Source organism: Pedobacter nutrimenti (assembly GCF_003208655.1).
GTDB lineage: Bacteria > Bacteroidota > Bacteroidia > Sphingobacteriales > Sphingobacteriaceae > Pedobacter > Pedobacter nutrimenti.
This window is the reverse complement of record NZ_QKLU01000010.1, coordinates 57,672-173,014: the sequence shown is the minus strand read 5'-3', so window position 1 is coordinate 173,014 and position 115,343 is coordinate 57,672. Positions and strand designations below refer to the sequence as shown.

Annotated in this window: 90 protein-coding genes and 2 tRNA genes (2 of these 92 cut by a window edge); 48 read left to right on the top strand and 44 right to left on the bottom strand. The window is 44.1% G+C overall.

The window, feature by feature from the left end:
• The 4 genes in view from B0O44_RS23045 to B0O44_RS23030 are tightly spaced (at most 52 nt apart) and all read left to right on the top strand, a layout consistent with a single transcriptional unit that may run on beyond the window.
• Positions 1–297, top strand: partial view of a DUF4294 domain-containing protein gene (locus B0O44_RS23045; protein WP_110834450.1) — the final stretch only. Its footprint begins 333 nt before the window's first position; the window shows 297 of its 630 coding nt (coding positions 334–630); its start codon lies off the left edge, out of view; its stop codon occupies positions 295–297.
• Between the two features lie 4 nt (positions 298–301).
• Complete coding sequence (locus B0O44_RS23040; protein ID WP_110834449.1) at positions 302–802, top strand: glutathione peroxidase; 501 nt, start codon at positions 302–304, stop codon at positions 800–802.
• 8 nt (positions 803–810) lie between these two features.
• On the top strand, positions 811–1,527 hold the full coding sequence (gene bshB1, locus B0O44_RS23035; RefSeq protein ID WP_110834448.1) for a bacillithiol biosynthesis deacetylase BshB1: 717 nt from the start codon (positions 811–813) through the stop codon (positions 1,525–1,527).
• Between the two features lie 52 nt (positions 1,528–1,579).
• A complete protein-coding gene (locus B0O44_RS23030) occupies positions 1,580–2,941 on the top strand; it encodes an acyl-CoA dehydrogenase family protein (RefSeq protein WP_110834447.1) in 1,362 nt (453 codons plus the stop codon).
• Positions 2,942–3,001: 60 nt separating this feature from the next.
• On the opposite strand, the gene lat is transcribed toward B0O44_RS23030, so the two are convergent.
• On the bottom strand, positions 3,002–4,333 hold the full coding sequence (lat, locus tag B0O44_RS23025) for an L-lysine 6-transaminase (protein WP_110834446.1): 1,332 nt from the start codon (positions 4,331–4,333) through the stop codon (positions 3,002–3,004).
• A gap of 292 nt (positions 4,334–4,625) precedes the next feature.
• Between lat and B0O44_RS23020 the strand changes: the two genes are divergently transcribed.
• From B0O44_RS23020 to B0O44_RS23000, 5 genes are all read left to right on the top strand, one after another.
• On the top strand, positions 4,626–5,165 hold the full coding sequence (locus B0O44_RS23020) for an RNA polymerase sigma factor (protein WP_110834445.1): 540 nt from the start codon (positions 4,626–4,628) through the stop codon (positions 5,163–5,165).
• Between the two features lie 43 nt (positions 5,166–5,208).
• Positions 5,209–6,330, top strand: a complete 1,122-nt coding sequence (locus tag B0O44_RS23015; protein ID WP_110834444.1) for a FecR family protein — start codon at positions 5,209–5,211, stop codon at positions 6,328–6,330.
• A 75-nt stretch (positions 6,331–6,405) separates the two neighbouring features.
• The gene (locus B0O44_RS23010; RefSeq protein ID WP_110834443.1) at positions 6,406–9,738 is read left to right on the top strand and encodes a TonB-dependent receptor; all 3,333 of its coding nucleotides are present in this window, start codon (positions 6,406–6,408) and stop codon (positions 9,736–9,738) included.
• Positions 9,739–9,749: 11 nt separating this feature from the next.
• Positions 9,750–11,432, top strand: a complete 1,683-nt coding sequence (locus tag B0O44_RS23005) for a RagB/SusD family nutrient uptake outer membrane protein (protein ID WP_110834442.1) — start codon at positions 9,750–9,752, stop codon at positions 11,430–11,432.
• Between the two features lie 2 nt (positions 11,433–11,434).
• Positions 11,435–13,435, top strand: a complete 2,001-nt coding sequence (locus B0O44_RS23000; RefSeq protein WP_110834441.1) for an FAD-dependent oxidoreductase — start codon at positions 11,435–11,437, stop codon at positions 13,433–13,435.
• 68 nt (positions 13,436–13,503) lie between these two features.
• Here B0O44_RS23000 and B0O44_RS22995 read toward each other — a convergent pair whose 3' ends face one another.
• The 5 genes from B0O44_RS22995 to B0O44_RS22975 are packed head-to-tail and all read right to left on the bottom strand — an operon-like array spanning position 13,504 to position 15,867.
• Complete coding sequence (locus B0O44_RS22995; RefSeq protein WP_110834440.1) at positions 13,504–14,082, bottom strand: YdeI/OmpD-associated family protein; 579 nt, start codon at positions 14,080–14,082, stop codon at positions 13,504–13,506.
• A 19-nt stretch (positions 14,083–14,101) separates the two neighbouring features.
• Positions 14,102–14,668 carry a DUF4256 domain-containing protein gene (locus B0O44_RS22990; RefSeq protein ID WP_110834439.1) on the bottom strand — a complete coding sequence of 189 codons (567 nt, stop codon included), beginning with the start codon at positions 14,666–14,668 and terminating at the stop codon, positions 14,102–14,104.
• Between the two features lie 11 nt (positions 14,669–14,679).
• Positions 14,680–15,063: a DoxX family protein gene (locus B0O44_RS22985; RefSeq protein WP_110834438.1), complete on the bottom strand. Its 384-nt coding sequence runs from the start codon at positions 15,061–15,063 to the stop codon at positions 14,680–14,682.
• A gap of 6 nt (positions 15,064–15,069) precedes the next feature.
• Positions 15,070–15,537 (bottom strand): SRPBCC domain-containing protein, encoded by a 468-nt coding sequence (locus tag B0O44_RS22980; protein ID WP_110834437.1) that lies wholly within the window; start codon positions 15,535–15,537, stop codon positions 15,070–15,072.
• 6 nt (positions 15,538–15,543) lie between these two features.
• Entirely contained in the window at positions 15,544–15,867 is a 324-nt protein-coding gene (locus tag B0O44_RS22975) for an ArsR/SmtB family transcription factor (protein WP_110834436.1), read from the bottom strand.
• A gap of 652 nt (positions 15,868–16,519) precedes the next feature.
• Between B0O44_RS22975 and B0O44_RS22970 the strand changes: the two genes are divergently transcribed.
• Positions 16,520–17,158 carry a hypothetical protein gene (locus B0O44_RS22970; RefSeq protein ID WP_110834435.1) on the top strand — a complete coding sequence of 213 codons (639 nt, stop codon included), beginning with the start codon at positions 16,520–16,522 and terminating at the stop codon, positions 17,156–17,158.
• 31 nt (positions 17,159–17,189) lie between these two features.
• Positions 17,190–17,735: a hypothetical protein gene (locus tag B0O44_RS22965; protein ID WP_110834434.1), complete on the top strand. Its 546-nt coding sequence runs from the start codon at positions 17,190–17,192 to the stop codon at positions 17,733–17,735.
• Positions 17,736–17,752: 17 nt separating this feature from the next.
• On the opposite strand, the gene B0O44_RS22960 is transcribed toward B0O44_RS22965, so the two are convergent.
• From B0O44_RS22960 to B0O44_RS22945, 4 genes are all read right to left on the bottom strand, one after another.
• The gene (locus B0O44_RS22960) at positions 17,753–18,178 is read right to left on the bottom strand and encodes a DUF1801 domain-containing protein (protein WP_110834433.1); all 426 of its coding nucleotides are present in this window, start codon (positions 18,176–18,178) and stop codon (positions 17,753–17,755) included.
• A gap of 16 nt (positions 18,179–18,194) precedes the next feature.
• A complete protein-coding gene (locus tag B0O44_RS22955; RefSeq protein WP_110834432.1) occupies positions 18,195–19,112 on the bottom strand; it encodes a bestrophin family protein in 918 nt (305 codons plus the stop codon).
• 72 nt (positions 19,113–19,184) lie between these two features.
• Positions 19,185–20,333 (bottom strand): alpha/beta fold hydrolase, encoded by a 1,149-nt coding sequence (locus tag B0O44_RS22950; RefSeq protein ID WP_110834431.1) that lies wholly within the window; start codon positions 20,331–20,333, stop codon positions 19,185–19,187.
• 93 nt (positions 20,334–20,426) lie between these two features.
• Complete coding sequence (locus B0O44_RS22945) at positions 20,427–21,617, bottom strand: BamA/TamA family outer membrane protein (protein ID WP_245943783.1); 1,191 nt, start codon at positions 21,615–21,617, stop codon at positions 20,427–20,429.
• Between the two features lie 327 nt (positions 21,618–21,944).
• On the opposite strand from B0O44_RS22945, the gene B0O44_RS22940 reads away from it, so the two are divergent.
• Positions 21,945–22,481, top strand: a complete 537-nt coding sequence (locus B0O44_RS22940; RefSeq protein WP_110834430.1) for a DUF2911 domain-containing protein — start codon at positions 21,945–21,947, stop codon at positions 22,479–22,481.
• Positions 22,482–22,567: 86 nt separating this feature from the next.
• Here B0O44_RS22940 and B0O44_RS22935 read toward each other — a convergent pair whose 3' ends face one another.
• Together B0O44_RS22935 and B0O44_RS22930 are read right to left on the bottom strand one after the other, a co-directional pair.
• A complete protein-coding gene (locus B0O44_RS22935; protein ID WP_110834429.1) occupies positions 22,568–22,933 on the bottom strand; it encodes a glyoxalase superfamily protein in 366 nt (121 codons plus the stop codon).
• 57 nt (positions 22,934–22,990) lie between these two features.
• Positions 22,991–24,040 (bottom strand): winged helix-turn-helix domain-containing protein, encoded by a 1,050-nt coding sequence (locus tag B0O44_RS22930; RefSeq protein WP_211321435.1) that lies wholly within the window; start codon positions 24,038–24,040, stop codon positions 22,991–22,993.
• A gap of 324 nt (positions 24,041–24,364) precedes the next feature.
• Here B0O44_RS22930 and B0O44_RS22920 point away from each other — a divergent pair, with 324 nt between their 5' ends.
• The 10 genes from B0O44_RS22920 (at position 24,365) to B0O44_RS22875 (ending at position 45,088) form a co-directional block, all read left to right on the top strand.
• Entirely contained in the window at positions 24,365–26,860 is a 2,496-nt protein-coding gene (locus tag B0O44_RS22920) for a beta-glucosidase (RefSeq protein ID WP_245943782.1), read from the top strand.
• Between the two features lie 68 nt (positions 26,861–26,928).
• Positions 26,929–30,078, top strand: a complete 3,150-nt coding sequence (locus B0O44_RS22915) for a SusC/RagA family TonB-linked outer membrane protein (protein ID WP_110834500.1) — start codon at positions 26,929–26,931, stop codon at positions 30,076–30,078.
• A 10-nt stretch (positions 30,079–30,088) separates the two neighbouring features.
• On the top strand, positions 30,089–31,696 hold the full coding sequence (locus tag B0O44_RS22910) for a RagB/SusD family nutrient uptake outer membrane protein (protein WP_110834427.1): 1,608 nt from the start codon (positions 30,089–30,091) through the stop codon (positions 31,694–31,696).
• Between the two features lie 25 nt (positions 31,697–31,721).
• On the top strand, positions 31,722–32,603 hold the full coding sequence (locus tag B0O44_RS22905) for a DUF5017 domain-containing protein (protein WP_110834426.1): 882 nt from the start codon (positions 31,722–31,724) through the stop codon (positions 32,601–32,603).
• Between the two features lie 13 nt (positions 32,604–32,616).
• Positions 32,617–35,241, top strand: coding sequence for a glycerophosphoryl diester phosphodiesterase (locus tag B0O44_RS22900; RefSeq protein WP_245943781.1), 2,625 nt, complete (start codon positions 32,617–32,619; stop codon positions 35,239–35,241).
• A gap of 2 nt (positions 35,242–35,243) precedes the next feature.
• Positions 35,244–38,690: a hypothetical protein gene (locus B0O44_RS22895; RefSeq protein WP_110834425.1), complete on the top strand. Its 3,447-nt coding sequence runs from the start codon at positions 35,244–35,246 to the stop codon at positions 38,688–38,690.
• Between the two features lie 5 nt (positions 38,691–38,695).
• Positions 38,696–40,138 carry an SGNH/GDSL hydrolase family protein gene (locus tag B0O44_RS22890; protein ID WP_146229893.1) on the top strand — a complete coding sequence of 481 codons (1,443 nt, stop codon included), beginning with the start codon at positions 38,696–38,698 and terminating at the stop codon, positions 40,136–40,138.
• A 16-nt stretch (positions 40,139–40,154) separates the two neighbouring features.
• Positions 40,155–41,054, top strand: coding sequence for a DUF4886 domain-containing protein (locus B0O44_RS22885; RefSeq protein WP_110834423.1), 900 nt, complete (start codon positions 40,155–40,157; stop codon positions 41,052–41,054).
• A gap of 42 nt (positions 41,055–41,096) precedes the next feature.
• Positions 41,097–43,376, top strand: a complete 2,280-nt coding sequence (locus tag B0O44_RS22880; RefSeq protein ID WP_110834422.1) for an FAD-dependent oxidoreductase — start codon at positions 41,097–41,099, stop codon at positions 43,374–43,376.
• A 26-nt stretch (positions 43,377–43,402) separates the two neighbouring features.
• Positions 43,403–45,088: a sodium:solute symporter family protein gene (locus tag B0O44_RS22875; protein WP_245943780.1), complete on the top strand. Its 1,686-nt coding sequence runs from the start codon at positions 43,403–43,405 to the stop codon at positions 45,086–45,088.
• Between the two features lie 115 nt (positions 45,089–45,203).
• Here B0O44_RS22875 and B0O44_RS22870 read toward each other — a convergent pair whose 3' ends face one another.
• Together B0O44_RS22870 and B0O44_RS22865 are read right to left on the bottom strand one after the other, a co-directional pair.
• Complete coding sequence (locus B0O44_RS22870) at positions 45,204–45,791, bottom strand: DUF4142 domain-containing protein (protein ID WP_110834421.1); 588 nt, start codon at positions 45,789–45,791, stop codon at positions 45,204–45,206.
• A gap of 111 nt (positions 45,792–45,902) precedes the next feature.
• On the bottom strand, positions 45,903–46,583 hold the full coding sequence (locus tag B0O44_RS22865; protein ID WP_110834420.1) for a TapB family protein: 681 nt from the start codon (positions 46,581–46,583) through the stop codon (positions 45,903–45,905).
• Between the two features lie 218 nt (positions 46,584–46,801).
• Here B0O44_RS22865 and B0O44_RS22860 point away from each other — a divergent pair, with 218 nt between their 5' ends.
• Both B0O44_RS22860 and B0O44_RS22855 read left to right on the top strand, forming a co-directional pair.
• Positions 46,802–47,884, top strand: coding sequence for a sensor histidine kinase (locus B0O44_RS22860; protein WP_110834419.1), 1,083 nt, complete (start codon positions 46,802–46,804; stop codon positions 47,882–47,884).
• A complete protein-coding gene (locus tag B0O44_RS22855) occupies positions 47,881–48,609 on the top strand; it encodes a LytR/AlgR family response regulator transcription factor (protein ID WP_110834418.1) in 729 nt (242 codons plus the stop codon). Before B0O44_RS22860 ends, B0O44_RS22855 begins: the two co-directional genes overlap by 4 nt.
• A 6-nt stretch (positions 48,610–48,615) precedes the next feature.
• Here B0O44_RS22855 and B0O44_RS22850 read toward each other — a convergent pair whose 3' ends face one another.
• The 4 genes from B0O44_RS22850 to B0O44_RS25020 all read right to left on the bottom strand — a co-directional run bounded on the left by B0O44_RS22850 (position 48,616) and on the right by B0O44_RS25020 (position 52,485).
• The gene (locus tag B0O44_RS22850; RefSeq protein WP_245943779.1) at positions 48,616–49,677 is read right to left on the bottom strand and encodes a patatin-like phospholipase family protein; all 1,062 of its coding nucleotides are present in this window, start codon (positions 49,675–49,677) and stop codon (positions 48,616–48,618) included.
• An 83-nt stretch (positions 49,678–49,760) separates the two neighbouring features.
• The gene (locus B0O44_RS22845; protein WP_146229892.1) at positions 49,761–51,296 is read right to left on the bottom strand and encodes an alpha/beta hydrolase; all 1,536 of its coding nucleotides are present in this window, start codon (positions 51,294–51,296) and stop codon (positions 49,761–49,763) included.
• Between the two features lie 106 nt (positions 51,297–51,402).
• Entirely contained in the window at positions 51,403–52,284 is an 882-nt protein-coding gene (locus B0O44_RS22840; RefSeq protein ID WP_110834415.1) for a 1-aminocyclopropane-1-carboxylate deaminase/D-cysteine desulfhydrase, read from the bottom strand.
• A 39-nt stretch (positions 52,285–52,323) separates the two neighbouring features.
• Positions 52,324–52,485, bottom strand: coding sequence for a hypothetical protein (locus B0O44_RS25020; protein ID WP_170123396.1), 162 nt, complete (start codon positions 52,483–52,485; stop codon positions 52,324–52,326).
• Between the two features lie 89 nt (positions 52,486–52,574).
• On the opposite strand from B0O44_RS25020, the gene B0O44_RS22835 reads away from it, so the two are divergent.
• Positions 52,575–53,606, top strand: a complete 1,032-nt coding sequence (locus B0O44_RS22835; RefSeq protein ID WP_110834414.1) for an RluA family pseudouridine synthase — start codon at positions 52,575–52,577, stop codon at positions 53,604–53,606.
• Between the two features lie 3 nt (positions 53,607–53,609).
• Positions 53,610–54,458: an aminotransferase class IV gene (locus B0O44_RS22830; protein ID WP_110834413.1), complete on the top strand. Its 849-nt coding sequence runs from the start codon at positions 53,610–53,612 to the stop codon at positions 54,456–54,458.
• Here the strand turns inward: B0O44_RS22830 and fmt are convergent.
• Complete coding sequence (gene fmt, locus B0O44_RS22825) at positions 54,455–55,363, bottom strand: methionyl-tRNA formyltransferase (protein WP_110834412.1); 909 nt, start codon at positions 55,361–55,363, stop codon at positions 54,455–54,457. The two genes, B0O44_RS22830 and fmt, sit on opposite strands and share 4 nt — an antisense overlap.
• Positions 55,364–55,467: 104 nt before the next feature.
• Here fmt and B0O44_RS22820 point away from each other — a divergent pair, with 104 nt between their 5' ends.
• Entirely contained in the window at positions 55,468–56,526 is a 1,059-nt protein-coding gene (locus tag B0O44_RS22820) for a DNA topoisomerase IB (RefSeq protein ID WP_110834411.1), read from the top strand.
• Positions 56,527–56,586: 60 nt separating this feature from the next.
• Positions 56,587–56,946: a hypothetical protein gene (locus tag B0O44_RS22815; protein WP_110834410.1), complete on the top strand. Its 360-nt coding sequence runs from the start codon at positions 56,587–56,589 to the stop codon at positions 56,944–56,946.
• Between the two features lie 65 nt (positions 56,947–57,011).
• On the opposite strand, the gene B0O44_RS22810 is transcribed toward B0O44_RS22815, so the two are convergent.
• A complete protein-coding gene (locus tag B0O44_RS22810) occupies positions 57,012–58,256 on the bottom strand; it encodes an exo-beta-N-acetylmuramidase NamZ family protein (protein ID WP_110834409.1) in 1,245 nt (414 codons plus the stop codon).
• Positions 58,257–58,346: 90 nt separating this feature from the next.
• On the opposite strand from B0O44_RS22810, the gene B0O44_RS22805 reads away from it, so the two are divergent.
• Positions 58,347–59,567, top strand: a complete 1,221-nt coding sequence (locus B0O44_RS22805; RefSeq protein WP_110834408.1) for an ABC transporter permease — start codon at positions 58,347–58,349, stop codon at positions 59,565–59,567.
• Positions 59,568–59,569: 2 nt separating this feature from the next.
• Here B0O44_RS22805 and B0O44_RS22800 read toward each other — a convergent pair whose 3' ends face one another.
• From B0O44_RS22800 to B0O44_RS22785, 4 genes are all read right to left on the bottom strand, one after another.
• Positions 59,570–61,084, bottom strand: coding sequence for a glycosyltransferase family 39 protein (locus B0O44_RS22800; protein WP_110834407.1), 1,515 nt, complete (start codon positions 61,082–61,084; stop codon positions 59,570–59,572).
• A 117-nt stretch (positions 61,085–61,201) separates the two neighbouring features.
• Positions 61,202–63,610 carry an alpha/beta hydrolase family protein gene (locus tag B0O44_RS22795; protein ID WP_110834406.1) on the bottom strand — a complete coding sequence of 803 codons (2,409 nt, stop codon included), beginning with the start codon at positions 63,608–63,610 and terminating at the stop codon, positions 61,202–61,204.
• Between the two features lie 107 nt (positions 63,611–63,717).
• Complete coding sequence (locus B0O44_RS22790; protein WP_110834405.1) at positions 63,718–64,164, bottom strand: DUF2059 domain-containing protein; 447 nt, start codon at positions 64,162–64,164, stop codon at positions 63,718–63,720.
• A gap of 61 nt (positions 64,165–64,225) precedes the next feature.
• On the bottom strand, positions 64,226–64,687 hold the full coding sequence (locus B0O44_RS22785) for a hypothetical protein (protein WP_110834404.1): 462 nt from the start codon (positions 64,685–64,687) through the stop codon (positions 64,226–64,228).
• Positions 64,688–64,793: 106 nt separating this feature from the next.
• Here B0O44_RS22785 and B0O44_RS22780 point away from each other — a divergent pair, with 106 nt between their 5' ends.
• The gene (locus B0O44_RS22780; protein ID WP_170123395.1) at positions 64,794–66,092 is read left to right on the top strand and encodes a DEAD/DEAH box helicase; all 1,299 of its coding nucleotides are present in this window, start codon (positions 64,794–64,796) and stop codon (positions 66,090–66,092) included.
• Here B0O44_RS22780 and mazG read toward each other — a convergent pair.
• From mazG to B0O44_RS22755, 5 genes are all read right to left on the bottom strand, one after another.
• A complete protein-coding gene (gene mazG, locus B0O44_RS22775) occupies positions 66,089–66,895 on the bottom strand; it encodes a nucleoside triphosphate pyrophosphohydrolase (RefSeq protein WP_110834403.1) in 807 nt (268 codons plus the stop codon). The two genes, B0O44_RS22780 and mazG, sit on opposite strands and share 4 nt — an antisense overlap.
• 31 nt (positions 66,896–66,926) lie before the next feature.
• Positions 66,927–68,039, bottom strand: coding sequence for an AI-2E family transporter (locus B0O44_RS22770; RefSeq protein WP_110834402.1), 1,113 nt, complete (start codon positions 68,037–68,039; stop codon positions 66,927–66,929).
• A 288-nt stretch (positions 68,040–68,327) separates the two neighbouring features.
• Positions 68,328–69,278: an aldo/keto reductase gene (locus B0O44_RS22765; protein WP_110834401.1), complete on the bottom strand. Its 951-nt coding sequence runs from the start codon at positions 69,276–69,278 to the stop codon at positions 68,328–68,330.
• 149 nt (positions 69,279–69,427) lie between these two features.
• On the bottom strand, positions 69,428–70,102 hold the full coding sequence (mnmD, locus tag B0O44_RS22760; protein WP_110834400.1) for a tRNA (5-methylaminomethyl-2-thiouridine)(34)-methyltransferase MnmD: 675 nt from the start codon (positions 70,100–70,102) through the stop codon (positions 69,428–69,430).
• A gap of 152 nt (positions 70,103–70,254) precedes the next feature.
• Positions 70,255–70,869, bottom strand: coding sequence for an insulinase family protein (locus B0O44_RS22755; protein WP_110834399.1), 615 nt, complete (start codon positions 70,867–70,869; stop codon positions 70,255–70,257).
• 173 nt (positions 70,870–71,042) lie between these two features.
• On the opposite strand from B0O44_RS22755, the gene B0O44_RS22750 reads away from it, so the two are divergent.
• Positions 71,043–71,738 (top strand): LytR/AlgR family response regulator transcription factor, encoded by a 696-nt coding sequence (locus B0O44_RS22750; protein WP_110834398.1) that lies wholly within the window; start codon positions 71,043–71,045, stop codon positions 71,736–71,738.
• Between the two features lie 58 nt (positions 71,739–71,796).
• Here B0O44_RS22750 and B0O44_RS22745 read toward each other — a convergent pair whose 3' ends face one another.
• Positions 71,797–73,836, bottom strand: coding sequence for a M13 family metallopeptidase (locus tag B0O44_RS22745; RefSeq protein WP_110834397.1), 2,040 nt, complete (start codon positions 73,834–73,836; stop codon positions 71,797–71,799).
• 654 nt (positions 73,837–74,490) lie between these two features.
• On the opposite strand from B0O44_RS22745, the gene B0O44_RS22740 reads away from it, so the two are divergent.
• The 5 genes from B0O44_RS22740 to B0O44_RS22720 all read left to right on the top strand — a co-directional run bounded on the left by B0O44_RS22740 (position 74,491) and on the right by B0O44_RS22720 (position 85,408).
• Complete coding sequence (locus B0O44_RS22740) at positions 74,491–76,644, top strand: S9 family peptidase (protein ID WP_110834396.1); 2,154 nt, start codon at positions 74,491–74,493, stop codon at positions 76,642–76,644.
• Between the two features lie 78 nt (positions 76,645–76,722).
• Positions 76,723–79,389, top strand: coding sequence for a valine--tRNA ligase (locus B0O44_RS22735; protein ID WP_110834395.1), 2,667 nt, complete (start codon positions 76,723–76,725; stop codon positions 79,387–79,389).
• Positions 79,390–79,692: 303 nt separating this feature from the next.
• Positions 79,693–80,841 carry an efflux RND transporter periplasmic adaptor subunit gene (locus tag B0O44_RS22730; RefSeq protein WP_110834394.1) on the top strand — a complete coding sequence of 383 codons (1,149 nt, stop codon included), beginning with the start codon at positions 79,693–79,695 and terminating at the stop codon, positions 80,839–80,841.
• 5 nt (positions 80,842–80,846) lie between these two features.
• On the top strand, positions 80,847–84,020 hold the full coding sequence (locus B0O44_RS22725) for an efflux RND transporter permease subunit (protein ID WP_110834393.1): 3,174 nt from the start codon (positions 80,847–80,849) through the stop codon (positions 84,018–84,020).
• An 8-nt stretch (positions 84,021–84,028) separates the two neighbouring features.
• Positions 84,029–85,408, top strand: a complete 1,380-nt coding sequence (locus B0O44_RS22720) for an efflux transporter outer membrane subunit (protein WP_110834496.1) — start codon at positions 84,029–84,031, stop codon at positions 85,406–85,408.
• Positions 85,409–85,422: 14 nt separating this feature from the next.
• On the opposite strand, the gene B0O44_RS22715 is transcribed toward B0O44_RS22720, so the two are convergent.
• The gene (locus B0O44_RS22715) at positions 85,423–85,884 is read right to left on the bottom strand and encodes a type I restriction enzyme HsdR N-terminal domain-containing protein (RefSeq protein ID WP_110834392.1); all 462 of its coding nucleotides are present in this window, start codon (positions 85,882–85,884) and stop codon (positions 85,423–85,425) included.
• A 56-nt stretch (positions 85,885–85,940) separates the two neighbouring features.
• Here B0O44_RS22715 and holA point away from each other — a divergent pair, with 56 nt between their 5' ends.
• The 4 genes from holA to B0O44_RS22695 all read left to right on the top strand — a co-directional run bounded on the left by holA (position 85,941) and on the right by B0O44_RS22695 (position 91,558).
• A complete protein-coding gene (holA, locus tag B0O44_RS22710) occupies positions 85,941–86,966 on the top strand; it encodes a DNA polymerase III subunit delta (protein WP_110834391.1) in 1,026 nt (341 codons plus the stop codon).
• Positions 86,967–87,215: 249 nt separating this feature from the next.
• Positions 87,216–89,780 carry a zinc-dependent metalloprotease gene (locus B0O44_RS22705; RefSeq protein WP_110834390.1) on the top strand — a complete coding sequence of 855 codons (2,565 nt, stop codon included), beginning with the start codon at positions 87,216–87,218 and terminating at the stop codon, positions 89,778–89,780.
• Between the two features lie 250 nt (positions 89,781–90,030).
• Positions 90,031–91,014 (top strand): GlxA family transcriptional regulator, encoded by a 984-nt coding sequence (locus B0O44_RS22700; RefSeq protein WP_110834389.1) that lies wholly within the window; start codon positions 90,031–90,033, stop codon positions 91,012–91,014.
• A 130-nt stretch (positions 91,015–91,144) separates the two neighbouring features.
• The gene (locus tag B0O44_RS22695; protein WP_110834388.1) at positions 91,145–91,558 is read left to right on the top strand and encodes an EVE domain-containing protein; all 414 of its coding nucleotides are present in this window, start codon (positions 91,145–91,147) and stop codon (positions 91,556–91,558) included.
• A 45-nt stretch (positions 91,559–91,603) separates the two neighbouring features.
• On the opposite strand, the gene B0O44_RS22690 is transcribed toward B0O44_RS22695, so the two are convergent.
• Together B0O44_RS22690 and B0O44_RS22685 are read right to left on the bottom strand one after the other, a co-directional pair.
• A complete protein-coding gene (locus tag B0O44_RS22690) occupies positions 91,604–92,797 on the bottom strand; it encodes a cation:proton antiporter (protein ID WP_110834387.1) in 1,194 nt (397 codons plus the stop codon).
• Between the two features lie 19 nt (positions 92,798–92,816).
• Positions 92,817–93,338: an acyl-CoA thioesterase gene (locus tag B0O44_RS22685; RefSeq protein WP_110834495.1), complete on the bottom strand. Its 522-nt coding sequence runs from the start codon at positions 93,336–93,338 to the stop codon at positions 92,817–92,819.
• Between the two features lie 77 nt (positions 93,339–93,415).
• On the opposite strand from B0O44_RS22685, the gene amyA reads away from it, so the two are divergent.
• Positions 93,416–94,900, top strand: coding sequence for an alpha-amylase (amyA, locus tag B0O44_RS22680; RefSeq protein ID WP_110834386.1), 1,485 nt, complete (start codon positions 93,416–93,418; stop codon positions 94,898–94,900).
• A gap of 4 nt (positions 94,901–94,904) precedes the next feature.
• Here the strand turns inward: amyA and B0O44_RS22675 are convergent, their stop codons facing one another.
• Positions 94,905–96,176, bottom strand: a complete 1,272-nt coding sequence (locus tag B0O44_RS22675; protein WP_110834385.1) for a type IX secretion system plug protein — start codon at positions 96,174–96,176, stop codon at positions 94,905–94,907.
• Positions 96,173–98,092 (bottom strand): ABC-F family ATP-binding cassette domain-containing protein, encoded by a 1,920-nt coding sequence (locus tag B0O44_RS22670; protein ID WP_110834384.1) that lies wholly within the window; start codon positions 98,090–98,092, stop codon positions 96,173–96,175. The genes B0O44_RS22675 and B0O44_RS22670 overlap by 4 nt, the downstream gene beginning before the upstream one ends.
• Positions 98,093–98,248: 156 nt before the next feature.
• Here B0O44_RS22670 and B0O44_RS22665 point away from each other — a divergent pair, with 156 nt between their 5' ends.
• Both B0O44_RS22665 and B0O44_RS22660 read left to right on the top strand, forming a co-directional pair.
• Complete coding sequence (locus tag B0O44_RS22665; protein ID WP_110834383.1) at positions 98,249–99,277, top strand: quinone-dependent dihydroorotate dehydrogenase; 1,029 nt, start codon at positions 98,249–98,251, stop codon at positions 99,275–99,277.
• 458 nt (positions 99,278–99,735) lie between these two features.
• Positions 99,736–101,079 carry a hypothetical protein gene (locus tag B0O44_RS22660; protein WP_110834382.1) on the top strand — a complete coding sequence of 448 codons (1,344 nt, stop codon included), beginning with the start codon at positions 99,736–99,738 and terminating at the stop codon, positions 101,077–101,079.
• Positions 101,080–101,324: 245 nt separating this feature from the next.
• Here B0O44_RS22660 and B0O44_RS22655 read toward each other — a convergent pair whose 3' ends face one another.
• The 3 genes from B0O44_RS22655 to B0O44_RS22645 all read right to left on the bottom strand — a co-directional run bounded on the left by B0O44_RS22655 (position 101,325) and on the right by B0O44_RS22645 (position 102,410).
• Positions 101,325–101,501, bottom strand: coding sequence for a spore protein (locus tag B0O44_RS22655; protein ID WP_110834381.1), 177 nt, complete (start codon positions 101,499–101,501; stop codon positions 101,325–101,327).
• Between the two features lie 36 nt (positions 101,502–101,537).
• A tRNA-Cys gene (locus B0O44_RS22650) sits at positions 101,538–101,611 on the bottom strand.
• A gap of 49 nt (positions 101,612–101,660) precedes the next feature.
• Positions 101,661–102,410: a TrmH family RNA methyltransferase gene (locus tag B0O44_RS22645; protein ID WP_110834380.1), complete on the bottom strand. Its 750-nt coding sequence runs from the start codon at positions 102,408–102,410 to the stop codon at positions 101,661–101,663.
• Between B0O44_RS22645 and tamL the strand changes: the two genes are divergently transcribed.
• Positions 102,401–104,794: a translocation and assembly module lipoprotein TamL gene (gene tamL, locus B0O44_RS22640; RefSeq protein WP_110834379.1), complete on the top strand. Its 2,394-nt coding sequence runs from the start codon at positions 102,401–102,403 to the stop codon at positions 104,792–104,794. The genes B0O44_RS22645 and tamL overlap by 10 nt on opposite strands.
• Here the strand turns inward: tamL and B0O44_RS22635 are convergent.
• The 4 genes from B0O44_RS22635 to B0O44_RS22620 all read right to left on the bottom strand — a co-directional run bounded on the left by B0O44_RS22635 (position 104,791) and on the right by B0O44_RS22620 (position 108,382).
• Positions 104,791–105,321, bottom strand: a complete 531-nt coding sequence (locus B0O44_RS22635; protein ID WP_110834378.1) for a hypothetical protein — start codon at positions 105,319–105,321, stop codon at positions 104,791–104,793. The two genes, tamL and B0O44_RS22635, sit on opposite strands and share 4 nt — an antisense overlap.
• Positions 105,318–107,606 (bottom strand): patatin-like phospholipase family protein, encoded by a 2,289-nt coding sequence (locus tag B0O44_RS22630; RefSeq protein ID WP_110834494.1) that lies wholly within the window; start codon positions 107,604–107,606, stop codon positions 105,318–105,320. The genes B0O44_RS22635 and B0O44_RS22630 overlap by 4 nt, the downstream gene beginning before the upstream one ends.
• 114 nt (positions 107,607–107,720) lie before the next feature.
• Positions 107,721–108,209 (bottom strand): TspO/MBR family protein, encoded by a 489-nt coding sequence (locus B0O44_RS22625; RefSeq protein ID WP_110834377.1) that lies wholly within the window; start codon positions 108,207–108,209, stop codon positions 107,721–107,723.
• Positions 108,210–108,310: 101 nt separating this feature from the next.
• Positions 108,311–108,382: transfer RNA gene (locus B0O44_RS22620), tRNA-Arg, on the bottom strand.
• 245 nt (positions 108,383–108,627) lie between these two features.
• Between B0O44_RS22620 and B0O44_RS22615 the strand changes: the two genes are divergently transcribed.
• On the top strand, positions 108,628–108,864 hold the full coding sequence (locus B0O44_RS22615; RefSeq protein WP_146229891.1) for a hypothetical protein: 237 nt from the start codon (positions 108,628–108,630) through the stop codon (positions 108,862–108,864).
• Between the two features lie 210 nt (positions 108,865–109,074).
• A complete protein-coding gene (gene mgtE / locus B0O44_RS22610) occupies positions 109,075–110,448 on the top strand; it encodes a magnesium transporter (protein ID WP_110834375.1) in 1,374 nt (457 codons plus the stop codon).
• Between the two features lie 77 nt (positions 110,449–110,525).
• Here the strand turns inward: mgtE and ychF are convergent, their stop codons facing one another.
• Positions 110,526–111,620, bottom strand: coding sequence for a redox-regulated ATPase YchF (ychF, locus tag B0O44_RS22605; protein ID WP_110834493.1), 1,095 nt, complete (start codon positions 111,618–111,620; stop codon positions 110,526–110,528).
• 127 nt (positions 111,621–111,747) lie between these two features.
• Here ychF and B0O44_RS22600 point away from each other — a divergent pair, with 127 nt between their 5' ends.
• Positions 111,748–112,275 carry a DUF5362 family protein gene (locus tag B0O44_RS22600; RefSeq protein ID WP_170123394.1) on the top strand — a complete coding sequence of 176 codons (528 nt, stop codon included), beginning with the start codon at positions 111,748–111,750 and terminating at the stop codon, positions 112,273–112,275.
• Positions 112,276–112,350: 75 nt separating this feature from the next.
• Here B0O44_RS22600 and B0O44_RS22595 read toward each other — a convergent pair whose 3' ends face one another.
• Positions 112,351–114,768 (bottom strand): outer membrane beta-barrel family protein, encoded by a 2,418-nt coding sequence (locus B0O44_RS22595; RefSeq protein WP_110834374.1) that lies wholly within the window; start codon positions 114,766–114,768, stop codon positions 112,351–112,353.
• Between the two features lie 199 nt (positions 114,769–114,967).
• Between B0O44_RS22595 and B0O44_RS22590 the strand changes: the two genes are divergently transcribed.
• A protein-coding gene (locus tag B0O44_RS22590; RefSeq protein ID WP_110834373.1) for a sensor histidine kinase crosses the window boundary here: on the top strand, positions 114,968–115,343 show its 5' portion. 632 nt of this gene lie beyond the right edge of the window; only the first 376 of its 1,008 coding nucleotides appear in the window; the start codon lies at positions 114,968–114,970; its stop codon lies beyond the right edge, outside the window.

Genomic DNA, 115,343 nt, shown 5'->3' with positions numbered 1-115,343 from the left:
ACTGATAAAAAAGAACAGAAAAAACTGGTCAAGCAATGCGACCTGGAAATCAAACAGATGTTCAACAAGGAGATTAAGGAACTCACCATTACCCAGGGGCAGATCCTGACCAAGCTGGTTGACCGGGAACTTGGCCGCACCACCTATGACATCGTCAAGCAGACCAAAGGAGGTTTTACAGCCTTTTTGTACCAATCGGTGGCCAGGGTCGTTGGACACAATTTAAAAAGTACGTACAGCCCTACAGAAGACAGAGATATAGAATCTATTATTGTTTCTTCAGGCTATTATCAATAAAAGAATGACTGATAATCCAAAAAGTATCCACCAGTTTAAGGTTAAACTCCTGAACGGTTCGGAAAAGAACCTCTTTGAATACCGGAACAAAGTATTGTTGATTGTAAACATTGCCTCTGGCTGCGGTTTTGCGCCCCAGCTTAAGGAGCTGCAGGAACTGCGCACAGAATTGAAAGATAAAAATTTCGAGGTCTTGGCTTTCCCTTCCAATGATTTTGGCCGTCAGGAGCCCCTGGAAGGGGACCAGATCAGCCAGTTCTGTGAAGTGAATTATGGAGTGGAATTTCCGATTTTCGAAAAAATTATGGTCAGGGGAAGCCAGGCGCACCCCCTGTACAAATTCCTGGGAGATAAAAAACTCAACGGAAACCTAACCTCTACCCCCAGGTGGAATTTTCACAAATACCTGATCAATAAACAGGGAGAAGTGGTCGATTATTTTTTCCCTTTTACCAAACCGGATGCCTCGAAAGTTAAAAAGAAGATCCAGCGTTTGTTATCCTAAAAAAGCACATGAAATTAGACATATTAGTATTTGCCGTACACCCGGACGATGCCGAACTGGGCTGTTCAGGAACGATATTGAAGTATATTGCTGCCGGTAAAAAGGTGGGCATTGTAGATTTTACCCGGGGAGAACTGGGTACCAGGGGTTCTGCTGAGATCAGGGACCAGGAGGCCGCAGATTCTGCAAAGATCCTGGGCCTGCATGCCAGGGAAAACCTGAGGTTCAAAGATGGTTTTTTTGAAAACAATGAGGCCCACCAGCGGGAAGTGGTTAAAATGATCCGTAAGTACCAGCCCGAAATTGTGCTGAGCAATGCTTTGCAGGACAGGCATCCCGACCATGGCCGGGCGAGTACACTGACCAGTGACGCCTGCTTTCTGGCGGGCCTTCCAAAAATTGAAACGACACTCGATGGGCAGCCACAACAGGCCTGGAGGCCAAGGTTAAACCTGCAGTTCATCCAGGACAATTACATCAAACCCGATATTATTGTTGATATTACACCCTATATCGAAACCAAAATAGCGGCCATAAAAGCGTTTAAAACCCAGTTTTACAACCCCGATCATCAGGAACAGGAAACCTATATTTCATCCCCTGATTTTTTTGAAAGTGTGATCGGAAGGGCAAGGGAATTCGGAAAATCCATAGGCGCCACCTACGCTGAAGGCTTTACCAGTCGTAAACTACTTGGGGTGGATGATTTATTTAACTTAAGATAAAACCAACAAAAAGGCATAACTGCTGTTTTTATTAAACCTAAAAACAGCAATTATGCCTAATTTTTTTTCCTCTTTAAAAAATGCCTATCAACTGTTCAGGCATGTTGACTTCCAGAAACTCGAGCAGCTTTCCAAAAAAGTAGATTTGCCTAAAGTGGTCGAATCTTTTTCAAACATGGACCAGACTCAGTTGAGCGGCCTGATGAAAATGATGGGTTCTTCCCATAAAAAGAAAGAACTTCCGCCCATAGAAGGCGATTTTTACCATTTGGGTGAGGAAGCTTTAAAAGATGAAGACAGGGCCCTGCAACTGAAAGTACGGGCATTTTTAGAAAAGGAAGTAAAGCCTGTTGTCAACCAGTACTGGCTCAAAGCAGAATTTCCCTTTGAGCTGATCCCTAAAATTGCAGAACTGAACATTTGCGGGCTCACCTATAAAGGTTATGGTTGTCCGGGCCGTTCCAACCTCATGGAAGGTATGCTGGCGATGGAAATGGCCAGAGTAGACACCTCTATATCTACTTTTTTTGGCGTACAGAGCGGACTGGCCATGGGCTCCATTTATCTTTTGGGCTCTGAAGAACAAAAACAGGAATGGCTGCCCGGCATGCAGCAGTTTAAAATTATCGGCGCCTTTGGCCTGACCGAACCGGAAGTTGGTTCTGCAGCAGCAGGCGGTTTAACCACCACCGCGAAAAGGGTGGGAAACAAATGGATCTTAAACGGACAAAAGAAATGGATTGGTAATGCCACCTTTTCTGATGTGACCATTATATGGGCAAGGGACCTGGAAGACAGCCAGGTAAAGGGCTTTTTGGTCAGAAAAGGCAATAAAGGCATGCATGTCGAGAAAATGCAGGATAAAATGGCCCTTCGCATTGTCCAGAATGGCCTGATTACCCTAACAAATTGCGAGGTGGAAGAACAGGACCGTCTCCAGCATGCAGACTCTTTTAAAGATACCGCCAAGGTATTGCGGATGACCAGGGCAGGGGTTGCCTGGCAGGCAGTAGGTTGTGCCAGGGGGGCTTATGAAAGCGCTTTAAATTATACCAGGACCAGGAAACAATTTGGTAAACCGATCGCTTCCTTCCAGCTCATCCAGAACCACCTGGTGGAAATGCTGTCCAATCTGACAGCCATGCAGACCCTTTGTTTCCGTTTGTCCCAGTTGCAGGACCAGGGCCTGCTCACAGACGAACACGCTTCGCTGGCCAAAGTGTTCTGTTCCATGAGAACCAGGGATGTGGTGAGCCGCGCAAGGGAAGTAATGGGCGGGAACGGCATTTTACTCGAGTACGATGTGGCCCGTTTTGTAGCCGATGCAGAGGCCATTTATTCTTATGAAGGAACAAAGGAAATCAATTCCCTGATCGTGGGCCGGGCAATTACCGGCTTTTCGGCCTTTGTCTAAAACAACAAAGCCCTTTGCAATTTTTAATATTGCAAAGGGCTTTGTTGATCATTTTTAGGATTAAAGGGTAGGTAAAAGTTGTTCCATAACCGCCAGTCCTTCATCAATATGTTTTTTCTCTATACACAATGCCGGGCGGAAACGAATGGTCTGGTTTCCACAGCCCAGGAACATCACATTTTTCTCCATCCCTTTCTGAATAAAGGCATTGCGCATTTCCTTGCTTGGAAAATCAAAAGCGCAAAGCAATCCCTTACCGCGTACATTGCTCATTTTATCATACTTTTCCGCCAGAACATCCAGTTGCTGTTTCAGGTATTGCCCAACCACGGCCGCATTTTCACACAGGTTGTCTTCCTGAACAATCTGAAGGATCTGGGTAGACCTGACCATGTCCACCAGGTTGCCACCCCAGGTGGAATTGATCCTGGAAGGGACCCTGAAAACATTGGTTTCTACCTCGTCTACTTTAGTGCCGGCCAGAATCCCGCAGACCTGCATTTTTTTACCAAATGCAAGGATGTCCGGGCGTGCTTTTTCACTATAATGTTCATGGCACCAGAATTTACCGGTTAATCCGACACCTGTCTGTACCTCATCATAAATCAGAAAGGCCTCATTTTCATCCGCCAGCTGTTTTAAACGGATCAAAAATTCTTCCCTCAAATGGTTGTCGCCGCCCTCAGACTGAATGGGCTCTACAATAATCGCACAGATGTCGTCTTTATGTTCAGTAAAAGCCTTTTTGATCTGGGCAATAGAGGTTTCCTCTGTATCTGCGGCCAGTTTCAGGTTTTCGCCCTGCAGGGGAAATTTCACCACTGGAACAGAAACCCTAGGCCAGTCAAATTTTGCAAACCACTTGGTTTTATCGGGCAGGGTATTGGTTAAACTTAAGGTATAACCACTGCGACCGTGAAAAGCCTTTTCAAAATGAAGCACTTTAAAGCCTTTTTCTTCTTTATAGCCTCTGGCAAAATTTTTCTGTACTTTCCAGTCCATGGCTACTTTAATGGCATTTTCTACCGCCAACGAACCGCCGGCAATAAAAAAGGCATGTGGCAGATAAGAAGGGATCCCGACTTTGGAAAAAGTATCAACAAATTGTGCATACTGCTGGGTGTAAACATCCGAGTTGGAAGGGTTGGCAATGGCTGCGGCCAGCAGGTTCTTTTTAAAGGCCTCATCATTGATCATTTTCGGGTGGTTGTATCCCAGCGGAACAGACGCAAAGCAGGTGAAAAAATCCAGAAGCCTGCGATCGTATTTTGCATCATAAATATAAGCGCCCTGGCTTTTATCCATATCATAGGTCAGGTCATAGCCATCTGCTAAAATGTGCTTGCTTAAAACCTCGTTTACCTGGTCAGGTGCTACAGTTAAATGGTACATAGTTTTTGTTTTTGGTATGTTCCAAATGTAGTAAAAACCCCCTAATTAACAAATCTGGGCACTATTTGAACTCAAAAGACAAAATCTAGGTTTAAACAGTTTAAAGTATGATTTTGTAATCAAATCAGATTTGGTTTAACAAATGTGGATTATTTTTTTTTCTGAATTTCGTCTGTTTAGCGCTTAAAAATGAAAAAAATCTGATAAACTCAATGTGGTTTTGACCAATGTTTCCATAAGATGTTGATAATCATCAATTGAACTTATATCTTTAGAAATACCCGAGCGTATCATGGAAATTGACGACCAAATATTACTTGATCAACTTAAAGGCGGCGACAGTGCCGCTTATGAGCTGATTTTTAAGAAATACTATAAAGTCCTTTCCGTAAAAGCCTATTTCATGCTGGAAGATGACATGGAGGCAGAGGATCTGGTGCAGAACCTTTTTATTTCCATCTGGCAGAAAGAACTTTTTCTGGGCATCAATACTTCTGTAAAAGCCTATTTGCTCCGTTCGGTTCACAACCGCTGCTTAACGGTGCTCCGGGACAGAAAGGTTGCAGTGCGTAAGCTGAACGAGTATACAGAACAGCAGCACCAGCAGGCAGAAAAGGAGCAGGAAATGTTGCCGCAAAAAGAAGGGGGTGAGGTGGAACGGATCGTTGAAGAATTGCCATTTCAGCGCCAGAAAGCATTTAAGCTTGTTTACCTGGAGGATAAAAAATATAAAGAGGCAGCGCAGGAAATGGGACTCTCTGTAAACTCGGTAAAAACCCACTTAAAACTGGCTGTAAGGGCCCTGCAAAAAAAACTGATTAATTTTAAATGAAATATTCACCTGATCGCTGCGTGTTGGCGTCTAAAATATAGAAATGGAGTACAACCAGGAATACATACAAGGTCTTTTCTTTGAAAAGATAGCCGGAACGATTAGTGAACAGGATAACCTTGTTGCTGAGCAGGCTATTTTAAATGATGCAGGGCTGAGAAAGTTCTGGGAAGAACTCAAAACTAAAATGGAAAAGCCCCAAGGCAGGGCATTCCTGTCTGGCCTGGACGCAGACCGTGCCTGGGCTGTAACCCGGCAAAACCTGCATAGAGCACCTGTTTCCTTTTTTAGAAGGAATAAATGGATCCTAAGTGCTGCAGCGGTTCTGGTCATTGCCCTTCCGCTGGCATGGTATATAGGTTTTAGTGGCCGGCACCCGCTGGCCGGTCAGCAGCAAGCCTTTAAGGAAGTCTATCTTAAAACCCAGCAGGGAAAGGCCGTTGATTTGTCCGGTAATCAGCAGATTACCCTGGGTGAAACCCAAATCCAAACCAAACAGCAGGAGTTGAGCTATACTTCCGGTGCTGCGCAAAGCAAAGAATGGGCGACCCTGTTTGTGCCGGCCACAAAAGACTATAAGATCAAATTGTCAGACGGGACTACCGTATGGATGAATGCGGCGTCCAGTTTGCGCTTCCCTTTTCAGTTTGGAAAAGAAACCAGAGCAGTTTATTTAACCGGAGAAGCCTATTTTGAAGTGGCAAAGAATAGCCTGCAGGCCTTTGTGGTACATACTTCCACGGCCGATATCCAGGTACACGGAACTTCTTTTAATGTGAATGCCTATACCACTGCGCATTTTACCACAGCGCTGGTGGAAGGTGCGGTTTCTGTAAAGAAAAAGGCTCAGCAGATCAGATTAAAACCCGGAGAAGAAGTCCTGATGAGCAGTACGGGTTTTGAAGTTAGGCCCTTTGATGCCCAGGAAGTCCTTTCCTGGCGAAATGGGACCTATTCTTTTCACAACCAGCCCTTGTCCCAGATTGCAGAGGTCTTAAAGCGCTGGTTCGACGTTCAAATTGTTTGGCAAAGCTCCGGGGTTTCCCAGCAAACCTTTACCGGGGAAATTGATAAACACCTGCCCCTGGAAGTGGTGATCAGTAATTTAAAACTTTCCTCGGGGATGCAGGCGGAGCTTAAAAACAGGGTATTGACCTTTAAATAAATTTTTTTCAGATCCCCTTCACCCATCCGGGTAAAAGCTGCGTCTTAGAGCAAACCAACTATAAACTTTAAATGTATGCTTAAAAAATTTACCCGATCGGGCCGGCTGTTTTTGCTGGTCGTTTTGATGTTGTTTGTTTTATTCCCTGTTCGTGCGGGCACACAGGGCCAGCATAAAATCAGCCTCAGGGGCAACAACATCACCCTTGCCACCCTCTTTAAAGCGATTAAAAAACAAACGGGTTTAACCGTGTTTTACAGCAATAAACTGCTCGATGATGCGCAGAAGGTGACCGTTGATTTTCAGCAGACGGACCTTGGCGAGGTGATGAATGCCGCGCTGAAGGGCCGGGGACTGGGCTGGCTGCTGAAAGAGAAATACATTATTCTGCAAAAGGGAGAGCAGCAGGTTGCCCCGGCCGACAATAAACCCGCACAGGATGCCGCAAAATCTATTCAGCAGACCATTAGGGGAACCGTTACCGATGGGGCGGGCGTGCCAATGGCCGGAGTAGGCGTCAAGGTCAAAGAAAGCAATGCGGCAACGGTGACCGATAAGAATGGCCGTTATGCCATTGAAGCCAACAGCGGAAACACGCTGGTGTTCTCCTATGTTGGTTTTACTGCTCATGAAATACGCATTGGGAGCCAGACCAGTATGGATGTGAAGCTACGGGAAGAAGACAACAAATTGACAGAGGTGGTGGTGGTCGGTTATGGTTCACAGAAAAAAGTGAACCTTACGGGGGCTGTTTCGACCATTTCCGGGAAAGACCTTGCCGCGCGCCCAATGGGCCAGACTTCTGCGGCCTTACAAGGTATGGCCCCTGGTGTAACCGTTCAGCAAGCCTCCGGCCGGCCGGGCAATGACGCAGGTACCATCCGGATTCGTGGAATAGGAACATTGAGCGGCACGGACCAAAACTCCTTAACCGGGGCCAATCCGCTGGTCATGATAGACGGGATCGAAGGCTCCATGAACAACATTGACCCCAATTTAATAGAATCTATATCGGTGCTTAAAGATGCAGCATCTTCCTCCATATATGGTTCCAGGGCGGCCAATGGGGTCATTCTCATCACCACAAAACGCGCCAAAGCAGATCTGGTGAGCATTTCCTATAACAATTACATCGGCTGGCAAAACCCAACCAATATGCCCAAGCTGGTCAATGGACTGGATTATATGCTGCTGATCAATGAAGCTTATGTGAACACCGGCAGAACACCGCTTTATTCCGATGCCCTGGTCCAGAAATACCGGGAACAAAACGGGGTCAGTTCTGATCTTTATCCCAATACCGACTGGCAGAAGGAAACCCTTACCGGCTCGGGTTTACAACAAAGTCATTTTCTGACCATCCAGGGCGGAACACAAAAGGTTAAAATGCTGGGTTCTTTTGGTTTGTTTGATCAGAAGGGCATTATCCAGAATTCCAGCTTTAAACGCTATACCATTCGCAACAACACAGACATCACCTTTTCTGATAAACTCAGTGCCCGGATCGATTTACAATATGTAAATGCCATTACTACAGATCCAGCGGCAACCTCTTCAGAGATTTTTCAGTGGATGAACGGTATACCGGCCAATCAGATCGGAATTACCGAAAAAGGGCAATGGGGCGTTGGATGGAACGGCGTTAACCCCATTTCGGCAACACGCGATGGCGGAACCAACCGAAACAGGGCGCCCTTTGGCAGCATGAACGCCGTTTTGAATTATAAACCCGTCCCCTGGTTAGAGGCTGAAGCGGCTTATGCCCCTAAATATGCTCTGTCTTCACTTAAAATGTTTAGAAAGGCCATTCAATCCTATTTGCCAAATGGAACACCCAGCTTCCTGACCCCGGCTTTAACCTCCCTGACTGAAAACCAGGCCCAGTCTTTTTTTAACAACCTCAGGGCAACGGTTACGGCAACAAAAGCGGTCAAGGAGCATCATTTTAAATTGCTGCTGGGCGGATCCAGAGAGGATTATTCCTTTGAACAAATTTCTGCCTTTAGGGATACCTATATTTTACCCGATTACCCGGTCCTTGATGCCGGTTCAGCCACCAACCAAAGGGCCACGGGCAATGCAGAAGAATGGGCGCTTCAGTCCCTGTTCAGCAGGTTCAATTACAATTACAAAGGAAAATACCTTTTGGAAGTCAATGCCCGGTATGATGGTTCTTCACGCTTTTCAACAGGTAATAAATATGGCTTCTTCCCTTCTGCCTCTGCCGGATGGCGCATTTCAGAAGAGCGTTTTATGCAGGGGCTGAAGGGCGTTTTGAACGAAGCAAAGCTCAGGTTGTCCTGGGGAAAGTTAGGCAATCAGAACATTGGTACCTATCCTTCCATGACTTCTATCGTACTGGAATCATACACGCTGGGGAAGCAGATTGTGAATACCGCGGCCCTGAACAGCCTGGCCAATAAAAATATATCCTGGGAAACGACCGAAGAAAAAAACATAGGGATTGATTTGACCTTGTTTCAGAACCTGAGCATTACCGCCGACTATTACCGCCGCCGTACAAGGGATATTTTGCTGTTGCTGGACATCCCGCTTATTGTTGGCCTGGCCAGTCCTTACCAGAATGCAGGCGTTGTAGACAACAATGGCTGGGAACTGGGGCTGGCTTATAAGGGGAATATAAAGGACTTCAATTACAACATTAGTTTTAACCTGTCCGATGTTAAAAATACCATCAAAGACATGAGGGGCATTAACCAGACCGGACTTACCGTAAACAGGGAGGGTTATGCGATTGGTTCTCTTTTTGGCTACCAGGCCGAGGGTTTTTTCAGCTCTGATGCAGAAGTTGCCGCCCATGCCAAGCAATTTGGAACCGTAAAGGCAGGAGACATCAAATACAAAGACCAGAATGGGGACGGCATCATTAATGAAAACGATAAAATCATTATGGGCAGTACCGTTCCGCGTTATACTTTCTCTTCCAACATTTCAGGCGCTTATAAAGGCTTCGATTTTTCTATCCTGCTCCAGGGGGTCGGAAAAGCCAATGGTTATCTTTCAGGTCCCGGAATTTTGCCCTTTAACGTTGGCGGGGCCATAGGAGGGACCATCCGGGAGGAAAACAAAGACCGCTGGACACCCGATCATCCCGATGCCAGCTATCCGCGGCTTGCCTTTGGAGAAACCAATAACGAACAAGCATCCACTTTCTGGCTTAGAAATGCGGCTTACCTGCGAATCAAAAACGTCCAGCTGGGCTACACCCTGTCCGAAAAATTTTCCAAAAAAGCCGGACTTAACCGCTTGCGGATCTTTGCCAACGGGTCAAATGTGGCCTCTTTCGATAAATTCCTGAAGGGTTATGATGTAGAGGCCCCTGTGGGCGCCGGAAACATCTATCCCCAGGTTAAGTTATACAGTTTTGGTTTAGAAGCCACTTTTTAAAAACAGGACAAATGAACAAGAAGATATACTATTTCATAATCGCCGCTGTACTGGTGGCATTATCCCCTTCCTGTAAAAAGGACTATCTGGATAAAAGCCCGCTCTCGGGCCCTTCTGATGAATCTTTTTTTAGCAATCAGGACGAGCTGATTCTGGCCGTGAATGGTTTATACCGTTATGCAAATTATGCCCCGCTGGACAACATGCCCACCAACCTCACCATTGATAACGGGACCGACATTGGCTGGGACCGCAACAACAGCCCGTTGCAAAGCCTGGGCAAAGGCAACCAGGACAGCAACAATGGATATGCGCTGAACATTTGGCGGGAGGCCTATAAAGTAATTGCCAAATGCAACTTCGTGCTGGACAACCTGGATAAGGTGAAGGATAAAGCGACACCCCAGATCTTTAACCGCTCCAAAGCAGAAGCCAGATTTATTAGGGCCTATACCTATCAGTACCTTACGGATTACTTTGGGGCAGTCCCTTTAATCACCAGGGTGCTCAGGCTGGAAGAAGCCCAGGTTCCTAAAAACCCTAAAACAGAAGTAGTCGATTTTATCCTGAAAGAACTGACCGAGGCCGCAGTGGATCTTCCCGGCACTTATGCCGGTGCCGATGTGGGCCGGGCGACCAAGGGGGCGGCCTTATCCATAAAGGCCAGGACTGCATTAAACAATGAAAAATGGGCAGAGGCTGCAGAAGCTGCTAAACAGGTCATGGACCTAAAAGTGTATGGCCTGCATGGCAATTTTGCCGAGCTGTTTAGTTATGCCGGACAAAATTCAGCAGAAATCATCTGGGCCTTTCAATTTCTAAAAGCCTCCAACACCAAGGTTCATGGTACGCCGGTAGCCCTGTTGTCCAGAAACGGTCTGGGTTTTACCAATAAGGTGCCTTCTCAGTCTATGGTTGATGTTTTTACATGTACAGATGGGCTGAATATCGACAAGTCGCCTTTGTTTGATCCCCGGCAGCCTTACAAAAACAGGGACCCGAGGCTTGGCTATACGATTGCCGTGCCAGGCTCTGTATTTTACAACTACCAGTTTGAAACCCATAGGGACAGTTTAAAATGCTGGAACTACAACACCACTCCGGCTACCCGGGTAGACAACCAGGATGCCATCAATGCCTTTGCAACTTTTACGGGCTATTGCTGGAAAAAGTATGTTGACCTGCAGGATAAGGCAGACCGTTCCAATTCAGAACTTAATGTTATCCAGATCAGGTATGCCGAAATTCTACTGATCTATGCCGAAGCTAAAAATGAACTTAACCAGCTGGATCAATCGGCTTACGATGCCATTAACCTGGTGCGCCAGCGTCCGAGCGTCAATATGCCTGCCATTACGCCTGGTAAAAGCCCTGCAGAGTTCCGGAGCCTGGTGCATAAAGAGCGCCTGTATGAGCTGGCCATGGAAGGCTTCCGGCAAACCGATCTCCGCAGATGGAAAATTGCTGAAAAGGCCATGGTGGGGAACTTCTACGGAAGGGTGCAAAGAGGCCTGCTGGCTGCGGCGCCCCAAATTGATGCCAATGGTCTGTGCGATTACACTGCTGTGCCCAACCGTGCAGACATGAGGGTTATAGAAGTACGCACCTTTGACAAGAACAGGGATTACCTGTGGCCAATTCCCAATATAGAAGTGGTGACCAACCCTAAACTGATTCAAAACCCTAATTACTAATTATGAAAAAGATCTTATACCTGCTGGTCCCCCTTTTTATCCTCTTTTCGCTGCAACCTTCACTGGCCCAGAAAGCCGCTGCGACAAACTACGACATTTGTATTTACGGAGGAACCTCCTCGGGTGTCATTGCGGCTTATACTGCGGCCAGGCTTGGCAAAACGGTCTTGCTCATTGAGCCCGGAAAACACCTGGGCGGGATGAGCTCTGGAGGGCTTGGCCTGACCGATATTGGCAATAAATATGCGATTAGTGGTTTGGCGCTCGATTTTTACAGAAGAATAGGCCGTCACTATGGCCATTTCGAACAATGGGTATTTGAACCGCATGTGGCCGAAAACCTGTTTCTGGATTACATCAAAAGGGCGGGGGTAAAGGTCCTGTACCAAAACCGGCTGAAGTCAGTGCACAAAAAAGGAAACCTGATCAGCGAAATTAGGCTGGAGCATAGTGCACAAACCGGGGCAGATCAAAAAGTCAGGGCCAGCGTATTTATAGATTGTTCCTATGAAGGCGATTTAATGGCCAAAGCAGGGGTTTCTTATGTGGTGGGCCGGGAAGCCAACCAGGTGTATCAGGAAACTTTTAATGGTGTCCAGTTGATGACAGGGCATCAGCTGCCCGATGGGATAGACCCTTATAAAATTCCGGGACAAGCTTCCAGCGGATTGCTCTGGGGAATTAACCCCGGCGTATTGGAAAAAGATGGAACAGGTGACCAAAAAGTTCAGGCCTATAATTTTAGGATTTGTCTGACCAGCAATAAGGCGAACCAGGTTCCCATCAGCAAACCGGAAAACTATGCGCCCGAAAAATATGAACTGCTGCTCCGGCAAATGGAAAAAAGGCCCTGGAAATCTTTGCAGGATGGTTTTATCTGGAGTGCGATGCCCAATGAAAAAACAGACATCAACAACAGGAACGGTTTCTCGACCGATATGATCGGAATGAACTGGGCATACCCCGACGCAGATTATGCGGCAAGGGCCCGGATCTGGAAAGCCCATACAGATTATACCAAAGGCCTGCTTTATTTTGTCGGAAACGATCCCCGTGTCCCGGCCACCATCAGGGCCGAGCTGAACCAATGGGGGTATCCTAAAGATGAATATACCGATATGGGCAACTGGTCCCACCAGCTTTACATCCGGGAGGCCAGGAGAATGATCGGGGAACTGGTCATGACCCAGCACCATTGTCAGGGAAGAGAAATTGTGCGGGACGGGGTGGGAATGGCGGCTTATACCATGGATTCGCACAATTGTGACCGGCTGGTGGTGGATGGAATGGTTAAAAATGAAGGAAATGTAGAACAAGGGGGCTTTGGACCTTATCCAATTTCCTACAGGGCCATTGTTCCGAAAGAAACCCAGGTAGCGAACCTGTTGGTCCCTGTTTGTCTTTCTGCCAGCCACATTGCCTATGGTTCTATCCGTATGGAGCCGGTGTTTATGGTTTTAGGCCAATCGGCGGCAGTTGCAGCAGTTCAGGCCATAGACCGCAAAGTGTCTGTACAAAAAATAAATGTTTCGCAGCTGCAGCTGCAACTAAAAAATGATCCCCTGGCCGATGGAAGTTTGCCTGAAATTCTGGTAGACAATAATGATGCTGCCCAGGTGGAGAAAAAGGGCGCATGGACGGTTCATCAGTATGGTGGGTACGGGCCCGATTACTACGTGGCAGATTCCACCTCCGGGGAACCAAAATCAGTTAAATATACACCCCATATTGCAAAAAAAGGGAACTATGAATTGTATGTTTATTACCCAAAACTAAAAAATGCTGCTGCCGTTACCCAGGTCTATGTATACGATGGCCTGCTCACCAAAGAAGTTTTGATCAAAGACGCGCAAGTGAAGGTGCTTGGGCAAACTTCCGGAGAGTGGGTGAGCCTGGGCAGGTATGCTTTAAAGGAAGGTAAAAACGCCTATGTAGAAATAACCGCTAAAGGATTACAGGGCGCTGTAACGGCCGATGCATTGTTACTTGTGCCGGTCAGGTAATCTATAGGCCTGTTTATAAAAGGCTGTGTTCGCAATGACATGGCCTTTTACAAAGACCAGGACAGAGGTTAATCCTCCAAACCTTTTCCGCTAAGAATTTGAGGCAGGTACTTTTCGACCCTGGATTCCCTTGTTTTGGATTGTTTTGCCGAGGAAAAATACAGGATATAGGATTTTTGTCGTCCCGGGGTCAGGGCATCAAAAGCCATTTTTAAATCGGGGATCTGCTCCAGTTTAGCTTGAAACTCTTCAGGAACCGGGAAATCCGCTGTGGTCTTGAAATTTACTTTTAGACCCGATTTTTCCACTTCAATGGCCTGCTGAATATACGCCTTCAAGGCCCTTCTCAGATCAATGATCTCCCGGATGTTCCTAAAACGGACCTGGCGCGCGGCCTGAACATTTTTCGTTTGCTGGACCAGTATATTTTGAGGGTCCTTTAGTAATGCACCTTTAAAAAACAAAAAGGCACAGTATTCTTTGAAGTCATGGATCAGAACAATATTGCTTTTTTGAAAGGTATAACAGGGAACACCCCATTTTAATTCTTCGCTCAGCCCGCAGTCAAGGGCAATCAGCCGGAGCTCCTGGACTTCCTGCTGCCATTTTTGGTCTTTAGTGAAGTAAAAATCAACTTTTGGATTCATATTCTTGTTCGTTTTGAATTTAAACCTTGAGCACACCGCGAAAACCCCTGGCGGCATAATAAGATTGTGCCCCATTGTGATAGACAAAAACGCTGTCGTAACGGTAATCGGCAAACAGGGCACCACCAAGTTTTCTGATGCTGTCGGGGGTTTTTATCCAGCTGGATGTTTTTGCATCGAACTTTCCAAGTTGCTGCAGGGCCCTGTATTGCGCCTCTGTTAAAATTTCTATGCCCATTGCTGCGGCTAGATCAATGGCATTATTTTGCGGCCGGTGTTCCTTTCTTGATTCCAGGCCTTCCAGGTCATAACAAACACTTCTGCGCCCGCTCGGGCTTTCTGCACTGCAGTCGTAGAAAAGAAATTCACCGGTCTTTTGATCATACGCTGCCACATCGGGCTCCCCACCACTTTTTTCCATTTGATCCAGGATCCAAAGCTTTTCAGGGTTTGCTTCCAGTTTTGCCCGAACCTGGTGCCAGATCAGGTCCTTGTGCCGCTGCATGTTTTTCTCAAAACGGTTTTTCAACACCTCAAGCAATGCTTCCGATCCTGAAGCGGATAATTCTTTTTTATTTTGGGTCATGTTACTCCTGTTTAGGGTTGAACTGAAATGATTTTGCGGTCTTCGGGTCTAAAATACCAAGATACCAAAGTCAGTATTAAAAGAAGCAAGGCCGGAAATGTTTTGGTGAGGGGTTCTGCCATCGCAATATGGGAAAATATTGCACCCGAAGTGGTAAAGAAAAAACCTGCATAAGCCCATTCCTTTAGCAAAGGAAATTTGGGAATAAGTACTGCGACAACCCCTAAAATTTTCCAGATGGCCAGCAGGCCTAAAAGATAGACAGGATAACCCAGGCTTTGAAAAAGATCTGTTTCTGCTTTGGTTTTCAGCAACTGAACGGCCCCGGTAGACAGCATGCCCAGCGCAAGCCAGAGGGTGGCAATCCAATAAATGATTTTGTTTCTTTTTGTCATGATGCGTTATTTTAAAGTATTCATAATGTCCTGTAAGCGGTTGTGTGCCCTATTGATGCCCTGGCTAAAAGGTAGTTTTAGCATTTGGTCCCTGTGGGCCGCTGATTTGTAAACCACCTGCATGCGGAGTTTACTGGTATGCTCGGTAAGGGCTTCAAATTCCAGAAATTCCAGCTGAACATCAAAGGGGGCGTTTTCCATTTCAAATGTCCGGATGATTTTCTGGTTTGGAACAAAATCATGTATCGTCCCATGGGCCTGAAATGCGACATTTCCTTTGGCATCACTGGTTTCAAATTGCCAGCTGCCGTGTTTTTTGTTTTCCAGTTTTATTACTTTAGTGCCCATCCATTGCGCAACAATTTCAGGTTCTGTATAGGCTTTGAAAAGCAATTCCAAGGGTAAATCAAATGTTCTGGTAATCACCAGCTCCTGTTGGCCTTCCTGGGCACTGACTTTTGTTTTTGCTTCCATGTTTTTTTATTTTTTCGTTTTGTACTTTTCCATTATGGCTTCCAGTTTGTTAAACCTTTCGTCCCACATTTTGCGGAAAGGTTCAAGAAAGTCGGCTACTTCTTTCATATTTTGTGCATTCAGGTGGTAATAAATCTCTCTTCCATTTTGCTCTTGTCCAAGCAGTTCGCATTCGGTAAGTATTTGCAGGTGTTTTGAAACGGTGGGTCTTGCCGTATTAAAATTTGAAGCAATGGCACCTGCTGTCATGGCCTGGGTAGCAAGCAGCAACAGAATAGCCCTTCGGGTAGGGTCTGCGATGGCTTGAAATACATCTCTTCTTAAATTCATCGTGTAGCTATTTGACTACGAATATAAGTGTAGTTATTTAACTACGCAAATTTTAGTGTATTTTTTTATGCCCGGTTTGGCATAAGTACTGTTAATCGATTGATAAAGCACTGATAAAATACTGATAAATCACTGGATAACTATAGGGTTGGCGTACCCTTGCTGTACCCTTGCCCTACCGTTGCCGTACCCCTAGGGTACAGCAACGGTAGGGCAACCCTAGCTCAACCCTAGGTAAATCATTTAGTTTATTAGCATTTTAACAGTCTGTAAACTGGCCTTATAACCCAACTGTCTTGTACGGATATTCATGTTGATTTAGGCGAACTCGAACTCGTTCAAAATTCGTTATTACTGATTTTGTTTGTTTATTGGAAATTTCTTCCTGAAATCGTTTAATGTTTGGAATTATTTTCCTGAAATCGATTGTTTCGTTTTTTTTTATTCTTGTCTTATTCAGACCATTATGATGCTTTTCGGAAAGTCAGTAGAGCTATGGTAGGCAGGCAGTGGTTGGGTTAAAGTTTTTCTGGCTGTAAATTTGTTCAGCTCCAGAACATCACTCAAATACATACATGGAAAACACAGGACTTTTTTTTACCAGACAATCGAATTGGGCGCATGTCATTCAAATCCTTGAAAAATAAGCGGAATGAAATACAGAATTTTAAGCTTATTGTTTTTTGGGGGCATTTGCCTGTTTGCGAATTTATCCTATGCCCGTCCAAAGGGGCAGCAGCATTTGCCCGGTCCTGCAGACCCTGATGAACTCCCTGCTGCACTGAAAAAATACATCCCTAAAGGATATCAGGTGCTGAATGTGACCAAGGGGAACCTGAACCAGGACCAGTTCCGGGACCTGATTCTGGTTTTGAATAAAATCAACGAAGAAAAAACATCCCAGGTAGTGGCACATCCTGAAAAAAGACCTTTGCTCATTTTTACCGGAACAGCAGATAAAAAATACCATTTAGCTGCACGTAATGATAACGCTGTTTATTGTTATGATTGCGGAGGCATGATGGGTGACCCTTTTATGGGAATTGTGATCAAAAAAGGATATTTCTCTATAGAACATTATGGCGGAAGTAATTTGCGCTGGACCAGGACCATCACCTTTAAATATACGCCAGCGGAAAAGGATTGGTTGTTGTATAAAGACGGGGGGGACCGTTTTCAGGCAAGTGCGCCCGACGTTAAGCCACAAACCAAAGTATATACCATAAAGGACTTTGGACATATAGCCTTTAAAGATTTTGATGTTTATAAGGAAAAACCGGTAAAAAAATAAAATTTCGTGAATCGTTTAAAGCCATTGGCCCATGCATGATCTGTTAAAACTCAACAAAGACTTAAAAAATTACCTGGACCGTTCTACCCCGCAAATGCTCTCGGATTTAAAAGGCATTTTGCAGGATGATTCCATTTTGTATCTGCCGGGTAAATCCAGAAAAGAAGCTGCCGCACTTTATGTGGAGTATGAATATGATTATCTGGATATGGTTTACTGGCTTGCAGACAAAAGCGGCGAAATTATTTCCCAGACACAGGTTTTGCCAACTAAGAAAAACAGCAAAAATGATGAACAAAGCAAGTGGAATTCCTTTATGCCCGAAGACATCTGGGATAAGCTTGCCGATGTTCAGGACGAAGATCTGGACGAAGAACTGGAGGACCTGCTCGATGAGTATAACGATGAAAAGTACCGGATCTTTGAGGACTGGTTTTGCAGTTGCTGGAAAAAGGCTGTTGAAGAAACGGGCATACGTATAGATGCCTATTTTTCTATACACGACACCATTTTTAAAACAGATTTGAATACCCTTGAGGAAATTCAGGAAGAGGATATAAAAAAGCGTTATTTATAACCTGGCCGGCAAATTGATCAGGAATGTGCCGGATATTTTTGTTTCATGTAATCCAGGGAGTGGCGGATCATTTTACGCAGTACGCCGGTATCCACATCCGCCAGCTTTTTCACATATACGCAACCTTTACCGGTTTTGTGTTTGCCCAGTTGGGCCAAAAGCTGTGCTTTGGTATCAACATCTATGGCCAGGTATAAGCTGATGGCAGCGCTTCTGGGTGAAAAGGCCACCAGCGGTGCGTCACCCTGGTGACCACTGTCGTATTTATAATGATAAGATCCGAAGCCAACAATCGCAGATCCCCACATTTTTGCCTCAAAACCACTTTCCTGTTGCATCATTTCCGCTAGTGCAAAACTGTCCTGCTTTTGAACAGGATCACCGATCTGTTCTATAAAATCTTTAACGCTGAGTTCTGTTTGGGTGGTTTTATTTTTTGCCATGGCTGTTTTGTTTGAACTAATCTAAAATCATTGTTTCGGAATGCTCCTGCTCAGGGACCGGCTGATCCGCCATTTCCAACAGGGTGGCTTCAATCATCCGGCTCATGGTGTTCAGGGCCAGGTCATTGGGTTCTGTGCCAAAAGGTTCTTCTATTTCATCGGCAATGGCTTCCAGCGCCACAAAAGTATAGGCAATGAAAATCACAATCAAAGGGGTCATCCAGCCCAGGCTGTCTACAAAACCAAAGGGAAGCAAAAAGCAATAAATGTATACGGTGCGGTGCAGCAGCACCCTGTAGGTATAAGGAATGGGGGTAGAGGCAATCCGTTCACAGCCGCCTACAATATCGGAAAGTTTGTTCAGGTTGGTTTCGAAATTGGACTGTGCAATGGAATCCATTTTGCCCTCTTCTTTGGCCCGTTGTACCCAATGTCCCATTTCCCGGATCAAAATTACAGGTTTAAAGCGGGTCTGGGCAAGTTTTTCGACCAAGGGGTTGTCCAGTCTTTTTTGCAGGTCCGGACCTGGGTCTGTATGTCTCAGCTGATGTTTTAAGGCATAAACAAAGGCCGTCAGGTAATGGATAAATTCATCGACCTGGGCAGAATGGGCTTTGTATCCGCTAATGGTCAGTGCCTGGCGGGCAAGGGAACGGGTATCGTTCAATAAAGCGCCCCAGATTTTTCGGGCCTCCCAGAAACGGTCATAACTGGCATTGTTCCTGAAACCCAGAAACAGGGCAAGGGCTACCCCAAACAAAGTAAAAGGCGCGGGATTGAGCTGAATTTTAAAACTCATAAAACTGCCCTTTACATAAACAATTCCTATGGAAAGGACAAGTAAAAGGAGCAGGCGGGGCAGCAGCTGCGGAAGAACAGATCCGTTCCATATAAACAGCATTCTGAACCAATTTTCTGACTTCCTTTGAATCATATGGTAAAACTGCCCTTTATTTTTGGCTTTGTCAATAGGGTCCGGAAATTACCTGCGGCGGCCCTGATTCTTTTAATGCTTTTCCAGTATTTTTAACCTTTGGGACGCATGTTCGTTTTTTGGATCGAGCTGCAGGGCCCGGCGGTAATTTTGTAAAGCCAGATTCACAGACTTGGCCTGTTCATAGCCTTCGGCCAGGCTGTCATAACAATTGGCGCTATTGGGGTGCAGCAGGACATTCAATTTAAATATTTCCAACGCTTCATTAAGCCTTCCAGACCGCATGGTGGCATAGGCCCAGGAATTTACACTACCTTCCGAGTGTTGGTTTTTTGCATAACGCCTTTTGTCCTGGTTAACTGATTCCAGTGAATAGCTAAAGGCTTTTTCCAGAATCTGATTTTTTCTTTGTTCGGTGTTTTGTTTTGCATATTGTTGCACAATGGCATGGAGCACCAGCCCCGGATTGTCTATAAAAATGTAATGGCCACAGGTATAAGCAGTTATTCCCTGTCTCTGAGAAGAAGCCGCTGCAAACTGCTGGTGGCAAAGCCGCCACTCCAGGGCAGCTATACTGTCTTGTTGTGCCGATTGCTCTGCAACCAGATCGATTAGTGCTATGTTCAGGGGAAAAGGATTTTTTCTCAACAACTCCAGGTCACTTTTGCGGTCTGCAAACATATAATAGGCGCCCGGGTGGGTTAATTTCATTTTTTTTAAGAGTTGCTCGTCTCCCATTTTCATGGCATCTAACCTTTGTTCTGTAAAAAAGCAGGGCAGGTTTACATCAATCAATACCGCTGTTTTTACCGTTTCAGGATGTCTTGCTGCATATAAACCGGCATAAAAGCCCCCAAAAGAGTGGGCCACCAGCATGATGTCCTGATTATAGCCTAGTTTTCTGAGCCCTGTTTCCAGAGCTTCTACACCAGCGAGCAGGCCATGTTTAGTGCTGTCGAATTCACTTGTTCCAAAACCGGCACGGTCATAGGTAATCAGTGTTGCACGGGTCAGCTCCGCCACCGGCTTTAACAGGCTGTTCCAGATGCTGCCATCATTACCCCCACCGGCCTCAAATAAAATGGGCATACCTGTTCCTTTGATGATGCGGAAATGTAAACGGTAACCGCCCACATCGAGCAGGGTGTCTATGGTTTGAGACTTGCTGTTAAAAGTGCAGAGGGCAGTCAGCAATAAAAGCAGGAACATGGTTTTTTTCATTGGAGATTTAGATTTATTTCATCCCCGAATAAACTTCCGGGTCCTGAAAAGGTTACAACAAAAGCGTTTTTAAGGAAAAAAGAGAACAAACACTTAAAAAGCCTCATTTAAACCCAGAAAGAAACCTTTGGCACCATAATTACCAAAAGCATAATCCAGGCATAAATTGGTCCGGGTGGCCTTATTAAAGAGTACCCTTAAACCTGCGCCGGCTCCAGGCTGCCATTTTTGAAAAAGTTTGGTCCCCGATTCATCATTGGTTGTTTGGATGTTGAAAAAAGTAACCCCGCTTAAAAATTTATTCCGGGTAATGGGAAAGCGGTATTCCATTTCCGAATAAAAATACTTTGTGCCTTTAAAGTAACCTACTGTATAGCCTCTGCCACTGCGAAAATTGGTGTCTTTGCCTGTACCGGGCAATTCCAGATAAGGAAGGGTGCCGCCAAGCAAATAGGAACCCCAGTTCCAGAAGGCAAGTACGTGCTCGGGGTTCTGGTCGGAAAGGCTCCAGTATTTTCTGAAGTCGGTGATAAATTGTACCGCACTTTTAGAACTGCCCAGCCAGCTTTGGTTCAGGCGAAAGCCCGCATCGGCATATACACCTTTATAGGCACGGTTCTGGTTGTCCCTGGTGGTGTACTGGATGTTAAAAAGAAGGGCATTGGCCCTATAATGGTCCCGGTCAAAACCGTGCCGGTCACTGTAAATATTGTATGGGGTTAAATCGGTTTTTGAGTTTCTGTCTTCAATTTTATTCCGGATGTCAAAAGAGACCCCTGCTCCCAAGAAAAGGTTTTCCTGGATTTGCTTGTAAACCTTTTCCCGGAGGCTATAGTACAGGGCATGTAGTGCATAGCCTTTCCGGCCGGGATTGCTCAGCACCTGGTCTGCCTCAGATCCATTGGATGCCTGTCCGATGCCCAGGCCATAATCGGGGGTAACTGTTTTTGCAGCAACCAGGCTGCCCTGGAAATTCCATTTGTTTCCGGGCGTAAAAACATTGTGACTGATGTAAAAATAGAGAATGCCTTTGGTGGTAATGGAAGCAGAGGTGGCCGCCACAGACATGAAGGTGTTTGGATCGCTGCCCAGAACCCTGCCGGCTACTGCTTTAATTCCAATCTGTGCACCAATACTTGGGTTATAAGCTACATTGGGCATGGGCGTAATGCCCGATTTTTTACGGATGCGCGGTGTTTTACGGTTTGGATGGAGGATGTTCCGGAGTAAATCTGCAATATCGTATGCTTTGGACAAACTGTCTGAAGGTTTTTTTAATGCCATATGTTTGGACAAGGAATCTTTTTTCAGGGAATCCGGGGGGGTGATGGTTTGGGCACATGCAGCACTGCATAAAATGATAAATAGGGGGATCAAAACAAATTGTAAGGCCTTTGGTGCCTTCCTGCGGGAGGAAAGGGACATAGATGTCTGCTGCTGTAAATGGTTAAAATTCAAATTTTTAGAGGTTGTGTTGATCTGGGTCTTTAGTTTAAACCCCGGAATTTGTAAAATGTTTGATCCCGGGATGTTTTGAATTTTTACGCTGCAAAACAATTGGCACAAAAAAACGTTCGGATAGTATAACCAGAACCTTAATTAAATATTTGTATGAAAATCAGAACATTAAAAAGCATGTTTGCCCTGACGCTGGCTATTTTTGTGATGAGTTCTGCTGCATTTGCGCAAAAGGACAAAACCAAAAGAGCAAGTCCGCCGGCTACCGCAACCGGTAAAATCGGCAAGGCCACCATTACCATCGATTACAGCAGTCCTTCTGTGAACGGACGTAAAATCTGGGGAGAATTGGTACCTTATGATAAAGCATGGCGGGCAGGCGCAAATGAGGCAACCATTTTTAAAACCGATAAGGAAATCCAGATCGGAGGAAAAAAAATACCTGCAGGCCAGTATAGCCTTTTCGCCGTACCAGGTACAGAACAATGGCAAATTATCCTGAATTCAGAAACCGGACAGTGGGGCATTAAACGCACCGGAGAAGCGAACCGGGATCCTGCAAAAGATGTGGTTACCGTAACGGTGAAACCTGTAAAAGGCGTGATGACCGAGAAGCTGGTTTATGAAGTGCAGCATAAAGGTATTGTCCTTAAATGGGAAAATTTAGCTGTACCTGTAGCAATAAAATAACCGGATGATTGTTCAGGCGCATCTGAATATTCAAAGAATTTCTTTGAATATTCAGATGCTTTAGATGCCTGCGGATCAGGCAGGAGTTAACTGTTCCTGCTGTTAAAGGTCAGGCGGTTTCCAAAAGGATCAATAACTTCCATGACCAGGGTATTTTCGTCCCAGGGTGCAGGCTCGAGTCCTGGGCGGTTAAACTTATAATTTTGATCAAGCAGCTCCCGGTGATAGGCTTCCAGACGTTCAAAGCCCCCGATATAAACCCTTGCCCCGGGGCTGCAGTCTCCATGATGCTCTGATAAATGCAGTACAATATCATTTCTGGAAACCTGCATGTACAGTTGGGAGTGTGCGGGCCTGTCTTCCCAGTCAATTTTAAAACCCAGCCAGTCTATGTAAAATTCCAGGACTTTGTTGTAGTCAAAAATTCTGAAAACAGGGATTACTTCTGCCATAATATGCTCTATTTTAAGACCTAAATTTAAGAAGGTATTTATAGAAAGCGACTATTGTTACAGCGAATTTCTTAAAATAACTTTGGCTGGATCGCGCATAGTCACCACTTCCCTGGCCAGGATGGCTTTGGCGGCTTCCTCGCCCATTTTGTTAAAGTCTGTACTGATGACTGTAATTCCATCTTCCAGCACTTCTTTTACCGCAGTATCGTTGTAAGAAATCAAACCGATATCTTTTCCCAGTTTCCAGCCCTGTTTTCTGGCCAGTTTAATAACAGCCACGTCATCCTGGTCGTACCTGCTGAAAGTGACATAAGCATCTCCTTTTTTGCAGAGGCTTTCATTTACGGTATGGTAAATCTTGTATTTCTTCTGTTCCGTTTTGCAGAAATGCTCAAAACCTTTAATGACTTCCCCGGCATGAAAAGCTTCCAGGGGAGAAATGAGCACCAGTCGGGAATATTTTTCCAGCTGCGGCATTAGTTTGCCAAGGGATTCAAAAATATCAGTTTGGTAATCCTGGTAAATGCAGGTGTATTCTCCTTTCAGGCCTTCCTCACGGTAGTCAAGGATAACCCTTTTTTGCGCAGGGATGCGGTTCAGGACTTCTGCAGTGTGACCATGAAGAAAGGTGGTGACGACAAAATGTGTATAACTGCCTAAATTTTCATCCACCAGTTTTTCAAATACCTTAAAATTGTGGTTGTGGAAATAAACGTCCACATCGGCATGCTCTTTTACCGCATCGAGAAAAGATTGGTAAACCCTGTCCCTTAATACATTCATCTTATCTAAAATCAGACAGATGCGATAAGGATGGTATTGTGCTTTTTTCTTTACATAATAACCTTTTCTGTATTCTGCTTCAATGATGCCCTTTTCGCTTAGATAATTGAGCCCTTTAAGCGTCGTTTCCTTACTGATCTTTAATTTTTCCATCAGCTGGTTCAACGAAGGAAGCCTGTCGTTGATCCTCAGTTCATTACTTTCAATCAGTGCATTGATGTATTCCGCCAGCTGAAGGTATTTCATCCGGTGGGCAGATCCTGCCCTGGCGTCTGTTTCTGTGGGCTTGGAATCATGAACAGGAATAGGAGGTAGAGACATATAATTTTTTTCTGATCAATAGTGTTCTGCAAAACTAAGTGATATTTCTGAATTATGCTTATAAAACCGAACCAAACCAGACCAATATTGATTTTTTTAAGAAAAAATTCGGGCAGAAAAAGTGGGCTCCGCTGTTTAAAATCGAAAAAACCTTTTTAATTGAGTATTTAAGGAGGTTTTTGAAGAATTTTAAAAAAAATTTGAAAACTAATAATATTTCCTATTTTTGTTTTGTCTTGTATATTACCAGACCAGACCAAACCAAATAGAGCCGTGTATAAAAAACAATGTCAATCCTCTTTAAGGCCGGATAGAAAACAAAATGTGCTGTCAAAATCAGGATTGCTTCTTTTCCTGTTGTCTGTTTATGGTTCATTTGCCCTTGCACAGGTATATAAAGACCCGAAAGCAGGTGTAGAAAAAAGGGTAAATGCCCTGCTTGCCCAAATGAGCCTGGAAGAGAAGCTGGATTATATCGGAGGTTTTAAAGGTTTTTACATTCGCCCTGTGGAAAGGCTGGGCCTTCCGGAAATTAAACTGACAGATGGGCCGGTGGGAACACACAAAGATGGAAAGTCAACTGCTTATCCGGCAAGTATTTTATCGGCCGCAACCTGGGATACGGTCCTGGTCAAAAGACTGGGCAAGGAACTGGGCCGGGATTCCAGGGCCAGAGGGGTGCATATTCTGCTAGCCCCCGGAGTGAACATTGTCCGGGCCCCGCTCTCGGGCAGAAATTTTGAATATTTTTCGGAAGATCCTTTTTTGAATTCGAGGATTGCTGTGAATTACATAAAAGGTTTACAGGCAGAGCGCGTGGTGGCAACGGTAAAACATTATGCGGCCAACAACCAGGAATGGGACCGCAACAATGTCAGTTCAGACCTGGATGAAAGGACCCTGCAGGAAATTTATCTTCCGGCTTTCAAGGCGGCTGTTCAGGAAGGAAAGGCTGGCTCAGTGATGAACAGCTATAACCCTGTTAACGGGGTCCATGCCACCCAGAACCACCACCTGAACAATGAAATTTTAAAAGGGGACTGGGCTTTTGATGGCTTTGTGATGTCAGACTGGTCGTCCACTTACGACGGGGTCGAAGCGGCAAAAGGAGGACTTGACCTGGAAATGCCCGGAGCGCGGAGAATGAACCGCAAAGACCTTATGGCGGCCATTAAAAGCGGAAAGTTGGAAGAAGCGGTCATTGACGATAAGGTGCGAAGGATTTTGCGTATTATTTTCCGCTTTGGTTTTTATGACCGGCCCCAACTGGACAGTACCATTCCAAAAGATAATCCTGAGGGTGCCAGGGCTGCACTGGATTTGGCCAGGGGAGGAATTGTTTTGTTGAAAAACCAGGACAATATTCTTCCCCTGAATGAAAATATTAAAACTCTGGCCGTAATTGGCCCCAATGCGGATGCCTATATTTCCGGTGGTGGAAGCTCTTATACCTTTCCCTTTCACTCGGTTTCAGTTCTTAAAGGGATACAGGCGCATTCCAAAACGATAAAAATTATTCATGCGACCGGATTGCCTGTTTTATCGGACCTGGTGTCCAGATCTATGTTTTTTACAGGCCCAGGCTCGACAGCAAGGGGGATAAAGGCCGAATATTTTAACAATATTAAACTGGCAGGTGAACCGGTAAAAACCGGAACAGACAGCGTGGTCAGCATTCACAATGGCTGGCATATTGCTGCTGAAGAAAGGGGGATTCCCTTTGATCATTGCTCCATGCGCTGGACCGGGGTCATCAGACCTGAAAAAACAGGAGCTTACCGCTTTACTGTAAGGGGCTTTGATGGTTTCCGGCTGGAAGTTGGAAAAGAAAAAGTGATAGACCTCTGGAGGGAACAAGGCATCACCACCAGCAGCATAGTGATGCAGCTGACTGCCGGAAAGGAATATCCGGTTAAGCTGGAGTATTATGCAAATACCCATCCGGTAGACATCAGTTTTGCCTGGCATCCGGATGTGCTGGATTTTAGGGAGGCCGTCCGGGCCGCTGCGGCAGCAGATGCAGTAGTCCTTTGTACAGGTTTTAATGAAAGTACCGAAAGAGAGGGCAATGACCGCAGTTTTGAACTTCCCCAGTACCAGGACAGCCTCATTGCAGTTGTGGCCAAAGCCAATCCGAAAACCATTGTGGTTTTAAATGCAGGCGGCAATGTGTATATGGAAAAATGGCTGCCCAAAGTGCAAGGCCTGCTCCATGCCTGGTATCCCGGACAAGAAGGCGGTACCGCGGTTGCAGAAATCCTTTTCGGCAGCATTAACCCAAGTGGGAAACTTCCGGTAAGTTTTGAAAAAAAATGGGAAGACAACCCGGCATTTGCCAATTATGCCGATCCGCAGCAGACCAAAAGGATTACGTATAAGGAGGGGGTTTTTATAGGCTACCGTTATTACGATTCAAAAGGAGTGAAGCCCATGTTTCCCTTTGGATATGGTTTGTCTTATACCTCCTTTAACTATTCGGGACTGCAGGTAAAAGTCTCCGGTAAAAAAGGTGCCCCGCAAGTCCGGGTCAGTTTCCAGGTCAGAAATACCGGGATGCGAGAGGGGGCGGAAGTGGCCCAGCTCTATGTCCGGGAATTGAAAAGTCAGCTCAGCAGGCCTTACAAGGAACTCAAAGCCTTCTCGAAGGTCTTTTTGAAAAAGGGGGAAAGCCGGAACATTAGCATTTTACTGGATAAACAAGCCTTTTCTTATTATAAAACGAGCAAAAAAAGATTCGGATATGACCCGGGAAGCTTTGAAATCCTGATCGGTTCTTCTTCGGCAGATATTCATTTAAAAAACAGGGTAAATATACCCTGATTAAACAGCAAAGCCCTGATCTTTAAATGGACAGGCAACCAAAACCAACCACACTAACCAAATATGTAATGAAATTTTACTTTGTATTTATCTGCGCCGTACTGGGCTTTCTGGAGTTGCGGGCGGCCAAAAAAACAGAACCCGGTTCTTTTGCCGGACTGGCTTTAATTACCATTTCCGGAGCAGTAAACGATGAAAAAGGAAGTCCGATACCTGGGGTAACCATCCGGCTAAAAGGGAGCAGTATTGTCACACAAAGCGACGGCAATGGTAAATTTAAACTGACACTACCGGAGTTAAAAGGAGCACTTGTTTTTTCCTATACCGGTTACCTCAGTAAAGAAATTCCTTTAAGCAGTGCCCTGATCTATCATGTAAAACTGTTTCCTGATTTAAAAGCACTGGATGAGGTGGTGGTGATTGGTTACGGCACCTCTACCAAAAGGGACCTGACCGGGGCGGTGAGCCAGGTAAAAATGGAAGATTTGCAGAAGGCCCCTGTTGCTTCCTTTGAAGAAGCACTGGCCGGAAGGGTGGCGGGGGTCCAGGTTTCTTCTTCTGACGGACAGCCCGGAGCAGGTCTTCAAATTTCGATACGGGGAAACAACTCGGTTACCCAAAGCAATTCCCCGCTTTATGTGATTGATGGTTTTCCACTGGAGGACCCGGCTAATAATGTACTCAACCCGGCTGAAATCGAATCTATAGATATTTTAAAAGACGCTTCCGCTACAGCGATTTATGGGGCAAGAGGGGCCAACGGGGTCATTATTGTGACCACGAAAAAAGGAAAAATAGGCACACCAACTATTGCCTACAGCAACTATTTCGGCTTCCAGAAAAACCTGAAAAAACAGGAAATGCTCAGTGCCTATGAATTTGTAAAGTACCAGCTGGAGTTTAACCCCTCGGTGTATACCCCGATTTACCTGAAAGATGGAAAAGACCTGGAGTCTTACCGAGGCGTGCAGGGCATAGACTGGCAGGACCGTATTTTCAGAACAGCCCCTATGCAAAACCACTTTCTGTCGGTGAGTGGCGGAACAGATAAAACCAGGTACTCGGTTTCCGGTTCCCTGCTCAACCAGGACGGGATTATTTTAAACAGTGGTTTTAAACGTTATCAGGGCAGAATTGTACTGGACCAGAGCATTAGCCCAAATCTTAAAGTAGGGGTAAACACCAATTATTCCTATACTAAAACTTATGGGACCATTGCTGCCGAAAGGAACAGTAGTCCCACAGCCAGTTTAATGTACAGTGTATGGGGCTACCGGCCCATTACCGGCGATCCTTTAAAAGACGACCAGATCCTGAACCAACCTTTTGATCCGGATGTAAATCCTTCGGCCGAATACAGGATCAACCCGGTGATCTCCACACAAAATGAATACAATCCTTCTTTTGTAAATGCACTGATGGCCAATGCCTATGCAGAATATAAATTCCTGAAAAATTTTACTTTCCGGACTTCCGGTGGATTGACCAAAAGAAGTACCCGCAAGGAAATTTTTAACAATTCAAACACCAGGTCGGGCAATCCTTTGTCGAGTGGGAATGGAATCAATGGCTCGATTACCAATTTTGACCTCACAGACCTGCTGAACGAGAATACGCTGACTTTTAAAAAGACCCTGAACAAGGTACACAACATTAATGCGCTGGCAGGATTCACTTTGCAAAAGACCAGCAGTTTTGTGTACGGTTTTTCGGCCACCCAGGTTCCAAACGAATCCCTGGGGATCAGTGGGCTGGATGAAGGTATCCCAAACCGTTTAACCTCTATCCGTTCGGAGGCTGCCCTGATGTCTTTTTTGACAAGGCTGAATTACAGTTATAAATCCAGGTACCTTTTTACAGCTTCCTTAAGGGCAGATGGTTCTTCTAAATTTGCAAAGGGAAACCAATGGGCCTATTTTCCATCGGGCTCTTTTGCCTGGCTGCTGGGCGAGGAAGCTTTTGTAAAAAAATTGCCTTATGTTTCCAGTGCCAAACTGCGCACCAGTTATGGCTTAACCGGTAACAACCGGGTAAGCGATTATGCGAGTATGTCCACCTTGCAGATCATCTCTACTTCGGGTTACAATTTTAACAATTCACCTTTTGGCGGAAGCATCCCGAACCTTTTGGGAAACAGGAACCTGAAATGGGAAAGCACGGCCCAGGCGGATATAGGCCTGGACATCGGCCTGTTTAAAGAACGGGTTTCTTTAACGGTGGATTATTACGACAAAAAAACCTATGATTTGTTGCTGAATTCCTCTCTGGCGCCTTCTCAGGGCTATTTGACCGGAATCAGAAATGTGGGTAAGGTAGGAAATAAAGGCTGGGAGTTTACCATCAATACGGTAAACATTCAAAATAAAAACTTTAGCTGGAACACCAATTTTAACATCTCTTTCAATAGAAATAAAGTGATCAGGCTGGCAGAGCAGGACCCCTCAATTTTGTCCAGGATCACCTGGGGAAATTTCAATAATGCCTACCCTTATATCGCCTTGCCTGGTCATCCGATTGCCCAGTTTTATGGTTATGTATGGGACGGGGTATACCAGTATGCCGACTTTAACCAGCTGGCTAACGGGACCTATGTATTAAAAGACAACATCCCCAACAATGGCCAGTCCAGGGCAACCATACAACCCGGATTTATCAAGTACAAAGACATTAACGGTGATGGTGTGGTCAATAGTTTTGATCAGACCATTATCGGGGACCCTAACCCCATCCATACCGGAGGCCTTTCCAATAACTTCAGTTACAAAGGTTTTGACCTGAATGTTTTTTTTCAATGGTCTTATGGCAATGATGTCCTGAATGCCAACCGGATAGAATTTGAAGGTGGTGAAAACCGGAGTGCTTTGAACATGTTTGCTTCTTATGCCAACAGATGGACTCCTGAAAACCAGACCAATGAATTGTACAAGGTTTATGGCCAGGGGCCTCTGGTGTATTCCTCCAGGACGATAGAAGATGGTTCTTACCTCCGCTTGAAAACTGTGGCCCTGGGTTATTCTTTCAACGCAGCACTGCTGAAAAGGATAAAAGTCAAAGGTTTAAGGATATATGCTTCTGCTCAAAACCTCTATACCTGGACCAAATATACCGGACTGGACCCCGATGTTTCCACCTGGCCATCTGCGCTTACCCCTGGCTTTGACTGGTCGGCCTACCCGAAAGCCAGAACGCTCACTTTTGGACTTAACCTTACTTTATAATTCATAAGATATGAAACGTTTTATTTATTTAATGTGTATTGTTTTCCTTTTTCCAATGGTTTCCTGCAAGAAATTTCTGGATACTTCTCCATTGGATTTTAAAAGCCCGGAAAATTATTTCAGTACCGAAAGTGAGCTGAATACGGCCCTGGTTGGGGTGTATAATCGCCTGGAAGATGAAAGAATGTACCGCAGGGGCCTGTTTACGTATCTGGCCATCAGTGATGAATTCTTTTACAGGAATGTCTCGACCAGTTCTTTGTTTGTATTGGATTTTGATGCGGCACAGGTAGATATCGGGCGGTTCTGGGAGGCCTGTTACCAGGGAATTGACCGTGCAAATGCCATCCTGGAAAACATACAGAAACCGGTAATGGATGAACAAAAAAGAGGGGTGATCAAAGGGGAAACCTTATTCTTAAGGGCTTATTTCTATTTCCTGCTGGTGGACAATTATGGTGGGGTACCCTTGAAACTGACCTCTACAAAGAATCCGACAGACAAACCTTTGAAAAGGGCAACGGTCAAAGAAGTCTATGACCAAATCCTGCAGGACATGAGCGCGGCTTATGCGCTGGTACAGGACCTTAAAAAAGATCCGGCCGATCAAAGCGATCAGGGATTGATATACAGCGAAAGGGTCACCAAGTCGGCGATTGCCGGAATCCTGGCAAAAGTTTGCCTGACCATGGCGGGTGAGCCTTTGAAAGACCAGTCAAAAAATGCAGAAGCTTTAAAATGGTCTGATCTGGTGATCGGTTCCGGACGACATATGCTCAATCCGGATTATAAGCAGATTTTTATCAATGCGGCCAAAGATGTTTACGATACTAAAGAGTGTATCTGGGAGATTGGCTTTTACGGGAACAATACGGGGAGTTTTCAACAGGGCGGTACCCTGGGCATTACCAATGGCATTGCCAGTACCGATGTTAACGATCCTGGCTATGCGACCGGAACCATCAATGCCACGGCAAGGATGTACAATTTATATGATGCCACCGATGTGCGCCGTGACTGGTGCATTGCCCCTTTTAAATATGTGACCACCAATAACAAAACCACCACTGTAGCATGGACGACCGCCCAGCTCTACGACAGGAACATCGGCAAATGGCGCAGGCAATATGAAACGGTTGTGCCTAAGGCCATCGATTTTAACTCGGTTAATTTTCCGGCCCTTCGGTATGCTGATGTATTGCTCATGTATGCAGAGGCTGCCAATGAAGTGAATGGCGGACCAACACCCACTGCGGAGCTGTACCTGAACCAGGTAAAAAGAAGGGGACACAATAAACCTGTGGGGACTCCAGATCCGGCCATTGATGTGGCCCGTGGTTTGAGCAAAGGCAAATTTCTGGAAGAACTGCAAAACGAAAGGGCCAGGGAGTTTGCTTTTGAAGGGATGCGGCAGCACGATTTAAAACGCTGGGGCCTGTATGTGTCCAAAATGAACAGTCTGGCCGTGGAGATCAACGCAAATGCCCCTTCTACCTGGAAGTACGCAGCCTCGGCCGGTAAAAATACCACAGATAGAAATCTTCTTTTTCCAATTCCCAACTCCGAACTGGTGCTGAACCCCAACATAGGGGTCAACAATCAAAATCCGGGCTGGTAATCATTTATCATTTAGATCCTAACACATGAGATACTTTATTTTTTTTACTGCCGGTTTGCTCCTTTTGCTTTCTTCCTGCTCAAAGGATAAAGTGGAGGCACCTGTATTTGACGTCTCTACAGATGCCCTCCACTATAAAGCCGGATCAGCCATTACCTTCAGGTTTTCAGGAAATCCGGATAACCTGACTTTTTACTCCGGTGAGGATGGGAAAAAATATGAATACCGGAACCGTACCAGTCAGCCAGGCAAGTTGCAGGTCCAGTTTACCTCGCTGGTACAGTGGGGGATCAGAAATAACCTTTCTTTATTTGCCACCACCCAGCTTGTCGGGAAGATCGATTCGGCTACTGTAAAGGGTGTGCAATGGACAGACATCAGCAACAGGGCCATTTTTTCAACGGGCGCCGACAATACCCCATCAGGGGCCATTGACCTGTCCGATTTTTCGGATTCCGGTAAACCGGTTTCAGTAGCTTTCAGGTATACAGATGTAAAAAGCACCACCGCCCAGCAGAACCGCTGGGTCATCCGGACCTTTAACGCAAATGCTGTCCGTGAAGGCGCCTCCACACCTTTGGCGGTCATGGCCGATGCAGGCTGGACAGCCATTAGCTTTAAAAACCCGCAGTCGGTCTGGACCATTACTGCTGCACAACTGTTGATGTACGGAGGGGCTATTGGCGCCGAAGATAATGAAGACTGGGTGATCTCTAAACCGCTTGATCCGAACTTCATCAAATCGGATGTGGGCTATGTATTGAAAAACATCAGCTCACCAATAGCCGATTTTACCTATACCTATACCAAACCGGGCATCTACAAGGTGAGTTTTCTGGCTTCCAACCGTTTGGGCCAAACGGCTAAAGAAAATCTTAAAGAAATGACACTAACCATTGAGCCATAGTCATACGATCAACATGTTTAAAAACAGATACAAGTCCTTTATCCAAAAAAAAACTCTGCAGATTTTGCTGCTGCCTGGTCTTTTTATGGTGCTGCTGGTACACAGTGGCTGGCAAAAAGACGGGCCTGCCGTATTGAAATCAGCGGGATTAAATTTACAATGGGAACGCGGTGCAAAAGGATGGCATTTGGCAAAGATCGGGGTTAAGTCTAAAACGCAATGGACAAATATGCCTGCCCCTGATGGCCTTTATACGGTATTGTATTCCGCCGGGGCGCCAGATACCACGCAGGCGGTGTTTTATCAAAATGGTAAAAAGATTCATTTTCCTGAACCGGTTTACCGTTATCCCACTACGCAGTGGAAAGAAGTCACCAAGCCTGTGCAGATGAATACGGCAGGCGAAGCCTGGAATTTCTACCCCAGCGATATGGTTTATGAAAAAGAGGGTTTGACTTTCCGGGAAGAAGGCGAAAGGGCTGATCTAAAATCCTTTTGGAAAATAGATCCGCAATATGCGGGTGATGTGCTGGTTAAAATAGTGCTCAAGGCCAAAAAAGAGGGCTATTTTTCGATCGCCAGTCCGACGGTCTCTGCCATTCCTGAGGCAGGACTGGCCTGGGGGCTCCTTCCCGGATATTTCCAGGGCGCAGCCCTGGAAAAGGATTTTATCAAAGCCTATGCTTACGGACAAGGGATTCCGGACAAACCTGTTTTGGTGAGGGAAAGGGCCGCAAGTACACTTTCTCCTTTGATCAGCTTAAAAAACGGGATCACGATGGCGGTCATTCCCGAACCGGGCACCGGACGGGACCCCTGGGCAAAAGATAGGAATACGCACAAAGACTGGCTGCTGGGCCTTTCCCTGATGAACTGGGGCGCACAGCTTTCCCCAACCCTTTATCACCCTGTTTTAGGAGAAAAGGGCTCTTTTCTGAAAGCAGGTGATTCCATCAGTTTCTCTTTCCGGTATACCATAAGGACCGAAGGCTGGTATGAGGTGTTTAAGCATGCGGTTAATGATGTTTACCGGTTTAAAGATTTTTTAACCCTGAAAACTACGCAGCAATCGCTCACCGAGCGGGTACTGGCGATGCACAAATACGTTACCGATAGCGCGAGCTCCATGTGGCGTACCGAAAGTTATGAAGGGCTGACCATAGGGGCCCAGGCTTACCTTGGAGGGGTATTGGGGGCAGATAAAGATGCGATGAAAAATTCTGATTATGGGGCCATGTGGATGCTTTCGGCACTGATGAACGATTCTGTGCTGCTGAAACAGCGACTGCCCTTTGCCCGTAACTTTAAACTGCTCCAGCAGCAACAGGAGCCTGGCTTTTTTCAGGGGGCGGCAGTTGGACAGTATTTTTTATCAAAGAAAAAGAAATTTACAGAGGAGTGGGGGCCCTATGTAGAACCGATCGGTTTAACCTATTATACCATGATGGATATTGGCAACATCCTGTTGTTTGAACCTACAGATGCCCAGCTCCGGACCAGGTTAAGACAAGGTGCCGAGCGTTTGCTGCAGTGGCAGCAGCCGGGAGGAGGATGGGCTGTGGCCTATGACCGGGCATCAGAAAGGCAGCCGTTTACTGAACTGGAAGATTTGCGCCCGACCTTTTACGGGTTGCTGGTCGCTTACCGGATTCTTGGAGAACAGAAATACCTCGATGCGGCCTGTAAAGGCGCAGATTGGTACATCAAAAATGCGGTAGAAAAAGGACATTTTCTGGGTGTTTGTGGTGACAGCAGGTTTGTCCCTGATTTTGCAACGGCCCAGAGTGCCCAGGCATTGATGGATCTTTATGCGCTCAGTAAGAAAGAAAAGTATTTGCAGGCAGCCATACAAACGGCCCGTTTTTACACCACTTCTGTTTACACACATCCCATTCCAAACAGAGAGATCAAAACCGTTAAAGGCAGGCGATGGGAAGACTGGCAGATCAGCCAGGTGGGATTAAGTTTTGAGCATGGCGGAAATATAGGTTCTGCAAATGCACTGGGACCAATTTTATTGGCCAGTCATGCTGGTTTATTTGTCCGGATTTTCCAGCTGACCAAAGATTCCATGTATCTGGATATGGCACGTGCTGCGGTGTTGGGAAGGGATGCTTTTGTAGATCCAAAAACAAATGTGGCCTCTTATTACTGGCAGGCGATGAATGCAGGCCCGGGTTCTTTTCCACACCATGCCTGGTGGCAGATTGGCTGGATTACCGATTACCTGCTGGCAGAAGCTGAAATGCGTTCGCAGGGTGCGATCCGTTTCCCAAGGGGGTTTATTACGCCCAAAGTAGGGCCCCATGAAAGTTATGGTTTTGCTCCGGGGAAGGTGTATGGAGTTCCGGCATCGCTGCTGCTCAGCGATGGGATGCTGAAGACAGATAGCCCTGATCTGGATTATGTGGAAGCCATTAACCCGGACCGCAAAAAATGTTTTCTGATCCTGATGAGCAGTAGCGATAAAGTGTTGAAAACCAGGGTTTATTTTGACCCGGAAAAAATCCCTGGTTCCGGGCTAAAGGAGATAAAAAGCGCTGCCTGGATGAAATCAGGTGAACAGCTGTCTGTTAGGGGCCCCTGGGCCGTTGAAATAGAACCCTATGGTTTAAAAGTTATTGAAATAAACTATTAAAGATGAAAAGATTAAAGACCATCCGCCGCTTGTTTCTGCTTTGCATCATGCTGTTCTTTGGCATTTTTACTTCAAAAAAAGTCCTAGCGCAAACCGGACAAAACTATTTCGTCCAGGCTGAAGATTTTCAGTTTCCCGGAGACTGGACCATCAGTAAGGAAACCGGCACAAATGTTTTGGGAAAAGGGGCCTTACTGGGCTCTTCTTCCAAAGATCCCAGGTCCGATGCTTTTACGGTGATCAAAATTACCACCCAGGGTGCCTACACCACCTGGACCAGGTCCAGGGATTATGCACAAAACAGTCCGGGAACCAGAAGGTATCGTTTGAGCTGTAATGATCAGGACATGGCTGCTGAATCCGGGATGCACCTTCAGGAGGGGTACCGCTGGGAAAAAGTAGGGGTGGCCAATCTGAAAGCCGGGGAAAACCTGCTGAGGTTAAAGAATACCAAACTGAATTTTGCCCGTTGCGACGCTATATTTTTTACGACAGATACCTCCTTTGATCCAAATGTGGGAAATGTCAATCTTCAGCCTTTTTACATCGCTCCGCTGCAGGTTAAAGAAAATCATGCCACTGTGAATACGCCTGCACCATCGGTTATGGGCACAAACGAAACGGTAATAGGCACATTGTCCAATGGTCAGATCCGGTTAAATTTTAAACAGGCCAGTGTTGGCACGGGTCAGGGCCGGATTGCTGCAGTGACTGAGGTTTTTCAGGATGGTCAGTGGACCGGCGTAGGTCAGCCTGTAGAAGAGCACCGGATTTTTCTGGTTAAGTCCAAAAGCCCAAAAATCAAATTCACGGATTATTATGCTTCCTGGAAAGATTCGGTGAGCGTAAGCACTTTCACGGTGAACGGGAATACCTACCAAACCTTTGATCAGATTGGTTTCAGAAACCCTTTTCTTTCCGGAAAACTCTTGTTGTGCAGGCCTTCTTCGGTCACCCAGACTTCCCCGGAGGAGCTTGCGGTCATTTACACCGCTGCCGACGGAACCCAGCTGAGCGGAACCTGGAAGCTTAAAACCGGTACCAGCCATTTTGAACTGACTTTAAAATATTCAGCAACAGAAGATGGTTTTTACAGTTTTGGAACTTCTTCTTTCCAGGGCGCAGTGGAAGCCAGCGTGAAAAATGTACAGCTTCCCCCTATGTTTAATTACAAACGGATTACGGAATTTCCCGAACTGGTGCCGGGCACAATGACCCCGCAGCCGCTGGCCATTGTAGAGCTCGCTAAAAATAATAAAGCGCTGAGTATGTTTGTGACCGGCTCTTTGACTGGTTTTCCTTTAGACTGGGCACAGGATACCACTTCCCGTATTGGCTTTTTGTTAAAAGGGGAGCTCAATACGGTTCAGCCTGTCGCATTTGCACCTCTTCTGGGCCTTAGCGATTCTAAACTTTTAAACGGACAAATGTTACAGCGGACATTTAACATTGGTGCTGTTCCAGGCAATTGGAATGCGGCGTTGGAGTATATTTCCAATACCATTTACCAGGTGAAAGATTACCGCCGGCAGGATTCTGCCTCTCTGACCAATGCGGCATTTAACATCATTGACCTGATTAAAAATGAGAGTGCTTCGGGCTGGGACAGCGGCCTGAAAGGCTTTTATGATATAGAAGCCGAACCGAAAATTTCACCAACCGTTGCACAGGCTGCCCCGCTGGCCACGATCTCTGCAGCGGTGCTGAGCCGGGATGAAGACTTATACATTACACGTGCGCTGCCCACTATTGAATATACTTTGTCCCGTAGTGCATTCCGCTGGGCAAGGGCCATGGGTGAACCTTTTAACCTGACCCCGGCCTCTATGGAGTTGAACCCTTATAAAAACAATCAATTCAATACCGCTTATTTCGAATCTTTACATCAGCTGCTGGGCGCCAAAAATCCCTGGCTGACCTCAGTGGCCATGCCGGCAGGCTTGCCCAGAAAATCTGCAGGATATTCTGTGAATATTCCCGACTGGACACAGGAACTGGCCTCCTTCAAACTGACCAAAGATTCACTCTGGCTCAGCAAAGCCGTTTTGCACGCAAAAGATTTTCTCCAAAAAGAAGTCTACGGGGCAAAAACCAATTTATTAACCGCGCAGTCTTTCTATAATACGTCTTTTTATCCCTACTGGTGGGACCTGATGGATTTGTACGAGCTGAGTAAAGATCAGGCTTTTCTGGATGCGGCGGAATATTCATCTTTTTTTACCATAGCAGGCATCCGCTCTTACCCCGCCATTGAAAATCAGCTGCAGTTGATCCATCCGGGGAACCGTTATGAGGGCAATACCAATTTGTGGTGGAAAGGGATGGTCAAATTTCGTCTTGGTTTTCCGCGGCAGCCAGGGGATGTCCAGGAAAAAAGTGTTCCCCAGTCTCTGCTCTCGCCTGTGGGTCTAGGGCTGGAGCAGCCGGTTACTTTTTTCCTGCCCAATAAAAATGTACGCCATATTTTTATGTCTACCTGGTCGCCGCACCTGCTTCGGGTAGCCAGCTATCGCAACCGCAGTATCCTGGAAACCTATGCGCGGAATTCCCTTATCGGGCGTTTCTCCAATTATCCGGGTTATTACGCGACTGGTTTTACAGACCTGACCTATGGCGCCGCTTATCCATATAAAGGACCGGACATCAATTCCATTTATTACCACCATATCGCACCGCATTTGGCTTTCACCCTCGATTTTCTGTTTACAGAAGCCATGCAGAGGTCAGCCGGTCAGATCAGTTTTCCATGGGGAAAGCAGGAAGGTTTTGTTTGGTTCAACAACAGGATTTTTGGCGGAGGGAAGGGAACTGTTTTTGGAGATAGCCTGGTCAGGCCATGGCTGGCAAAGGGGCTGGTTAAAATAGATACCCCACAGGTAAATTACATCAGTGGAATTTCCAAAGACCGTTTTTGGCTTGTTCTGCTCAACGAATCCAATACCGGAAAGAATTTTAGCATGACCCTGGATACCTTAAAAGCCGGCATTGCCAGTGCCGGGATCAAATTGTACAAAGGCGCCCTGCCGGAGCCTGGTGTGCTGAGTCTTACCGCGGGAAAACTAAATGTAAACCTTGCCGCAAAAGGTTTATATGCCTATTCTTTTCCTTTGGTCCATCCGGATACCAGTGTGGAGCTTCCTGCGGTTAAAAACGGCTTGCAGGCGACCGATCTGGGTGCAGCATGGGGTACATTGTATACTTTCCGCATCCGTTCCCCTTTTGGCTGGGATTCCATTTACGCTTATCTGAGTGCCTATCCTTTAACAGGAGCCAGTGCCGAGCTGACGTTAAATGGCAATACCAGCGCGGGTAAACGTACGGCTTATCCTTTTGAATGGACGCTGTTGCATGTAGATCCGCTGGCTCCGGTCAATCTTATATTCGATTTGAAAAATGCTGCCGGGGAAAGCAGTCAGGTGCTGGTGAAATTTGACGGACCGACAAACTGATGCAAATGAAACTAAAACTGATCTTATTTTCCATAAGTCTGCTGGCTGTATGGTGGTGCTTTCCGGGTTGCAGCTCCAGGAAAAATAACGCTGAAGCGGGGCAGGACAGAGAAAGAGAACGTCTGATCGCGGCCAGCCAGGCGGGGGCTATGCCTCTGTTTTTTAACCCCTCGGGGCCTGAAGTGCCTCTTGTTGGTCCCGGAGATTTTAACAGCCCTAAAGAGCTGTTGCCAAGGGACGGGCTTCCCAATTTTTTTAACAAGGCGCAAAAAAGCAAAGAACTGGTGGTGGCTTATATTGGGGGCAGTATTACCAGGGGCGATAACCTGTACAGAACGCAATCGGCCAAATTTATCCAGCGCATGTACCCCGGTCTTCGGATAAAATTTATCAATGCGGGTATATCCGGAACCGGAACCGATTTGGGGGCATGCCGCATTCAGCAGCAATTGCTGCATTATAAACCAGACCTGATTTTTATTGAATTTGCCGTAAACAACGCATTTCCTGAAGGAATGGAAGGGATGATCCGGCAGATCTGGAAGTCAGACCCCTATACAGATATCTGCCTGCTTTATACGATTTACAGCGGACAGTCCGGCATCTATGCTTCCGGAGAAATCCCCTCAAATATCGCCGGACTGGAAAAGATTGCCGGGCGGTACCAAATTCCTTCTATCCACATGGGCCTGGAAGCCAGTTTACTTGAAAAAGAAGGAAAACTCCTTTGGAAGGCTGCAGCAGGTACGAAGACCGGTCAGCTTATTTTTTCGAATGATGGCACGCATCCCCTGGAAGCCGGAGGGAACCTGTATGCCGCAGCAATAGCCAGGTCGGTCCTTGAAATGAAAAACAGGGGGGAGGTATTCAAACATAAACTTCCGGCACCTTTAAGTGCCGACAACTGGGAAGATGCCAAAATGTTTGCCCCTGAGGATATTGCCGGTTTCAGTAGTGCTTGGGTAAAGATCAATCCTTTAACCTATCCTGACTTTAAACAATTTTCGGGCTGGTTTCCCTATGTCATGAAAGCTGAAAAACCAGGGGAATCTTTTTCTTTTAAATTCAAGGGAAAGATGATTGGTTTTTTTGACATCGGCGGACCTGAATCGGGCCAACTGGTACTGGAAGTTGACGGAAAGAAAACCAGCATTCGCCGCCAGAGCGGAACCTTGGTTTTAAAAGCCGAGGAAAGTACCGGTCGGGGGGAACTGATCAACAGGTTCAACTTTTTTTGCAACAACAGGTACCGTGGTCAGGCAGAGTTCTTTGAATTGACACCTGGAATCCATACGGTAACCTTTAGACTTTCCGGAGAAAAGGCAGATAAAAAGCAGATCCTGGGGGAAAAGCAATTAACAGACATTACCGGTAATCCGGCTAAATACAACCAAACAGTGGTCTACATCGGTAAGGTGCTGATCAGAGGAGAAATGATAAAACCATAATTATAAATACAAAAAAATGAAGCGTACAAAAAAGATCTTTTTAGTTGTCCTATTGCTGGTCAGTCAGTTTTGTTTTGGACAGGATCAGGACAAGGCCATCCGTTTATTGGTGATTGGTAACAGTTTTTCGGGGAATGCGACCGCCTATTTGCCAAACCTGGCCAAAGAAAGGCATAAACAGCTGGTTATTGGCAAGGCCGAAGTTGGGGGCTGCTCTTTACAACAACATTGGGAATACGCAGAGGCTGCAGAGGCCAACCCCGATGATCCAAAAGGAAAACCTTATAATGGGAAATCACTGCGCATGCTTTTATTGGAAGGGCCCTGGGATGTGGTGACCATACAGCAGTATTCTTATTTGTCGGCAGACCTGGACAGCTACAGTCCCTATGCGGAAAAGCTTTACAATTACATTAAAGCTTTACAGCCAAAGACAAGGATTATTTTACACCAGAACTGGGCTTACCGCAGTGATGCAAAAAAGTTTGGCCGGGTTGCGGCTAAGCAGCTGGCCAAAAACCAGACAGAAATGTGGCAGAAATCAAGGGCAGCCTATCATGCGGTGGCTAAACAATTGAACCTGGACATTATTCCTGTGGGAGATGCTTTTAACCGGGTAGCTTCCGGGACCGAATATGTATATAAAAAGGATCCGGCTTTTGATGATGAAAATGCAGTTTACCCCAATCTTCCTGATCAGGTCAATTCCCTGAATATGGGCTATTACTGGAAGGATAAAAAATTGGTATTTGATCCCAACCATGCCAATGAGGCGGGCAGGTACCTGGGCTCCTTAGTATGGTATGCCTTTTTATTTAAAGAGTCACCGGAAAAAATACAATATGTACCCGACAATGTCCCTGCAGGTTTTGCGGCTTACCTCAGACAAACAGCCGCAAAAACAGTTCAGTTTTAAAATAATTTAATAAAAAATATCGGGGCAGCCCAAACATTTACTATGATCAGATCAGAAGGAACAGGAGCGCGTCAATTGGTGTCTCAAAAACTAAGTACAGAATTTTTAATCGTTGGAGGAGGATTATCTGGGGTATGTACCGCCATTACTGCTGCCCGCAAAGGGCTGAAAGTCATTCTTGTTCAGGACAGGCCGGTTTTGGGGGGCAATTCATCCAGTGAGGTCCGGCTTTGGATCCTTGGTGCGACTTCCCATATGGGAAACAACAACCGCTGGGGCAGGGAAGGTGGTGTCGTGGATGAAATACTGGTAGAGAATACGTATCGCAATAAGGAAGGTAATCCTTTGGTTTTTGACACCATATTGCTGGATAAAGTTGTTTCGGAGCCCGGCATTACCTTGTTGTTAAATACGGCGGTTTATCAGGTGCTTAAGTCCAGCCCGGACACCATATCGGGCGTAAAGGCTTTTTGCAGTCAGAATTCCACAGAATACCTCATTTCGGCCCCTTTATTTTGCGATGCTTCCGGGGATGGTATTGTTGGCTTTTTAGCTGGTGCAGCCTTCAGAATGGGGGCCGAGAGCAAAGAAGAATTCGGAGAAAAATTTGCGCCTACAGCCGAATATGGAGAGCTGCTGGGACATAGTTTATATTTCTACAGCAAGGATACCGGTAAACCTGTACAATTTATTCCACCGGATTTTGCATTAAAAGACATTGCCACAGAAATTCCGCGTTTCAGAAGCTTTAATGCCAAAGAATATGGCTGTAAATTGTGGTGGCTGGAATATGGGGGAAGACTGGATACCGTACATGATACCGAAAAAATCAAGTGGGAACTTTGGAAGGTCGTGTATGGTGCCTGGAACTACATTAAAAATTCGGGCCGTTTTCCTGAAGCAGAAACCATGACCCTGGAATGGGTAGGCAGCATTCCAGGAAAAAGGGAAAGCCGCAGGTTTGAGGGTGATTATATACTGCGGCAGCAGGATATTGTCGAGCAAAAAACACATACAGATGCGGTTGCTTATGGTGGATGGTCTATAGACCTGCACCCGGCCGATGGGGTGTTCAGTGAAAAACCCGGCTGCAACCAGTGGCACAGTAAAGGTGTTTACCAGATTCCTTACCGCTGCCTGTACAGTAAAAATATAAAGAACCTGTTTCTGGCAGGCCGCATCATCAGTGCCAGCCATGTGGCCTTTGCCTCGACCAGGGTAATGGCTACAGCGGCACATGTGGGGCAGGCGGTAGGTATGGCTGCCTACGTGGCCACAGTGCATAAACTATACCCGGCGGGCCTTCTTGAGCAGAAATTAATGACCGCTTTGCAAAGGGAATTGCTCAAAAGCGGGCAGCATATTCCGGGTTTTGTGCTGGAGGATGATCTGGACCTGGTTGCTTTGGCGAGCGTATCGGCCTCCAGTGAATATGTTCTGGAAGAATTGTCTTCCGATTTGCTCAAGCCGCTGGAGGTTTCTATGGGCCAGATGCTTCCTCTTAACAAAGGCCGGGTGCCCGCTTTGGCTTTTCATGTGGTAGGTGAGGTGTATACCGAGCTGGAAATTGAACTTCAGGTGTGCAGCAGGACAGGAAGTTATACCCCCGACCTTTTGCTGGAAAAGCAGGTCCTGCAGGTACAGCCCGGAAAAAATTGTCTGCAGCTGGCTTTTGCAGCAGAAATGGAACATGCAGCTTATGCCTTTGTGCTGTTAAGAAAAAATCCAAAAGTAAAGATCTATTGTTCCCAGCAAAGGGTTACTGGCGTTCTTTCTGTGTTTAACCTGGTGAACAAAGCGGTTTCCAATTACGGAAGGCAAACTTCGCCTGAGGATATCGGTGTGGATGAATTTGAATTCTGGTGCCCACAAAGGAGACCTGAAGGGCACAACCTGGCTTTCAGGCTGGATTCAGGGTTGCATCAATTTGGGGCAGAACAGGTTAAAAGTGGTGTTTACAGGCCTACTACCGGGCCAAACGCCTGGGTGGCGGCATTAGGAGATAAATATCCTCAGTTAAAGCTGGAATGGGAGCAGGAGCAGAAAATTGCTCATATTGATTTATTTTTTGATACGGATTATGACCATCCTATGGAATCTGTGCTGATGGGACACCCCGAACAGGTGATGCCTTTTTGTGTGCGGAATTATAAGATCCTCGACGATCAGGGCAGGGTGGTTTTTGCTAAAACGGAAAACCATCAGAGCAGGAACAGCATACGACTGGAAAAGGCCATAAGAACCAAAAAACTGACGCTCATTTTGGAGCAGCCTTCGGCAAATGTACCGGCTGCATTATTTTCAGTAAGATGTTATTCCTAATTTCAATTTATAATTAACAAAGAACAATGGTACAGTTGGATTTTATAGTGATGATCGTTTTCGCCCTGCTCATTTTTGCCATCGGCTTAACGTTTACCAGAATGAGCAGTAAAAATGGTAATGCCTTTTTTGAGGCCGGAGGAGAAACGCCCTGGTGGATCAACGGGCTTTCTTTGTTTGTCAGTTATTTTTCTGCAGGGACTTTTGTGGTTTGGGGTTCTATTGCCTACAGCAGTGGTTTGGTGGCCAATGCCATACAGCTGACCATGGCCATCAGCGGTCTGATTGTAACGCTTTTTATTGCGGCGAAATGGAAAAGAACAGGTGTCGCTACGGCAGCAGAATATATTGGCAAACGCTTTGGTTCTAAAGAAAAGCAATTTTATACCTATATGACACTGCTGCTGAGCCTTTTTACGACTGCAGCGGTCTTGTACCCCGTTGGGAAAATGGTTTATGTGGCTACCCCCTTCACCTTAAACCAGTGTATTATTGGCATTGGGCTGATCATTGTGCTGTATACTGCTGCAGGCGGTTTATGGGCGGTACTGGTTACCGACGTGGTACAGTTTGTCGTACTTTCTGCTGCCGTACTGATTGTAATTCCCATTGCTTTTGGTCACATTGGCGGGGTATCACATTTGATTAAAGAGGCACCAAAGGACTTTTTTAAGCCCTTTAACCAGGACTATACTTTTGGTTTTATGCTGGCATTTATTGTTTACCAGACTTTTTATATTGGGGGGAACTGGTCTTATGTGCAAAGGTATACGAGCGTTTCAAATGAGAAAAATGCCCGTAAGGTCTCTGGTCTGTTTACTGTGCTGTATCTGGTGAGTCCGGTCATCTGGATGCTTCCGCCTATGATTTACCGCATTATAAACCCCAATCTGCAGGGGCTGGAATCAGAGGGCGCCTATATGATGCTGATCCAAAAAGTAATGCCGGCCGGTCTGATCGGCCTGGTCCTGGCGGGTATGATCTCTGCGACCTCCAGTAAGGCCAATACGACCATTAATATGGCTGCGACCGTATTTGCACAGGACATTTATAAAAAACTGATCCGCCCGGGGGCAACAGAGAAAGAAGTGATCCTGATGGCCAGGTTTTTTACCCTGTTGTTTGGGATTGGGACCATACTGGTGGCCATTTGGATTCCCAGTGCAGGCGGAATTGTGGAAGTGGTGTTAAGTACGGCTTCAATTGCGGGTGGTGCCCTGTTTGCGCCCATCATCTGGACTTTATTTTCAAAAAGACAAACCGGCTTATCGGTGGTGACCGCTACAGTGACCGCTTTGGTGATTAATCTTTTTCTGAAGGTCCTGAGCCCTGTTTTATGGGATTTAAAATTAAACAGAACCCTAGAAACCATTTTGGGGATGGGTATCCCATTGGCCATGCTTTTGGCATTTGAGCTGTACTACCTTATTCATCATAAAGTTTCCCCAGAAGTACTGGAAATGGAAAAAATGAAGGCAGGGGAAACTAAAAAGCTTGATCCGGCCCTGCACCTGGCTGCGGCCGAACAGAACCGGTTTGGGGTACGGGTCATTGGTGTTTCACTGAGCGCTTTAGGGATTGGAATAAGCGCTCTTGGCTATGTTTCTTCCAGCCACCGGGCAACGGTTATGGGTGTAGGGGGGCTGATTTTTCTGGTTGCTCTATTGATCCTTAATGCTTCGAGGCCCCAAAAGAAAGCCCTTAGTTTATAATCCGTTTTTGCAATCAAGAGCAGGGTCGTAGATGATCCTGAAATGGTTTGTCTGCTGAAAAACAAAGGCGGTCCTGAATTTCAGGGCCGCCTTTGTTTCAGGTTGTACTTTGTGTTTATTTCAAACTGTCATGAATGCTGTTGATCATTTTTAAATGGGTTTCCACAACCGGAGTTGTTTTTGAAGCAAATGCTTTCAAATCTGCATCTTTCCCATCTTTTGCTTCATTTTGCATTAGGGTAAGTGTTTTTTTATGGCCATCGACCATGGCATCCACATAGGCTTTGTCAAAATCAGCTCCTGTTTTTGATTTCAGATCGGTCATTTTTTTCTGGTGCTCATCATCTACATCTGCAGGAAGGGTGATGTTTTTAACTTTGGCCAATGCAATAAGGGCCTGGTTGGCTTTTCCATGATCACTGACCATCATTGTTGCAAATTCTTTGATTTTGGCATTCGCTGATTTTTCCAGGGCCAATTTTCCCAGGGCAACTTCTGCCATGCCGCCTACGGCTGCTTTTGTTGCAAATTCAGCATCTGCTTTATCTACAGCAATCCCTCCGGTGGCCATCACGTTGCTGGTGGTGTCTTTGGTTTTGTTTAAGCTGTCTGCCGTTTCTTTGGCGTCTTTTGTTCCGCTGTTGCAGCCCTGAAAGGCAAACGCTGCAGCAGAAATTGTACATACATAAAGTAACTTTTTCATAAGATTAGATTTTGATGTTTATGAAATATACCGGAGTACATTTCATAAAATTCTGTTTTGTTTAACTCTATAACATCAAAAGTTCAAAAAAGTTCTTTTTATTTCCGGGTTTTACTTGATCGACGCCAGAATGGAATGTTCCTCCATTTGTCCGTCTTTGTTATAAGACTCTGTTTTAACTACCCCTGCTAAAGGGGAATACCACTCATAAACTTTGAGTTTCATAGGGATTCCAATGCCTAAAACTTTAAAACGGACGTCCATATCATAAGTAATTTTAAAGGTGTCATAGCTGCCTGCGGGTGTATTTACCCGTTCTTTTCCTATTACCTTACGGTTTTCAACCTTAAAAGAAACATCCATTTTTTTTCCTTTAACTTTTCCTTTAATGTTCATCTCCATACCGGCCTGCAGATTTTGACCGGTTTGCATTCCGGATGGATAGGTGAAATAAGCTTCTTTGGGTTTGTCTCCCTCGTCCAGAGCAGGGATTTGAAAACCCATGCTGACATTTCCATTTTTACAGGTAATGGTGGCATTTCCGTCCTGTTTTATTTTTCCGCCAGCGTCGTATTTAACCACCCGGTATTGGGAGGTAATTGATTCTCCTGATTGCTGGACATGACTTATTGTGCCAATATCTTTTCCTGAAAATTTTCCGGTTTTGTCGTAATTATTTATAACAACTTCTTTGTTTTCTGTGAAAAAAAAGAAGTTGTTGCAATCCTGGGCAAAAATATTGGTGTTGCACAGGAAGAGCAGCGCAGATAGGATTAAATTGTTTTTCTTCATGTTTTTGATTAATTTAGAATTGTTTAAAATTTAAATCAGTAGTAATGGTTCGGGCCTGAACAAAACTAGCCTCTGAAGGAAGGGATTAGGAAATGTTTATACCAGTGGCCTGATTTATTATACCGACCCCCGGGATTTAAGCTTTTTATATTTTATGGCATGCATTATTACCGCTTAACAGCGGTAATCTGTACCCATTTTTATAAGGAAATTGATCCATGATTAAAGAAGAAATAACAAGGGGCGAGAATTTCGGTCAGCATCAATCTTTATTTGCAGATTTTTTTACAGGAAGACGTTTTAAAATACTTCGCCATCTGCTGCTGCTTGGTCTTTTTGTGCTTTTGGTGAGTGAAGACAATGGCGAATACAAAGTGCAGGGCAACACCCTTTATGGTATTCAATTGCTTGCCCTGATTTGGTTCGTTACCTTTTTATACCTGAACATGTATGTATTGGTTCCACGCCTTTTGTTTAAAGGAAGGCTTCCTGCTTATCTGCTTGGCGCAACTGCGCTGTTGGGCCTGAGTTTTTTTCTGGTGGCCTGGGCGGATGTCCAGTTGAACTTTTACCGGCATATTCCCAAAAAAACACCGGAAAATGCATTATACAGTTTTCTGAAATTTGTCCTGGTTTTTGGGATTATACTTGCCGCCTCTACCTGCATTAAATTATTCCAACGCTGGGTAAAAGATGTTGAGCGGATTTCTAAATTGCAAAGTCTGACTCTGAAGCACGAGCTGCATCAGCTTAAAAGTCAGATCAATCCACATTTTTTGTTTAATACCTTGAATAATGCACATATTCTGACCAAAACAGACCCTTCCAGGGCTTCTTTTGTACTGTTGAACCTGTCAGATCTGCTAAGATATCAGATTTACAACTGTGGCAATGAAAAGGTTGCGCTTAGGGCAGATATAGGTTTTATTGAGGATTTTTTGAATTTAGAGAAAATCAGGAGGGACTTGTTTCGTTTCGAAATTGGCTGGGAGGGTGATCAAACCAATATGATGATTCCTCCACTACTGTTTATTCCTTTTGTAGAAAATGCTGTAAAACACAATCACGATAGTGAAAAAGCTTCGTACGTAAATTTAAAATTTAAATTGGAAAGGAACCGACTGCTGTTCAGCTGCATCAATTCCAAACCGGTAAAGAAAAGTAAAGCACATTCTATGTACAGTGGTTTTGGCCTGTTAAACATCCGCAGAAGACTTTCTTTGCTGTTTCCAGACCGGCATACGCTGTTTATAGAAGAATTGCCTTTAACCTATGAGGTTAAACTTGAATTAAACTTATGAAATGTATTATTGTTGATGACGAGCCCATTGCAAGGGAAGGGATGAAACTACTCGTCGATTTGGTTTATGATCTCGAATTGCAGGGTGTTTTTAGTAATGTAAAAGACGCAGGACGGTTTTTACAACACCATGAAACGGATCTCATCCTGCTTGATATCCAGATGCCGGAGATGGATGGCCTGCAATTTGCAAGGCATCTTTCCGGGCATGTTCATGTCATATTTACAACAGCCTTTGAAGAATATGCTCTGGAGAGTTACGAATTGGAGGTGGTCGATTATCTGGTTAAACCGATAAGAGAAGAACGTTTTATAAAGGCAATAAAAAGGGTAAGGGCGCTGCAAAAAACTACGCAATTGGATAAAACATCCGGTCTTAAAACTGAAATTTCTAATGATTTTATGTTGGTTAAAGCAGAACGTAAATTTCACAAAATCCTGTACAGAGATGTGCTGTACATCCAGGGGCTAAAGGATTATGTCATTATTCATTTGAAGGGCCAGAAATTTATTACGGCCCTGAACATCAAGAGTATTTACAACCAACTGCCCGGTGTTATTTTTAAGAGAGTTGGCCGGTCCTATATTTTAAACATGGATCATATTAGTTCTTTTGATAACAACAGCGTTTTTATTGAGGATGTAGAATTCTCCATTGGAGACTCCTATAAGGATAGCTTTTTTGACCAATACCTGAAAGGAAAAATGCTCAACCGCAGACATTAAATGAGGTTATTGCCTTCTGATCCTTAAAAAATCCCAGGGCTTTTGTGAGCCATTGTGTTTTTGTTCTTCCACCAGGAGTTTTGCAATCAGGGTAATCAGGCCTTCATTTTCGCTTACGGTCCTGTCGCCCAGGGCAACCAGCTTTTCGATGTTGGAGGGGCTGGCCGCATCAAGGCCTTCTTTGATGCTTTCCAGGCTATCGGGCTCTATGCGGACATAGTTTTCCGGTTTACCCACAGAATGATAAAGCTGTTGTAAAAAGAAATCACTTGTTTCGGCCACTCCGCTCATCATAATGTCTATCAATGCTGGAACAATGGCCAGGGCGCTACTTTTTTTAAAATGGTCATAGTCATAAGACCTTTTAGACCTGCCTGTACCAAGGGACAACAAATAAATGTCATTGATCCTGGTCTGGTTAAAAGCTTTGGTCACTTCAATCAAACCGCTTAAAGCCGGGTTGGTGGCAAATACACCCCCGTCCAGCAAAGGGTACCTGACATTGGCCAGGGAGTGAATTTCGGCAACGCTAAAATAGGTTGGCGCAGCAGAAGTGGCCCGGCAGACATCCCTGAGGTAAAAATCCCTGACATCCCCCCGGCTGATTGCATTTTGCTGTCTGAAAAAATGGGTTTTGCGTAATTCTATATTGTAGGCACTGATGATACAGGGTTTTAAAAGCTGGCTTAGTTTGGTTTCGCCAAAGTATTTTTTTAAAACCCCTTCAAATATCTGGCTGTTGTAACGTTCACCGGCCAGTCCTAATTTGGCACGGATGCGTTTTAAAAAGGTCATTTTAAAAATCTCGTTCCCGTGTTTCAGGTACAGGTCCAAGGCTGCTTTAGCAGAAAACCTTGGGCGGCCGGGATTTTCTTCCGAAGGGCAGAGTAACAAACAGGTAAGAATGCCCCCGGTACTGGTACCGGCAAAAAAATCAAAATAATCGACAATAGCGGCATCCGGATTTTTACTTTCCCGTTTAAGCCTGTCTTCCAGGGCAACCAGGAGCATTCCGGGAATAATGCCTCTAATACCACCACCATCAATAGAAAGGATCTTCTTCATCATATATTTGGCCTCTGGTAAATATAGCTTAATATCCAGGAATTCAAAATTGATGCGGCGTAAAAAAAGATGCTGATGGCCTGTATTTACAGATAACCCAATCTTTTTAAAAATCCCGAACGATAGTCATTCACCTGTTTCCCAAAACGCCTGTCGTACCACAGAAAATGCCCTGCGCCCTCCAGAACATGCAGTTCACAGTCATTGCCCATGGCTTTCATTTTTTCTGCAAAAGCAATGGTAGGTTGCACCGGGACGTTGTTGTCTCTGCTGCCGCTGATCATCAGTATTGGCGGCAGGTTTTTTCTAACCTGGTGCAGCGGGGAAATCCGTTCCAGGAATTTTTGATCGGTATAGTATTGTTGCCAGAAATCTCCCTGGGTAAAATCTGTAGCAACACTGTTCAGTATTAATGAATTGGGTACCGAACTGATGCGAAGGTCTTCTTTTTTATCGTCCAGGGTATCTATTACCCCAAGTGCTAAAGCAAGGTTTGCACCAGCTGAATTTCCCGAAGCTATAATGTGGTCCGGGTCAATTTTCAGGCGCTGGGCATCTTTGCGCAGGTAGCGTATGGCCGATTTGCCATCGGCAATGGCTTGTGGGGGCAATGTGCCATGACGGTCACGTAAACGGTATTCTATGGCCACGGCCACCCATCCTTTTGCAGCATACTCCTGGCAGGTATAAAAGAACCAATCGGGTTTTCCTTCGCTCCAGCCCCCGCCATGAAAAAAAACAATTGCAGGGTGTTGCTTACTGCTGTCTTTGGGCATAAAAATGTGCGCATCAAGGCTGTAACCATCTACTTTCTTATAGACCTCGGTTAAATGTTCTTTACGATCTGAAAGGCCTTCGTTATAGGCGCTGTCAATTTTAGCAAGCAGCTTACTACCGGTGTTTTTCTTTCTAAAAATTTCTAGCTCTTGTCCAATGTTTTTGACGCCGTAATTGTCTATATGGTAGGCTAGCAGCTCGTACATCATTCTGTTTTGAACGGCAGGATTTTTAAAAAGCTGCGTAACGACCAGCATGCCGGCATCCAGGCGCTGGTTGTCACTTTTTTGATAGGCTTTTCTCCTTTTTAACAATTCTTCATCAATGCTTTGCTGTAAAACCGAGTTCAGGTATTTACGGTATGCATCATATGCTAACAATCCAGGATTGTTGATGTCTATTTTTTGCAGGCGGTTTTGTGCTGTTTTGCTTAGGGTTACGGTTTGTCCGGTGATCCTTTTGTGTACAGGGACATAATCGAGTATAAATTTATTAAAGGTATAGTTAAGGTCGGTGTACTGTTCTTCAAAAAAGCTTGCTTTTATACCTGGATTGGACTTTTTAAGGCTGTCAAGGGGAAGCAGAAAAGTTTTGTGAAGGGAGTCTATTTTTTGCAGAAAAATACCTTCCCCGGACCTGTATAGCACAGTTTGGTTGGAATTGAAATAGGCATTGAAGGCCCGGTTAACCTGTTTTTGTCGTTGCGTAAAAAGTGTGATGGCCGTCTGGTCAGGTGAAGCCGTTTGAGCATAAGATGTAGAAGCAATGAATACCAGAAAAAACAGTTTTAAAAGATGATGGAATTTACTTTTCCCGGGATAAGGTCTGTTTTTGTCTGTTTTCATGCTGAAAGCGTTTTTTAAGATTTTGTTAGTCAAGTTTTTAAATATACTAACTTGCCGAGATATGCAAAATTTTATTTCATTGCCCAAATACCCGGATGGCCTGGTTTTATAAGATCCGCGCAAGTTCCTCTTTTTTGCCGAGCAAGCCCAGCAGCCCGCCGGTGTGCAGGGCAACAATTCTGGAGTTCTCTGAGAAATGGCCTTTTTTAATGAGGTCGTACATGGCGTAAAATAGTTTTGCAGTGTATACCGGGTCGAGCAGTATCCCTTGCTCAGAGGTAAAGTTTCGCATAAAATGAAGCAGCTCGGGCGGTGTTTTTGCATAACCTCCAAAGTGATAATCTGTGTGCAGGTGGAGTTGTTCAACAGAACGGGTATAATTGTAAATTTCGCCCGCAATAAAATCACCGCCTTTTAAGACAGGTACGACATGGAGTTGTAGGTTTCTTTTTTGTTGCTGAATGCCTTTTAACAGTCCGGCGGCGGTTGTACCCGTTCCGGCCGCACAAAACAGATGGTCCACATCTGGTGGAAGTTCATTGATAATTTCTGCACAGCCTTTTACCGCTTCAGGTGAAGCACCGCCTTCATCTATGAAATAGGCATTGGGATCTTCCTTAAAAATAGAATCGAAAAGGGCCCTTTTGTTTTTGTATGCTTCCCGGCTGCTGAAAATTAATTTCATCCCATACAAACGGCAGAGCAGCAGCATTTCATTTTCAACAACTTCCCCACGTACAAAAGCTGTGGCCTTAAGACCCGATCTGGCCGCTGCAGCGGCGGTGGCCAGCAGATGGTTGGAATAGGCGCCTCCAAAGGTAACCAGATGCAGTTTATTCAATGCAATGGCCCTGGCCATTACATATTTCAGTTTACGCCATTTATTTCCGGAAATATAAGGATCAATCAAATCGTCCCTTTTCACCCATAGGCGTACAGGACCTGTATATTTTAATTCTTGTAAAGGGCTGTAAATATCTGTAATCATTGCTTACAAATATAAAACCCAATTGCTGCTAAAAAGAGTTTAGGATTTGAAATAGATTTTTTTAATCAGATAGGGAAAAAAATTGAGTACAATTTTTACGTTGGTGGTAAAGCTTTTCATAGTAGTGGTCGTTTTATAGTTCAGCACAATCAGGCGGCCAGAAACGGAGTCTCTTTTGGAAGGGATTGATGTAGATTTCATAGCCGGTCAATACTGCTGTAATTCTTCTTAACAAATAGTAAGCCAATTTCTTTTTTAAATATGTAATTGTTAAAGATTAGCTTTGTAACATGGAAAATATCAACTCCGGGGCCGAATTAGAAGAGCAGGATTTATACGAACATTTTAATATTGTCGTCGACAAGGGACAGTCTTTATTAAGGATTGACAAGTTTTTGATGCACCGTCTGGAAAATGCTTCCAGAAACAGGATACAAAATGCAATAGATGCGGGAAATGTACTGGTGAACCAGAAAACAATTAAACCCAGCTACAAGGTGAAGCCTGCCGATGAGATTTCCATTGTGTTTCCGCATCCGCCAAGGGATACCGAAGTTTATCCGGAAGACATTCCCCTGGAAATTGTATATGAAGACAATGACTTGCTGGTGGTCAATAAGGCTGCGGGAATGGTGGTCCATCCCGGGTACAACAATTATACGGGTACCCTGGTCAATGCCCTTGCTTTTCATTTTGAGCAATTGCCGCAGCTTCCGGGCAATGAAGGGCGCCCGGGCCTGGTGCACCGTATAGATAAAGATACATCTGGTTTGCTGTTGATCAGCAAGAATGAAATCACCATGACCAAACTGGCCAAGCAATTTTTTGACCATACCATTACCAGAAGATATCTGGCCCTGGTGTGGGGGGATCTGGAAGAAAGTGGCACAGTTAGTGGGTATATCGGGCGAAGTGCAAAAAACAGGATCATTATGGATGTATATGATGAGGAAGAAAAAGGGAAGTGGTCGGTTACCCATTATACCGTTCTGGAGCGTTTAGGTTATGTAACCTTAATCAGCTGCCAGCTGGAAACCGGCCGCACGCACCAGATCAGGGCACATATGCAGCATATTGGACATCCGCTGTTTAGTGATGCAAATTACGGCGGAGATAAAATTCTTAAGGGTACAACTTTTGCCAAATACAAGCAATTTGTACAGAATTGTTTTGAATTGATGCCCCGGCAGGCACTTCATGCGCAGGTTTTAGGATTTATTCATCCGGGGACGAAAAAATATCAGGAATTTGAAGCACCTTTGCCGGCCGATTTTGATTCTGTATTGAATAAATGGAGAAATTATATCGTACAGCCACAATAATACATGCAACACGAGTATATTTTACATAACGACGAATTTTTTACAGCAAACCATCCGGTGCTTACGGCAGGGAACCGCAGCTTTCGCTATGGGGACGGTCTGTTTGAAACCATGCGCATGAGCAATGGGAAGTTAAGGTTTCCTGAGTTTCATGCCGAGCGGCTTAAAGAAGGTATGACAGCCCTGAAAATGGACGGGGCGGCTTTGCTGGATGCTTATTTCCTGAAGCAGAAAACGGCAGAACTTTGCAAAAAGAACAAGTTAAAAGATAATGTCAGGTTCCGCTTGTCTGTTTACCGGGGTGGGGACGGCCTGTATACGCCCGAAAGCAATAAGTCTGGTTACCTGCTGGAGGCAAGCCCTTTACCCGAAGCGGGTTATGAACTGAACAAAAAGGGGTTGATTATTGATGTTTACGATGAAATTACCAAAGCGGTTAACCCGCTTTCAAATTACAAGACCAGCAGTGCCCTGGTTTATGTGATGGCCGGACTTTATAAAAAGCAGCATAAACTGGACGAAGCCATTATTTTAAATCAAAATGGTTTCCTTTGTGAAAGCATCAGCTCAAATGTTTTTGTGGTTTACGATAAGCAGATTTATACCCCAGCCTTATCAGAAGGCTGTATTTCGGGCGTTATGCGCAAAGTGGTTATGGAGCTGGCCAAAGCCAATCAGATTTCCATTATAGAAGCCCAGTTGAACCCTGAAGTATTGAGGGAGGCTGAAGAAGTATTTATCACGAATGCGCTTGGAGGCATCCGCTGGGTGATGGGTTATGGACGCAAGCGCTATTTCAACGAAGCGTCCAAGACCCTGAGTGCTTTACTGAACCAAATGTCAGTGGGTTAAAGCCGCATTCCCCTTAAAAACTCTTCTGTTGTCATTCTTTTCTTTCCTTCATATTGCAGATCTGTGAGCTTCAAAAAGCCGTCTTTGGCTGCAAATTTTAAAAAAGACTTCCCGTCTGTCAGAAATCCGCCAGGGGCTATACCGGGCTCTTTTTCTTCAATTTCGGCCCTGAAAATTTTAAGGGTTTTGTCGTTTAGCCGGGTGAAGGCCGTAGGATAAGGGCTAAGGCCCCTGATCAGGTTGTGGATCAGTCCGGCAGACTGGTTCCAGTCTATCTGGCAAAAATCTTTAAATATCTTTGGTGCATGTTTTAAATCTGCGGCCTGTGGTTGTGGCTGTTCGGTATAATTTCCGTCTGCTATTGCCTGTACTGTTTTGACCAGCAGCCCTGCACCTGTCTGCATCAGCTGATCGTGAAGCTCACCTGCAGTATCCTGTGGACCTATGCTTACTTTTTCCGAAAAAATAATGTCGCCTGTATCTATTTCATGTTTCAAAAAGAAAGTAGTCACACCGCTTTCTTTTTCTCCGTTAATAATGGCATGGTTGATCGGGGCAGCCCCCCTGTACTGGGGCAGCAAGGAAGCATGAAGGTTAATTGTTCCTTTTGGGGGCATGTTCCAGACCGCCTCGGGCAGCATGCGGAAAGCCACCACAACTTGCAGGTCGGCTTTTAAATCATGCAGCTCGGCTATAAATTCGGGGTCCTTAAGGCGCACAGGTTGCAAAACTTTTAACCCTTTTTCCTGTGCATATTTTTTTACCGCACTTTCACTCAGTTTTTGTCCTCTTCCAGCTGGTTTATCTGCCGCGGTAACAACTGCTGCAATTTCAAAGCCTGCTTTGAACAGGGCATCCAAAGAAGCAACAGCAAAGTCCGGCGTGCCCATAAAAACTATTTTCATCCGTATATGTTTAGTGTATCATATATGGAACAAGGGCATTTCTGTGACCCTGTTCCTGTCAAGGGCAAAATAACTAAAAATTTAACGCATATTTTTTCCATAATATGATTCAGACAGATCAGGAGCTTAAAGAAAGTGGTTTAATATACGTGCAGACCAATCAAAAAGGTATTTACAGAAAAGGGAAACCCGGTAACTTCTATTATACAGATCAAAATGGAGAGCGGATCATAGACCCGCGGCAGCTGCAAAGGATAAAAGCACTAGTGCTGCCCCCAGCCTGGACAGCGGTTTGGATTGCCGGCAGCTCAAATGCCCACTTGCAGGCAACTGGATTGGATATTGCTGGCCGCAAGCAATACCGTTATCATCAAAAATGGACCTCACGCAGATCAGAAGCTAAATATTTCAGGCTGCTTGAATTTGGAAACTGCCTGCCGCAAATACGAAAAACCATAACTGCAGATCTTCGGAGAAAACAATTTGACGAGCGAAAAGTACTGGCCATTTGCGTACAGGTGATGCTGAAAACGCTGATCCGTATAGGTAATGAGTCATATAAACAATTGTATGGCAGCTATGGCTTAAGTACCTTAAGGGATAAACATGCAAAAATAAAGGGCAATACCCTTCAGTTGAGTTTTACAGGTAAAAAGGGGGTAAAGCAGCAGATTAGACTAAATGATAAAAGTCTTGCCAAACTGGTGAAAAAATGCAGGGATATACCCGGGCAAGAGCTGTTTCAGTATTATGTAAATGAGCAGGAACATCGTGCGGTAGGCTCCGGGCAGATCAATGCCTATATACAGGAAATTTCAGGCACTGATTTTACGGCAAAGGATTTCAGGACCTGGGGCGGAACCCTGGAAGCATTAAGACAACTGGCAAAATGTGACTGCAACGATGAAAAACACACGGTCAAAAAAATACTGGTGGAGGTGCTGGATGGTGTAGCCGCAAAACTGGGCAATACCCGGGCAGTTTGTAAAAGTTCCTATGTTTATCCGGAATTACTCAATGCTTATGAGCAGGGTGAGTTGGACAAATATCTTAAACAGATAGACAATCATATTCCGGCTGCTGCAGTACTTCAAAACGATGAAAAAGTATTGCTTAAATTTTTAAAAAGCATTCGAAAAAAAAATAAGGTTACTTCTTCGTAGCCTGCAGTTTTTAAGGAAATATTTTTAACTTGTGAACAGGTTAAGTTAAAATTAAAACACATGAAAACAAGAATGATTGTGGCCATTGCGCTGATCCAGTTCCTGGCCTTTACAGTACATGCACAAGAAAAAAAAATCAAAAAGTATTGTGAAATTTCTTTTACCGCTGGCATTTTTGCCAATAATGTAAAATTAAATTTTGGGCAAAATAAACAATACAGTCCCATTAAAGATTCTCTCTATGTCAGAAAATTAAAACATGTGGAAACCTTAAGCAACCGGATCTCTATTTTAAATTACATGAGTAAATTGGGTTGGAAGTATATAGAAACCACTTCAAGCTTTAAGGGAGAGCCTTCAACCGTACTGCTTAGCAAAGAGTTCGATCCTTCTGAACTGGATCCATCGGAAATAGAATAAAAAAGAGGCCTTCATGATTGAAGGCCTCTTTTTTATCGGAACTTTCTTCAGGTGTTCAAAAACTGTTATGGGTATAACAAGTACTTTTTGCGCATGGTTTTGTATTTGCTTAAACCAGGTTCCCAGCTGGCCCGGATTTCTTCTTCCGATTTTCCTGCAATGATTTGTTCGCGGAAAGTCCCCACACCAATTAACCTTTCGATTACGCCCATTTGTTTGCTCAGTTTAGAGTTAAAGAAATCGGCTTTGTTGGGCGAGTTGTTGTACAACTCGATCAGCCAGCTGAGTTTAAGTTTTTTATCTTTTCTGAACTGTTCTGTATCATAATTTCTCAAATCCAGTCCATAACAGACCTGGTCCATAAACAAAGGGGATTCGGACATTCCTTTGATGCTTTTAGGGGTAAAAGAAAAGCTGTATTTTCCTTTTAAAGCTGGAGCACCCACAATGGTAAAGGGAAACTGGGTCCCGCGCCCATGGTTTAAATAAGTGCCTTCAAAAAGACAGGTGGTGGGGTATAATAAAATGGATTGGGCCGTATTCAGATTGGGTGATGGTTTTACAGGAAGCTCATATGGGGTGTCGTGTGTATAACCCGCAACCTTAATGACCTTAATTTTACAGCGGAGTTTATTGTCCAGCCAGCCTTCTCCATTGAGCATCTGGGCATATTCTCCAACCGTAAGGCCGTGTACCACAGGAATGGGTTTTAAACCAATACCGGATTTAAACTTAGGGTCAAGGACTGGGCCATCCACGTAAAAACCATTGGGGTTAGGGCGATCAAGGATCAGCAATTCTTTATTGTTTTCTGCGCAGGCTTCCATCACGTGCTGCAGGGTGTTGATATAAGTATAAAAACGTACGCCAACATCCTGCACATCAAAAATCATCAGGTCAATGTCCGCCAATTCTTCTTTTGTCGGTTTTTCGTGTTTTCCGTAAAGCGAAACGGCCTTAATGCCTGTTTTAGCGTCCACAGCATCGTCTACATGGGTCCCGTTACTGGCGTCCCCCCGGAAACCATGCTCCGGGCCAAATATTTTTACAATTTGGACCCCTCTGCTCAATAAGCTGTCTACGGTACTGACCTTTCCAATAACAGAGGTCGGGTTCACCACCATACCAATGCGTTTTCCTTTGAGCAGCGGAAGGTATTTTTCGGTTTGTTCTGCACCGGTTCTGATTTGCGCAGTTTTTGGCCCCTCAGCGTGGACCGGTGTAGAAGAAAATTTGGGGGAATTTGCCCCGCAACTGAAGGTAACGGCAGTTAAGGTAATTTGTAAAGCCAGGAAAAGAGTTGGTTTCATATTGTTTACATTGGTTATTTTCTTTTTTATAAATATGCTTTAAATCCAAATCAAATAAGCATTTTTGCTAAGTTACAAATATTGCAAACATTGAATACAGAATATTTCATTGCTAAAAGGATCTCCGTAAAGGCAGAAAGGACCTTCTCAAAATTGATTGTCCGTATTGCCATATCAGGGGTTATGCTCAGTCTGGCCGTGATGATGTTATCTGTTGCCATTATAAAAGGTTTTAAAACCGAGATCCAGGATAAGGTAAGGGGCTTTGTTGGCGACATCAGGATCTTTAAACTGGACCTGAACAATTCTTTTGAACTGTCTCCCTTTAAAGCCGGTCCTGAAACCATCAGGGCTTTGAAAAATAACCGGGATATTGCTTATTTTCAACCTTATTCCACCAAACCTGCTATTATTTCTGCAAATGATGAAGTAGAAGGTATCAACTTTAAGGGTATTGACCAGAGCTATAACTGGGATTATATTAAAAAACACCTGCAAAGTGGCCGGGTGATTAACTTCAGTGACAGTGCAAAAGCCAATCAGCAGATCCTGATTTCCAGTTTTACAGCACAGCGGTTGAAACTGAAAACCGGAGATGATTTTATCATGACCTTTGTACAGGACCATCCACGCAAACGCAAATTTAAAATTGTTGGCATTTATGATATTGGGGTAGAGGAGATAGACAAAAGTTTCGTAATAGGGAACATCAACATCATCAGAAGGTTGAACAATTGGGGGCCGGATGATATTGGAGGAATAGAAATCGGTATAAAAAAATTCTCTTCTCTCCCCAAAGTGGCAGAGGATGTTTACGAAAACCTGGGCGCCAATCTGAAATCGGAGTCGGTCAGAGATTATTTTCCAAACATATTCTCCTGGTTGTCGCTGCTGGATGTAAATACAAGGGTTTTACTGGTGCTGATGATGATCGTTGGCGTCATCAATATGATTACTGCTTTACTGATTATTATTCTGGAAAGGACCAATATGATTGGAATGCTTAAAGCTTTTGGCATGACCGATCTGAGCATTATAAAAATCTTTCTGTATAATGCCGCTTATCTGGTTGGTATAGGTTTGTTGTTGGGTAATTTGCTTGGGCTTGGACTGGGTTTCCTGCAAAAATATACGCAGGTTTTCAAACTGACACAAAGTTCCTATTACCTTAAATATGTACCTATAGAACTTCATTTTATCGATGTGCTGGTGCTCAATGTCGCAACCATGCTTATTTGTGTGGCCGTGTTGATTTTGCCTTCTTTACTGATCAGCAGGATATCCCCCTTAAAAGCGATAAAATTTAAATAAAACTATTTTAAACGTTCAATAAGTAATTTTCGGATGGAGGTTTTGGGTTCACTGAGCAGCAGAATGGCCGTCCCTTTTTCTCTGGCGTATGGGTTTTCAACTTTTCCATAAACACTTACTTTGTTAAAAAGAGCCTTTTCGTGGGCGTGGTCCACGTCTTTGTTGATGTTTTCTTTCACCATGATGGCCTGATGGATTTCCCGGTCCAGGTGGAACCAGTTTTTATAATCGGCATTAAAAGAAACGGCAGAAATGTCTTTGTACCTGGAATAGAAGTTAATGGCACCGGCTTCCCCGTAATTGTCGCAAATGACCAGTACATGTTTTTTGTCCTGTAGGCTGCCATATAATGCATCTACTTTTGTTGCGAGCTCTTTCCAGCCCTGCATGTCTGCAAAATCCTGGGGCAGGTCATGATCCCGGCCGTCTTCCCAGCGCAGGGCACCAAACCTTTTGTAACGTGCTTTTTGATCGGTAATTTGAGCAGGTGTGTATACCGGAAGACTTAACCTGAGTACGGGTTCAAAAAAGAGCAGGATTAAAAAAATGAGTACAGGTTTGAGCTTTCTTTTCCAGCCCTGGCTGCAGGCTTGTTCGAGGTATACAGCCCCAAAAGCAAGTAAAACCGGATATAAACCAATGGCATAATAAGATTTTGCCTTCAGATAGGTAAACAGCAGGATGGTGAAGAAAAACGAAAGTGGAATGAAAAGGTATTTCCGGAAGGGTTTGTAAAAATAAAAAGAAAATAAGGCCGGTATCCATAAAAAGATGCCGCCAAAAAAGAAAAACAACTGGTCTTTTAAAAAATCCATCCGGTTGACATGGACCAGTTGTGTTTCACTCAGTTCCTTCATGTGCTTAAACACGGGAAGGTGATTTTGAAACTGCCAGATCAGGTTGGGGGAAATCAATAGCAGGGCAAGCACAAGGGCCAGGTAGAAATTTTTGCTTCCAAACCATTTACGCTGACCTGTGAGCAATAAGGCGGGCAAGAGTCCAAGGGCTAGAAAAACAATGTTGTATTTATTTAAAAAACCAATGGCAAAAACAAGGGCCGCTGCCCATAACCACTTTTTTTGCTGATGATTGGTATAGCAGATCAGGGTATAATACAGTAAGGTCCAGCAAAGAACGTCCAGTGAATTGGGCTGATAGAGTATGTTTAGTCTTGGCAGGGAAGAAAATGTGACGGCCAGGGCACCCAAAATCAGGGCATAAAAACTTCCCTTAAGTTCTTCTGTAATTTTCCAAACCGTGAGTATGGTCAAAGCACCAAACAGGGCCGGAAAAAACTTGACCCAAAAAACCGTATTGCCCAGGGCGATGATGAGCCAGGAGATCCAGCCTGTAAGCGGTGGAACAGAAGTATAACCCCAGGCCAGGTGCCTGCCCAGGTCCAGGTGCAGGAATTCGTCCCTATGTAATTCGTATTCCGCTCGGATGATGCTGTACTGGAGAATAAATTTGAACAAAATGAAAGTCCAGAGCAGGACTGTTTTTTTAGAGACCGACATAGGTATTCAGGTGCTTTGTATAGGGGCTTAAGTCAATTGGAAAGTTACACTAAATTTAAGTTTGGCACAAAAAAAATCGGCCCGCTTTGCAGGCCGATTTTTTATACAACAAGTATTTTATTTTGCGTTTTTGACATATTTGTCCAGCCAGCTGTTCATTTCCCAAAGCATGTGGAGTAAATTTTCTTTGCCTCTGTAGCTGTGGGCTTCATAAGGTAAAAACACAAATCTTGTGGTTCCGCCAAATCCTTTAATGGCATTGAAAAGCCTTTCACTATTGATCGGGAAAGTTCCGGGATTGTCATCAGAATCCCCGTGGATGAGCAGTAGTGGGGTTTTGATCTTATCGGCATAACTAAAAGGGCTCATTTCATAATACAATTGAGGTACCTCCCAATACGTGCGTTCTTCATTCTGAAAACCGAAGGGGGTCAGGGTCCGGTTGTAAGCGCCACTTCTGGCAATACCGGCTTTAAACAGGTTGGTATGTGCCAGCAGGTTTGCGGTCATAAAAGCACCATAACTGTGACCGCCTACAGCGACACGGTTTCTGTCTGCGACGCCCATATCTGACAGTTTATTGATGGCGGCTTCTGCATTCAGTTTTAACTGCGCAACAAAAGTGTCATTTGGTTTTTTGCCTTCGGCAGCAACAATAGGCATTTCGGCATTGTCCAGCACTGCATAACCCTGGGTCACCCAGAAAATAGGGGAACCCCAGCTGATGGTGGTAAAGCGGTCTTTAGATCCGCGGATTTGTGCTGCATCTGCAGCAGAGTTAAATTCTCTTGGATAAGCCCAGATCAATAAAGGCAGCGGGCCGTCTTTTGCTTTGTCATATCCTTTTGGAAGGTAAAGGTTTCCGGTTAAATCAATGCCGTCTGCACGTTTATAAGCTACTTTTTCCTTTGTGACGCCCACCAGTCCCGGATAAGGATTGGTAAAATCTGTAATCTGGCGATCGGCTACACGAAGAACCAGGTTTTTAATAAAATAATTTGGTGCTTCGGTCTGGGATTCTTTTCTGGTCAGCAGAACAAGTTTCTCGGGATCGAGTACCTGGGCTACATATTCGTAAGTTCCTTCGGCACTTCTCCAGATGATCTCACTTTTTTTATTGTTCAGGTCAAATTTGGCCAGAAAAGGAAGGTCTCCTTTTGAGGAAGCTCCAACCGTATTGTTCAAAAGGATTTTTGTGCCGTTTTCTATCTTTTGGATTACATATTTACCAAATTGATTTTTTTTCATCACAGGGCTTCCCGGTTCATTATAAGCATCGGTCTGGTTGCCTTCGTACAGCGTTTCCAGTGTTCCTGTGGAAGGGTTAAAACGGCTCATTTTCATGGTTTGTTTGCCTCTTAGTCCTTCAGAAACCAATGCCAGGGTGCCATCACCCCAGGTGGTATTGCGGTAACGGGTCTGCGTTTTGAAAAGCTCTTTTGCTTCGCCGGAAAAAGGTGCGCTCAGTGCATAAACTGCGTCGTGGAAATCAACCTGTTTTTTGATCATTCCGCTATCAAGCGGTTTTGCCCATACAATTGTGGAAGCCAGGTCATCTCTCCATTCAAAACCTCTTGGCTGGTTTTGGGTGTTGTCATAACCTGAAGGGGTATCTTCAGAAGAAGGCAGCTGGGCCAGCACTTTTACGGTTTTACCATGCAGGTCTGTGATTTCTACAGTTGAAGAAAAACCAAAGGCAGCAACAAGATAAGAGAATGGTTTTCTGACTTTGCGTTGCAACAGGTAGTTTTTATCTGGTGAGATACTTACACTTTGATAAATGGCGGGTTTGCCCACAGGGCTTTCTACGCCATTGTTGTATTTAACCAGTTGTGCCGTGGCATAAAACTCAAACAACTGCTCGTCATAAGGAGAACGGATTAAATCCTGGTAAGTTCTGCTTGGCGCAGCTTTGCCCAGATTTTGTTGTACGGCCGGACCTTTTGGCATTAAAGGTTTGGCAGGTGCAGCACTTGCAGGTTTAAGTGCTGTTCTGTACAAAATCGTCTGGCTGTCCAGCCAGGCAATGCCACTGCCCATAACGGTATTCAGTGGTTGTTTATTGATTTTGGAAACTTTTCCTGTGGCAATATCTATCAGGTAAAGGTCGACTCCTTTTTGTGTGGTGTTGGTAAAAGAAATTTTTGTTTCACCAGGGTTCCATAAAACATTTCCGGCTAAAAGCGGAACAGGAAGTCCTGTTAAAACAGTGACTTTGCCTGTTTTGATGTTCTTTAAGGTAAAACCATTAATAAAGCTCTGCCTGCTCAATGCATAATTGTTCGGATTGATGCGCAGACCGGCAATTCGTAATTCCGGCATGGCCAGCTCTTCAACAGAAGGATAAGAATTGCGGTCACTGAGTAGCATCCATTCTGCCTTGCTGTCCAGGTTTACACCAGGAGTAGATTTGGCAAGCAACAGGTCTGCAATGGCCTTGGGCGGAGTTTGATAACTCACTGCATCCTGGGCATAAACTGCACAGGAGGAGGCTAAGATAAAGAGAGGAAGTAAGAGTTTCTTCATGCTTTCGTATTTATCGGGGTTAGTTAATCCGTAAAATTACTTAATCCCCCTGCCAATACGCCGGTTTCTATATCAAAATGTTGATACAATAGGGCCGGTTGCCATTTTTAGTACCCTTTTTCTTTGAGTTTCTCTGCTATTTCCTGACCAATTTTTGCGCCCCATTCTCCTCCGGCTTTCATGGATTCCTGCATAATCATAGGCGACTTTTCCGCAAATTTTTTGCCCACTGGTGTCTGGTAAAATAGAATCAACTGTTTAATGTCTTCCAGGGAAAGGTATTTCTGATAGATGGGAAGCAGCAAGTCTGTTAAGCTTGAAACCGATTGTTTGGAAAGTTCTGCATTTAACCCGTCCCAGAAAGCTTCCGGTACATTGCTTTTGCCATCTTTCATCATGGAAATCATCTGTTGTATTGCAGAATCATAGACTGCTTTTGAACCCGACACCTCCATCATTTTTGTCAGTGAAGCTTTATAGGCCACATTGTCCTGGGCAAAACATAAACCGCTGGTAAAGGCCATTAGGGCACCTATAAGTAGAATCTTTTTCATAAATCTATATTTGAGCTTAGGGCACAAATATAGATTTAATTCCTTTGTTTTAGGGGATGGCTTATTTAATCCGCTTTAACCGGTACTGATAAGAAAAGTAGATGACATCCACAGCAGGAGGGGGACTGATTTGCTGCTCAAATATTTTGGTTAAAAATAAACTATCGCCTCTGGATTCCATCGTGTACTTTCCGTTGAGAATGGTGTTGTGGTCAAAGCCGGCCTGCCAGGTATTGGTATCTGTGAATTTCATTTCCTTTACACCATTCCACTCAAAAGTGCCGGATCCTTTTGTGGAAACATAATTGTTTGCGTTAAAGTTCAGTTCGGTGTTTGTCACCGCAGCAGGGGTATAAGCAAGGCCTGTAGGAGTTATGGGTGAAATGACCAGTTGTCCGCTGTAAGTGGCAGAAACCAGCATGGGAGGGCATATGATTGGTGGTTCTAGGTCATTGCCAGTTTTGTCTTTTTTACAGGAGCAGAGGGCACAAAATGCGAGTGCGAGAAAGGTTAATTTGTTCATGTTTTAGCTTTTGGTTTTTAGTCAAACGGACCTTCCTTTCAAAACGCTACAGCAGCAGTTAAATATATTCCGTAAATTTGGCGATTCATCATTTTAACAAAGAAAAGTGTCATTAGATAAATTAAAACTCAGTAAGCCCCTGGTGGCAGCAATGACCGATGCCGGTTACCTCTCCGCTAAAGAAATACAGGCCAAAACCATGTCCAGGATTATTGGTGGGCAGGATATTCTGGCCGTTGGACCCGAGGGCTGCGGTAAAACGACGAATTATGTGCTGGGTGCTTTGATGAAGTTAAAGTACGGAACAGACGAAGCGCCGAAAATTTTAATCCTGGTGGCCGATAAGGAAAGGGCACTGGCGGTGATCGATCAGTTTCGTTCCTTAAGTAAAAACCGGGACCTGAGGATTATCGGTTTATACGGTACAGGAGGTATGGATGCGGAGATCAATGAACTGGTGGATGGTGTGGACATTGTTGTTGCTTTGCCATCCAGGGCACGTGCGGTTTACCTTAAACTGGGCCTGAACCTGAGTAAGCTGCAGTTGTTTGTAGTAGATGATGCTGAACTGATTGTTAAACAGGGCATGCAATTGCCGGTTTGCGAACTGGCCAGGAGTGCAGGCAAGTGCCAGCACCTGGTATTTACAACCGTACTGCACGAAAAACTGGAACATATGACCAGTCAGTTTATGAATTTTCCGGCAGTGATAGAAGTAACCGATCTGGGTGAAAAACAGGCAGAGACCCATGAACTGCTTTTGTACCAGGTTCCAAATTTTAAAAGCAAGCTGAACTTACTGGACCTTTTGCTCAGGGATGATGAGGTATTCGATAAAGTTGTTGTTTTTGTCAATACCAGATTAAACGCCCAGAAACTGGGTCAAAGTTTGCATTCCCGCAAGCCAGGTGAAATTTCGGTATTAAATCCTTTGTTTTTTGATGAAGAGGGTTTTGATCATATTGAAGATTTTAAAGAAACTGAAAGCGCAAGGGTACTGATCATTTCCAACGAAGGAAATGCTTCGGTGGATTTGTCTGGTGTTCCGTTTATTTTTCACTTTGAAGTGCCACAGGTCAAAGAAACCTTTTTAAGCCGGGTGCTGAAATCGGGTCCGGAGGAAGTTGTTGCCATTACCTTCGCAACAGATATGGAGCTGGTGGATGTTCGTAAAATAGAACAGTCCCTTGGTGCGAGGATCCAGGTGATGGATTTGCCGGAAGAGCTGGTTGTAGACCAGCCAGGTAAAAAGGCCAAAATTGACAAAAACAGAATTGTAAAAGAAAAGCAGGATGGACCTAAAGGCGGTGGTGCTTTTCATGATAAAAAAGAAGCCAATGCCAAGGACTACAATTACGGTATTGGTCAAAAGGCTAAAATGACTATGAAAAAGAAGCACAGTTAGTGCTTCTTTGCCTCGTTCCAGTAAACATCCATTTCTGCAAGGGTCATATCTTGCAGGGCTTTACCGTTTTCGGCCGCCTTTTCTTCCAGGTAACGGAACCTTTTAATGAATTTTTTATTGGTTTTTTCCAGGGCGTTTTCCGGATTAATGTGGATAAAACGGGCATAATTGATCAGGGAGAAAAGCAGGTCGCCAAATTCGCTTTCTGCTTTTTCCAGGTCTATGGCATTATTTTCTTTGACGTTGTATTCGTTTTTAAACTCCTGTAGCTCTTCTTCTACTTTTTCCCATACCTGGGTTTTGTTTTCCCAGTCAAAGCCAATGCCCCGGGCTTTCTCCTGTATGCGGCTAGCTTTCACCAGGGCCGGAAGGGAGGAAGGGACGCCGCCCAGAACGGATTTATTGCCCTCTTTAAGTTTAAGTTTTTCCCAGTTGCGTTTTACATCTGCTTCGTCCTGTACTTCCACGTCACCATAAATATGCGGATGACGGCTGATCAGTTTGTCACAAACCCCGTTCAAAACATCCAGAATGGTGAAATCTCCCTGCTCAGATGCAATTCTTGCATAAAAGACCAGGTGCATCATCACATCCCCCAGCTCTTTTCGGATCTCATCGGAATTGCCTTCCAGAATGGCATCTGAAAGTTCGTAAGTCTCTTCTATGGTCAGGTGCCTTAAGCTTTCCATGGTCTGTTTTTTATCCCATGGACATTCTGTACGTAAAGTATCAAGGACGGTAAGTAATCTTAAAAAACCGGATGCAGGATCAGTTGCGCTTAGTGGAGAATCGTGATTTGGCATGTGTAAACAGATTTGTCAGCAAAGGTAATCTTTATTCGGCTTCTTCTAATTTTATCTTTTTGGTGATGCGGTATACCCGGCGTTTCTTCTTGGTGCCGGGTTCTTCGCCCAGTAAAATCCCCCAGGGTTTTAAAGGTTCGACCCGGTCAAAAATAATTTTCATAATGGCCAGGTAAGGGATACAAAGGAACATTCCCGGAATCCCCCAGATCATTTCACCCACCACAATTCCTATAAAGGCAATCAGTGCGTTGATTTTTACTTTTGAACCCACCACCAGTGGCATTAAGATGTTTCCGTCCAGGGCGTGTACGCCTATAAAAGTCACCAGCACCAGCAGCACTTTGGCGCCACCTGCAGTGGCAAAGGTGATCAGTACGCTGATCAGCAGGGCCGTAAATATGCCCAGGTATGGGATCAGGTTAAAAATCCCGGCCACAAGGCCAAGCAAAATGGCATATTTAACCCCTAAAATGGATAGGATTCCGACCATCAATATGGTGACGATCAGCATTTGCAGGAACAGTCCAAGGATATACCTTTTAATAATGTACTGGATCTGTTCAATTATATCTTTTACTTTATTTGCATGTTCTTCTTTAAACACAGAGGTTAAAAAAGTAAACAGGATTCTTCTGTAATTTAAAATGAAAAAGGTAAACAGCAGGATAAAAGACAAAAACAGCAGGGTGGAAGATACGGTAAGCAGGGTTGCGCCCAATACTGTTGCGCTTTTTGCCAGGGCACCGGTTGCGGTATCATTGATGTAATTGAGCTGTTTTTCTGCATTGACATGGAAGGTATGGGAAATCCATTGCTGCGCTTCATGAAAGGTATTGGTGACCTGTTTTTTCAGCAGGGGCCAATCCTGCCACAGGTCACTTAACTGGTGGGCAAAAAAGTACATAATACTTCCAATGGCGATAATCATTACCACCACCGATACAATAGAAGAAAGGCTCCTTTTGAACCTGAGTTTTTGCTCCAGGAAATTGGCCAGGGGCAGTAACAGCAAGGCCAGCAGGAAAGAAAATAAAAAAGGCGCAAGAATGGTTTCTCCCAAAATGGCGATGTAAATAAGGCTGATGATGGAAATGAGTACCATAGCCAGCTTGGTGTGGAAAGGTAGGGAGATGTTGTTCATGCGTTATGTTTATTTATATAAAAGTAATTTAAAACAAATGCCCTGCCAAATAATTCGGGCAAGGCATTTTTAGAATGGGATAGTTTTGGGGGCCAAATCGGGAAGAGCTGTTCAGGGCTGCGCCTGCTTAGGCTCCTGCGGAGCAAATCAGCCAATACCCCTTCACAACTCCACCCGTATTTGGCTTTAAATTATCTATGTAAGTGAACACCATGCCTGGTAGCCAAACATGCCGCCCTGCCCGGTTCCTTCATTCCATCCACCATTTTTTCCTTTGAATACTCACCTTTACTTCCACTCACTGGCTTTGTCCAAAATCGCAATGTGTTCTACATCGAGTTTTATAGCCGCAGCCTGAACAAGGTCTTTAAGTTGCGCTGTACTGGTTACACTGGCAATAGGGGCGGTTACCGCGGGTCTGGCAATTAGCCAGGCCAGGGCAATACTGGCAGGACTTGAATTGTATTGTTCGGAAACTTCATCCAGGGCCTTTAAAATTTTAAAACCCCTTTCGTTCAGATAATTTTTAATACCTCCGCCTCTCTGACTTTTGTTCAGGTCCTGTTCAGAACGGTATTTTCCAGATAGGAAACCACTGGCCAAAGCGTAGTAATTGATTACCCCCAAATGATGATCAAGACAAAGCTGCTCATATTCTTTTTCAAATTTTTCCCTGGAATACAAATTGTATTCGGGCTGGAAACTCTGATAAATGGGCAGGCTGTTTTTCTTACTGGCTTCCAAAGATTCTTTGAGCCTTTCGGCCGAAAAATTAGAGGCTCCGATCCAGCGTACCTTACCCGCCCGGATCAGCTGGTCATAAGCTTCCAGGGTTTCCAGTACAGGCGTTTCCAGGTCGTCATAATGAGACTGGTACAAGTCAATATAATCTGTTTGAAGACGTTTCAGGGAATCCTCAACCCTTTTGGTGATGTAAGCTTTGTTCAGTTTTTTGCCTTCGCCCATATCGGCGCCCACTTTGGTGGCCAGGATAACCTGCTGGCGGTTATTGCGTGATTTGAGCCATTTTCCGATAATGGTTTCTGATTCCCCGCCACTGTTGCCGGGATTCCATCTGGAATAAACATCTGCGGTATCTATAAAATTGAAGCCGGCTTCCAGAAAGCCGTCAAGGATTTCGAAGGATTTAGCCTCGTTGATTGTCCATCCGAAAACGTTCCCTCCAAAAGTAACCGGTGAAACAAATAAGTCTGTGTTGCCTAATTTTCTTTTTTCCATTATGTATAATAGTATAGTTGAATTGCCGTCCTGATGATGTTAAAATTCAAACAGCGTATAGATAAACAAATGTATTAGGTACTGGTTTTAAACAAGTCCTTAATTTGTCAATTCAGCAAAAGAAAATGATAAAGCGCCTAGAAGTGTATTTAGCATTTGATCGCGCGGAGCATTTCTCTTTTTCCGGGTGCGCCGGGGAGTTTTTCTATACTCAGGCCAACACTTTTTAAAGCACGTTTAAGTTTGCCGGTAATGGCATAAGTTACAAAAATACCTCCGGGTTTCAGGTAAGAACAAACCTGGGCAATGATTTCATCAGACCAGAGTTCGGGCTGGTGCTGAACAGAGAAGGCATCGAAATAAATCAGGTTGTAGTTTGGTCCGGATTTAAAATCCTGCAGTTTGGTGTGGGGAATTTCCAGCACAACCTGCTCATTAAACAACACTTTTTCAGATAAAGCAGGTACATAATGCTGCTGAAGCCCCTGCCAGATATCCGCGGGGACGTACTGGTTGTAACCGGTGCTGCCCAGTTCTTCTACATCCAGCGGATAAGCTTCAATACCAGTGTAATGGACCCGGATGTTTTGCGCTGTGGCGTAAGCTGCGGTCAGCAGAAAATTAAGGCCTGTCCCAAAGCCAACCTCTAAAATAGTTATTGGCTCATTTTCGAAAAGGCTTTCTGCATATTTTAAACCTGCATCAATAAAAACATGTTTGCTTTCCTGCAGGGCACCGTGTTTGGAATGATAGTGTTCACCAATTCTTTCATTGAATAAAGTATTCGAACCGTCTGCAGTCTGGATAAGGGTATTGATTTTCATTGCCCAAATTTAGTTCAAATTATCAGATAAAGCTTAAACCGGCCTCAAAGATTGGACAAGCCTTTCCGCAGGCAAAAAAAATGGTACATACTGGTCTGTGTGAAACAGGGCCAATACATACCAATTTAGGTGCTTCTTATTTAAAGAGCTGCTTATTTGCTCAGCTCGTTTTCTTTCCAGTCTCCGAAGGCCTTTTGCGCCATGGCTTTGGCAGCAGAAGAACTGATGTTTCCGGCAATTGTCAGATAAGCTTTGGAAGGGGAGCTGTAAGCGGTATAAAATGCTTTAACATCTTTTAAATTAACGGATTCCACTTCTGTTAGAGATACGCTTGCTGCTTCCTGTCCGCGTACTTTAAGGTCTGCGATCAGGCTGGCTTTTGCTTTTTCAAAAAGCTCCTGGCTGATTTGTGCGCCCTGTACGGTTTTAGATAAAGTATTTAAAGAATTGGCAAAATCGGCCGCATCTGCATTAACCAGACCACCTTTTTCATTGAAACTTACGTTTGCAGAAACAGGGGCTGCGTTTTGATGTAACAGGACCTGCAAAATTGCATTTGCACCTGCAGCATGTTGTTGGTTAAGGTCTGCGCCCTCAACCGTAAATTTAGAATATACTTTAGCCGCCTGTTGATTTTGGGCAACGATAACGGTCATTCCATTTTTTAATTTAAAACTTACCGGGTCCATCATACCAGACTGTGCCTGCGTGTATAGTGCAGCGAATAATGCGAGGGTCAGTAAGCATAGTTTTTTAATTGCTCTCATTGATTTCTGTTTTTTTTAACGGCGCGAAGTTAAGGGCTTGATCATCAGGATAAAATGAAAGTTAGGTGGAAAGGCAAAAATGCCCGGCAAATGCCTGAGTATACCCTTTAAGTATTTTTTTATTCTGTTTCTTATGAATTATAATTATTTTAGTAGAAAGCACCCCTGTTGAAATGAACTGCTTAATTGTTGATGACAACAAAATTGCACTGATGGTCCTCAGGCAAATGGTCGGTATGGATTCTTCCCTGACCTTAGCAGGAGAATGTCACGATGCAATTGAGGCCTATAAATCTATTATGGCCGGTCAGATAGACCTTTTACTTTTGGATATAGAAATGCCGGGTATGGATGGCATAGAACTCGTGAAAAGCCTGGGCAGCAAAAGGCCGATTATTATTTTTATCACGGCCGGTACAGACTATGCTGCTGAAGCCTTTGACCTGAACGTGGTGGATTTTTTGACCAAACCCATTGCGCCGCTCCGCTTTTTGCAGGCCGTTGAGAAAGCCAGAAATGTATTTAAAACAAAAACCATCACCCTGAGCAATAAAGATGACGAGTTTATCTTTATCCGGGATTCCGGGGTGGTCCGAAGGCTTAAACTTTGGGATATCCTGTACATGGAAGCCATGGGTGATTATGTAAAGATTTATACTTCAGAACAGGTCTATACGATTCATTCGTCCCTGAAGGCCGCGGAACTGAAATTGCCCCGGCATATTTTTTTCCGGGTTCACCGCTCCTTTATTGTCAATGTCGGTAAAATAGATACTATTGAAGGCGGAACACTGATCATCAGTAATAAAATGGTCCCTGTTTCAGATGCTTACCGCTCGGCACTGAACAAGCGCATGCAAATTCTTTAAATAAAAAAAAGGGAGGTCATTGAATATGACCTCCCTTTTCAAATATCCGGATAAAGGATTACCACATGCGGATCCTGTCCTCTGGTTTTTTGTATAATTTATCACCAGGTTTTACATCAAAAGCTTCGTACCAGGCGTCCATGTTCACAGGAGCACCAATTGTTCTGTACGGACCCGGAGAATGTGGGTCGGTTTTGATCAGCTGCGCAGCGCTTTCCGGCAAAATATTACCCCTCCATACCTGTGCCCAGGACAGGAAGAAGCGCTGATCAGGAGTGAACCCATCAATTTTTTCATTGGATTGACCTTGTTTGGTCAATTTGAAAGCGGTATAAGCTGCATTCAGGCCGCCCAGGTCGCCGATGTTTTCACCCATGGTCAGTTTACCATTTACGTGAATGGTGTCCAGAACGGTATAGGCATCAAACTGTTCGCCCAAAGCTTTGGTTTTTGCTTCAAATTTAGCTTTATCTTCTGCAGTCCACCAGTTGCGCAGGTTTCCGTCTTTGTCGTACTGGCTGCCGCTGTCGTCAAAACCATGTGACATTTCATGGCCGATAACCGCACCGATACCACCGTAGTTGACCGCATCGTCTGCATTAGGTGCAAAGAAAGGGAACTGAAGAATTCCGGCAGGGAATACGATCTCGTTCATGGTTGGGCTGTAATAAGCATTAACGGTTGGAGGTGTCATTCCAAAACGGGTACGGTCAACCGGTTTACCCAACTGGCTGATCATATCGTTATAACTCCATACATCTGCATTACGCAGGTTTTGGAAATAAGTAGTTGGCGTAATCACCAGGCCGTCATAGTTTTTCCATTTTGCCGGATAACCAATTTTTGGCATAAAGGCATGTAATTTAGCCAGTGCCTTTTCTTTTGTGGCCGGGCTCATCCATTCCAGACCTTTGATCCTCATTTCAAAAGCAGTACGCAGGTTTTTAATCAGTTCCTCCATACGGGCTTTGGCTTCAGGTTTAAAATATTTGGCCACATAAAGTTGTCCAAGCAGTTCACCAATGTTGTTGTCGGTTAATGAAGCCATTCTCTGCCATCTCGGTGTTTGAACACGCTGACCAGTTTGTGCCTGGTTAAAAGCAAAATTGGCTTTAACAAAAGGAGAGCTTAAAGAAGAAGCGCTTCCTTTAAGCAGGTTCCATTCCAGGTAAGTTTTCCAGTCGGCCACAGAAATGCTGCCCAGCATGCCATCCAGGCTTGCAAAAAATTTCGGTGAAGAAACCAGCAGGGTATCCTGTCCGTTTACTTTAAACTTAGGCAACAGTGCCGACCAGCTTAAATTAGGGGTGGTTTTTGAAAAATCTGCAACCGTAAATTTATTATAGGTTTTATAAGGATCGCGCATTTCCAGTCTGCTCATTTGTGCAGCTGCAAATTGTTTTTCAATGGCCATCACCGTAGCCGCTTTTTGTTTGGCCTCTTCAGGACTGCTGCCTGTTAAGGTAAACAAGGTGGTCATATAAGTGGTATAGGCTTCACGGATTTTTACCGAACGTGCATCATCTTTTAAATAGTAATCGCGGTCCGGAAGAGAGGTTCCGCCCTGTCCAAGAGAAGGCAGGTATTTGTTTACATTTTTACGGTCCTGGGTAATGCCGAAACCAAACATAGGTCCTGCAATTCCTGAAGTACGCATATAGATCACCTCATCGAGAACCTCCTGAAGGTTTTTAATTTTTTTAATTTTTGCCAGATCGGCCTTGATTGGTGTATAGCCCAGTTTTTCTATGGTCAGGCTGTCCATTGCCGCAGTGTAAAAATCACCTACACGTCTTTTTGCAGAACCTACGGGGGCAGATTTATCTGCAGCAGCTTCCTGGACCAGGCTTTTTACTGCATTAATATTAAAGTCACGCAGTTCATTAAAACTTCCCCAACGTGTTTCTTTTGCCGGGACAGGATTGTTTTTGATCCATGTTCCACTGGCATAGGTATAAAAATCGTCGCCTGGTTTTACGCTAAGATCCATATTTGCAGGATCTATAAATTTAGCGGGTGCCTGCTGGGCGGATGCCGAGTAGCTGGCTGCTACAATACCCAACATGGCAAAATAGCTTTTTAGTTCTTGTAATTTCATCTGTTAGTTTTTATCTCTTTTATTTTGTCAGATGGATCCTTTGATGTTTAAAATAATCATAGCCCCCTGTGCTTAATGATTATTTTAATCAAGCCGGATTTATCTGTTAGTTTTTATTTCTTTCATTTTGTCAGATGGATCCTTTGATGTTTAAAATAATCATAGCCCCCTGTGCTTAATGATTATTTTAATCAAGCCGGATTCATCTGTTAGTTTTATGAGGACTGCCACACCATATGGGAAAAGCCCCGCAGCACGTGACAGTCAGAATTTATAAGTTAATTCAGTGCAAATAAAAACCTGAAATTAAGGATAAGAATTAAACAAATGGCTTGTTTAATGAAAATATTACTTATTGAACCAGTAATAAAGCCGGGTTAAACCCAGTTTGCGGATCAGGTTACCGGTAAAAGAAAATACTTTAAGCGATTTCATCAGCTTGATATTTAAGGTATCTGATCAGGTAAGGTCGGGTGGCAAGGATTTCACAACCAGGACAGTTCTGATCTTTATTATACACTATTAACATATTTTAACATATTTTATTGTGTACAAATGAATATTTATATTATAAACAGGTCATCACAGGGCAAGCGGCCGGGCTATTGAAAGCAGGAAATAGAATTGCTACATTTGGCCAGCTAATTTATAATTATGAAGAAATTCCTTTTATGTATTCCTTTGACGGGCCTGCTCTTTACGGCCGCTGCACAAGAGAAAAAACTGAGCATGGAAGAAGCCATGTTACAGGCGAGAACCACCCTTGCGCCCCAGAATCTTTCACAAATCCAGTTTATATATGGTACAGAAAACTATGTTTATGCCAAACGTACAGGTAACCAGCTGAGCTGGACCAGTGGTGATTTTAAAAGTAAGGAGGAAAAAACCTTGCTGAGCCTGGAACAGCTGAACCAGAAATTAAAGGCCGCCGGACAGGATACGCTAAAAAATATGCCGGCCATACAGTTTAACCAGGGCAGCAGCTGGATCCTGAACCTGAGGGACCGTAAACTGGCTTATGACCCGGCAAAAGAAGGTTTCAGTACACTGATTTCTCCGGCCCTGTTTGCAAAAAGCAATGTAGAACGTAGTTCAGCAAGTTATATCGCTTACCTGGACCAGTTTAATCTTTTTGTAGATAAAGACGGTCAGTCAAAACAAGTCACCAAAGACGGGAGTAAAGACCTGGTGTATGCATCCTCAGTACACCGGGATGAGTTTGGCATCAGCAAAGGAACTTTCTGGAGCAATAACGGAAAGCAACTGGCCTTTTACCGCATGGACCAGAGCATGGTGGCCGATTACCCGATCATAGACTGGAGCAATATACCTGCAAAAAATGTAAACATTAAATACCCGATGGCTGGTGGGAAAAGCCATGAAGTGACCGTTGGAGTGTACAATGCCGAAAAGGGTAGCCTGGTATACCTGCAAACCGGCGCACCGGCAGATCAGTACCTGACCAATATTGCCTGGAGCCCTGACGATAAATACATTTATATCGCCCTGCTCAACAGAGGTCAGAACGATATGAAATTAAACCAGTACGATGCGGCAAGCGGTGCTTTGATCAAAACCCTTTTTGAAGAAAAAGATGATAAGTATGTGGAGCCCCTGGTACCGGTGCTGTTTCTAAAAAATGATCCGTCGAAATTTATCTGGCAAAGCAACAGGGATGGCTGGAACCATTTGTACCTGTATAATACAGAAGGCCGCATGCTCCGTCAACTGACCCAGGGTGCCTGGGAAGTGCTGGAGGTAAAAGGGTTTGATGAAAAAGGGGAACGTCTTTTTTACCTGTCTACGGCTGAGTCACCAATCACCAAAAACCTGTATGCTTTAAACCTAAAAACAGGAATCTCCAAAAGAATTACCCAGGGATTTGCAGTGCACAATGCACAGGTAAGCAGCTCGGGAAAAACCGTGATAGACAATTACAGCACGCCAGATGATCCAAGGACTATTGCCCTGACAGAAGTTTTAACCGATAAATCCAAAACCTTATTGCAGGCAGAAAATCCGCTTGCAGCATACAACACCTCTAAATCAGATATTTTTACCATTAAAAGCGTTAAAGGCGATGCCTTGTACTGCAGCCTGTATAAACCTGTGGGTTACGACAGCACCAAAAAATACCCGGTTGTGGTGTACTGGTATGGCGGTTCCCATGCACAACTGATCACCAGTAGCTGGAATGCCGGAGCGGGTGATTACTGGTTTAGGTATATGGCCCAGCAGGGTTATGTGGTGCTGACCATTGATGTAAGGGGCAGCGACAACAGGGGCAGGGCCTTTGAACAGTCCATGTTCCGCCGAGTGGGCGATGTGCAAATGGAAGACATGATGAGCGCGGTAAACCATCTGAAAAGCCTGCCTTATGTAGATGCAGGAAGAATGGGTTTATTTGGCTGGAGCTTCGGTGGCTTCAATACGGTCGATTTTATGCTCAATCATCCTGGGGTTTTCAAAGCTGCTGTGGCAGGTGGTCCGGTGATCAACTGGAATTTGTATGAAGTGATGTATACAGAACGATATATGGACACCCCGGCGGAAAACCCGGAAGGCTTTGCCGCAACTGACCTGACCCGTAAAATTGGTAATCTGCAGGGAAAACTCCTGTTGATACATGGCTTGCAGGACCCCGTGGTTTTGCAACAAAATACGGTTTCACTGGTTAAAAGTGCGGTTGATAAAGGTATTCAGCTCGATTATATGATTTATCCCGGACATGAGCACAATGTGCTTGGAAAAGACCGGGCACATTTGTACCAGAAAGTCACCGACTATTTTATGCAGAACCTGAAATAAAGAAAACTGCGGGGGCATTACCCCCGCAGTTTTTTTTTCTTTATTTTTGCAACTCAAACTGATATTTTTTCCTATATAATGAGCATTTCTACAAAATACGACCCGGCTGCAGCCGAAGACAAATGGTACAGTTACTGGCTTTCCAAAAAGTTTTTTCATTCCGAGCCGGATGAACGCGAACCTTATACGATTGTCATTCCTCCTCCAAATGTCACCGGGGTGCTGCACATGGGGCATATGCTCAACAATACCATACAGGATGTACTGATCCGCAAGGCCCGGATGCAGGGAAAAAATGCCTGCTGGGTACCCGGAACCGACCATGCTTCTATTGCAACCGAGGCAAAAGTGGTGGCCATGCTGAAGGAAAAAGGAATCCGTAAGGAAGACCTCAGCCGGGAAGAGTTTTTAGCCTACGCCTGGGAGTGGAAAGAGAAATACGGCGGCATTATCCTCGAGCAGCTGAAAAAACTGGGTGCCAGTTGTGACTGGGACAGGACCCGCTTTACCATGGAAAATGACCTTTCCGATTCGGTGATCGACAGCTTTATCCATTTGTATAAAAAAGGATGGATCTATAAGGGGATCCGTATGGTTAACTGGGACCCTGCCGGAAAAACAGCCGTTTCTGATGAAGAGGTGATCCGTAAAGAAGTCAATCAGAAATTATATTATATTAAATACACCATTTCAGGCTCGGAAGATTTTCTGACCATCGCCACCACGCGTCCGGAAACTATTATGGCAGATGCAGCGGTATGTGTTAATCCGAATGATGAGCGGTATGCACACCTGAAAGGTAAAAAAGTATTTGTTCCGCTGATTAACCGTGAAATTCCGGTGATCCAGGATGACTATGTGACCATGGATTTTGGTACAGGTTGTTTAAAAGTAACCCCGGCGCATGATTTGAACGATTATGAATTGGGGGTAAAACATAAACTGCCTGTTATTGATATTTTAAATGACGATGGTACTTTAAATGAACTGGCTGTGATTCTGGTTGGTGAAGACCGTTTTGCAGCGAGAAAAAAGATTGCCGTGCTGCTGGATGAAGCGGGACACCTGGAAAAAGTCGAAGACTATAAATCGCAGGTGGGTTTCTCAGAACGTACAGATGCAGCCATTGAACCAAAATTGTCTATGCAGTGGTTCTGTAAAATGGACCAGTTGTCCAAGCCGGCACTGGAAGATGTTCTGAACGGGGAGGTCAAACTGATTCCCGAAAAGTTTGTGAACACCTACCGCCACTGGATGGAAAATGTAAGGGATTGGAACATCAGCCGGCAGCTTTGGTGGGGGCAGCAAATTCCGGCCTGGTATGACCATGAAGGAAACTGGGTGGTGGCCAAAACCAAAGCCGAAGCGCTGGAAGAATTCCTGAAATTAAAAGATAAAGACAATAGTTTTACTGCCGAAGAAATTGCCGGATTTAAACACCAGTTGGAGCCTTTTGTAAAACAGGATCCGGATGTAATGGATACCTGGTTTTCTGCCTGGTTGTGGCCAATTTCTGTATTTGATGGGCTGAAAAACCCGGGCAACAAAGACATCAGTTATTATTATCCGACCAATGACCTGGTGACCGCGCCGGAAATCCTGTTTTTTTGGGTGGCCCGTATGATTATGGCCGGGCATGAGTTTATGGGTAAAAAACCATTTACAAATGTTTACCTGACCGGAATTGTAAGAGATAAATTGGGCAGAAAAATGTCCAAATCCCTTGGGAACTCTCCTGATCCGATTGGCCTGATTGAAAAATACGGCGCTGATGGGGTAAGGGTTGGGATGCTTTTGTGTTCTCCGGCTGGAAACGATTTGATGTTTGATGAAAGCTATTGCGAACAAGGACGAAATTTTGCCAATAAAGTATGGAATGCGTTCCGTTTGGTTAAGGGTTGGGAAGTCGATGAAAACCTCGGGAACCCGAACGGACAGGCGATTGCCTGGTTTGAAAACCGTTTGAACGAAGCCCTGGCCGAAATTGAGGATAACTTTAAACAATACCGCTTGTCTGAGGCTTTAATGGCCACTTATAAGCTGGTTTGGGACGATTTCTGTGCCTGGTACCTGGAAATGGTAAAACCTGCTTACCAGCAACCTATAGATGCGGCTTCTTTAAAAGCTACTGTCGATTTCTTCGAACGTTTACTGAAATTGCTGCATCCTTTTATGCCTTTTTTAACAGAAGAATTGTATCACGATGAGTTGTTTGGAGAAAAAGGAGAAATGGATTGTATTATTGTGGCACCCTATCCGACTTTTGATCCTGCAGATGCACAGGTCCTGAAAGATGTGGAGGTGATTAAACAAGTTGTTGCAGAGATCCGGAACGTGAGGAACAGCAAACAGATTTCACCAAAAGAAGCCCTGCCTTTAAACCTTAAAGTCAACTCCGGACTGGATTATGAAAAATGGTTAAACATCGTGTTTAAACTGGCCAATATCAGCGAAGCTGAATTTGTAAATGATAAAATTGCCGGTGCAGCAAGTTTTATGGTTGGAAATGATGAATTCTTTATCCAGCTTAATGAAACCATAGATGTGGAAGCAGAAAAAGAACGTTTAAATGCAGAATTGCTTTACCTTCAGGGTTTCCTGAAATCTGTAAACGCCAAACTGGGCAATGAGCGTTTTGTTCAAAATGCCAAAGCAGAGGTAATCCAAAACGAACGCAACAAGCAGGCTGATGCAGAATCGAAAATCAGAATTATTGAAGAAAGTCTTTCTGTATTGATGGGCTAGTTATTTTAAATCATAAAGCAGCGGGTTAAGGATAAAGTCCTTAACCCGCTTTTTTTTGTCCCTGGCACATTGATTTTAATGCCTTTGTCTGCTTAATCTGATAAAACAAGTTTTAACTTGTTTTATTAAGAAAACACTTAACTTTGCTTATGATTAAGACACCCAAAAAACATTTTTAATGAACTAAATAATTCTACACCCTTTTTAAACCAAAAATTTTATTCGTGATCCTTTAGTTTTTTGTCCGAACCTGTGGTTTAGGGCGGAAGGGGATCCTTTTGTTAAAAAAATAACACCTTAAATATGAATTCAGTAAAGTTACCTTCATTGATCCTCAGTCTGTTATTGCTTGTGGCCTGCGGATCCGGACAGCCCCCTGCAGAACAGGCCTCGGCTGCAGCCTACCCTGTCATGCAGGTTGAAACACATGATGCCACCATCAACAGCGATTACCCCGCAAACATTCAGGGGCAGCAAAATATAGAGATCCGGCCCAAAGTGGATGGTTTTGTAGAACAGATTTTTGTAGATGAAGGTGCCGCAGTGAAAAAGGGGCAAGCTTTGTTCAGGATCAGTGCGCCGCAGTATGAGCAGGAAATTAAAACCGCTTCAGCAGCTATAAAAAATGCAGAGGCCGAACTCAATACCGCAAAAGTACAGGTCGAAAAAACAGCCCCTCTGGTAAAGGAAGGAATCATTAGCCCTTATGAACTTAAACAGGCCTCTTTTAACCAGCATGCCCGGGAAGCCGCTCTGGCTCAGGCCAGGGCCAGTCTGGCAAATGCCAGGACAAATGTGAGCTATACCCTGATCAGCAGTCCAGCCGACGGGGTGGTGGGGAACATCCCTTACAAAACTGGCAGCCTGGTGAGCAGCAGTTCGGCCCAGCCGCTGACCACTGTATCCAACATCACCAGGGTCTATGCTTACTTTTCCTTCAATGAAAAACAATTCCTGGACCTTGCCGATCAGTATAGTGGAAAAACAATGGCCGATAAACTGCGTCAGTTTCCTCAGGTCCAGTTGCTGATGGCCAATGGCAAAACCTATCCGGAAAAAGGAAAAATGGAAACCTTAAGCGGGCTGATCAGTACAGAAACGGGGTCCGTAAACCTGAGGGCAAGTTTTCCAAATCCGGCTTCCCTGCTGCGGAGCGGTGCCAGCGCCACCATCCGGATCCCGCTGCTGCTTAAAAATGCTTTACTGATCCCCTCAAAGGCTACTTATGAAATCCAGGAAAAAACCATGGTTTTTGTGGTTGATGCTAAGGGAAAAGTAAAGAGTACTGAAATAGAGGTGCTGGATGTTCCTGCCGGTGAATTTTATGTGGTGACCAAGGGCCTTAAAGCAGGGGACCATCTGGTTACCGAAGGTACAGGTTCTCTGAAAGACGGCATGCAAATCCAAGCAGTTTTGTCTAAAACGGAGCCATTGGCTTCTTCTAAAATTTAAAGATCATGTTAAAAAGATTTATAGATAACCCGGTACTGTCGACGGTAATTTCAATCATTATTGTCATCCTCGGGCTACTGGGTTTGTATTCCCTGCCCATTTCACAGTACCCCGATATTGCGCCCCCGGCTGTAGAAGTGAGTACAACCTATCAGGGGGCCAGCGCAGATGTAGTCATGAAAAGTGTAATTGTACCTTTGGAGGAAGAGATCAATGGGGTGGAGAATATGACCTATATGACCTCTAAGGCCAGTAACGACGGTACAGCAAACATTACCATTAATTTTAAGCAGGGTACCGATCCCGACCTGGCTGCAATCAATGTACAGAACAGGATCACAAAAGCCACCAGTCTGATGCCTGCTGAGGTGATCAAAATGGGGATCACTACCAGTAAAAGGTTAAACAGTGAGGTGTTTTCTTTTCTGCTATATAGTGCCGATGGAAAATACGATCAGCGTTTTCTGGATAATTATTTGAGAATTAATATTATTCCGCAGATTAAAAGGGTACAGGGCGTTGGAGATGCCCAGGTTTATGGAAATAAAGACTACAGCATGCGGATCTGGCTCCGGCCCGATGCCATGGCCGCCTACGGGCTCATTCCATCGGATGTGCTGGCGGCGCTTGCAGAACAGAATATAGAGGCCGCTCCGGGAAAGGTCGGGGAAAACAGTAACCAATCCTTTCAGTATACCTTAAAATATACAGGCAGGCTGGAAAAACCCGAACAATTCGGAGAGATCATTTTAAAATCTGCCGGCAGCGGACAGGTGCTGAAATTAAAAGATGTGGCCTCCATTGACCTGGGCTCATTTACCTATTCCAGTACCCTGACTGCCCAGGGGCACGAATCTCCTTATGTGGCCATTAACCAGACTGCAGGCTCTAATGCGCACGAGATCATCAAACACTGTGAAAAAATCCTTTCCGATGCCTCGGCTACTTTTCCAAAAGGCATAAAGTATAATGTATTTACCAATGCCAATGAATTTCTGGATGCCTCAATTTCCAAGTTGGTTTCGACCATTATAGAAGCTTTCATTCTGGTTTTTATTGTCGTGTTTATCTTTTTGCAGGATTTTCGTTCTACACTGATCCCGGCCATAGCGGTCCCGGTGGCCATTATTGGAACTTTCTTTTTTCTGAAGTTGTTTGGTTTTACCATCAACCTGCTTACCTTATTTGCCTTGGTGCTGGCTATTGGTATTGTGGTAGATGACGCGATTGTCGTAGTGGAAGCCGTACATGCCAAACTCGATCAGGGGGCAAAGTCTGCAAAAAAAGCGACCCTGCATGCCATGAGCGAAATCAGTACAGCCATCATTTCCATTACCCTGATTATGGCTTCGGTGTTTATCCCGGTTACTTTTGTAACGGGTTCTGTAGGTGTATTTTATAAGCAGTTTGGTTTAACCCTGGCTGTAGCGATTCTGATTTCTGCTGTGAATGCCTTAACATTGAGCCCGGCTTTATGTGCCCTGCTTTTAAAACCACATGAAGCGCATGTGGAACCCCAAAAAGGTTTTATGCAACGCTTTTACGCTGGGTTTAATGCCGCTTTTAACCGGATGACCTCCATGTATAAGCAGGCGGTTATTTTTCTGATGAAAAGAAAATGGCTTGCTTTTGCCGGAATTGTTCTTTTTGGCCTGGTGTTTTGGTTTCTGGTCAAAACCACACCAACCGGATTTGTTCCCAACGAAGACAGTGGTTCTATTTATGGAAATGTGATCTTGCCGCCGGCCAGCTCGCTGGAACGTACAGAAAAAATTTCCAACCAGATCGACAGCATCGCCAGGTCTATTCCTGAAGTGGAACTGTCCTCCCGTCTGGCCGGAATGGATTTAATGAGTGGTACCGGAAGTTCCTATGCTGCTATTTTTATCCGCCTTAAACCCTGGAAACAGCGGACCAAAAAGGGACAGGATATTCAAAGCATTGTTGCACAGCTTTTCGCCAAAACGGCTGCTATTAAAGGGGCCAGTATTATCTTTTTTGCGGCGCCGACCCTGCAGGGTTTTGGTAATAACGATGGGTTTGAATTTAAGCTTCAGGATAAGACTGGTGGAAACTACCAGGCCTTTAATCAGGTGATAGGTGGTTTTATGGGGGCGCTCAACCAGCGTCCGGAGGTCATGTATGCAGCCACTTCCTATAATACCGGTTTTCCGCAGTATGAAGTCCGGGTTAATGTGGCAAAATGTAAAGAGGCCGGAATTGCAGTAAATACCGTATTGAATACCCTTCAGGGCTATCTGGGTGGTATTTATGCTTCGGACTTTAACCGTTTTGGAAAACAGTATAAAGTAATGATCCAGGCCGAGGCCTCCCAGCGGATGAATAAGGAAGCCATAGCAAGGATCTTTGTCCGGAATGCAAAAGGGACTATGGCCCCGATTTCAGAATTTATCGAATTGAAGAAGATTTATGGCCCCGAATTCATCAACCGCTTTAACCTTTTTACAGCTGCTTCGGTAAACGGGGCGCCAAAACAAGGCTATAGCTCGGGTGATGCCATTAAGGCGATTCAGGAAGTGGCGGCAAAAACTTTGCCCCAGGGCTATACCTTTGAATTTTCGGGCCTGACACTGGAAGAGATTTCGAGCGGAAGCCAGACTTTATTGATTTTTATCCTGAGCTTGCTTTTTATTTATTTTCTGCTCAGCGCCCAGTACAAAAGTTATATCCTTCCGCTTTCGGTATTGCTTTCCCTGCCCATAGGTTTGGCCGGTGCATTTTTATTTGCCCGGGCCTTTGGACTGGACAACAATATCTTTTTACAGATCAGTTTAATTATGCTCATCGGGCTGCTGGCAAAAAATGCCATCCTGATTGTGGAGTTTGCCCTAATGAGCCGCCTGAGCGGCAAAGGGCTGGTGGAGTCGGCCATAGCCGGGGCCGTTGCCAGGTTAAGACCTATTCTGATGACCTCCTTTGCCTTTATTTTTGGTTTGCTGCCATTGATGTTTGCTTCGGGGGCAGGAGCAATCAGTAACCGTTCCATCGGTACGGCCGCTGTAGGGGGGATGCTGATCGGAACCCTGTTTGGTGTATTTGTAATTCCCGTACTCTTTGTTGTTTTTCAGGGCATACAGGAAAAAATTTCAGGAAGTAAAAAAACAGAATTGTCAGAAGAAATCAAAACCGAAAAGCTTGAATTTCAGCACTTAAATTAATAATGAACATGAATAAATATATAGGAATTGTTTTTCTGGCCCTTTTGATCTCCTCCTGCCGGAATGCCAAAGAGTATGTAGCTCCGAAAATGATTTTTCCTGCAAGCTACCGGGGACAGGAAAACCCGGACAGTGCCTCCATTGCCCACTTACCCTGGAAGCAATTGTTTACCGACACGCTTTTAAGGGCACTGATTACCCAGGGTCTGGCTAAAAATCTGGACTTAAAAATAGCCCTAAAACAAATAGAAATTGCACATGCGGCCCTGCAGCAAAGCAAGGCTGCTTTTTTACCTGATTTGAGTGTAAAAACAGGATTGACAGCATCTAAACTGGCTTTCCCGCAAGGATTTGGCCTGCGAAGTTCTTCTACACAGTATGACCTGTTTGTCAACACCAGCTGGGAGGCCGATATCTGGGGCAAGCTGAAAAGCGCTAAAAAAGCTGCCCTGGCCAGATTGCTCCAATCGCAGGAGGCCAAAAGAGCAGTACAAACCCAATTGATCGCAGATATATCCAATGCCTATTTTACTTTACTGGCCATGGACCAGCAGCTTAGGGTTTTGGAAAAAACACTGGTCAACAGGAAGGAAGATGTTAAGGCCATGAAGTCGTTGATGGCCGCAAATATTGTAAACGGTGCGGCGGAAGTTCAAAGTGAGGCCAATCAGTACAGTGCAGAGGCTTCGATCCCCAGGTTAAAAAGGCAAATCCGTGAAATGGAAAATGCCCTGAGTACTTTATTGTCCAGACCGGCCAGGCAAATCAAAAGGTCCAGCCTTGATGGGCAAAAGCTTGATGTGCGCCTCCAGGCTGGAATGCCAGTCCAGTTGTTGCAAAACAGGCCCGACGTGAAACAGGCCGAGTATGCCTACCGGGCCGCTTTTGAAGACACTAATGTGGCAAGAAGAGCTTTTTACCCCTCGCTGAGTTTAACCGCTTCGGGTGGCTTCAGCAGTTTTAATTTCAGGGACTGGCTGGCCGCTCCCGGTCTTTTTGGAAATGTGGCGGCGGGTATTTTGCAACCGGTATTGAACAAGGGCCAGAACAAGGCCCGGTTAAAAACAGCATTGGCCCTAAAGGAACAGGCTTTATATACGTTTGAAAAATCTGTACTGAGCGCTGGTGAAGAAGTATCCAATGCTTTATATGCCTGGGAAACTGCCGTGGAGCAATACCAGATCAGACGCCGGCAGATTACAGCTTTGGAAAAGGCCGTGGATTTTACGAAAAAATTGTTAAAATACAGTTCTGCAACCAATTATACAGACGTGCTCAGCTCCGAACAGGGTTTGCTTGCCGCGGAACTTGATGGTGTAAATGACCAGCTGGAACAATGGCGTGCAGTAGTGGCTTTGTACAGGGCAATAGGGGGCGGGTCTATTTAGGCATTTTCCCTGGGTTACAGGGCAAGGTATTCGGGCAATTCCGGTATAAAGGCGAAGCTGCCTTCCAGGTGATTGATAACGGCATAACAATGCTGCAGACCATTGGTAATGACCAGCCATTTGGCCTTGTGTACAGAATTATATCTTGCCGCCTGGTCAAACACGGCCTGGCTCATTTTAACCGTGGGAGCTTTGCATTCAATAATCATAAGCCGCTGGCCACTGGTATTGTAAATAACCAGGTCCGTTCTTTTTTGAAGTTTGTTGAGCTGGAGTCCGCCTTCGATTTGGATCAGTGACCTGGGGAATTTTTTTTCCAGGATCAGGTACTGGATAAAGTGCTGTCTTACCCACTCTTCCGGTGTGAGGACCAGGTGTTTTTTTCGTATTTCGTCGAAAATAAAATACTGCTCCTGTTTTCTGGTGATTTTAAAAGGATAGGCCGGAAGGTTCAGTTGTGTCGGAGTAAATGCCATTTGTGCAAAAATAACCTTTAATATTTAGTTTTTAGCCGTTACATTTGGATAATTATATGACTGCAGCAGATATTATCAAAGACCTCAAAGCCAAAAAGTTTAAGCCTGTTTATTTACTGCATGGTGAAGAACCTTATTACATAGACCAGATTATTGATTACATGGAAGAACATGTACTCAATGAAATGGAAAAGGGCTTTAACCAGACGGTATTGTATGGTAAAGACACGGATATGGCCACCATTATGAATGCGGCCAAGCGCTATCCGATGATGTCCGATTATCAGCTTATTGTGGTCAAAGAGGCACAGGACCTGAAATGGAGCAAAGAAACAGAGGGCAGCAGTAAACAGGCCGAGTTTGTGCAAAGTTATTTTGATAACCCTCTTGCATCGACCATTCTGGTGCTGGGCTATAAGTATGCGAATTTTGACAAGCGTAAAAAACTTTTCAAATCCATTTCCAAATCGGGTCTGGTTTTTCAGTCAGATCCGGTAAGGGATTATAAGCTGGCCCAGTGGATAGATGAACTGGTAAAAGAAAAAGGATATAAAATTGCCCCGCAGGCCTCGGCCCTGATGGCCGAATATCTGGGTGCGGACCTTTCCAAAATCGCCAATGAAATAGAAAAGCTTTTGCTCAATATCACCAGGGAAACCACAATTGACACAGACCTGGTGCAAAGGAATATTGGAATTAGCAAAGAATACAATGTCTTTGAGCTGCAAAAGGCATTGGCAGCAAGAGATGTACTCAAATGCAATCAAATCGTTAACTATTTTGCCGATAACCCCAAAGCCAATCCGATGGTGATGATTATGGCCAATCTGAATTCCTATTTTACAAAAATCCTTAAATACCATTACCTGCCCAACAAAAATGACGCAGCAAAAGAGCTGGGCGTTAATCCTTATTTTGTAAAGGATTATGAAATGGCTGCCAGGACCTATCACCTGAATAAAACCTTTGACATCATTAGCCTGTTGCGGGAGTACGACCTGAAAAGTAAAGGGGTCGACAGCACAGGGAATACCACCGAAGGCGAACTTCTTAAGGAGTTGCTGTTCAGGATGATTCATTGATTTTTTTCTTTTTTTCAGAAGAATAAGTTTCTTTTTTGCAGAAACAAGGGCTCAATAAGCTTATGTAACTGCAAAGTTATACAGAAAGCGGCTCCGGAGTGTTTGAAGCCATTATATTTGTCCTTTAACTAAACTTATTCTTGTTCATGAAACCGATGTACCTGGTCTGAAATATTAAATCCCGCCAGGAAATGTTTAAGACAAATATCAACGGTTCCATCTGACAAAAAAAACGATAAACCAAAACAGATGAAAAAAACTCTACTCTTACCGGCAGTAGCACTGGCCTGTCTTTCTATGGCTAATGCACAAAACAGGCCGATGTCCGCTCAGGCTTCCAGTGATACCAGCAGAAGGGCTCCGGGGGCCTTTGGCGCTGTAAAAGCAACACCCAAGCCTTATGCCTCGGTCATCACCGATAAGGCCATTACCCGAAAAGGGATGATCACTACACACAAAGTGGAAGATAAATTCTTTTTTGAACTGGCCGATTCTACTTTGGGGCGTGAAATTCTGGTGGTGAACCGGATTTCCAAAGCAGGGGCCGAGGTGCGTTCTGCCTCAGGATACGCAGGCGATCAGATTGGCAGCAGTGTGATCCGCTTTGAAAAAGGACCGAATAACCGCATTTTTATGCGTAAACTTTCTTACCGTACTTACGGGCCTGACAGCACGACGGCCATGTACCGTTCCCTGCAGAATTCCAATATACAGGCCATTGCAGCTTCTTTTAACGTGGCTGCCTACGGCCCTGATAAAAAAAGCAGTGTCATTGACATGACCGATTACATCAACAGTGACAATGAGATTTTTTATTTTGGTTCTTCCCAAATGAAAAGTCAGTTGAGACTGGGCGCGCAACAGGCCGATAAAAGTTATATCCTCAATGTTCGCAGTTTCCCGAAAAACGTAGAGATTACCACGGTTAAAACTTATGCACTGGCTGCAGCACCTTCTCCTTTTGGTGCAGCTGCCCCTTCACCGATGATGGGTGGTGGCGCAACAGGTTCTTCTACTGTAGAACTGAATACCTCTTTGGTGATTTTGCCAAAGGTTCCAATGAAGGCCAGGTATTTTGATCCGCGTGTAGGATTTTTTGCAGTGGGCTATACAGATTTCGACCTGAACCCTCAGGGCGTTAAAGAAGTAGAAATTGTAAAAAGATGGAGACTGGAGCCTAAACCAGGAGATTTGGCCAAATACAAACGCGGAGAGCTGGTAGAACCGGCAAAACCCATTGTTTTTTATATTGATCCGGCGACACCAAAAAAATGGATCCCTTACCTGATTGCGGGCGTAAACGACTGGCAAAAAGCTTTTGAAAAAGCAGGCTTTAAAAATGCGATTCAGGCAAAAGAAGCCCCAAGTGCCAAACAGGATTCCACCTGGAGCCTGGACGATGCCACGCATTCTGCTATTGTATACAAACCCTCTGAAATTGCCAATGCCAGCGGACCAAGCATTGCCGATCCAAGAAGTGGTGAGATTATAGAAAGCCACATCAACTGGTACCACAATGTGATGAAGCTGGTACACGACTGGTATATGATCCAGACTGCGGCAATTGATCCAAGGGCACGTAAAATGGAGTTCAGTGATGAACTGATGGGAGACCTGATCCGTTTTGTCTCTTCACATGAAGTTGGACATACCCTTGGCCTGCGTCATAATTATGGTTCCAGTTCTACTGTCCCTGTAGAGAAATTAAGGGATAAAGCATTTGTAGAAGCCAATGGACATACACCTTCCATTATGGATTATGCCCGGTTTAACTATGTAGCGCAGCCTGAAGATAAGATTTCCCCGAAAGGCATTTATCCAAGAATTGGTGATTACGACAAATGGGCGATAGAATGGGGTTATAAGTTGTTGCCGGATGCCAAAACACCGGATGCAGAAGTGCCGGTACTCAACAAGCTGACCATAGAAAAACTGCAGAACAAAAGGCTGTGGTTTGGAACAGAAACCAATCCGGATGACCCGCGTTCACAGAATGAGGACCTGGGTGACAATGCCATGAAAGCTAGCGAATACGGGATTAAAAATTTAAAGGTGATCCTGGCTAAACTTCCTGAATGGACCAAAACCAATAATGAAGGTTATGATAACCTGGAAAACATGTACGGACAGCTGACCACCCAGTTTGGGCGTTATATGGGGCATGTGGCCAAAAATGTAGGCGGTATTTATGAAACCCCCAAAACGGTAGAACAAGCAGGTGCTGTTTATGAAAGAACCCCTGCGGCAACACAGAAGGAAGCCATGACTTTCCTGGAAAGGAATTTATTCAGTACGCCTTCCTGGTTACTGGACAAACAGATTCTGGACAACACAGGAACAGATCCACTGGAAGTAATCAATAAACTGCAGGCACCTGTACTGAGCAGACTGTTGAGCGTAAACACTTTAAGCAAGCTAATCTCGGCAGAAGCCACAGATGGTGCAGCTGCTTATAAAATCAGTGACCTTTTTGCAGACCTTCAGTCGTCTGTTTTCTCAGAGCTGAAAGGCAATCAGAACATTGATGTTTACCGTCGTAACCTGCAAAAGGCCTATGTAGAAAAACTGGTGCTGATCCTTAAACCGGCACCTGTTACGGCTACAGCTGCTGCATTTACCGGTGGCAGAAGAGCTACACCTGTTTCCACAAAACTGAGTGCTTCGCAGAACGATGTGCTTTCTGTGGTAAAAGCCCAGTTAAGGGAATTGAATGCTACGCTTAAAAGCGCGATCCCTCAGGCTTCAGGTTTGAGCAAGTACCATTTGCAGGACCTTTCCGACAGGATTGAAAATGCACTGGACCCTAAAGGATAAAATTCCTTTTAATCATTTGTTAAAGGCATCCTGAACAATTTCAGGATGCTTTTTTTATGTAAATATGTTTTTATATCTATATGTGAAGATATCTTTATTTCTTTTGTATGACCTTGACCATCTGATGTATTACTGTTATGAATTTTATAAAAAGGGTGTTGAAAGTGCTGGTTCCGGGAGTATATTTGGACGGCACGGGGGGTTGATATGGACAAGCTTATTGTTTAATTTTAATTAAAAATTAAACAGCATGTTACACCTTACCATTGTGGTTCCGGACGGACAAAATAACCTGAGCAGCATGATTGGCTCCTTTAAAGTATTCAACAGGGCAAATGAATACTGGGAAAGTCTTGGCAACAAAGCTGTATTTAAAGTGCAGCTGGCAGGCTTGTCCCAACGGGTTGAATTGTATGATGGCTTATTTGTTGTTCAGCCGCATACCCATATTTCGGCCATTACCAAGACAAACCTGATCATTATCCCGGCCCTGAACCGCGACTACATCAAATCTTTAAAACTGAACACCGCGCTGATTGACTGGTTAAAGGAGCAATACCTGGGTGGGGCCGAAATTGCCAGCATCTGCACGGGCGCTTTTATGTTGGCGGCAACTGGCCTGCTGGATGGTAAAAATTGTTCTACGCATTGGATTGCTGCTGGTCAGTTTAAAGGAATGTTTCCAAAGGTGCATCTTCAGACCGAACAGCTCATTACAGATGAACAAGGTATTTATACCAATGGAGGGGCTTTTTCTTTTCTGAACCTTTTGCTGTACCTGGTTGAAAAATACTATGACCGGAAAACCGCCATTTACTGCTCTAAAATTTTACAGGTGGACATAGACCGCCACAGCCAGTCGCCCTTTACTATTTTTACCGGTCAGAAAGGGCACGATGACCAGGTGGTCAAAAAAGCACAGGCCCTGATTGAGGGACATCCGCAGCAGTTGTTCTCAGCCGCTGAACTTGCGGAACGCTTTTCGATAAGCAGACGGAATTTTGACCGGCGTTTTATCAAAGCTACAGGAAATACACCTGCCGAGTACTTGCAACGGGTAAGGGTAGAGGTGGCTAAAAAAGAACTCGAAAACGGGGCTAAAAACATTACAGAAGTGATGTACGCTGTGGGGTATGCCGATCAGAAAGCTTTCCGGCAAACGTTTAAAAAAATTACAGGACTTTCGCCACTGGAGTACCGGAGCAGGTACCATAAGGATGCTTCAGTGCTTTAAGCAGCAATGGCCTGCAAAAATATAGTTCAGGTTAGCCGGAGTTTGCTATTTTTGCAACAGTAGCCCCATAGGATTGCAGCTTTGCAGGGTCAGCAGCGGCTTGGGGAAATTTTAAAAGAAAATTTTAAAGATGAAGAATACGCAATATTGGTTAGTCAAATCAGAACCTTTTAAATACAGCTGGGAAAAATTTAATCAGGATGGCCGGACTTTTTGGGATGGCGTACGCAATTACCAGGCCCGTAATAACCTGAAAGAAATGAAGGAAGGAGACCTGGTTCTTTTTTACCATAGCAATGAGGGCAAACATGTGGTGGGCATAGCCAAAGTGGTGAAGGAATACTATCAGGACCCAACGACTGATGATGCCAACTGGGTGGTGGTGGACCTTGCGCCTGTTGAAGCGCTGAAGCATCCGGTTACCCTTGAACAGATCAAAGCGGAAGAAAGCCTTAAAGATATTTCACTGGTCAGACAGGGCCGCTTATCGGTGATGAAACTTAAAGCCGAAGAGTTTGACAAAATTCTGGAAATGGGCAGTTAAACCTTTAGTTTTTGTGCAAAAATAATTACCGGGCCGGAAAAACTACTATTTTTCCGGCTCTGCTATTTTAGGTGTTTTTTTACTGGACAACAAACCGATGCTCATGATCAGACTGGAACCCAGTACCACCATAAATAGAAATGCAGGGCCTACCTGTGGTATTTTAAGGCTGGCAGGCAGGTTAAAATACAGCAGGATACTAATGAGCCCCCTTGGTGCAATAAAAGTCTCTGCACCGCTGTTTTCCTTTCTGAAAATTTTCAGGTACAAAAAGCGGATGATAAAAATAGAGGCCAGTATAAAAAGGCCGTTGGCGAGGATGTCTATATTGTTCAGGTCATAAATGTTCATGGTGAAACCAAAAATGACAAAAAAGAAGGTACGGATGATAAAAGCACTCTCGGCCGAAAGCTGGTACAATTGGGTCAGGTCGTTGGAGAGGTTCTTGTAAATAAAAATCCCCCTGAACCAGGCATGTTCTATTGCATCTGCATTGTTCAGGAAAAGTCCGAAAGACAGGATCAGGACCAGGGAAGACAAATGATAGGATTGTCCGATGGCATAGACCAGGATCAGAATGGAAATGATCAGGAAAAATTTAATGTGATGCGACAACCTTCCCATCAGGTACAACAGCAGGATGCAGGAAATGGCCGAGCAAACCAGAATTAGCAGAGTGCTGATGCCCAGTCCGGTAAAAGAAGAGATGGAAATATTGGGATTGGATATGGCAAAATTAAACAGAATAATGCCCAGGATATCCGAAAAGGAAGATTCATAAATGATGAATTCCTTGCCCTTGCCGCTCAGGGCTGCGGCCGAAGGAATGGCAATTGCAGAACTGATGACACTAAAAGGGATGGCATTTGTAAAACAGATGTACAAGTCTCTTCCGGTAATCTGGTAAATGATAAAGGTAATGACCGATACGGTCGCAATGAGGATAAACAGTGCAGAAAGAAAGGCCCCTTTAATAATTTTATTCTTGTGCCGGTCGTACTTGAGTTCCAGGGAGCCTTCAAAAACAATAAGGATCAAACCGACAGTTCCAAGCGCAGGTAAAATGCCCATGAAATCATAGGGATGTACATTAAGCTTGTCTACCAGCAGCCTCAAGCCGATGCCCAACAGCAGGAGCAGCAGGACCGATGGAAGTTTTGTTTTACTTGCTACCAGGTCAAAAAGGTATGAAAATATGACCAGGCCGCTTAATATGATGAGTGTTGTATAGGTGGTCATATTTTAAACTCCTGTTGGTTTATTCTTTAAAAAATAAGGCTTTCAATTCCAGGGCATCATTTGGTTTCATTTTTCCGCCCAGAATCAAACGCAATTGCCTGCGTCTTAACGCTCCTTCAAACAATTCTGTTTCTTCTGCACTTTCTGGTACCAGCTCTGGCACAGGAATGGTCCTTCCACTTTGATCCACGGCAACAAAAGTATAATAAGCCTCATTGGATTTTACCCTGCTGCCCGAAGGAATGTTTTCTGCCCATACATCCAGACGGACCTCTACTGAGGTGTTGAAGGCACGGGTAACCTTGGCTTCAATGGTGATCACATCTCCAAGTTTGATGGCCTGTTTAAAAGAAACATTATCTACAGAAGCAGTAACAACAATCCGGTTACAATGTTTTTGCGCAGAAATTGCCGCAGCGATATCCATCCAGTGCAGTAATCTGCCACCCATTAAGTTGTTTAAGGTATTGGTGTCATTTGGCAATACCAGTTCATTCATGATGGTGAACGAATCCTTAGGGTTTTTAACTTTTATACTCATAATTCCTGCAAAAATAAACAAATTGTCCAACTTCATGTTATTGTATTGCATAAGCGAACAAACCCACCTTTATATTTATGATCAATCAGCTACTGATCCAGTACTTTCACTGGTATTACAATGACCATTCCCCGCTTTGGAAAAAAACAGCTGGCGAAGCAAAAAAACTCGCGTCTTTAGGGGTGACGGGTGCCTGGCTACCTCCGGCTTATAAAGCCACCTCAGGAGGATATTCAGTGGGCTATGATTGTTATGATCTTTTTGATCTGGGCGAATTTGATCAGAAAAACACGGTAGAAACCAGGTATGGCAGCAAAAAGGATTACATTTTGGCCATTAAAAAACTTAAAGCTGCGGGCATATCGGCCATTGCAGATGTGGTTTTTAACCATAAAGCGGGTGCCGATGAACTCCAGGAGGTCAAAGTCAGGGAAGTAAACCCGCAAAACCGGCTGGAATTTACTTCAGAGGTCATCCAGGCCCAGGCCTGGACAAAATTTACTTTCCCCGGCAGAAAAGGCCTTTATTCGGAATTTATATGGGACTTTCAGTGTTTCAGCGGGGTGGATAAAATTGTTGATCCGGATCGGGAAGGGATTTTCTCCATTCAAAATGAATATGGGGAGGGCTGGGAGGAAGTGCCCTCACAGGAAAACGGGAATTACGATTATCTGATGTTTAATGATGTAGATTTCAGGAACCCTGCTGTGCGCGAAGAGCTGAAAAGGTGGGGGGAGTGGTATTATAAAACCTGTGGCATGGATGGTTTTCGTCTGGATGCGGTAAAACATATTGCTGCTGATTTTTTAAATGAATGGCTGGACCATATGAAAAGCACCTTTAACCGGGACTTTTTTGTCGTGGCCGAAAACTGGATTATAGAGGGGGTAGAAGCACTGGATGCCTATTTAGGGCTTACCGATGGACGAATGCAGCTTTTTGATTCTATTTTGCACCATAACCTGTACCTGGCGGGCAAAGAAGGGGAGCACTTTGACCTGAGCAAAATTTTCGAGGGGACCCTTGTGGCCTATCATCCCGAATTGTCGGTTACCTTTGTGGATAACCATGATTCGCAGCCGCTGCAGGCACTGGAATCTTATGTGGATTTTTGGTTCAGGCCCCTGGCTTATGCGCTGATCTTATTAAGGGAACAGGGTATTCCCTGTTTGTTTTATCCGGACCTGTATGGCTGTACCTATACAGACAAAGACCCCGAAGGAGACGAGGCAGAAGTCGAACTGGTGGCACTGGCAGAATTACCGGAACTGTGCCGGGTCAGAAAAGATTTGTCCTATGGTTTGCAAAGGGATTATTTTGACCACCCAAGCTGTGTAGGCTGGACCAGGGAAGGAACGGACGAAAAATCTGGCTCGGGCATAGCGGTGGTGATGAGCAATGGGACTGCTGGGCTTAAGGAAATGGAAATTGGGCAACGCCATAGTGGAAAAAGTTTTGTTGATGCACTCGGGCGCATCACAGAAGAAATTTTGGTAGATGAACAGGGTAAGGCAGCTTTTCCCTGTGCGGCCGGAAATGTTTCGGTATGGGTGCTGAAATGAGGGCTTAACGCTTAACGGTATTGATCATGGTATAGCCAATGAGTTCTTCCCATCTGCTGCCCGGCTTGCGGAAATAAACAAACACCTGATAATTGTTTTCGGTTTCAAAAAAGGATCCTTCAAAAATACTTTCGTTGACTTTGCCCGTTTCACGGTCTTTCCATACGTATTTAAAGTCATAGAGCCCTTGTTTAAAAAGCAGGCTTGCATAGAACTTTTTTCTGGAATCTTCGTAAACGAGTTTGTTTTCCTCACTTAAAATGTAATTATTGAAACGGCCCACTACATAGGCGTCGCCAGGGGTAGCAGGGGCCTGGGCATGAAGGGTAAAAAAGACTTTTACATAGTCACTTTCGGTATTGTCATCCCGGCCATCCTGATTGCGGATGTAAAAATTACCGTTTTCATCAAACTGGTTGGTGTATTTCTGGGCATTTGCAGTAATGTCGGGGAACAGCACAGCGGTATTGATGCTGTCCTTTTCCAGGTTTTGAACATGGTCTGCGGTATACCTTAAACTGCGGATGTCAAATTTTCTGAATTCATTGCCTCCTTTAAAATCATTGGTGTTCAGGTCATTGTAAACCAGTTCATTTGTTCTGATAAAGGAAGGTTTGGTATTGGTGATGGCCGTTTGAGGATCAAAGTTCTGCATCACCACCGCCTTTACATCTATGTAAGGGTTTTGGATGGCCAGGTTTTTATGGAATATAGAGAAATTGATTTTTTGGTTGTAAGATCTTTCAGGGACCTGCAGACTTGGGGTAACTTCAACCCCTACACTGACCTTATTGTCCAGGACATAAAAGCGCTGGGTCAGGACCAGTTTTTTCTGGTCCCCGTCGAGGTAAACTTTGAGCAGGTAATTCCCTGAAATTTTTGGCCGGACCTGTTCATTGGGTAGACGGAGGTTGTAATGGGTGTATTTCTGAAGGGTCGCAAAAGAGTATTTATAATCGACAATGCGGTCTTCTGCAAAAGATTCCACATAGTCCAGGGTAGAGATTCTGGAAGGCTGCCAGTCTGAGGTACAATGTTCAATGGCATACCAGTAATTTTTACTGCCGCCATTGAGGTCATCAAAAGAAAAAAGCAGTTGTTCACCCGATTTTAGGGCGATAACAGGAACGGACTGTTCTTTTTGTGCGTTATAGCATTGTACTGTTTTGATCTGGGGCAGATAAATATGATTGTCATACACCAGGGTACTTTGCTGTGCAAATGCAAATTGCATGCAGGTCAGCAAAAAAAAGAGCAGTCCGTTTGTTTTAATCATTTGCTTTCGAGTTCCATAATTTCGGCAGCCAGGTCTTCCCATGCATTTTGTGCATTGTCCAGCTGGTGTTTTGCCGCTAAATATTTTTGGTTTGCCTGTTCGAGTTTTACCGGGTCCTGGTAGACCTGCTGGTCTGCAAGCTGGGTTTCTATGGTTTTTACATTACCTTCCAGCGCTGCAATTTCAGTTTCCGTTTTTTGAAGCTGATCGTTCAGTTTTTTCAATTGTTGCTGAACATTCGGGGATGCAGGTTTTTTCTCCTCGGCTTTTGGCTTTGCCTCTTTTTCAGCTTTAAAAGGAATACTGGTTGCAACAGGCTGTGGCCTTTTACTGTTCCATTCCTCGTATTCGGCGTAAGTGCCCGGATATTCTTTAATGTCTTTATTTTCGATGAACCAGATTTTGTTGGCCACATTGTCCAGGAAATACCTATCGTGGGAAACCGCAATAAAAGTTCCTTCATATTGTTTCAGGGCCTGGATCAGGATGTTAACCGACTGGATGTCCAGGTGGTTGGTGGGCTCATCGAGGATCAAAAAGTTGGAGTCTGTGGTTAAGGATTTGGCCAGGGCTACCCTTGACTTTTCTCCTCCGGACAGGACACGGATTTTTTTAAACACATCGTCCCCTGTAAAAAGAAAACAACCCAGAATAGAACGAAGTTCTGTATCGGTATGTTTAGGGGCAAATGCCTGAAGTTCTTCCAGGATGCTGTTGTCCAAATGCAGGGATTCCAGCTGGTGCTGTGCAAAGAAAGTGGTGGTCACATTGTGGCCGGTTTCGCATTTTCCTTCAAAACCCTCTGCGCCGGCAATAATGCGGAGTAGGGTCGATTTACCTTTACCATTGGCACCGATCAGGGCAATTTTATCTCCTTTTTCAATGACACCTTCGGCATTTTCAAGGATATGTACATTCGGATAGCTTTTATTGGCTTGCTCGATCCGCACCACATGTCTTCCGGAAGGTTTAGTAAATTTAAAGCTAAAGTTTACCGTTGGGTTGTCGTCGTCTACATCTTCGACACGTTCGAGTCTATCCAGTGCTTTCATACGGGACTGGGCCATTTTGGCTTTACTTGCTTTTGCTTTAAAACGTTCAATAAGGCGTTCTTCCTGTTTGATTTTGGCCTGCTGATTTTTAAATTCCCCTTTTTGTATTTCACCCCTTAAGGCTTTTTCTTCCAGGTAAAAGGTATAATTGCCGGCATAGGCAGTAAGTTTTCCTTTGCGGGATTCTACTGTCCGGTTCACTACTTTATCCAGAAAATACCTGTCGTGGGATACGATCACAATAGCACCTTCAAAACTCATTAAATAAGTTTCCAGCCATTTAATGGAAGGTAAATCCATGTGGTTGGTCGGCTCATCGAGCAGCAGGATGTCGGGGGTTTGCAGCAGGATTTTTGCCAGCATGACACGCATTCTCCATCCTCCTGAAAAAGTGTTCAGGGGCCTTTGCTGGTCCTGTGTGCTGAAACCTAAACCGGCTAAAATTTCATTGGCCCTGTACTCGATGTTGTAACCGTCGAGTGCTTCAAATTCCTGTTGTTTGTCACTGAGTTTATTTAAAACCTCTTCCGAGTAATCGGTTTCTATTTTTTTGAGCAGGACCTCAATTTCATCATGCAGCTGGTTCTGGCGCTCAAAAGCTTCCATGGCAACGTGCAAAATGCTATGGTGGGAATCGTAGGAAAGTAAATCCTGGTTCAGGTAGCCTATTTTCAGGTCCTTAGACATGGAAACCGAACCGGATGAGGGCGCGTATTCTCCTACAATTATTTTTAAAAGGGTAGATTTTCCGGTTCCATTGGCGCCAATGAGGCCCACTCTGTCTCCGGGTTTTATATGCCAGTTTGCTTCATCATATAAAGCTCTGGAGCCTATAAGGAAAGTTAAGTCGTTTATTGAAATCATTTGGCTGCAAAAATACGATTTTAAGCAGAGTTATTTAGGCTATCAGGCTAAGAATTAGCTTAATTTATAGCTTTTTTAAAGGGGAAATGTAAAATTTTATTTTAAAACTTGCCTGCTCTGCTTTGTGATCGCTGAAAACGTTCCTATCTTCGCCCTATGTATCGCATAATTAAGCCTGTATTCTTTAAGTTTGACCCCGAAAAAGTTCACCATTTTGTGGTCAGAAGGTTAAAATGGTTCAATGATTATTTTCCATTGGGAAAGACCATTCTCAGAAGCAGTTTTGATGTGAGCATTAAGGGGCTGGAGCGGGAGGTTTTTGGAATTAAATTCCGTAATCCTGTTGGACTGGCTGCAGGCTTTGATAAAAATGGCGAATACATAGAGGCCCTTAGCAATCTGGGCTTTGGTTTTATAGAAGTGGGTACAGTAACCCCGATGCCTCAGCCTGGTAATGATAAACCCAGGATGTTCAGGCTCCAGGAGGATGGAGCAATCATTAACCGTATGGGTTTTAACAATAAGGGCGTGGACACCCTTGCTGAAAGACTGCGCTTGCTCAAGAAAAAAGATGCTTCTATTGTTATTGGCGGTAATATTGGTAAAAACAAAGTCACCCCGAATGAAGAAGCGGTTAATGATTACATAAAATGTTTTGACCGCCTGTTTGATGTGGTGGATTATTTTGTTGTCAATGTAAGTTCTCCGAATACCCCAGGGTTGCGGGAGCTGCAGGAAAAGGAACCGCTGACCAATTTGTTGAAAACATTACAGGAACGCAATTCCAAAAACGGGATCAGCCGGCCTATATTGTTAAAAATTGCACCCGATTTGACCAATGAGCAATTGGACGATATTGTAGAAATTGTGCAGACCACAGGCATTGCAGGACTTATTGCCACCAATACGACCATAGACCGTAATGGATTGTATAGTGCTCCTGAACTGGTCGGCGAAGCTGGAGGCCTTAGTGGTAAGCCTTTAACCAGCCGTTCTACTGAAGTGATCCGTTATCTTTCAGAAAAATCAAAAGGGGCCTTTCCAATCATTGGAGTAGGAGGGATACATTCTCCTGAGGATGCAAAAGAAAAATTAGCAGCTGGTGCTTCTTTGGTGCAGTTGTATACGGGCTTTATCTATGAAGGACCGGGTTTGATCAAAAGGATTTGTAAAGAGTTGTTGTAATTACCGTTTTTTAAAGGGACATTTCCTTAGGAGAACAAATAAGGCCGTCACTGCTCCGGGGCAGCCCAGCCTTTATTTGTTTGAAAATTTAGTAAGGGATAATCAGTCCGTTTTGTCTTTGGGTGCTTATTTGTTTGGGTGGCTAACTAGGATGTTTTTTCGGAAGAACAAATAAGGCCGTCACTGCTCCGGGGCAGCGCCTGGTCAGGCTCCTGCGGAGCAGCCCAGCCAATCACCCCGTCACAGCGCAGCCTTATTTGTTTAAAAACTTAAGTAAGGAATTCTGGTTCGTATCCGGGGCTTAGGCATTTTGTTTAGGGAAAATGGTTAGCGTTTGTGTTTTGTGTGAGTAATTCTCTGTGGTTAAATTTCTTGGCTTTGTTATTGTGTGGATCGCTTAATGGGGGTTGGATTATTTTGATTTTAACTTTTTTAAGCAGCAATACGGGTAATAAATAATGGGTAAAATTTACGAATTTAAGTTCCAGAATGTTAAGGCGATGCGGTATATGGCTTTGCTGTTTACAGGTATCCCTTTTCTTTTTTTACTGGATCCGGGTGTCAGAATGTGGATCTTTATGCTGGTGTTAATGGGACCAATGGCATTGGGCCTGGGGCTGTTTATTTTAAAAGTAAAAGCTCATGATGTGATTCGGGTTGAAGACAGTTATCTGGATTCCAGTTATTTTGGAAAGGTCAATTATGATGATATTTTATCAATCTCTTCTCCAATGTTGTACGCGAAACCCTGTATACAACTGAAATTAAAAGATGGCCGGAAAATTATCTGGGCACTCAATTCCAGGGATAACATGTTTCATGGCAAGGAAGACCTGGATACTTTTTTGAATTTTACGCAGGCCCTGGAAGGTCAACTGAAAAAGACAGGGGATAAATCTTTGCCGGTAAAACCACCTGTGTTTTCCTCAGAAGAGGTGTCATCTGGTGTAAATGTGTTGTCCGAAAAACAGGCTGTGCCTTCTTTGGCTGAACAGTTAGAGAAAGTTAAACAACAAAATAATTCTTCCAAATGGGTACTTCCTATAGGACTGGTTTTTGCAGTACTAGCCCTGGTACGCACTTGTGGTAAGGACTGGTTTAAATCCAATGATTTTAACGGACCTGAAATGGTTAAAAGTTCGGAAAAGTTGTTTGAAAGGACCTCTGCAGAAGCAAAAGTGGTTCTGGAAAAATTGGTCGTTAAATCGGGGCCCTATTTTTTATACAGCAATGACAGCAGTGCCAGTCTGACACTTTTGCCTGATCTGGATATGGGCAACCCCACTGGTATCAGTGCCTTTAAATATGTGTCGGCCAATAAGAGCCTGAGGGCATTTATTGATCATCCGGACTCCGCTGAATTGAACCTGTATATTGTGGGGAAAGGAAATCGTATAGAAAAACTGACCAAAAGCAGCTTCAATAGTGGTGACAGTACCAAAACCTGGTTGTATTTCAGGGCCTATGATCCTGAATTAAAATTCCCGTCTCCAGGTGGTACTTCGAAAGATTCGGTTTCTGCCAGGGTATTTGACATCAAGACCGGTGTTCCTTTACAGGACACGGTTTCTCTGGACAAAGCGATATCCGAAGCCTTTCCTGGGATGAAGATGATGCTGGCCAATGTTAAGTTCAGGCCATCCACTTTTAAATTGTATCTAGCCGGCAAGACGGGTTCAGGAATGAGTGAGAGGCTTTTTAGAAAAGCTGTTCATGCACTGAACAAACAAATGCATGCCGTGAAGGTGGATACAAGTGTATTTAAGTTGGAAATTTTTAACAAAAACAGGGTTGGTGATTAAAAGGGATTGTATCGTGTTGTATTTTTGTTTTTTGGATAAGTTGGTTTGGGAAAACAAATAAGGCAGTCGCTGCTCCGTAGGAGCCTGACCAGGCGCTGCCCCGAAACAGAGTATCTGAATTATTCAGTATAGTTAATTTTTAAACCTTATCCCTTTGCCAGCGATTTCCTTCTCATCAAAAATAAAAGCATAAAAAAACACCTCTGGAAACCAGAAGTGTTTTAAATCCTTTTAAGAAAGAAAACTTATGCCTGAGCAGTAAGTTTTGCGATAACAGCATTGTTTTTAGCCAACTGATCTTTAGAAGATTGTTTTGAACGGCTTCCCAGTTCAAGGTTAGTAGCTAATTTCAATGTTTTAACTTCCAAACGGGAAGTTGTTTTATTTTTTCTGTCTTTTCTTTTTAATCTGGTAACTGCCATGGTCTTAACCTTTGTGTTTTTAATTTATAATAAATCTGGAGGTCGAGAGCGGATTCGAACCGCTGTAGGAGGTTTTGCAGACCTCTGCCTAGCCACTCGGCCACTCGACCCTGTTTAAATTCAGGTTGCAAAAATAGCAATTATAAGTTATTATGCAATTTATTTATTTAAATTTCTGCTAATATCTGAACATAAGATACCTGCAGAGATGGCAACATTCAAAGACTCAGCCTTTCCAATCCTTGGAATAGTTACCGGATGGCTGATAAATTTCAGAACTTCCGGGCTGATTCCCTGGCCTTCATTGCCCAAAATCAGAACGCCTTCTTTCCCCCATTCTAACTCAAAACTGCTTTTCCCTTCCAGAAGTGCCCCGAAGACCGGAACTTTAACCAAAGGGAGCCATGAAGGAAGTTGTTCATAAAAAACATTGACCCGGCATAAAGAACCCATAGTGGCCTGAACCGTTTTTGGATTGTAAACCTCGACCGTATTCTGGGAGCAAATGATGTTTTTGAAACCAAACCAGTCGGCCGTACGGATAATTGTTCCCAGGTTTCCCGGGTCCTGGATTCCGTCAAGTACCAGACTAAAAGAATTTTTTAATCCCGAGACTTCAAAGGGCAAATGATCGGGAATGTTTACCAAGGCAAGGATACCCTGCGGACTTTGTAAAGTACTAATCTTATCAAGGTCAGCATGGTTTACTTCAAATAACTTTATATTTGGTGGCAAATTAGGTAGTAAAGACTTAAATTCAGCCAGGTAATAGATACTGTTTACCTGATAAGCTGATGGAATAAATTCTATTATTGATTTAATACCTTCAATAATAAATATTCCGTTTTCTTTACGATACTTTTTTTGATGTAATGATTTAATAAAACCTATCTGAGATTTTGAAAGCATACCCTAATTATAAAACGAAGATCCAGTTTCCTGCAATATTACTATTTATTATTCTTTTTGTCACTGCCTGTTCTTCTACAAAATACATACAGGACTATCAGGCCATCGTGAAAAAGGTAGAAATAGACAGTATTCCAAAAAAAATGCAGGAGGAAGCTTATACCTATGTGCAAAAGGACATTCGGCCGGCCCCAAAATTGGGTGTTAATGTCGGGCTGTATAATTTGTTTTACGGACTTTTTAAAACCAAATCTGTTGGTAACCCGGCACCCTTGCTGGACAGTACCCTGGTGGAAATTTCCCGTTCGCAGATTGAAAAGTTTTTAAAAAGTAAGGGGTATTTTAATGCAAAGGTCAATTCTTCGATCACGGTTAAAAAACAAAGGGCACAGGTTTATTTTAAGGCAGATACCGGCAAAGGTTTTTTCATTAGTAAAATCAATTACGATTTTGAAGATCCTAAAATTAAAGACTTGTATTTTTCCCGTAAACAGGGACTTACTCACTTAAAAGACGGGATGCGTTACGATGAAGATTCCTTGAGTTATGAAAGGGACAAAATATATGAGATTGCCAAACAAAATGGGTATTTTGATTTTTTAAAGCCTTATATCCGTTATTCGGTAGATTCCAATTCCAATGATGGCAAAGCAAAAGTCACGATGATTGTTGACAATCCGGAGGGCCAAAAAGAACACCGGCAGTATACCATAGGAGAAACAAATATTTTTATTGCACCCGATGCGGATGGTTTTACAACAGACTCCCTGGTGCGTAACCCTCATATTGCCAATGGCATCCGGTTCACTTCGTATTCCAAACGCTTTAGAAGGAACCCAATAGTCCGTTATGATTTTATTAAGGAAGGGGAGCTGTATGACAATACCAAGGACCAGCTAACCTATGACCGTTTGTACCAGCTGAATGCCTTTAAAAATGTAAAGATCGATTACCTGAAAGCAAAAGACAGTTCTGCGAAGGTAGAGCCTATTATCCGATTGATTCCTCAAAAGAAAATGAGTAACCGGATTGAAGGGGAATTGCCCTTTAATGCCGGAACCATTGGCTTTACGCTTGGAAATACCTATACCAATAACAATATGTTTCGCGGGGCTGAGCGTTTTGAGGTCCAGGTAAAGGGAGGTGTACAGTCGAGAGTAGATGGGGGGGGTTCAATTTTTAAGGACATTTACCAGCAGGATTTTTCGATCAGTACCAGTTTGGCAGTACCCAGGCTCATGGTGCCTTTTAAAATCCCTTTAATGGGTAAAAACGGAATGCCTTATACCTCTTTTGCCATCAGTTATATTTATTCCCTGCAAAAAGATGTGCTTTCCAGAAGGATATTTCAAACTTCTATGACTTATGACTGGTATGAGACCAAGTATAAGATCCATTCTTTTACCCCTTTGAATATAGAATACCGGTTAGGGAATGTTTTGATTACTGACCCTGAAGTATACAGGGCAAATTTTTATAATATTATTTTACTTAATCAAAAGAATATTACCCTGGGCATGAAGTATTCTTATATCCTGAACCAGGGTAAGCTGTTGTTACCAGCCAGCTTTATTTATTTTAGGGGAGGACTTGAAACAGCAGGGAATTTACTACAGGCTATTTCTAAACTAACTGGAAATGACCATAGGGTTCCTAGTGCAACAGATCCTTCTTTACTGGAACCGGCCAAAATTCTGGGACTTCCTTATACACAATTTGTCCGCCCGGAAATTGATGTGCGCTGGTATAAAAACCTGGGGGGCGCAAGGCAGTTTGTAGCCAGATTAAATGCAGGGGCGGCCATTGCTTATGGAAATTCATCAGGAGCGGGTATACCAATTGATAAGTCATTTTTTGCCGGCGGTTCTAATGGGATCAGGGCCTGGCAGGCCAGGACCATTGGACCAGGGAATTATGACCGTGGTAAAGTCTTAACGACGGAGGATCTTAGGAGGGCTGTTTTTGGTCTGGACCAGTTGGGGGAACTGCATATAGAAACCAATTTTGAGTACCGCTATAAACTCCTGAACAAATTTTTTGGCGCCCAACTAAAGGGAGCTGTTTTTGTAGATGCCGGAAATGTCTGGAATGTTTCGAAATCTGCAATAAGGGATAATCCGGATTCAGAGTTTAAATTCCAGAAACTCTTTGATCAGATAGCCATTGGTACCGGTGTAGGTTTACGTTATGACGTAGATTATTTTGTATTCCGTTTCGATGTGGGCCTGAAAATCAAGGACCCGATGTTCAGCGGGTCGGACCAATGGGTAATCAGTAAATTCTTTAGCGGCGGGAAGGAGTTTAAAGCAAACTATTATACCACGCACAGCCCGGATAACTACCGTTTTGTACAATACAATTTTGGAATTGGTCTGCCTTTCTAGAATAGTTTTTTCAGTCCGTCAAATACCGTTTCAAAAAAGGTAGGGATGCTGAGCCCGTTGCTGTGGTTAAAATAAATGAAAATCAGGAACAGGATCACAGCAAAAATGATAAATTTTCTGAAGGCAAAGGCCAGGAAAATTAGAACCAGGGGGATCAGGACCAACCACATGCTGTTGAAGGCATAGGGGCTTAAGTCTCCGTCTTTTTTGTAAACATAAACCAGCTTGCTGTGGGTGCCTTTATCGTTAACGTGTTTGATGTATACAAAAGTTGATTTTTCCAGTTGCAGGGGTAAAATGGCAACGCCATCGTTGAACTTGAGCGATTGGGTAAAGCCGCTTACACTAAAGGTATAGATGCCGTTAATGCTTTCTTGTGGGTGATCCAGAGAGTCTGCTGCAATGATGGCCAGCTTGCTGTTTTTGAGCAGGCTTTCCTTAACCAGAAAATTGTTAATGTCGGATTTTTGGGCAAAGGCACCAAAACTCAGGAACAAAAGGAAAAAAATGATGCAGCGTGTTCTCATTCTATAGATCGTTTGTTGTATATCAGATAGCCCAAATGTAGTAAAACGCCGTTTCTTTTTATCGGATCATCGTATAAATTATAGCTGAAGCTGATTGGGCCTACCGGCGTATGGTACACCAGTCCGGCAGTGCCGGCGTAATGCCACTTGCTGAAAGCCTTGGTGTTGTCTACATTTTGAAAACCTTCCTGATGAAATTCTTTGTAGGGCAGGAAAACAAATGCTTCTACCCGCAGGTCGAGGTTTCTTCTGATGGTATAGACATTTTTAAGCCCGCCCGCCAGGTAGTTTGCTGCACGGAATTTTTCCAAAAAGACCGAACGGCTATCTTGCAGCGGATAAAATGCCGGAGCCACCAGAAGGGTGGAATAATAATTTGAGAATAGAGGAAGGTCTGATATCACAGCTTCTGCCTGGTAGCCCAGGGTATATTTTCCTTTGTGAAAAAAGTAATTTTCATCACTGACTTTAATATTTCCCCAGCTCCTGTTGTGTCTTTGAAGGTCTATCAGATTGGTTAATTCTGTATTTCTTGAAATATTTCCTGGAGAGTAAAGCTCAGTTCCGACAAAATAATTTGCACTCATTAAAAAGTTACGGCCTTTGCTGGCATATTGTTTACGGTTAAGGGTGTTTTGTTCAAAAGAGACATTGAACCTGACTCCATTAAAAATGGTTTTATCCAGGATATCGCCTACATTAAAGGTGTTGGTTGGGCTATAGCGGTCTACATTGCTGATAAAAGCGGTACCTGCACTGATTTTGGTTCCCCTGTTTAAAGGTATACCGGCTTTAATGTCAATTTTCCGGTCTGATTGTTCTACATAGGTCGGGTGTGGGTTTTCAATAAAAATGGTGCTGGTGTTGTAGAAATTATAATGATTATAGGTCATTTCTGCTGCCAGAAAAATAGGCAGCCGGCTGGGGAAATCTACCCTTCCATTTAGCTGGAAAGATTCATAAAACCTGCCGGAATAGAAATTGACCCCAAAATTATACGCTTTTTGGTCCAGGTAACTGTATTGCAGCCCTAAAAAAACAGCACTGATGGGTCTGGTAGAGATGTTGCCGCCCAGGTCTATTTTGAAACTTTTTTTTGGTTTGGCTATGATGTCAAAAATGTAATTGTCTGTCTTTTGATCGTAAGCTATTTTGGGATATACGGTTTCAAAAGTTTCATCGGCCACCAGTTTGTAATAGCCCTGTTTAATGTCGGAAAGGTCAAAGGTAGCCTTGTCCCTTTTAAACAGCCGTTCTACATATTTTTTTTGCTGGTTATTTACACCACTTACGGTAATGGCATTGAAGCGCAGGTCGGGTTTTTTATTGTTAAAAGTATTTCTTCTCAGGATCAGTTCTTCTGCTTTGGTTCTGCGTTGTACAGCTTTTTTGATTTGCTCCATACCAGCCATTGCCGCATCATAGCCTTGTTTGATGAGTTCTTCTACAGGATAAAAATTGGTAGCTGTATAATCCGATAAATTGGGTTGAATATAAGCGCCATCTTTTCCGATCAGGGTCGAATCTGATTTGGCCAGAAACATATAGATCAGCGACCTGTTAAGTAAGCGGTCGTCATTGTCTTTGGGGTATTCTTTAAAGGTTTTGGAAGAAACATTCACCCCGATGACATAATCGGGTTTAAACTCTTTTTTCATGACGTCCACGGGGAAGTTGTTGTAAATCCCTCCGTCAAAAACAAATTTGCCATCTATTTTTATGGGCCTGTAAACAAAGGGAACGGTCATGGTTGCCCGGACAGCCTCGGCCAGACTACCCTGTTTGAGGGTAATGCTGTTTTGCAGCAATACATCTGAAACCATGCACCTGTATGGAATAAAAAGGTTGTCAAAATTATCCTTTGCAATGGCAGAAGCCTGGGAAAAAAGTTCCAGCAAGGCAAAATTTAAAGGGATGTCATTGACAATATTGGAACGGAAACTTAATCTTAAGCTTGTGTCTGCAGAGAGCTTAGCGGTAATAACCGATGAATTAGGCCCATTTTTTTGAAAAAACAAACTGTAATCACTGGTGTATTTTCCGCTGACCCAATCCTGAAAATCTTTGCTGAGGGCAATTTTTTCCATTTGTGCAGGGGAATAACCTGCCGCATACAGGGCGCCCACAATACCCCCCATAGAAGTTCCGGTCACATAATCTATTGGGATGTTATTTTCTTCAAGGGCTTTCAGGACACCGATGTGCGCCAAACCCTTGGCACCACCACCACTTAGTACCAGGCCAACTTTTTGTGCAGAGGCATGGAGCCCACAAAAAATTAACAAAAGAAGAAAACTGTTTCTTAAAAATATCACATTCTAAAAATAGGAGTTCTATTTCTTAAAATTGCCCTTTGTTAAGAATCTGTTTAAATTTATAAGTAAATGGAATGTAATTTCTTAATTTAAAGAATAAATACTGTAGGTAAGCAGTGTTGCAAAACTTACCCAAAGTGCATAAGGGATAAACAATAATCCGGCTGTTTTGTCAATTTTATAAAATACGCGTGCATTTACAATCAGCACCACCAGCAGGATTATAATTTCTATCAGGGCCAGGCCAATCCGGTGGGCATAGAAAAAAATAAAGGACCACATCAGGTTCAGCACCAGTTGGATCAGATAAATGGCTATTGTCCGGGGAAAATGAGCGATCTGCGATCTTTTTTTCCAGACCAGATAAGCAGAGACACCCATTAGTATATATAGAAGCGACCATACAGGGCCAAAAATCCAGTTTGGTGGATTAAAAGAGGGCTTGGCCAGGGTAGGGTACCATGTTTTTACCGACTGCATGGTGAGCAGGCCGCCCAGGACCCCAAAACCAAAAGGTATAATGAGGTTAATCACAAAGGGAATAAAGGAAAAGGAACGATTCTTTGTTGTCATGTTGAAAATTTTAACAATGCACCCGATTAAAATAAATTACAGCTTAAATGTAAGCGATTAAAGCAAAAACGCCTTAAATGTGAAGTTAAGGCGTTTTTTTGTGCTCTCGAAGGGATTCGAACCCCCATCATCAGAACCGGAATCTGACATTCTATCCATTGAACTACGAAAGCCAGTATAATTAAAGAGTTGCAAAAGTAGAAAAAATTCCAGTAAGAGCGAGAATTTCGCTGTAAATTTTAAATATGGTAATTCTTTTGGATGAGTTGTTGTCCTGCCCAGGCCGTTTAAAATGAAGTTCAGCGTGTATTTTGGCCGTTTGAGTGAATTATCCTTTTGTTTATTTGCTTATAAATCTGATCTTTACAAGACCCCGGTGTTAAACAATCTAAACAGGTTAAAAGACAAACAACAAAAAATGTATATAACGATTTTTAAAACTTCGGTGGTGGATAAAAATGCCTTGTTTGGGATCGGGCCCGAACTGGATGCTTATCTTAGTGTGGGAAACTGGTCTTTTGCATTTGAAGATACAGATAAGATTCTTCGGGTGGTTAGTGCTTCTCCCTGTACGCAGCAGGTGAAGCATATTCTCGAAAATTATGGTTTTTTTTGTGAGGAGCTTCCTTATTCCCTGGACGAATTTAAAGTTTAATATTTTATTCCTGTAAATGCGGAACGGCCTTGTGACCGGTGCCTTACATGTTGAAATTTTTCTTTTTGGACAGTTTATTGGCAATTGTTAAAAATAAACGTTCAAATGGAACGAATTTTGGGTAGTAAAAGGTGGAATTATTAAAAATAAAACCTCACTTTTGCAATCCTGATAAAGCAACAGAAACATGTAAAAAACACCCGCATATTTATGGAAGAATTGATTGTTGAAGAAGTAGTTGAACTGATAGATAAGGGAGACGATGCACAATTAAAAGTTTACCTAGATGATCTGAATATTTCAGATGTAGAACATCTGATAGACGAACTTCCCCAGTACGCTGTTAAATTTATAGATACACTGTCCATCAAAAGGGCGGTAAATGTGTTCAGAATCCTGGACTTTCCTACCCAGGGAAAAATTCTTAAAAAATTATCTGGTCCTAAGCTAACAGAGCTGATTAACCTGATGCCACCAGACGACAGGACTTCCCTGTTCAGTGAGCTTAAAGGTGATGCGGTTGCCAAGCTGATCCAGCTTTTGCCTGCCACAGAAAGGGTAGAGGCTTTATCTCTTCTGGGTTATAAAGAGGACAGCGTTGGGCGTTTAATGACCCCGGATTATGTTGCTGTTAAAAAGGACTGGACAGTGAGCCGGGTACTGGAGCACATCAGGCGTTATGGAAAGGATTCTGAAACAATCGATGTGATCTATGTGATTGATAAAGGTGGTGTATTGCTGGATGACATCCGGATCCGGGAAATATTGCTTGCGGATCCTGAGGCTAAAATCGGTGATCTTGCCGATAACCGTTCCATTGCACTGAATGTAAATGCCCCCCAGGAAGATGCCATTAATGTTTTTAGGATGAACAACCGGGTCGCTTTACCAGTGGTGGACGACAATGATGTTTTGCTGGGTATTGTGACCGTAGATGATATTCTTTGGATTGCCAATGAAGAGTACACAGAAGATATGCATAAAATCGGGGGTACCGAAGCCCTGGATGAGCCTTATTTGGATATGCCGCTTTTTGGACTGGTGAAAAAAAGGATCGGATGGCTGGTTATTTTATTCCTTGGGGAAATGTTAACGGCCACAGCAATGGCACATTTTGAAGCAGATATTGCTAAAGCGGTTGTGTTGGCCATGTTTGTTCCCCTGATCATTTCCAGTGGTGGAAATAGCGGCTCGCAGGCTTCTACTTTAATTATCCAGGCCATGGCCCTTGGAGAAATTACAGTAGCTGACTGGTGGAGGGTTATGCGCCGCGAAATCCTGTCGGGTCTGATGCTGGGAATAGCGCTTGGTGTTATTGGGTTTTTAAGAATATTTGTGTGGACGATGTTTTCGGACATGTACGGCCCACATTGGATACTGATTGGCTGTACGGTTGGGGTAGCCCTGGTTGGGGTGGTGCTTTGGGGTTCTTTGTCGGGGTCTATGCTGCCACTTTTACTTAAAAAACTTGGGGCCGACCCTGCAACTTCTTCTGCGCCGTTTGTAGCTACTTTGGTGGATGTAACGGGTTTGATTATTTACTTCTCGGTAGCAGTGATGTTCCTGAAGGGGGTCCTGCTCTAGGGTTTTCTGTAGATCTTTATATAAAAAAAAGCAGTTCCTGAAAGAACTGCCTTTTTACATTTAATTGTGTATGCTTTTTATACGTTGAAACGGAAGTGCATAATGTCTCCGTCTTCTACAACATAAGTTTTTCCTTCAACACCAAGCTTACCGGCATCTTTACAGGCATTTTCGGAACCAAGGGTTACAAAATCATTGTATTTTATCACCTCTGCACGGATAAAGCCTTTTTCAAAATCGGTATGGATTACTCCTGCCGCTTGCGGGGCGGTAAAACCTTTGGTAATGGTCCATGCCCTTACTTCCTGTACACCAGCGGTAAAATAGGTATATAAGTCCAGTAAACGGTATGCCGCACGGATCAGTTTATTGACACCAGATTCCGTTAAACCCAGGTCGGCCAGAAATTCCTGACGTTCTTCATAACTGTCCAATTCTGCAATTTCAGATTCTATTTTTGCAGAAATGACAAGAACTTCTGCGTTTTCATCTTTTACAGCTTCTTTAACCCTGTCTACATAGGCATTTCCATTAATAACGGAGTTTTCATCCACATTGCATACATACATGACCGGTTTTTGGGTCAACAAACCCAGGTCCTGAATGAAATCAAAATCATCGGCTTCCACAGCTGCAGAACGTACAGATTTACCACTTTCCAGGTGAGTTTTTATAATGCTCAATACGTCAAAAGTCCGTTTGGCATCTTTATCGGTTTTGGCCATTTTTTCAACCTTCTGGATTCTTTTGGTTACTGTATCAAGATCTTTCAGCTGTAATTCTGTATCAATAATTTCCTTGTCCCGGATCGGGTCTACCGAGCCATCCACATGGATGACATTGCCATCGTCAAAACAACGCAATACGTGTATAATGGCATTGGTGGCCCTGATGTTTCCCAGGAACTGGTTACCTAAACCCTCACCATTTGATGCACCTTTTACCAATCCTGCAATGTCAACAATTTCAATAGTATTTGGGACCACCCGGTTTGGTTTCACCAGTTCTTCCAGTTTGGTCAGCCTGTCGTCGGGAACCGTAATTACCCCGATATTAGGCTCTATTGTACAAAAAGGGAAATTTGCTGCCTGAGCTTTTGCGTTTGATAAACAGTTAAATAAGGTAGATTTTCCAACGTTTGGTAAACCCACTATACCACATTGTAATGCCATGAATAGATTTGTCTTAATTTGGCGCAAAGGTATCAAATTTTTTGTAATCTGCTGTTCAATATACTTGCGCGGAAAGTAAAAATTATTTATGTTTAGGGAAATTATCATTTAAATTATCACCTTCAAAATGGAAAACAACGAAGAACCACAACCGGAATTTACTCCTCAGCAACCCGTTCAGCCTATAGAGGTACATGCTGGAACAGCAGTACATCCGGAGATACAACTGATAGTTACTGAAGACATCAGGAGCTATCTTTATGACATGGCCAAATGGACAAAATTTTTAGCTATTGTTGGCTTTATCATTACAGGGCTAACCGCAATGGCTGCTTTTGGAATGGGTGCGTTAATGTCTGCACTGGCTAAAATTAACCCGATGATGCCCGCTTTAGGTTCAGGGGTTTTAACCGTATACTTTTTGCTAATTGCCCTGCTTTATTTTTATCCGAGTTTATTGATGTATAAACATTCTACTGCAGCGTATAAAGCAGTATTGTATGGTGATCAGCTGAGCTTAAGTGTGGCGATCAAAAACTTAAAATCTTTTTTTAAGTTCTGGGGCATACTGATGATTGTGGTGATCGCGTTATATGTGCTGATCTTTTTACTTGCCATTGTAGGCGGTATCACGGCAGCGAGTATGGGCCACTAATTATATAAATAACATAAAAATGCCCCCAATAAGTGTCTAACTTTTTGGGGGCACTTCATTACCGGCCTTTTTTATTTACTGACCAACACGGCCTTCTTCTTCACTTGTGCCTGTTTTTCTATTGCGGGCAGTTTTGAGTTTCATGTTTCCAAATTTATAAGAGAAACTTAAGGAAACCCTTCTGCTTTCCCATTCATTTTGCCAGTAGGTATTTACATTGTTGTATTGCAGGATCCCCCGGAACCGGCTTGTTGCAAATACGTCGTTCACTTTAAAACTTAAGGTGGCATTTTTATTCATTAAGGTTTTCTTTACGCCAACATTTAAGGTATAAGCTGCCAGGGTTTTGAACAATCCTGAAACAGAAGGGGAATTGTAAGAAGTATAAATGTTTAGTACATAGTCTTTTGGCAAGGTAAAATTATTGTCAGAGCTGATGGACCAGGACCAGCGGGAAAAATTGTAATTACCACCCTGAACGGCAGATCGGGTTCGGTCAAAAGCAATGGAAAGGTCATTATTGGTGTTCCACCATTTGGTTACGTCAAATGGGCTTCCTGTTGCAAAGTAAAGACTGGTGGTTTGCCCGAGGTTTTCGTACTTGCTGATGCTCTGTTTGCTCACATCATTTTGATAGATGACCGTTGTTACGTCCTGATTGGTTTTGGCATAACTGATGTTCAGTATCCTAAAGTTTTTATAGCTGTAGTTCAGTTCATAAGAGTTGGAAAAGGAAGGCAGGAGCATCGGATTACCCTGAATGGCAGTGTAAGGATCGGTGTAGAAAGCAAAAGGATTCAGGCTGCCATAAGAAGGACGGTTGATCCTGCGGGTATAAGAACTGTTGAGCAAATGATCTGCCGTAACTTTCCAGGTCAGAAAAGCGCTTGGGAACAATTGCAGGTATTTTCTGGAAATATCTGAAACGGTTCCTGAAGAACTTCCGTTTCCAATGGTCTGTTCTGCCCTTAAGCCTGCTTTGAGCTCTACTTTGTCAAAGGATTTACTGAAAGAGGTATATAAAGCATTGATGTTTTCCTTGTACAGAAAAAGATTGGTTCTCCGGGGATCCTGGATCCAGCCCTGTGTTTTGAGTGAATCGAATTTAAGGTCACTTTTGGAATCTACCCAACTGCTTTTCCAGCCTGCTTCCATGAGCAGTGATTTCGAAAAAGGATGTTTGTAATCAATTTTTAAAGCGTAAATGGAAACAGACCCATTTCCGTTATTGCGTAAATCTATGGCGGGACCAGCCAGGTTGTTGTCTGCGGTGAAGTAAGTATTTACAAAGGTTTCATTTTTGTTGTTGTTGTAATTTACATAATTGGCATCGAAATTCAATTCGCGTCCGGTTGTGTCTATTTTAAATCTGTAGTTAAGGTTAAAAGCCGAATTGCCACTTTGGTTGCGCTGAGGGTTGGACATTTCTACCCGGCCTGCCTGCTGGCCTGCTGCGTTGTAGTTAACAGAATTACTGTTAACCATTGTTTTTTCGGGCTCTGTAAAACCTTTAAACTGGATACCCAGGGTATGTCTTTCGGTCATGAAATAATCGGCACCGGCAGCATAATTATAAGCCATGCCTTGAGGGTGCCAGTAATTTACCTGGTTGAATTGTTCATAGCCAATTTGACGGTTCATGGTCAGTCTGTTGTAAGAATTGTAACGGCCTGCACTTAAACGTACATAAGTACTTATTTTTCCTGTATTGTTGTTGAGCAAGATGCTGCCATTGGCTTTTTCGTATTTACCCTGGCCAATACCGGCGGTCACACTGCCATTACTGCCCTGCATTTTATTGCGTTTTAAAATGATGTTAATAATACCTGCTGAACCTGCAGCATCAAAAGAGGCCGGAGGATTGGAAATGAGTTCTATTTTACTCAATACAGATGCAGGCAGCGATTTGAGATAGGTATTTAACTCTGTACCGCTCATGTAGCTCATTTTTCCGTCGATCATTACATTTACCCCGCTTTTACCTTTGAAAATCAGGTTGTCGTCTTTATCCAGGCGAATACCGGGCGCTTTTTGTAAAACTTCGAGGGTATTGTCTCCAGCGGTGTTCATTTGTTCTACATTCAGAACAGTGCGGTCGGCCTGATAGTTCACAACAGGAAGTTTATGCTGAATGTTGACTTCGTTTAAAGTACGGACATCTGCACTTAAGGATAGGGCTGCTAAGTTCAGGTCTGTATGTGCAAGCAGGAAGGGCTGACTTTGACGGGTGGTATAACCCACGGCAATGACTTTAAGTATGTATTTTCCTTCCCGGACATCGATGAAGGTAAATTGACCTTTTTCATTGCTCATTTGCACACCGTTTTTGAGGGAGTCTGGTAGATGAATGAGCAATACCGAGGCAAATGGGAGCGGCTGGCCGTTTGTTTTTTCTATAATGGTCCCTTTTACCTTTGCGGACTGGGCTGTTGCGGCTGAAATAGAAATCAGAAAAAGGAAAAGGATCAGGCAGGATTGGTATAAAGTTTTCATAATTGTGTTTTGTTTGCTCAAAGGTGCTAAGGAGCAGAAAGCATCTAAAGAAAATGATCCCAAGGCCCGGAATTATTATCCGAAAGGTGTATACTTGAATATTGGCCCTTGATATAGAAAAGTGAGGGGTTGGGATAAAAAAAACAGAGGCTTGAATAAGAAAATAAAATGCAAGACCTGGTTTTAGTAGTTTTGAAACATGAGCAAAAAAAAAATTATTCTTATCCATGTCCTTTGCTGGACCCTTCTGATTGCCTATTTTTTTCTGGGCGAGATTATTTATGGAGAAAGAGACCATTATTTTGGCTATTCGATGACTGTGGTCCAAATTGTGGAGTTTTACGTGTGCTATCTTTGGGTATATCCCCGTTTTCTTAAAAAGGGAAAAATTCCCCAGTTGATAGGGGGACTGGTGGTGGCGATGGCCAGTTTTATCTTTTTACGCTATTTTATAGAACAAATGCTTTTTCCTAAGTTTTTGGGGATCAGAAACTATCCCAAGGCTACCCCGCTCTGGTATTACATTAAAGACAATTTATATTTCGGTACTTCTTATATTATGATCTCTGCTGCAG

Excerpts from the sequence above, each read along its gene's own strand:
- B0O44_RS23040 (WP_110834449.1), top strand. The coding sequence starts at position 302 with ATGACTGATAATCCAAAAAGTATCCACCAGTTTAAGGTTAAACTCCTG.
- bshB1 (WP_110834448.1), top strand. The coding sequence starts at position 811 with ATGAAATTAGACATATTAGTATTTGCCGTACACCCGGACGATGCCGAA.
- B0O44_RS23030 (WP_110834447.1), top strand. The coding sequence starts at position 1,580 with ATGCCTAATTTTTTTTCCTCTTTAAAAAATGCCTATCAACTGTTCAGG.
- lat (WP_110834446.1), bottom strand. The coding sequence starts at position 4,333 with ATGTACCATTTAACTGTAGCACCTGACCAGGTAAACGAGGTTTTAAGC.
- B0O44_RS23020 (WP_110834445.1), top strand. The coding sequence starts at position 4,626 with ATGGAAATTGACGACCAAATATTACTTGATCAACTTAAAGGCGGCGAC.
- B0O44_RS23015 (WP_110834444.1), top strand. The coding sequence starts at position 5,209 with ATGGAGTACAACCAGGAATACATACAAGGTCTTTTCTTTGAAAAGATA.
- B0O44_RS23010 (WP_110834443.1), top strand. The coding sequence starts at position 6,406 with ATGCTTAAAAAATTTACCCGATCGGGCCGGCTGTTTTTGCTGGTCGTT.
- B0O44_RS23005 (WP_110834442.1), top strand. The coding sequence starts at position 9,750 with ATGAACAAGAAGATATACTATTTCATAATCGCCGCTGTACTGGTGGCA.
- B0O44_RS23000 (WP_110834441.1), top strand. The coding sequence starts at position 11,435 with ATGAAAAAGATCTTATACCTGCTGGTCCCCCTTTTTATCCTCTTTTCG.
- B0O44_RS22995 (WP_110834440.1), bottom strand. The coding sequence starts at position 14,082 with ATGAATCCAAAAGTTGATTTTTACTTCACTAAAGACCAAAAATGGCAG.
- B0O44_RS22990 (WP_110834439.1), bottom strand. The coding sequence starts at position 14,668 with ATGACCCAAAATAAAAAAGAATTATCCGCTTCAGGATCGGAAGCATTG.
- B0O44_RS22985 (WP_110834438.1), bottom strand. The coding sequence starts at position 15,063 with ATGACAAAAAGAAACAAAATCATTTATTGGATTGCCACCCTCTGGCTT.
- B0O44_RS22980 (WP_110834437.1), bottom strand. The coding sequence starts at position 15,537 with ATGGAAGCAAAAACAAAAGTCAGTGCCCAGGAAGGCCAACAGGAGCTG.
- B0O44_RS22975 (WP_110834436.1), bottom strand. The coding sequence starts at position 15,867 with ATGAATTTAAGAAGAGATGTATTTCAAGCCATCGCAGACCCTACCCGA.
- B0O44_RS22970 (WP_110834435.1), top strand. The coding sequence starts at position 16,520 with ATGAAATACAGAATTTTAAGCTTATTGTTTTTTGGGGGCATTTGCCTG.
- B0O44_RS22965 (WP_110834434.1), top strand. The coding sequence starts at position 17,190 with ATGCATGATCTGTTAAAACTCAACAAAGACTTAAAAAATTACCTGGAC.
- B0O44_RS22960 (WP_110834433.1), bottom strand. The coding sequence starts at position 18,178 with ATGGCAAAAAATAAAACCACCCAAACAGAACTCAGCGTTAAAGATTTT.
- B0O44_RS22955 (WP_110834432.1), bottom strand. The coding sequence starts at position 19,112 with ATGATTCAAAGGAAGTCAGAAAATTGGTTCAGAATGCTGTTTATATGG.
- B0O44_RS22950 (WP_110834431.1), bottom strand. The coding sequence starts at position 20,333 with ATGAAAAAAACCATGTTCCTGCTTTTATTGCTGACTGCCCTCTGCACT.
- B0O44_RS22945 (WP_245943783.1), bottom strand. The coding sequence starts at position 21,617 with ATGGCATTAAAAAAACCTTCAGACAGTTTGTCCAAAGCATACGATATT.
- B0O44_RS22940 (WP_110834430.1), top strand. The coding sequence starts at position 21,945 with ATGAAAATCAGAACATTAAAAAGCATGTTTGCCCTGACGCTGGCTATT.
- B0O44_RS22935 (WP_110834429.1), bottom strand. The coding sequence starts at position 22,933 with ATGGCAGAAGTAATCCCTGTTTTCAGAATTTTTGACTACAACAAAGTC.
- B0O44_RS22930 (WP_211321435.1), bottom strand. The coding sequence starts at position 24,040 with ATGTCTCTACCTCCTATTCCTGTTCATGATTCCAAGCCCACAGAAACA.
- B0O44_RS22915 (WP_110834500.1), top strand. The coding sequence starts at position 26,929 with ATGAAATTTTACTTTGTATTTATCTGCGCCGTACTGGGCTTTCTGGAG.
- B0O44_RS22910 (WP_110834427.1), top strand. The coding sequence starts at position 30,089 with ATGAAACGTTTTATTTATTTAATGTGTATTGTTTTCCTTTTTCCAATG.
- B0O44_RS22905 (WP_110834426.1), top strand. The coding sequence starts at position 31,722 with ATGAGATACTTTATTTTTTTTACTGCCGGTTTGCTCCTTTTGCTTTCT.
- B0O44_RS22900 (WP_245943781.1), top strand. The coding sequence starts at position 32,617 with ATGTTTAAAAACAGATACAAGTCCTTTATCCAAAAAAAAACTCTGCAG.
- B0O44_RS22895 (WP_110834425.1), top strand. The coding sequence starts at position 35,244 with ATGAAAAGATTAAAGACCATCCGCCGCTTGTTTCTGCTTTGCATCATG.
- B0O44_RS22890 (WP_146229893.1), top strand. The coding sequence starts at position 38,696 with ATGAAACTAAAACTGATCTTATTTTCCATAAGTCTGCTGGCTGTATGG.
- B0O44_RS22885 (WP_110834423.1), top strand. The coding sequence starts at position 40,155 with ATGAAGCGTACAAAAAAGATCTTTTTAGTTGTCCTATTGCTGGTCAGT.
- B0O44_RS22880 (WP_110834422.1), top strand. The coding sequence starts at position 41,097 with ATGATCAGATCAGAAGGAACAGGAGCGCGTCAATTGGTGTCTCAAAAA.
- B0O44_RS22875 (WP_245943780.1), top strand. The coding sequence starts at position 43,403 with ATGGTACAGTTGGATTTTATAGTGATGATCGTTTTCGCCCTGCTCATT.
- B0O44_RS22870 (WP_110834421.1), bottom strand. The coding sequence starts at position 45,791 with ATGAAAAAGTTACTTTATGTATGTACAATTTCTGCTGCAGCGTTTGCC.
- B0O44_RS22865 (WP_110834420.1), bottom strand. The coding sequence starts at position 46,583 with ATGAAGAAAAACAATTTAATCCTATCTGCGCTGCTCTTCCTGTGCAAC.
- B0O44_RS22860 (WP_110834419.1), top strand. The coding sequence starts at position 46,802 with ATGATTAAAGAAGAAATAACAAGGGGCGAGAATTTCGGTCAGCATCAA.
- B0O44_RS22855 (WP_110834418.1), top strand. The coding sequence starts at position 47,881 with ATGAAATGTATTATTGTTGATGACGAGCCCATTGCAAGGGAAGGGATG.
- B0O44_RS22850 (WP_245943779.1), bottom strand. The coding sequence starts at position 49,677 with ATGATGAAGAAGATCCTTTCTATTGATGGTGGTGGTATTAGAGGCATT.
- B0O44_RS22845 (WP_146229892.1), bottom strand. The coding sequence starts at position 51,296 with ATGAAAACAGACAAAAACAGACCTTATCCCGGGAAAAGTAAATTCCAT.
- B0O44_RS22840 (WP_110834415.1), bottom strand. The coding sequence starts at position 52,284 with ATGATTACAGATATTTACAGCCCTTTACAAGAATTAAAATATACAGGT.
- B0O44_RS25020 (WP_170123396.1), bottom strand. The coding sequence starts at position 52,485 with ATGAAATCTACATCAATCCCTTCCAAAAGAGACTCCGTTTCTGGCCGC.
- B0O44_RS22835 (WP_110834414.1), top strand. The coding sequence starts at position 52,575 with ATGGAAAATATCAACTCCGGGGCCGAATTAGAAGAGCAGGATTTATAC.
- B0O44_RS22830 (WP_110834413.1), top strand. The coding sequence starts at position 53,610 with ATGCAACACGAGTATATTTTACATAACGACGAATTTTTTACAGCAAAC.
- fmt (WP_110834412.1), bottom strand. The coding sequence starts at position 55,363 with ATGAAAATAGTTTTTATGGGCACGCCGGACTTTGCTGTTGCTTCTTTG.
- B0O44_RS22820 (WP_110834411.1), top strand. The coding sequence starts at position 55,468 with ATGATTCAGACAGATCAGGAGCTTAAAGAAAGTGGTTTAATATACGTG.
- B0O44_RS22815 (WP_110834410.1), top strand. The coding sequence starts at position 56,587 with ATGAAAACAAGAATGATTGTGGCCATTGCGCTGATCCAGTTCCTGGCC.
- B0O44_RS22810 (WP_110834409.1), bottom strand. The coding sequence starts at position 58,256 with ATGAAACCAACTCTTTTCCTGGCTTTACAAATTACCTTAACTGCCGTT.
- B0O44_RS22800 (WP_110834407.1), bottom strand. The coding sequence starts at position 61,084 with ATGTCGGTCTCTAAAAAAACAGTCCTGCTCTGGACTTTCATTTTGTTC.
- B0O44_RS22795 (WP_110834406.1), bottom strand. The coding sequence starts at position 63,610 with ATGAAGAAACTCTTACTTCCTCTCTTTATCTTAGCCTCCTCCTGTGCA.
- B0O44_RS22790 (WP_110834405.1), bottom strand. The coding sequence starts at position 64,164 with ATGAAAAAGATTCTACTTATAGGTGCCCTAATGGCCTTTACCAGCGGT.
- B0O44_RS22785 (WP_110834404.1), bottom strand. The coding sequence starts at position 64,687 with ATGAACAAATTAACCTTTCTCGCACTCGCATTTTGTGCCCTCTGCTCC.
- mazG (WP_110834403.1), bottom strand. The coding sequence starts at position 66,895 with ATGCCAAATCACGATTCTCCACTAAGCGCAACTGATCCTGCATCCGGT.
- B0O44_RS22770 (WP_110834402.1), bottom strand. The coding sequence starts at position 68,039 with ATGAACAACATCTCCCTACCTTTCCACACCAAGCTGGCTATGGTACTC.
- B0O44_RS22765 (WP_110834401.1), bottom strand. The coding sequence starts at position 69,278 with ATGGAAAAAAGAAAATTAGGCAACACAGACTTATTTGTTTCACCGGTT.
- mnmD (WP_110834400.1), bottom strand. The coding sequence starts at position 70,102 with ATGAAAATCAATACCCTTATCCAGACTGCAGACGGTTCGAATACTTTA.
- B0O44_RS22755 (WP_110834399.1), bottom strand. The coding sequence starts at position 70,869 with ATGAGAGCAATTAAAAAACTATGCTTACTGACCCTCGCATTATTCGCT.
- B0O44_RS22750 (WP_110834398.1), top strand. The coding sequence starts at position 71,043 with ATGAACTGCTTAATTGTTGATGACAACAAAATTGCACTGATGGTCCTC.
- B0O44_RS22745 (WP_110834397.1), bottom strand. The coding sequence starts at position 73,836 with ATGAAATTACAAGAACTAAAAAGCTATTTTGCCATGTTGGGTATTGTA.
- B0O44_RS22740 (WP_110834396.1), top strand. The coding sequence starts at position 74,491 with ATGAAGAAATTCCTTTTATGTATTCCTTTGACGGGCCTGCTCTTTACG.
- B0O44_RS22735 (WP_110834395.1), top strand. The coding sequence starts at position 76,723 with ATGAGCATTTCTACAAAATACGACCCGGCTGCAGCCGAAGACAAATGG.
- B0O44_RS22730 (WP_110834394.1), top strand. The coding sequence starts at position 79,693 with ATGAATTCAGTAAAGTTACCTTCATTGATCCTCAGTCTGTTATTGCTT.
- B0O44_RS22725 (WP_110834393.1), top strand. The coding sequence starts at position 80,847 with ATGTTAAAAAGATTTATAGATAACCCGGTACTGTCGACGGTAATTTCA.
- B0O44_RS22720 (WP_110834496.1), top strand. The coding sequence starts at position 84,029 with ATGAATAAATATATAGGAATTGTTTTTCTGGCCCTTTTGATCTCCTCC.
- B0O44_RS22715 (WP_110834392.1), bottom strand. The coding sequence starts at position 85,884 with ATGGCATTTACTCCGACACAACTGAACCTTCCGGCCTATCCTTTTAAA.
- holA (WP_110834391.1), top strand. The coding sequence starts at position 85,941 with ATGACTGCAGCAGATATTATCAAAGACCTCAAAGCCAAAAAGTTTAAG.
- B0O44_RS22705 (WP_110834390.1), top strand. The coding sequence starts at position 87,216 with ATGAAAAAAACTCTACTCTTACCGGCAGTAGCACTGGCCTGTCTTTCT.
- B0O44_RS22700 (WP_110834389.1), top strand. The coding sequence starts at position 90,031 with ATGTTACACCTTACCATTGTGGTTCCGGACGGACAAAATAACCTGAGC.
- B0O44_RS22695 (WP_110834388.1), top strand. The coding sequence starts at position 91,145 with ATGAAGAATACGCAATATTGGTTAGTCAAATCAGAACCTTTTAAATAC.
- B0O44_RS22690 (WP_110834387.1), bottom strand. The coding sequence starts at position 92,797 with ATGACCACCTATACAACACTCATCATATTAAGCGGCCTGGTCATATTT.
- B0O44_RS22685 (WP_110834495.1), bottom strand. The coding sequence starts at position 93,338 with ATGAGTATAAAAGTTAAAAACCCTAAGGATTCGTTCACCATCATGAAT.
- amyA (WP_110834386.1), top strand. The coding sequence starts at position 93,416 with ATGATCAATCAGCTACTGATCCAGTACTTTCACTGGTATTACAATGAC.
- B0O44_RS22675 (WP_110834385.1), bottom strand. The coding sequence starts at position 96,176 with ATGATTAAAACAAACGGACTGCTCTTTTTTTTGCTGACCTGCATGCAA.
- B0O44_RS22670 (WP_110834384.1), bottom strand. The coding sequence starts at position 98,092 with ATGATTTCAATAAACGACTTAACTTTCCTTATAGGCTCCAGAGCTTTA.
- B0O44_RS22665 (WP_110834383.1), top strand. The coding sequence starts at position 98,249 with ATGTATCGCATAATTAAGCCTGTATTCTTTAAGTTTGACCCCGAAAAA.
- B0O44_RS22660 (WP_110834382.1), top strand. The coding sequence starts at position 99,736 with ATGGGTAAAATTTACGAATTTAAGTTCCAGAATGTTAAGGCGATGCGG.
- B0O44_RS22655 (WP_110834381.1), bottom strand. The coding sequence starts at position 101,501 with ATGGCAGTTACCAGATTAAAAAGAAAAGACAGAAAAAATAAAACAACT.
- B0O44_RS22645 (WP_110834380.1), bottom strand. The coding sequence starts at position 102,410 with ATGCTTTCAAAATCTCAGATAGGTTTTATTAAATCATTACATCAAAAA.
- B0O44_RS22635 (WP_110834378.1), bottom strand. The coding sequence starts at position 105,321 with ATGAGAACACGCTGCATCATTTTTTTCCTTTTGTTCCTGAGTTTTGGT.
- B0O44_RS22625 (WP_110834377.1), bottom strand. The coding sequence starts at position 108,209 with ATGACAACAAAGAATCGTTCCTTTTCCTTTATTCCCTTTGTGATTAAC.
- B0O44_RS22615 (WP_146229891.1), top strand. The coding sequence starts at position 108,628 with ATGTATATAACGATTTTTAAAACTTCGGTGGTGGATAAAAATGCCTTG.
- mgtE (WP_110834375.1), top strand. The coding sequence starts at position 109,075 with ATGGAAGAATTGATTGTTGAAGAAGTAGTTGAACTGATAGATAAGGGA.
- ychF (WP_110834493.1), bottom strand. The coding sequence starts at position 111,620 with ATGGCATTACAATGTGGTATAGTGGGTTTACCAAACGTTGGAAAATCT.
- B0O44_RS22600 (WP_170123394.1), top strand. The coding sequence starts at position 111,748 with ATGGAAAACAACGAAGAACCACAACCGGAATTTACTCCTCAGCAACCC.
- B0O44_RS22595 (WP_110834374.1), bottom strand. The coding sequence starts at position 114,768 with ATGAAAACTTTATACCAATCCTGCCTGATCCTTTTCCTTTTTCTGATT.